This window comes from Microbacterium sp. BH-3-3-3 (genome assembly GCF_007679045.1).
In the GTDB taxonomy this organism is placed as follows: Bacteria; Actinomycetota; Actinomycetes; order Actinomycetales; family Microbacteriaceae; genus Microbacterium; species Microbacterium algihabitans.
Map to the genome: position 1 here is coordinate 953,035 of NZ_VEFS01000001.1, position 115,343 is coordinate 1,068,377.

At 70.4% G+C, this 115,343-nt stretch carries 100 protein-coding genes, 4 tRNA genes and 1 pseudogene (1 of these 105 running past the window's edge); 42 read left to right on the forward strand and 63 right to left on the reverse strand.

What is annotated here, in order from left to right; all coding sequences use genetic code 11:
* The 7 genes from FS769_RS04455 to FS769_RS04485 all read left to right on the forward strand — a co-directional run.
* A protein-coding gene (locus FS769_RS04455) for an ABC transporter substrate-binding protein (protein ID WP_144829887.1) crosses the window boundary here: on the forward strand, positions 1-709 show its 3' portion. 431 nt of this gene lie to the left of the window's left edge; only the last 709 of its 1,140 coding nucleotides appear in the window; its start codon lies off the left edge, out of view; it ends in the stop codon at positions 707-709.
* Entirely contained in the window at positions 706-1,623 is a 918-nt protein-coding gene (locus tag FS769_RS04460) for an ABC transporter permease (RefSeq protein ID WP_396652405.1), read from the forward strand. The genes FS769_RS04455 and FS769_RS04460 overlap by 4 nt, the downstream gene beginning before the upstream one ends.
* On the forward strand, positions 1,620-2,429 hold the full coding sequence (locus tag FS769_RS04465; RefSeq protein WP_144829890.1) for an ABC transporter permease: 810 nt from the start codon (positions 1,620-1,622) through the stop codon (positions 2,427-2,429). Before FS769_RS04460 ends, FS769_RS04465 begins: the two co-directional genes overlap by 4 nt.
* Entirely contained in the window at positions 2,426-3,529 is a 1,104-nt protein-coding gene (locus FS769_RS04470) for an ABC transporter ATP-binding protein (RefSeq protein ID WP_144829893.1), read from the forward strand. The genes FS769_RS04465 and FS769_RS04470 overlap by 4 nt, the downstream gene beginning before the upstream one ends.
* 147 nt (positions 3,530-3,676) lie before the next feature.
* A complete protein-coding gene (locus tag FS769_RS04475; protein ID WP_186325418.1) occupies positions 3,677-4,408 on the forward strand; it encodes a glutamine amidotransferase-related protein in 732 nt (243 codons plus the stop codon).
* A 289-nt stretch (positions 4,409-4,697) separates the two neighbouring features.
* The gene (locus FS769_RS04480) at positions 4,698-5,513 is read left to right on the forward strand and encodes a tryptophan-rich sensory protein (protein WP_144829896.1); all 816 of its coding nucleotides are present in this window, start codon (positions 4,698-4,700) and stop codon (positions 5,511-5,513) included.
* A 69-nt stretch (positions 5,514-5,582) separates the two neighbouring features.
* Positions 5,583-6,629: a sodium:calcium antiporter gene (locus tag FS769_RS04485; RefSeq protein ID WP_144829898.1), complete on the forward strand. Its 1,047-nt coding sequence runs from the start codon at positions 5,583-5,585 to the stop codon at positions 6,627-6,629.
* Positions 6,630-6,634: 5 nt separating this feature from the next.
* Here FS769_RS04485 and FS769_RS04490 read toward each other — a convergent pair whose 3' ends face one another.
* Entirely contained in the window at positions 6,635-8,782 is a 2,148-nt protein-coding gene (locus tag FS769_RS04490) for an alpha-galactosidase (RefSeq protein ID WP_144829901.1), read from the reverse strand.
* Positions 8,783-8,843: 61 nt separating this feature from the next.
* Here FS769_RS04490 and FS769_RS04495 point away from each other — a divergent pair, with 61 nt between their 5' ends.
* Positions 8,844-9,962: an ROK family transcriptional regulator gene (locus FS769_RS04495; RefSeq protein ID WP_144829904.1), complete on the forward strand. Its 1,119-nt coding sequence runs from the start codon at positions 8,844-8,846 to the stop codon at positions 9,960-9,962.
* Positions 9,963-10,016: 54 nt separating this feature from the next.
* On the opposite strand, the gene treZ is transcribed toward FS769_RS04495, so the two are convergent.
* From treZ to FS769_RS16770, 7 genes are all read right to left on the reverse strand, one after another.
* Entirely contained in the window at positions 10,017-11,768 is a 1,752-nt protein-coding gene (gene treZ, locus FS769_RS04500; protein ID WP_144829907.1) for a malto-oligosyltrehalose trehalohydrolase, read from the reverse strand.
* 67 nt (positions 11,769-11,835) lie between these two features.
* Positions 11,836-14,241 (reverse strand): malto-oligosyltrehalose synthase, encoded by a 2,406-nt coding sequence (treY, locus tag FS769_RS04505; protein WP_144831889.1) that lies wholly within the window; start codon positions 14,239-14,241, stop codon positions 11,836-11,838.
* A gap of 5 nt (positions 14,242-14,246) precedes the next feature.
* A complete protein-coding gene (gene glgX / locus FS769_RS04510) occupies positions 14,247-16,469 on the reverse strand; it encodes a glycogen debranching protein GlgX (protein WP_230704129.1) in 2,223 nt (740 codons plus the stop codon).
* Positions 16,470-16,550: 81 nt separating this feature from the next.
* A complete protein-coding gene (locus tag FS769_RS04515) occupies positions 16,551-17,036 on the reverse strand; it encodes a glutaminase (RefSeq protein WP_144829910.1) in 486 nt (161 codons plus the stop codon).
* Entirely contained in the window at positions 17,033-17,884 is an 852-nt protein-coding gene (locus FS769_RS04520; RefSeq protein ID WP_144829912.1) for a transposase, read from the reverse strand. The genes FS769_RS04515 and FS769_RS04520 overlap by 4 nt, the downstream gene beginning before the upstream one ends.
* A gap of 45 nt (positions 17,885-17,929) precedes the next feature.
* Complete coding sequence (locus tag FS769_RS04525; protein ID WP_144829916.1) at positions 17,930-18,607, reverse strand: GTP pyrophosphokinase family protein; 678 nt, start codon at positions 18,605-18,607, stop codon at positions 17,930-17,932.
* Positions 18,608-18,649: 42 nt separating this feature from the next.
* Positions 18,650-18,793 carry a hypothetical protein gene (locus FS769_RS16770; protein WP_186325419.1) on the reverse strand — a complete coding sequence of 48 codons (144 nt, stop codon included), beginning with the start codon at positions 18,791-18,793 and terminating at the stop codon, positions 18,650-18,652.
* Between the two features lie 118 nt (positions 18,794-18,911).
* Between FS769_RS16770 and FS769_RS04530 the strand changes: the two genes are divergently transcribed.
* Positions 18,912-19,238 carry a hypothetical protein gene (locus FS769_RS04530; RefSeq protein WP_144829919.1) on the forward strand — a complete coding sequence of 109 codons (327 nt, stop codon included), beginning with the start codon at positions 18,912-18,914 and terminating at the stop codon, positions 19,236-19,238.
* 6 nt (positions 19,239-19,244) lie between these two features.
* On the opposite strand, the gene FS769_RS04535 is transcribed toward FS769_RS04530, so the two are convergent.
* Positions 19,245-19,562: a hypothetical protein gene (locus tag FS769_RS04535; RefSeq protein WP_056226105.1), complete on the reverse strand. Its 318-nt coding sequence runs from the start codon at positions 19,560-19,562 to the stop codon at positions 19,245-19,247.
* Positions 19,563-19,687: 125 nt separating this feature from the next.
* On the opposite strand from FS769_RS04535, the gene FS769_RS04540 reads away from it, so the two are divergent.
* Complete coding sequence (locus tag FS769_RS04540; RefSeq protein ID WP_144829922.1) at positions 19,688-19,999, forward strand: hypothetical protein; 312 nt, start codon at positions 19,688-19,690, stop codon at positions 19,997-19,999.
* A gap of 1 nt (position 20,000) precedes the next feature.
* Here FS769_RS04540 and FS769_RS04545 read toward each other — a convergent pair whose 3' ends face one another.
* Positions 20,001-20,255 (reverse strand): hypothetical protein, encoded by a 255-nt coding sequence (locus FS769_RS04545; protein WP_144829925.1) that lies wholly within the window; start codon positions 20,253-20,255, stop codon positions 20,001-20,003.
* 90 nt (positions 20,256-20,345) lie between these two features.
* Positions 20,346-20,873, reverse strand: coding sequence for a MarR family winged helix-turn-helix transcriptional regulator (locus FS769_RS04550; protein ID WP_144829928.1), 528 nt, complete (start codon positions 20,871-20,873; stop codon positions 20,346-20,348).
* 138 nt (positions 20,874-21,011) lie between these two features.
* Here FS769_RS04550 and FS769_RS04555 point away from each other — a divergent pair, with 138 nt between their 5' ends.
* Positions 21,012-21,500: a MarR family winged helix-turn-helix transcriptional regulator gene (locus tag FS769_RS04555; protein ID WP_144829931.1), complete on the forward strand. Its 489-nt coding sequence runs from the start codon at positions 21,012-21,014 to the stop codon at positions 21,498-21,500.
* Between the two features lie 39 nt (positions 21,501-21,539).
* Here FS769_RS04555 and FS769_RS04560 read toward each other — a convergent pair whose 3' ends face one another.
* Positions 21,540-21,779: a DUF3072 domain-containing protein gene (locus tag FS769_RS04560; protein WP_144829936.1), complete on the reverse strand. Its 240-nt coding sequence runs from the start codon at positions 21,777-21,779 to the stop codon at positions 21,540-21,542.
* A 78-nt stretch (positions 21,780-21,857) separates the two neighbouring features.
* On the opposite strand from FS769_RS04560, the gene FS769_RS04565 reads away from it, so the two are divergent.
* On the forward strand, positions 21,858-22,820 hold the full coding sequence (locus tag FS769_RS04565) for an alpha/beta fold hydrolase (protein WP_144829940.1): 963 nt from the start codon (positions 21,858-21,860) through the stop codon (positions 22,818-22,820).
* Positions 22,821-22,918: 98 nt separating this feature from the next.
* A complete protein-coding gene (locus tag FS769_RS04570) occupies positions 22,919-24,022 on the forward strand; it encodes an aromatic acid exporter family protein (protein WP_186325420.1) in 1,104 nt (367 codons plus the stop codon).
* A gap of 19 nt (positions 24,023-24,041) precedes the next feature.
* Here the strand turns inward: FS769_RS04570 and FS769_RS04575 are convergent, their stop codons facing one another.
* The 5 genes from FS769_RS04575 to FS769_RS04595 all read right to left on the reverse strand — a co-directional run bounded on the left by FS769_RS04575 (position 24,042) and on the right by FS769_RS04595 (position 29,401).
* The gene (locus FS769_RS04575) at positions 24,042-25,295 is read right to left on the reverse strand and encodes an ADP-dependent glucokinase/phosphofructokinase (RefSeq protein ID WP_230704126.1); all 1,254 of its coding nucleotides are present in this window, start codon (positions 25,293-25,295) and stop codon (positions 24,042-24,044) included.
* Positions 25,296-25,302: 7 nt separating this feature from the next.
* Complete coding sequence (locus FS769_RS04580) at positions 25,303-26,166, reverse strand: ketose-bisphosphate aldolase (RefSeq protein WP_144829946.1); 864 nt, start codon at positions 26,164-26,166, stop codon at positions 25,303-25,305.
* A gap of 35 nt (positions 26,167-26,201) precedes the next feature.
* On the reverse strand, positions 26,202-27,104 hold the full coding sequence (locus tag FS769_RS04585) for a carbohydrate ABC transporter permease (protein WP_260979693.1): 903 nt from the start codon (positions 27,102-27,104) through the stop codon (positions 26,202-26,204).
* A gap of 1 nt (position 27,105) precedes the next feature.
* A complete protein-coding gene (locus FS769_RS04590) occupies positions 27,106-28,035 on the reverse strand; it encodes a carbohydrate ABC transporter permease (RefSeq protein WP_144829949.1) in 930 nt (309 codons plus the stop codon).
* Between the two features lie 73 nt (positions 28,036-28,108).
* Positions 28,109-29,401 (reverse strand): sugar ABC transporter substrate-binding protein, encoded by a 1,293-nt coding sequence (locus FS769_RS04595; RefSeq protein WP_144829952.1) that lies wholly within the window; start codon positions 29,399-29,401, stop codon positions 28,109-28,111.
* A 234-nt stretch (positions 29,402-29,635) separates the two neighbouring features.
* On the opposite strand from FS769_RS04595, the gene FS769_RS04600 reads away from it, so the two are divergent.
* Entirely contained in the window at positions 29,636-30,442 is an 807-nt protein-coding gene (locus tag FS769_RS04600; protein ID WP_144829955.1) for a DeoR/GlpR family DNA-binding transcription regulator, read from the forward strand.
* Positions 30,443-30,445: 3 nt separating this feature from the next.
* Here FS769_RS04600 and FS769_RS04605 read toward each other — a convergent pair whose 3' ends face one another.
* Positions 30,446-31,573 carry a sorbosone dehydrogenase family protein gene (locus tag FS769_RS04605; RefSeq protein WP_144829958.1) on the reverse strand — a complete coding sequence of 376 codons (1,128 nt, stop codon included), beginning with the start codon at positions 31,571-31,573 and terminating at the stop codon, positions 30,446-30,448.
* A gap of 309 nt (positions 31,574-31,882) precedes the next feature.
* On the opposite strand from FS769_RS04605, the gene FS769_RS04610 reads away from it, so the two are divergent.
* Both FS769_RS04610 and FS769_RS04615 read left to right on the forward strand, forming a co-directional pair.
* Positions 31,883-32,542, forward strand: coding sequence for a hypothetical protein (locus tag FS769_RS04610; RefSeq protein WP_230704122.1), 660 nt, complete (start codon positions 31,883-31,885; stop codon positions 32,540-32,542).
* 67 nt (positions 32,543-32,609) lie between these two features.
* Positions 32,610-34,253: a LamG-like jellyroll fold domain-containing protein gene (locus FS769_RS04615; RefSeq protein ID WP_144829964.1), complete on the forward strand. Its 1,644-nt coding sequence runs from the start codon at positions 32,610-32,612 to the stop codon at positions 34,251-34,253.
* Positions 34,254-34,352: 99 nt separating this feature from the next.
* On the opposite strand, the gene FS769_RS04620 is transcribed toward FS769_RS04615, so the two are convergent.
* Together FS769_RS04620 and FS769_RS04625 are read right to left on the reverse strand one after the other, a co-directional pair.
* A complete protein-coding gene (locus FS769_RS04620; protein ID WP_144829966.1) occupies positions 34,353-35,708 on the reverse strand; it encodes an APC family permease in 1,356 nt (451 codons plus the stop codon).
* Positions 35,709-35,725: 17 nt separating this feature from the next.
* Positions 35,726-37,330, reverse strand: coding sequence for an amidohydrolase (locus FS769_RS04625; protein ID WP_144829969.1), 1,605 nt, complete (start codon positions 37,328-37,330; stop codon positions 35,726-35,728).
* Positions 37,331-37,502: 172 nt separating this feature from the next.
* Here FS769_RS04625 and FS769_RS04630 point away from each other — a divergent pair, with 172 nt between their 5' ends.
* Positions 37,503-38,132: a TetR/AcrR family transcriptional regulator gene (locus FS769_RS04630; RefSeq protein WP_144829972.1), complete on the forward strand. Its 630-nt coding sequence runs from the start codon at positions 37,503-37,505 to the stop codon at positions 38,130-38,132.
* A 7-nt stretch (positions 38,133-38,139) separates the two neighbouring features.
* Here the strand turns inward: FS769_RS04630 and FS769_RS04635 are convergent, their stop codons facing one another.
* A complete protein-coding gene (locus FS769_RS04635) occupies positions 38,140-38,955 on the reverse strand; it encodes a DUF1206 domain-containing protein (RefSeq protein WP_144829975.1) in 816 nt (271 codons plus the stop codon).
* Positions 38,956-38,971: 16 nt separating this feature from the next.
* Positions 38,972-39,652, reverse strand: a complete 681-nt coding sequence (locus FS769_RS04640) for a phosphatase PAP2 family protein (RefSeq protein WP_144829978.1) — start codon at positions 39,650-39,652, stop codon at positions 38,972-38,974.
* Positions 39,653-39,767: 115 nt separating this feature from the next.
* Between FS769_RS04640 and FS769_RS04645 the strand changes: the two are divergent.
* The 3 genes and pseudogenes from FS769_RS04645 to FS769_RS04655 form a co-directional block, all read left to right on the forward strand.
* Positions 39,768-41,441, forward strand: a pseudogene (locus FS769_RS04645) (amidase); the annotation flags it as partial.
* 359 nt (positions 41,442-41,800) lie between these two features.
* Positions 41,801-44,620, forward strand: coding sequence for an aminotransferase class III-fold pyridoxal phosphate-dependent enzyme (locus FS769_RS04650; protein ID WP_260979694.1), 2,820 nt, complete (start codon positions 41,801-41,803; stop codon positions 44,618-44,620).
* A 27-nt stretch (positions 44,621-44,647) separates the two neighbouring features.
* Positions 44,648-45,673 (forward strand): agmatine/peptidylarginine deiminase, encoded by a 1,026-nt coding sequence (locus tag FS769_RS04655; protein WP_260979695.1) that lies wholly within the window; start codon positions 44,648-44,650, stop codon positions 45,671-45,673.
* A gap of 40 nt (positions 45,674-45,713) precedes the next feature.
* Here the strand turns inward: FS769_RS04655 and FS769_RS04660 are convergent, their stop codons facing one another.
* Together FS769_RS04660 and FS769_RS04665 are read right to left on the reverse strand one after the other, a co-directional pair.
* On the reverse strand, positions 45,714-46,202 hold the full coding sequence (locus FS769_RS04660) for an SRPBCC family protein (protein WP_144829987.1): 489 nt from the start codon (positions 46,200-46,202) through the stop codon (positions 45,714-45,716).
* Positions 46,203-46,267: 65 nt separating this feature from the next.
* Positions 46,268-46,483: a hypothetical protein gene (locus FS769_RS04665; protein WP_144829990.1), complete on the reverse strand. Its 216-nt coding sequence runs from the start codon at positions 46,481-46,483 to the stop codon at positions 46,268-46,270.
* 336 nt (positions 46,484-46,819) lie between these two features.
* On the opposite strand from FS769_RS04665, the gene FS769_RS04670 reads away from it, so the two are divergent.
* From FS769_RS04670 to FS769_RS04680, 3 genes are read left to right on the forward strand one after another with little or no spacing between them, the layout of a single operon-like run.
* Positions 46,820-47,725: an ABC transporter substrate-binding protein gene (locus FS769_RS04670; protein ID WP_186325421.1), complete on the forward strand. Its 906-nt coding sequence runs from the start codon at positions 46,820-46,822 to the stop codon at positions 47,723-47,725.
* A 55-nt stretch (positions 47,726-47,780) separates the two neighbouring features.
* A complete protein-coding gene (locus FS769_RS04675) occupies positions 47,781-48,707 on the forward strand; it encodes an amino acid ABC transporter permease (protein WP_396652411.1) in 927 nt (308 codons plus the stop codon).
* 38 nt (positions 48,708-48,745) lie between these two features.
* On the forward strand, positions 48,746-49,498 hold the full coding sequence (locus tag FS769_RS04680) for an amino acid ABC transporter ATP-binding protein (RefSeq protein WP_144831906.1): 753 nt from the start codon (positions 48,746-48,748) through the stop codon (positions 49,496-49,498).
* Between the two features lie 51 nt (positions 49,499-49,549).
* On the opposite strand, the gene FS769_RS04685 is transcribed toward FS769_RS04680, so the two are convergent.
* A tRNA-Ser gene (locus tag FS769_RS04685) sits at positions 49,550-49,639 on the reverse strand.
* A gap of 125 nt (positions 49,640-49,764) precedes the next feature.
* Between FS769_RS04685 and FS769_RS04690 the strand changes: the two genes are divergently transcribed.
* The gene (locus FS769_RS04690; protein ID WP_144829996.1) at positions 49,765-50,718 is read left to right on the forward strand and encodes an L-lactate dehydrogenase; all 954 of its coding nucleotides are present in this window, start codon (positions 49,765-49,767) and stop codon (positions 50,716-50,718) included.
* Positions 50,719-50,833: 115 nt separating this feature from the next.
* On the forward strand, positions 50,834-52,201 hold the full coding sequence (radA, locus tag FS769_RS04695; protein WP_144829999.1) for a DNA repair protein RadA: 1,368 nt from the start codon (positions 50,834-50,836) through the stop codon (positions 52,199-52,201).
* 341 nt (positions 52,202-52,542) lie between these two features.
* Here the strand turns inward: radA and FS769_RS04700 are convergent, their stop codons facing one another.
* From FS769_RS04700 to FS769_RS04725, 6 genes are all read right to left on the reverse strand, one after another.
* Positions 52,543-52,953 carry a dehydrogenase gene (locus FS769_RS04700; RefSeq protein ID WP_144830002.1) on the reverse strand — a complete coding sequence of 137 codons (411 nt, stop codon included), beginning with the start codon at positions 52,951-52,953 and terminating at the stop codon, positions 52,543-52,545.
* A 290-nt stretch (positions 52,954-53,243) separates the two neighbouring features.
* Entirely contained in the window at positions 53,244-53,960 is a 717-nt protein-coding gene (locus FS769_RS04705; protein ID WP_144830005.1) for a FadR/GntR family transcriptional regulator, read from the reverse strand.
* Between the two features lie 23 nt (positions 53,961-53,983).
* Positions 53,984-54,763 (reverse strand): 3-oxoacyl-ACP reductase, encoded by a 780-nt coding sequence (locus tag FS769_RS04710; protein WP_144830008.1) that lies wholly within the window; start codon positions 54,761-54,763, stop codon positions 53,984-53,986.
* A 45-nt stretch (positions 54,764-54,808) separates the two neighbouring features.
* Positions 54,809-56,164 (reverse strand): aldehyde dehydrogenase, encoded by a 1,356-nt coding sequence (locus FS769_RS04715; protein WP_144830011.1) that lies wholly within the window; start codon positions 56,162-56,164, stop codon positions 54,809-54,811.
* Positions 56,161-56,937: a gamma-glutamyl-gamma-aminobutyrate hydrolase family protein gene (locus FS769_RS04720; RefSeq protein WP_144830014.1), complete on the reverse strand. Its 777-nt coding sequence runs from the start codon at positions 56,935-56,937 to the stop codon at positions 56,161-56,163. The genes FS769_RS04715 and FS769_RS04720 overlap by 4 nt, the downstream gene beginning before the upstream one ends.
* Entirely contained in the window at positions 56,918-58,273 is a 1,356-nt protein-coding gene (locus FS769_RS04725; RefSeq protein ID WP_144830017.1) for a glutamine synthetase family protein, read from the reverse strand. Before FS769_RS04725 ends, FS769_RS04720 begins: the two co-directional genes overlap by 20 nt.
* A 146-nt stretch (positions 58,274-58,419) precedes the next feature.
* Here FS769_RS04725 and FS769_RS04730 point away from each other — a divergent pair, with 146 nt between their 5' ends.
* Positions 58,420-59,958, forward strand: a complete 1,539-nt coding sequence (locus FS769_RS04730; protein WP_144830020.1) for an amino acid permease — start codon at positions 58,420-58,422, stop codon at positions 59,956-59,958.
* A gap of 54 nt (positions 59,959-60,012) precedes the next feature.
* On the opposite strand, the gene FS769_RS04735 is transcribed toward FS769_RS04730, so the two are convergent.
* The 3 genes from FS769_RS04735 to FS769_RS04745 all read right to left on the reverse strand — a co-directional run bounded on the left by FS769_RS04735 (position 60,013) and on the right by FS769_RS04745 (position 63,822).
* Positions 60,013-60,669: a hypothetical protein gene (locus FS769_RS04735; RefSeq protein ID WP_186325422.1), complete on the reverse strand. Its 657-nt coding sequence runs from the start codon at positions 60,667-60,669 to the stop codon at positions 60,013-60,015.
* 46 nt (positions 60,670-60,715) lie between these two features.
* Positions 60,716-61,225 (reverse strand): amino-acid N-acetyltransferase, encoded by a 510-nt coding sequence (locus FS769_RS04740; RefSeq protein ID WP_144830023.1) that lies wholly within the window; start codon positions 61,223-61,225, stop codon positions 60,716-60,718.
* Positions 61,226-61,296: 71 nt separating this feature from the next.
* On the reverse strand, positions 61,297-63,822 hold the full coding sequence (locus FS769_RS04745; protein ID WP_144830026.1) for an ATP-dependent Clp protease ATP-binding subunit: 2,526 nt from the start codon (positions 63,820-63,822) through the stop codon (positions 61,297-61,299).
* A 190-nt stretch (positions 63,823-64,012) separates the two neighbouring features.
* Between FS769_RS04745 and FS769_RS04750 the strand changes: the two genes are divergently transcribed.
* Together FS769_RS04750 and FS769_RS04755 are read left to right on the forward strand one after the other, a co-directional pair.
* Positions 64,013-64,636, forward strand: coding sequence for a hypothetical protein (locus FS769_RS04750; protein WP_144830030.1), 624 nt, complete (start codon positions 64,013-64,015; stop codon positions 64,634-64,636).
* On the forward strand, positions 64,633-64,869 hold the full coding sequence (locus FS769_RS04755) for a helix-turn-helix transcriptional regulator (RefSeq protein WP_144830033.1): 237 nt from the start codon (positions 64,633-64,635) through the stop codon (positions 64,867-64,869). The genes FS769_RS04750 and FS769_RS04755 overlap by 4 nt, the downstream gene beginning before the upstream one ends.
* A gap of 36 nt (positions 64,870-64,905) precedes the next feature.
* On the opposite strand, the gene FS769_RS04760 is transcribed toward FS769_RS04755, so the two are convergent.
* The 3 genes from FS769_RS04760 to FS769_RS04770 all read right to left on the reverse strand — a co-directional run bounded on the left by FS769_RS04760 (position 64,906) and on the right by FS769_RS04770 (position 67,478).
* Positions 64,906-65,637, reverse strand: coding sequence for a hypothetical protein (locus tag FS769_RS04760; protein WP_144830036.1), 732 nt, complete (start codon positions 65,635-65,637; stop codon positions 64,906-64,908).
* Between the two features lie 112 nt (positions 65,638-65,749).
* Positions 65,750-67,216: a cardiolipin synthase gene (cls, locus tag FS769_RS04765; protein WP_144830039.1), complete on the reverse strand. Its 1,467-nt coding sequence runs from the start codon at positions 67,214-67,216 to the stop codon at positions 65,750-65,752.
* A gap of 64 nt (positions 67,217-67,280) precedes the next feature.
* Positions 67,281-67,478: a hypothetical protein gene (locus tag FS769_RS04770; protein WP_144830042.1), complete on the reverse strand. Its 198-nt coding sequence runs from the start codon at positions 67,476-67,478 to the stop codon at positions 67,281-67,283.
* A gap of 134 nt (positions 67,479-67,612) precedes the next feature.
* Between FS769_RS04770 and FS769_RS04775 the strand changes: the two genes are divergently transcribed.
* Positions 67,613-68,770, forward strand: a complete 1,158-nt coding sequence (locus FS769_RS04775; protein ID WP_144830046.1) for a DUF4192 family protein — start codon at positions 67,613-67,615, stop codon at positions 68,768-68,770.
* Here the strand turns inward: FS769_RS04775 and lysS are convergent.
* From lysS to tilS, 14 genes are all read right to left on the reverse strand, one after another.
* Positions 68,721-70,241: a lysine--tRNA ligase gene (gene lysS / locus FS769_RS04780; protein ID WP_144830049.1), complete on the reverse strand. Its 1,521-nt coding sequence runs from the start codon at positions 70,239-70,241 to the stop codon at positions 68,721-68,723. The two genes, FS769_RS04775 and lysS, sit on opposite strands and share 50 nt — an antisense overlap.
* A 90-nt stretch (positions 70,242-70,331) precedes the next feature.
* The gene (gene panC, locus FS769_RS04785; RefSeq protein ID WP_144830052.1) at positions 70,332-71,186 is read right to left on the reverse strand and encodes a pantoate--beta-alanine ligase; all 855 of its coding nucleotides are present in this window, start codon (positions 71,184-71,186) and stop codon (positions 70,332-70,334) included.
* Positions 71,183-71,905 (reverse strand): DUF2520 domain-containing protein, encoded by a 723-nt coding sequence (locus FS769_RS04790; RefSeq protein WP_144830055.1) that lies wholly within the window; start codon positions 71,903-71,905, stop codon positions 71,183-71,185. The genes panC and FS769_RS04790 overlap by 4 nt, the downstream gene beginning before the upstream one ends.
* Positions 71,902-73,578, reverse strand: coding sequence for a PH domain-containing protein (locus tag FS769_RS04795; protein ID WP_222123894.1), 1,677 nt, complete (start codon positions 73,576-73,578; stop codon positions 71,902-71,904). Before FS769_RS04795 ends, FS769_RS04790 begins: the two co-directional genes overlap by 4 nt.
* A 53-nt stretch (positions 73,579-73,631) precedes the next feature.
* A complete protein-coding gene (locus FS769_RS04800) occupies positions 73,632-74,246 on the reverse strand; it encodes a PH domain-containing protein (RefSeq protein WP_144830058.1) in 615 nt (204 codons plus the stop codon).
* Positions 74,200-74,685, reverse strand: coding sequence for a DUF3180 family protein (locus FS769_RS04805; RefSeq protein WP_144830060.1), 486 nt, complete (start codon positions 74,683-74,685; stop codon positions 74,200-74,202). The genes FS769_RS04800 and FS769_RS04805 overlap by 47 nt, the downstream gene beginning before the upstream one ends.
* Positions 74,682-75,209 (reverse strand): 2-amino-4-hydroxy-6-hydroxymethyldihydropteridine diphosphokinase, encoded by a 528-nt coding sequence (folK, locus tag FS769_RS04810; RefSeq protein ID WP_144830063.1) that lies wholly within the window; start codon positions 75,207-75,209, stop codon positions 74,682-74,684. Before folK ends, FS769_RS04805 begins: the two co-directional genes overlap by 4 nt.
* Positions 75,206-75,574, reverse strand: coding sequence for a dihydroneopterin aldolase (gene folB / locus FS769_RS04815; protein WP_144830066.1), 369 nt, complete (start codon positions 75,572-75,574; stop codon positions 75,206-75,208). The genes folK and folB overlap by 4 nt, the downstream gene beginning before the upstream one ends.
* A complete protein-coding gene (folP, locus tag FS769_RS04820; protein ID WP_144830069.1) occupies positions 75,574-76,365 on the reverse strand; it encodes a dihydropteroate synthase in 792 nt (263 codons plus the stop codon). The genes folB and folP overlap by 1 nt, the downstream gene beginning before the upstream one ends.
* Positions 76,362-76,949, reverse strand: coding sequence for a GTP cyclohydrolase I (gene folE, locus FS769_RS04825; protein ID WP_144830072.1), 588 nt, complete (start codon positions 76,947-76,949; stop codon positions 76,362-76,364). The genes folP and folE overlap by 4 nt, the downstream gene beginning before the upstream one ends.
* A gap of 6 nt (positions 76,950-76,955) precedes the next feature.
* Positions 76,956-78,959 (reverse strand): ATP-dependent zinc metalloprotease FtsH, encoded by a 2,004-nt coding sequence (gene ftsH, locus FS769_RS04830; protein WP_144830075.1) that lies wholly within the window; start codon positions 78,957-78,959, stop codon positions 76,956-76,958.
* A 149-nt stretch (positions 78,960-79,108) separates the two neighbouring features.
* Positions 79,109-79,660 carry a hypoxanthine phosphoribosyltransferase gene (gene hpt, locus FS769_RS04835; protein WP_144830078.1) on the reverse strand — a complete coding sequence of 184 codons (552 nt, stop codon included), beginning with the start codon at positions 79,658-79,660 and terminating at the stop codon, positions 79,109-79,111.
* 49 nt (positions 79,661-79,709) lie between these two features.
* Positions 79,710-80,417 (reverse strand): hypothetical protein, encoded by a 708-nt coding sequence (locus tag FS769_RS04840; RefSeq protein WP_144830081.1) that lies wholly within the window; start codon positions 80,415-80,417, stop codon positions 79,710-79,712.
* A 19-nt stretch (positions 80,418-80,436) separates the two neighbouring features.
* On the reverse strand, positions 80,437-81,429 hold the full coding sequence (gene tilS, locus FS769_RS04845) for a tRNA lysidine(34) synthetase TilS (protein ID WP_144830084.1): 993 nt from the start codon (positions 81,427-81,429) through the stop codon (positions 80,437-80,439).
* Positions 81,430-81,632: 203 nt separating this feature from the next.
* On the opposite strand from tilS, the gene FS769_RS04850 reads away from it, so the two are divergent.
* Positions 81,633-82,166: an inorganic diphosphatase gene (locus FS769_RS04850; RefSeq protein ID WP_144830087.1), complete on the forward strand. Its 534-nt coding sequence runs from the start codon at positions 81,633-81,635 to the stop codon at positions 82,164-82,166.
* 58 nt (positions 82,167-82,224) lie between these two features.
* Here FS769_RS04850 and FS769_RS04855 read toward each other — a convergent pair whose 3' ends face one another.
* Positions 82,225-83,682: a M23 family metallopeptidase gene (locus FS769_RS04855; RefSeq protein WP_144830090.1), complete on the reverse strand. Its 1,458-nt coding sequence runs from the start codon at positions 83,680-83,682 to the stop codon at positions 82,225-82,227.
* A gap of 213 nt (positions 83,683-83,895) precedes the next feature.
* Here FS769_RS04855 and FS769_RS04860 point away from each other — a divergent pair.
* The 4 genes from FS769_RS04860 (at position 83,896) to FS769_RS04875 (ending at position 86,646) form a co-directional block, all read left to right on the forward strand.
* Positions 83,896-83,968: transfer RNA gene (locus FS769_RS04860), tRNA-Glu, on the forward strand.
* 30 nt (positions 83,969-83,998) lie between these two features.
* A tRNA-Asp gene (locus FS769_RS04865) sits at positions 83,999-84,072 on the forward strand.
* A gap of 64 nt (positions 84,073-84,136) precedes the next feature.
* Positions 84,137-84,209, forward strand: a tRNA-Phe gene (locus FS769_RS04870).
* Between the two features lie 361 nt (positions 84,210-84,570).
* A complete protein-coding gene (locus FS769_RS04875) occupies positions 84,571-86,646 on the forward strand; it encodes an MDR family MFS transporter (protein WP_222123895.1) in 2,076 nt (691 codons plus the stop codon).
* 54 nt (positions 86,647-86,700) lie between these two features.
* On the opposite strand, the gene FS769_RS04880 is transcribed toward FS769_RS04875, so the two are convergent.
* The 3 genes from FS769_RS04880 to FS769_RS04890 form a co-directional block, all read right to left on the reverse strand.
* A complete protein-coding gene (locus FS769_RS04880; RefSeq protein WP_144830093.1) occupies positions 86,701-88,287 on the reverse strand; it encodes an AMP-binding protein in 1,587 nt (528 codons plus the stop codon).
* Positions 88,288-88,365: 78 nt separating this feature from the next.
* Positions 88,366-89,559 carry a chromate efflux transporter gene (gene chrA / locus FS769_RS04885; RefSeq protein ID WP_144830096.1) on the reverse strand — a complete coding sequence of 398 codons (1,194 nt, stop codon included), beginning with the start codon at positions 89,557-89,559 and terminating at the stop codon, positions 88,366-88,368.
* Between the two features lie 41 nt (positions 89,560-89,600).
* Positions 89,601-90,557, reverse strand: coding sequence for a Gfo/Idh/MocA family protein (locus tag FS769_RS04890; protein ID WP_144830099.1), 957 nt, complete (start codon positions 90,555-90,557; stop codon positions 89,601-89,603).
* Positions 90,558-90,663: 106 nt separating this feature from the next.
* Between FS769_RS04890 and FS769_RS04895 the strand changes: the two genes are divergently transcribed.
* The 8 genes from FS769_RS04895 to FS769_RS04930 all read left to right on the forward strand — a co-directional run bounded on the left by FS769_RS04895 (position 90,664) and on the right by FS769_RS04930 (position 98,915).
* Positions 90,664-91,818, forward strand: coding sequence for a polysaccharide deacetylase family protein (locus tag FS769_RS04895; RefSeq protein ID WP_144830103.1), 1,155 nt, complete (start codon positions 90,664-90,666; stop codon positions 91,816-91,818).
* A 158-nt stretch (positions 91,819-91,976) separates the two neighbouring features.
* Complete coding sequence (locus FS769_RS04900) at positions 91,977-93,104, forward strand: glycosyltransferase family 2 protein (RefSeq protein ID WP_144830106.1); 1,128 nt, start codon at positions 91,977-91,979, stop codon at positions 93,102-93,104.
* Between the two features lie 34 nt (positions 93,105-93,138).
* Positions 93,139-93,396, forward strand: coding sequence for a glutaredoxin domain-containing protein (locus tag FS769_RS04905; protein ID WP_103206884.1), 258 nt, complete (start codon positions 93,139-93,141; stop codon positions 93,394-93,396).
* A gap of 10 nt (positions 93,397-93,406) precedes the next feature.
* A complete protein-coding gene (locus tag FS769_RS04910; protein ID WP_144830109.1) occupies positions 93,407-94,345 on the forward strand; it encodes a hypothetical protein in 939 nt (312 codons plus the stop codon).
* A gap of 37 nt (positions 94,346-94,382) precedes the next feature.
* Complete coding sequence (locus FS769_RS04915; protein WP_144831918.1) at positions 94,383-95,621, forward strand: kynureninase; 1,239 nt, start codon at positions 94,383-94,385, stop codon at positions 95,619-95,621.
* A 58-nt stretch (positions 95,622-95,679) separates the two neighbouring features.
* Positions 95,680-97,428, forward strand: coding sequence for a sodium:proton antiporter (locus FS769_RS04920; RefSeq protein WP_222123896.1), 1,749 nt, complete (start codon positions 95,680-95,682; stop codon positions 97,426-97,428).
* 95 nt (positions 97,429-97,523) lie between these two features.
* Entirely contained in the window at positions 97,524-98,276 is a 753-nt protein-coding gene (locus tag FS769_RS04925; protein ID WP_144830112.1) for an SDR family NAD(P)-dependent oxidoreductase, read from the forward strand.
* A 162-nt stretch (positions 98,277-98,438) separates the two neighbouring features.
* The gene (locus FS769_RS04930; RefSeq protein WP_144830115.1) at positions 98,439-98,915 is read left to right on the forward strand and encodes a dehydrogenase; all 477 of its coding nucleotides are present in this window, start codon (positions 98,439-98,441) and stop codon (positions 98,913-98,915) included.
* Positions 98,916-99,159: 244 nt separating this feature from the next.
* Here the strand turns inward: FS769_RS04930 and FS769_RS04935 are convergent, their stop codons facing one another.
* From FS769_RS04935 to FS769_RS04970, 8 genes are all read right to left on the reverse strand, one after another.
* Positions 99,160-101,499, reverse strand: coding sequence for an excinuclease ABC subunit UvrA (locus tag FS769_RS04935; protein ID WP_144830116.1), 2,340 nt, complete (start codon positions 101,497-101,499; stop codon positions 99,160-99,162).
* A gap of 218 nt (positions 101,500-101,717) precedes the next feature.
* Positions 101,718-103,265: a DEAD/DEAH box helicase gene (locus FS769_RS04940; RefSeq protein WP_144830120.1), complete on the reverse strand. Its 1,548-nt coding sequence runs from the start codon at positions 103,263-103,265 to the stop codon at positions 101,718-101,720.
* A 184-nt stretch (positions 103,266-103,449) separates the two neighbouring features.
* Entirely contained in the window at positions 103,450-104,022 is a 573-nt protein-coding gene (locus FS769_RS04945; protein WP_144830123.1) for a DNA-3-methyladenine glycosylase I, read from the reverse strand.
* Positions 104,023-104,145: 123 nt separating this feature from the next.
* Positions 104,146-106,248, reverse strand: coding sequence for an acyl-CoA dehydrogenase (locus tag FS769_RS04950; RefSeq protein ID WP_144830126.1), 2,103 nt, complete (start codon positions 106,246-106,248; stop codon positions 104,146-104,148).
* 299 nt (positions 106,249-106,547) lie between these two features.
* Entirely contained in the window at positions 106,548-108,590 is a 2,043-nt protein-coding gene (gene recQ / locus FS769_RS04955; protein WP_186325423.1) for a DNA helicase RecQ, read from the reverse strand.
* A 169-nt stretch (positions 108,591-108,759) separates the two neighbouring features.
* Entirely contained in the window at positions 108,760-112,764 is a 4,005-nt protein-coding gene (gene eccCa, locus FS769_RS04960) for a type VII secretion protein EccCa (protein ID WP_144830129.1), read from the reverse strand.
* Positions 112,761-113,768, reverse strand: coding sequence for an RDD family protein (locus FS769_RS04965; RefSeq protein WP_144830132.1), 1,008 nt, complete (start codon positions 113,766-113,768; stop codon positions 112,761-112,763). The genes eccCa and FS769_RS04965 overlap by 4 nt, the downstream gene beginning before the upstream one ends.
* Positions 113,765-115,129 (reverse strand): hypothetical protein, encoded by a 1,365-nt coding sequence (locus FS769_RS04970; protein WP_144830134.1) that lies wholly within the window; start codon positions 115,127-115,129, stop codon positions 113,765-113,767. Before FS769_RS04970 ends, FS769_RS04965 begins: the two co-directional genes overlap by 4 nt.
* Positions 115,130-115,343: the final 214 nt, after the last annotated feature.

Consider the following 115,343-nt stretch of genomic DNA (forward strand, 5'->3'; position numbering starts at 1 on the left):
GCAGACCTTCGACGAGATCCCCGATGCGCTGAAGGAGTCGTCGGGTCTGTTCGTCGGCGACTACGGCGGGTACATGTCGATCGGCTACGACTCCGCGCGCTTCCCCGCGCCCACCCAGCTCAGCGACCTGCTGAAGCCGGCCTACAAGGGCGCCGTGGCGATCAACGGCGACCCGACGCAGGCGGGTTCGGCCTTCGCCGCGGTGGGCCTTGCGACCGTGCAGAACGACGGCACGCTCGACGACTTCACCCCCGGGATCGAGTTCTTCGGCGAGCTCAACAAGGCCGGCAACTTTCTCAAGGTCGACCCCACCGACGCCACGATCGCCAGCGGTGAGACGCCCGTGGTCTTCGACTGGGACTACCTGAACGCCGCGCAGGCGTCGGCCGTGCCGACGTGGAAGACCGTGGTCCTGCCGGGCACCGGATACGCCGGCTACTACAACCAGGCGATCAACAAGGACGCCCCGCACCCGGCCGCCGCGCGCCTGTGGCAGGAGTTCCTCTACAGCGACGAGGTTCAGAACCTGTGGCTCAAGGGCGGCGCCCGCCCCGCGCGCATGGAGGCCATGACCTCGGCGGGCACGATCGACAAGACGCTCGCCGCGGCACTGCCCACGGCGCCGAGCGACACCGTCGTGCCGACCGAGGCTCAGTCGACCACCGCCGGCGAGACCCTCGGACAGAAGTGGGCGACGGCGGTCCAGTGACCGTTCTCGACCAGGTCGTCGTCCCCGCGGTGTCGGAGCAGCCCGCTCCGGCGTCGCGGGGCGCGGCGCGTCGGAGCTGGGCGTGGCTCGGGCTCGTCCCCTTCGCCGCGTACGTGCTGCTCTTCCTCGCCCTGCCCACCGTGCTCGCGGTGGGCTCGGGCTTCGTCGGTCGAGGCGGCGCCTTCACCCTCGACAACGTCGCCGCGCTCGGCGATCCGCTCGTGCTGTCGACGTTCGCCAACTCCGCGTGGGTGTCGCTCGTGACCGCGGTGATCGGCTCCGTCGTCGGGGCCCTGGTGTGCTGGGCCCTGCTCGGGCTCGCCGAGACCGGTGCCGTGCGGACCGCCGTCGACGCGGCATCCGGAGTGCTCGCGCAGTTCGGCGGCGTGATGCTCGCCTTCGTGCTCATCGCGGCGATCGGTGCGCAGGGGGTGGTGACGGTGATGCTGCGTCAGCTCACCGGCATCTCGCTGTACGAGAACGGCGTGTGGCTCTACGACCTGCCCGGGGTCGTCGTGGCCTACCTCGTGTTCCAGATCCCGCTCATGGTGCTGACGTTCATGCCCGCCCTCGCCGCCCTCAAGCCGCAGTGGGTCGAGGCGCACCTGACGCTGGGCGGCACGCGCGGCGGGTTCTGGCGTCACGTCGGCATCCCCGTGCTCGCCCCATCGTTCCTCGCGAGCCTGCTGCTGCTGTTCGCGAACGCGTTCTCGTCGTACGCGACCGCCGCGGCCCTCGCGAGCCAGGGGTCGCAGATCGTGCCCCTGCAGATCCGCACCGCCCTGACCAGCGAGACCGTGCTCGGGCGCGAGAACCTCGCGGGGGCGCTCGCGCTCGGCATGATCGTCGTGGTGGCCGGGGTCATGGTGGTCTACGCGCTCATCCAGCGCCGTGCGGCGAGGTGGCAGGCGTGAACCCACTCGCTCCCCCGCGCACCGCGCGCTGGATCATCGCGGTCGTCGTCGGCCTCGCCTTCGCCGTGCCTTTCGCCGCGACCGCGCTGTTCACCCTCACGCCGCTGCCCGGCGGTTCAGGACTGTCGTTCGATCGCTGGGCGGGCATCTTCGATCCGGCCAACGCCGCGAAGTACCGCCCGATCTGGACGGGGCTGGGCAACTCCCTGATCCTCGTCGCCGTGACGGTCGCCCTCGTGCTCGGGCTCTTCACCCCGACCCTCGTGCTCGTCGCACTGGCCTTCCCGCGGCTCCGGCGGGTGTTCGAGTTCGTCGCCCTCCTGCCGATCTCGATCCCCGCCATCGTGCTGGTGGTGGGGCTCACGCCGATCTATCTGCAGATCGGACGCACGCTCGGCACCGGAGCGTGGACGCTCGCCTTCGCCTACGGCATCCTGGTGCTGCCCTTCGCCTACCGCTCGATCCAGGCGTCGATCGACGCGATCGACATCACGACCCTGTCCGAAGCGGCCCGCACGCTGGGCGCCGGCTGGGGCTCGGTGCTGCTGCGCGTCATCGTGCCCAACCTGCGGCAGGGTCTGCTCGCGGCCGCTCTCATCTCGGTCGCGGTCGTGCTGGGCGAGTTCACGATCGCCTCGCTGCTGAACCGCCAGACGCTGCAGACCGCGCTCGTCGTGGTCAACAAGCAGGACGGCTACGTCGCGGCGATCTTCACCCTGCTCGCACTGGCGTTCGCGTTCGTGCTGCTGCTCATCATCGGCCGCGTCGGACGCATCGGCGCCGGTGCCGGAAGGAAGACCTCATGACCACCGCCGACACCCCCGCCCGCGCCCTCCCCGACACCGCAGCGACCGCGCTTGCGCCGAGCGCGAGCTCGGGCGTCGAGCTGCGCGGGGTCGTGAAGGACTACGGCTCCACGCGCGTGCTGCACGGCGTCGACCTCGACGTCGCGCCCGGCGAGTTCGTGTCGCTGCTCGGGCCCTCGGGCTGCGGCAAGACGACGGCCCTGCGGGTGCTCGCGGGACTCGAGCAGGCCAGCGCGGGCGAGGTGCGCATCGGCGGTCGCGATGTCTCGGGTGTGCCGACGAACAAGCGCGACATCGGCATGGTGTTCCAGTCGTACTCGCTGTTCCCCCACCTGCGCGCGCTCGAGAACACGGCGTTCGGCCTCCGTCGTCGTGGCGTGGGCACGGCAGAAGCCCGCCGCCGCGCGGGCGACGCGCTCGACCTCGTGGGCCTCGGCCACCTCGCCGATCGGTACGCGCATCAGATGTCGGGCGGTCAGCAGCAGCGCGTGGCGCTCGCGCGGGCCCTGGTGACCGAGCCGCGCGTGCTGCTGCTCGACGAACCGCTGTCGGCCCTCGACGCCAAGGTGCGCGTGCAGCTGCGCGACGAGATCCGCCGCATCCAGCAGCGCCTGGGCACCACGACCGTCTTCGTCACGCACGACCAGGAGGAGGCGCTGGCCGTGTCCGACCGCGTCGCCGTGATGGGCGCCGGCCGCATCCTGCAGGTCGGCAGCCCCGAAGAGCTCTACACGCGCCCCGCGAACGCCGAGGTCGCCGCCTTCGTCGGGTCGTCGAGCCTCGTGCCCGGTGTCGTCACGGGCGCCACGGTCGAGGTGTGGGGTCGACGCCTCCCGCTGCTCGCCGCGGCCGACGAGGGACCCTGCGAGGTGTTCGTGCGTCCCGAGAACGTTCGGCTCGTCGGCGCGGGCGAGGAGGGGACGGATGCCGTGGTGGAGCAGACCACGTTCCTCGGCAGCATCCGCCGCTCGCTGGTGGCGACCGCCGAGGGCTCCCACGTGCACGTGCAGCACGGCGCCGACCTCGGGCTGGCGGTCGGGGCTCGCGTGCGCGTGCGCCTCGACGACATCGCCGTGCTCACGCGGCCCGTCGCCGGCTGACGCCCCGAGTCCTCGGCATCCGCCCCGCCGGCTTGGGCACCCCGCGCATGAACGCCGAGCCGTTAGGCGCCGCACCGTTAGGCGCCGCACGTGTCGCTGCGTTTCCAGCCCTGCTCGGCGGGGGCGCGAGCCGCATAGAATCCCTGGGTGACTCCGCTGCCCCTGCTCTACGTCTGCGCCCGCCCGCAGCGCGATGCGGCCGTGGCGGAGTGGGCCTCGTTCCGCGACGGGCTGGGGGTGCGAGGCGACGACCTCGTGCACCACGACCTCGTCCGCCAGCCCCTCCCTGCTGACCTCGAGCGCTACGCCGCGGTGGTCGTGGGCGGCAGCCCGTTCAACGTCACCGCCACCGACAAGACCGACGAGCAACTGCGCCTCGAGCGCGACCTCGAGCGTCTGGCCGCGGCCGGCATCGAGGGCCGCACGAACGTCATGTTCACCTGCTTCGGCATCGGCGTGGTCACGCGCCTGCTGGGCGGAGTCGTGACGCTGGAGCACCCCGAAGACACCGGGCCCGCCGAGATCGCGCTGACCGAAGCCGGGCGGGATGACGAGCTCTTCGGCATCCTGGACCCCCGCTTCCAGGCGTACACCGCGCACAAGGAGGGCACCGCGGCGGTCCCGCCCGGCGCCACCCTGCTGGCGTGGAACGACGCGTGCCCCGTGCAGGCCTACCGCGCCGGGACGGCTCTGTGGGCGACGCAGTTCCACCCCGAGCCGACCGCCGACGCGTTCGTCGCCCGCATGCGCGTGTACCGCGAGGCCGGCTACTTCGACGCCAATGCCTTCGACGAGGTGTCGGCGCAGGTGCGCACGGCCACGGTCGAGCAGCCGACGCTTCTGCTGCGGTCGTTCGCCGCCCGCGCCGTCGCCGCCTGAGCCCGCCGTGGCAGGAGGCCGAACGCGGCGCCGCCCGCAGCCGCCGTCCTGCGGATCCCGAGCACGACACGCCGCCCCGACGCCCAGCCACCCGGCGTGTCACACTCCCCGTCCGCACGACGGCGCCTGAACCCGCGGCAGCTGCCGTCCTGCGGATCCCGACGACGACACGCCGCCCCGACGAGTCGCCACACGGCGTGTCCCCTCCCCCGTCCGCACGACGGCACCCCGGACTGGGCAATGTCAACCCCGACCACCCCATTTACCTAGCTTTTCTAGTGTTCTAGATATGAACGGAACAGCTCAGTGGCGGGGCTCGGACCTCGCGCGCCAGATCGTCGTCCTCTCCGCCGTGTCGTTCATGCTGATCGCGGCCGTCATCGGCGCGGGTGCCTTCGGAAACTCCTCCGTGCAGGACCAGCAGGGGGGCGCGCTCAACACCGACGGCTCGTACCTCGCGCCCGCCGGTCCCGCGTTCTCGATCTGGTCGGTCATCTACCTCGGCCTGATCGCGTACTCGATCTGGCAGGCGCTCCCCCGCCAGCGCACGAACCCGCGCCAGCGCGCCCTCGGCTGGCTGATCGCGCTGACGATGACCCTCAACGGACTGTGGTTGGTCGCCGCACGCTTCGGGACGCTCTTCCTCACCGTCGTCGTGATCGTGCTGCTTCTCGCGGCGCTCGGCTGGACGTTCCGCGTCGCGGTCGCCACCCGCGAGCCGCGGGGCGGCGTCCTGGACTCGGTGCTCATCGACGGTGTCACCGGCCTCCACCTCGGTTGGGTCACCCTGGCGACCGTCGCAAACACCGCGGCATGGCTGACGACGATCGTCCCGCCGAGCTGGGAGCAGGGGGCGGATGCCATCGGCATCGCGGTCCTGATCGTGGTGGCCCTCATCGGACTCGCGATCGCCTGGCGCAGCTCGTGGCGCGTGACGCCCGCGATCGCCCTCGCCTGGGGCCTCAGCTGGCTCGCCGTGGAGCGCTTCACCGGCGAGCCGCAGAGCGGCCCGATCGGCGCGACCGCTCTCGTCGTGGCCGCGGTCGTGCTGCTTCCGCCGGTGATCGTCCGGGTACTGCGTCTGATCCGCCCGAGCGTCGACTGACGACTAGACCCGTTGCATCCGTCCCGCAAGAGGGGCGGATGCACACGGCGCGGGGAGTGTAATTGGGCGGTGGACTCGCTGCCGTTCTTCCTGCTCGTCGTGATCTTCGTCGCCGCAGCGGCGGTGGTGTGGGTCGCCGGGATCCAGCTGTCGAAAGCAACCGACGTCCTCGACGCCCGACTGCACCTGGGCAGTGCGCTCGGAGGCCTCATCGTGCTCGCGGTGGCGACCAACCTCCCCGAGATCGCCATCACGGTGTCGGCGGCCGTCTCGGGCAACCTCGAGGTCGCGGTGGGCAACATCCTGGGTGGGATCGCCCTGCAGACGGTCGTGCTCGTCATCCTCGACGCCTTCGGCAAGCGGGGCCGCGGGGTGAAGCCGTTGACCTACCGCGCGGCATCCCTCACCCTCGTCCTGGAGGGCCTCGTCGTCGTCGCCGTCCTGGCCGTCGTCATCGCGGGAAGCCAGCTGCCGAGCGGACTCGAGGTGCTGCGGCTCACCCCCGACGTCGTGCTGATCGCGGCCCTGTGGATCGTGGGATTGATCCTCGTGCAGCGCGCCGGATCGCACCTGCCGTGGCACGAGGACGGTCGGGCACCGGATGCCACACCGAAGCCACACAAGAAGGATCCGGCGAAGGCGATGAGCATGAAGAAGGCCGTGGTCGTGTTCTCGATCTCAGCACTCGCCACCCTTGTCGCGGGCGTGGTGCTCGAGCGCGCGGGAGATGCGGCGTCGTCGCAGATCGGACTGTCGGGGGTGCTCTTCGGCGCGACGGTGCTCGCCCTCGCGACCTCTCTGCCCGAGATCTCGACCGGGCTGCAGGCCATCCGCCAGGGTGACGACAACCTCGCGATCAGCGACATCTTCGGCGGCAACGCCTTCCTGCCGGTGCTCTTCCTCGTGGCGACGGTGATCTCGGGGACGGCGGTGCTCCCCAGCGCCAACGCCGCCGACATCTACCTGACGGCTCTCGCCGCCCTGCTGACGCTCGTGTACGTCGTGGGCCTGATCTTCCGCCCGCAGCGGCGGCTGATCGGCATGGGCGTCGACTCGTTCGTCGTCCTCGTGCTCTACGCCGTGGGCATCGGCGGTCTGTTCGCCATCTCGGCCTGAGGGGCTCAGCGAGCGGTCAGCTCCACCACCACCGCCTGCTGGGGGTTCTGCACGGGCGGACGGATGCCGGCCACGGCCAGCTGCCGCCCGGTGAGCTCGGTGTCGAGGTGGGCCCACGGCAAGGGCGACTGCGCGGGCTCCTGCACGAGGCCGCCCGGGGTCACCAGGCGCACGCGGTAGGTGCGGTCGGGATCGAGGCCCGGCAGACGCGCGCGTCCCGCGGGTGAGGCGATCAGGGTCTGCGTCTGCGCGATGGTGAAGAACGCCTGGTCGCGATCGGCCGAGACGACTCCGCGCACGTCGAGGCCGGGGTCGGCGACATCGACGTTCACGAGACGCCCCGTCGCCACCAGCGGGCGCACCCGCCGCGCGAGGGCGACCCACTCCCCCACGACGGCGCGGTCGCGCTCATCGAGCGTGGTCAGGTCCCACTCGATGCCGAAGTGACCGAACAACGCGACGGCTCCGCTGAAGGCGATAGAGACCGTGCGGCCGGTCGAGTGCACGCGCGGGGTGGTCAGGTGCATGCCCATCATCTCGGGCGGCACGACCAGGGCGGTGTAGCGCTGCGTCTCGAGCCGCTCGACCGGATCGAGGCAGTCGCTCGTCCAGATACGGTCGGTGCGGTCCAGGATGCCGAGGTCGACGCGCGCCCCGCCCGAGGCGCAGCTCTCGATCTCGAGGCCCGGGAAGCTCTCCTTCAGCTCGTCGAGCAGCCGGTACACGGCGAGCGTGTGGGCGTGCACGGCCGAGCCGCCGCCGGGCCCGGTCGCGGCATCCACGAGATCGCGGTTGTGGTCCCACTTCACGTAGGCGATCGGGTAGGCCCGCAGCACCTCGGTCATCCGCTCGAGGATGTACGCGTACGCGCCGGGGTGCGCGAGGTTCAGCACCTGCTGCTGGCGCGCCGAGGGCGGCAGCTCCTCACGGCCACGCAGGATCCACTCGGGGTGCGCGCGGGCGACGTCGCTGTCGGGGTTGAGCATCTCGGGCTCGAACCACAGGCCGAACTCCATGCCGAGGCCCGTGACGTGGTCGGCGAGCGGGCTCAGTCCGTCGGGCCAGACGCCCTCGTCGACGAACCAGTCGCCGAGACCGGCGGTGTCGTCGCGGCGGCCGCGGAACCAGCCGTCGTCGAGCACGAACCGCTCCACGCCGATCTCGGCGGCGACGTCGGCCAGCTGCAGCAGCTTCGGCAGGCGGTGGTCGAAGTAGACGGCCTCCCACGTGTTGAGCGTGATCGGGCGCGGGCGCTCCGGGTGCTGCGGCCGGGCGCGCCAGGTGGCGTGGAATCGCGCGGCGAGCTCGTCGAGACCGTCGCCCCACGACCCGTAGACGAGCGGCGACGAGACCTCGGCGCCCGGTGCGAGCACGATCTCGCCCCACGCGGCCATCTCGCCGCCCGCGAGCAGCGCCTCGCCCAGCGGCAGCCGCTCGGCGAACACGCGCTGGTTGCCGCTCCACGCGACGTGGATGCCGTGCACCAGACCCGTCTCGAACCCGAAGCCCGGTCGTCCGGCGGCGAGTAGCAGGGTCGCGTCGGCACCGGGGCGACCGCGGCGACTCTCGCGCAGGTGCGTACCGAAGGTGAAGGCGTGACGCTGCGACGAGCGCTCGCGCAGGTGGCGGCCGGTGGTGTCGAGGATCTCGGTGGCCTCCCACGGCAGCGGGAAGCTCGGCTGCAGCGTCGAAACGACGAGGTCGTCGGTCCCGTCGTTGACCACGGTGAGCTTCTGCGAGAACAGGCCCGCGGCATCCACCCGAAGATCCACGCGCAGACGCAGAGCGCACTGGGCGTCGACGAGGTGCAGCGTCACGGCGTCGGGGGTGGAGTCGACGGATGCCAGGGAGAAGACCGTTCCCTGCACGACGCCGCCGCGCCCTCCCTCGTATCCGGGAGCGCCGGGCCAGCCGGCCGCGGCCGTCGGCACGATCGTGAGGCGGGGCGTCTGGTCGATGCCGCCCGAGACGCGTTGCGGACGCGCGGCCACGACCATCGACGAGAGCGCATCCTCGTCGAGGGCGCCGAGGTCGGGCCCCCAGTGAATGATGGCGGGCGCGGGCAGCGCGGTGAGGTCGATGACGACGCTGGTGCCGCCTGCGCGGAGGTGCGCCGCCGGAGCGGTCTCGGGTGCGACGACGGTGTGCGACATGGCATTATTTCTACCACGAAACAAATGCCCGCCTGCTGTGGGCGAACGGGACGGAGGCGCGATGCTCACCGAGAGCGAAGCCGCCGTCGCCCGCGCCGTGCTGACCCACGGCCCCCTGTCGCGCACCGCCCTCGCCGCGCGCCTGCACCTTTCGCCGCCGAGCCTCACCCGCCTGACCCGCCCCCTGGTGGACGCCGGCATCCTGATCGAGCTCGACGACGACGTCGACGGTTCGGTCGGGCGCCCCTCGCGGCCCCTCGACATCTCGCCCACGGGCGGGACGTTCGTCGGCGTCAAGCTCACCGGCGATCACCTCTACCTCGTCGCGACCGACATCCGGGCCGAGGTGCGTGAGCGCTCCGACCGTCGCCTGTCGGGTTCGACACCTGAGGCCGTGATCGACGAGATCGCCGCCGCGGTCGCGGCCCTCGGGCTGAGCGGTGTCCGCGGGATCGGCGCGAGCCTGGGCGGCGCCGTGCGCGACGGGGTCGCGGTCGACGCCCCCTTCCTCGGCTGGCGCGACGTCGCCCTCGCCGACGCGCTCGCGGCGCGCCTCGACGTGCCGGTCGCCCTCGAGAACGACGTCGTCGCCCTCGCCGAGGCCGAGCGCTGGTTCGGGGTGGGCCGCGACCTCCCGGGCTTCGCGATCGTGACCGTCGGCGCGGGAGTGGGCTTCGGCCTCGTGATCGACGGACGTACCGTGCGCACCCCCGATGCCGGGGTCGGCACCGTCGGGCACCTCCCGCTCGTCGCCGACGGACCCGCCTGCCCCGAGGGGCACCGCGGCTGCGCCGCCGCCCTGCTGACGACGACCGCGATCTCGGCTCGGGTCTCCGACACCCTCGGCCGGCAGGTCGGGTACGACGAGGCCCTCTCGCTCGCCCGCGCCGGCGACCCCGCCGCCCGCACCGTCATGGAGGCCGCAGGCGACGCCCTCGGAACCCTGTGCGCCCTCGCCGTCAACCTGTCGCTGCAGTCCGACATCGTGCTCGCCGGAGAAGGCGTGGAGGCGTTCGATCTGGTGCGCGACCAGGTCGAGGCGTCTCTCGCGCGCGGCCGCGAGCGCTCGGCATCCGCCGTCTCGATCCACCCCGACCGCTCGGGCTTCTCCGCCTGGGCGCGGGGAGCCGCGGCGGTGGCGATCCAGGCAGCGATGGGCCGCATCTCGCTCAGCGACTGACCCGCACACGCCGACGGCCCCGCCCCTCGAGGGAACGGGGCCGTCGAACGGGTGTCAGAGAGCCGGTGCGACGATCGCGCTCGCTCCGGCGGGCACCGTCAGCGTGGTGCCGTCGAGCACGACGCCCTCGGCGGTGGCCAGCAGCACACGGGCACCGGATGCCGCGGAGGCCGACGCCTCGGCATCCGACAGGTTCACGACGACGAGAAGGTCGCCGCGACGCAGCTCGTACACGCGCCCGCCCTCGGCCTCGCGGGCCGCGGCCGACAGACCCTCGCGCGAGGGGTCGGTGAGCTCGGGGCGCTCGCGGCGGATCTTCGCGAGCTCGCGGTACAGACCGAGCAGCTGCGCGTGGTCGCCCTCGCCCACCTCGTCCCAGTCGAGCTTCGAGTTCTCGAAGGTCGAGGGGTCCTGCGGGTCGGGCACGGTCGACTCGTCCCAGCCCATCTTCTCGAACTCGGCGATGCGCCCCTCGGCGGTGGCCTTGCCGAGCTCGGGCTCGGGGTGCGAGGTGAAGAACTGCCACGGGGTGGTGGCGCCCCACTCCTCGCCCATGAACAGCATCGGCGTGCCGGGGGCCGTCAGCGTGAGCACGGCGGCCGCGGCGAGGCGGTCGTAGTCGAGCGTCTGCGAGAGGCGATCGCCGGCGGCACGGTTGCCGATCTGGTCGTGGTCCTGCGCGAAGGTCACCAGGCGCCAGTTCGGCACGTCGGCGGGGACGGGCTTGCCGTGCTTCTCCTCGCGGAAGGTCGAGTAGGTGCCGTCGTGGAAGAAGCCGCCCTCGCTCACCTTGCGGAACGCGTCGAGGTCGGCGAAGTCCTCGTAGTACCCGATCGTCTCTCCGGTCAGGGCGACGTGGGCGGTGTGGTGCCAGTCGTCAGACCACTGCGCGGTGAGTCCGTAGCCGCCGGCCTCGCGCGGGAGGATCAGCTTCGGGTCGTTCATGTCACTCTCGGCGATGGTCGTGAGCGGGATGCCGCGGTGCGCCGACAGGGCGTCGGTGCGCTCGGCGATCTGCTGCAGCACGTGCGGGTCGCGGTGGTCGAGCAGCGCGTGCACGGCATCGAGGCGCAAACCGTCGACGTGGTAGTCGCTCATCCACATCAGCGCGTTCTCGACGATGTAGGCGCGCACGGCGTCTTCGTCGAGGTTGACCGAGTCGCCCCAGGTGTTGCGGCTGCCCTCGCGGAGGTACTCGCCGAAGAGGGGCAGGTAGTTGCCCGAGGGTCCGAGGTGGTTGTAGACGACGTCCTGGATCACGGCGAGACCCGCGGCATGGGCGGCGTCGACGAAACGCTGGTAGGCCTCCGGTCCGCCGTAGGCCTCGTGCACGGTGTACCAGAGCACCCCGTCGTAACCCCAGTTCCACGTACCGTTGAAGCCGTTCACCGGGAGCAGCTCGACGTGGGTCACGCCCAGGTCGACGAGGTGGTCGAGGCGACCGATCGCGGCATCCAAGGTCCCCTCGGGGGTGAAGGTGCCGAGGTGCAGCTCGTAGATCAGCCCGCCCGCGAGCTGCTTGCCCGTCCACGCAGCGTCGTTCCACGCGTAGACCGAGGGGTCGAACCACGCCGACGCCTCGTGCACGCCGCCGGGCTGGCGCCGCGACCGCGGGTCGGGACGCAGGTCGTCGCCGTCGCCGAGCACGAAGCCGTACCGCTCGCCGTCAGCGAGGTCGACCGGAGCGGTCCACCACCCGCCGGCATCCGCCGACATCTCCACGTCTTCGACGACGGTGTCGCCACTGTCGTCGAGACGGCGCAGCCGCACTCGCTCGGCCTTGGGGGCCCAGACGTCGATGCTCATGTGGGTTCTTTCCTTCGCGCGTGAGATGGTCGTCGCGCGACGGGGCGCACACCCCGCCGCGCGCAGGTCAGGAGATCAGCAGAGCGACGGGATACTTCGCCAGCAGCTCGCCGAGGCGGGTCGGACCGCCCTGGTACTGCTTGCCGGTGAGCACGTCGATGACCAGCGTGTCGGGCAGCAGCAGCACGGTGTCGCGCCAGCCGCCCGCGGTGCGCAGGCCGTGGGGCAGGCGCGTCGCGACCGCGAACACCCCGCCGCGATCGAACGCGACGACGTGATCGGATGCCACGCCGGCGGCCTCCAGCGGACGGTAGACGTCCAGCGGCACGTCGTTCCGCACCCGCAACGCGCGCGAGGTCACGAGCAGCTTCGCGGCCCCGGTCCCGTCGATGGGCGGGCGCACGGCATCCGTCCCGTCGATCGAGGCGAGCAGCCGCCGACGCTCCGCGAAGTCCACGGCCCGACGGTTGTCGGGGTCGACCAGCGACTGCTCCCACAGCTCCGAGCCCTGGTACACGTCGGGGACGCCCGGGCCCATGATCTGCAGCAGCTTGGCCGAGAGTCCGTTCGACCAGCCGTCGGCCGAGATCTCGTCGACGAACGCGCGCACGCGCTCGGCCGCGGGACCGGTGGCCGCATCGACCAGCGCGTGCATGCGCTCTTCGAAGGCCTCGTCCTGCTCCCACCAGCCGGTGACCTCCGACGCCTCGCGCGCGGCCTTCTCGGCGTAGGCGTGCAGGCGTTCGCGGTAGTCCTTCAGACCTCCGGGAGTGGATGCCGAGGCCGGCCACGCCCCGACGATGGCCTGCCACAGCAGCGCGTCGAAGGGACCGTGCCCGGTCGAGGCGATGCCGCGGAACTCCTCGAGTCGCGCGGCCCACCGCTCGGGCATCTCGGCGAGCACGGCGATGCGCGCACGCGTGTCTTCGCCGCGCTTGGTGTCGTGCGTCGAGAGCGTCGTCATCGCGGTCGGCCACGACGCGTGGCGCAGCGCCTGCGCGGTGTGGAAGCCGTGCACGTCGAGCGCGAACTGGCCCGGGTCGCCGCCCACCTCGGTGAGCGAGCCCAGCCGCGTGTAGCGGTAGAACGCCGTGTCTTCGACGCCCTTCGCCATCACGGGTCCGGTCGTCTGCTGGAAGCGCCACGCGATCTCGAGGTCGGTGTCGGCGAGGGCCGGCACGAGCTTCTCGATCACGTCGTCGAGCTCGGGGCGGCGGATCTCGGCCTCGCCCGCGGCGGCGTCGAGGTGCGCGCGCCCCGCCGGGAGGTACGAGCGGTAGACGGGGAAGCACGCGAGGATCTCGGCGAGGGCGTCCTGCAGCACCTCGGCCTCGAACTCCTCGCGCAGCTCGGCGGGAAGGCCACGGACGATGCGGCGGATCTCCGACACCTGGATGGAGTCGGCGATCTTGCGCTTGGTGTCGTGGATGAGGTCGTGCCAGCCGGTCAGGGCGGGCAGGTCGCTCTCGGTGCGCAGGCGCGCATCCAGGGCGTCGAGGGGCACCTCACCCGCGGGATCCGTGAGCACGCGGTCGATCTCGGCGAGCGCGTCGTATCCGGTCGTGCCGGCGGTCTTCCACCACGAGGGCAGGGCTTCACCGTGCTCGAGGATCTTCTCGCCGAGTACATAACCGACCTCGTCGTCGCTCGCCTCTCGCAGGGCGGCCGAGAGGCGGTCGAGGTACCCACCCGGGTCGACGAGACCGTCGGGGTGGTCCACCCGCAGGCCGTCGGCGAGACCCTCGCGCACCCAGCGCAGGATCTCGGCGTGGGTCGCCTCGAACACCTCCGGCAGCTCGACGCGCACACCCGCGAGGGTCGTCACGGCGAAGAAGCGGCGGTAGTTGAGGTCGGCCGCTTCGTCCTGCCAGAAGCGCAGCTCGAAGTTCTGCGCGTCGAGCAGAGCCTCGATCGCGTCGCGCGAGCCCGAGGCCGCGGCATCCGTCCCCGTTCCCGGAGCCACCGGGAAGGCGTGGTCGTAGTAGCGGATCAGCCCGTCGGGGGCGTCGTCGGCCGGCGTCGGGTCGTACGAGATCTCATCGATGACCTCGGCGAGATCGGCGCCCAGGATCGGCACGCGCACCTTGCCCGCGCCGAACTCCCAGTCGATGTCGAAGGCGGGGGCATGGGCCGAGGCCCGTCCCTGGCGCAGCACGTCCCACCACCACGAATTGCTCCGCGGCTCCGAGACGCCCATGTGGTTGGGCACGATGTCGATCAGGATGCCGAGGTCCTTCGCGCGCGCCGCCTGCACGAAGCGCGAGAGTCCCTCGGCGCCGCCGCGGGCGGGGTCGACGCGCGTGACGTCGACGACGTCGTAGCCGTGGTCCGACCCGGGCGTGGCCTCGAGAATCGGCGAGAGGTACGCCCACGAGACCCCGAGGTCACGGAGGTAATCCGTGACCTCGGCGGCGTCGTCGAGGGTGAACGATTCGCGGATCTGCAGGCGATACGTCGAAAGCGGATGCCGCATCTCGGTCACAGCTCCGGCTTGGGCGCCTGCCCGGGCAGGTCGTCAGTGCCGAGCGTCTGGATCTGCGCCGTGAGCGAGGCCGCGACCGAGTGGTCGACCTCGGGCTCGGGCAGGTGGTGCTCGCGGAGCACCATCAGCGACTTCGGCTCCAGCGGCAGCGTCTCGCCGGGGTTGAGCGGCTCGGTGTTGGCGCGCTCGCCCGCGGTGTCGACGTACGCGTCCCACTTGGGGGCGTACTCGAAGTCGGGCAGCTGGAAGTCGACCTTGTCGTCGCCCGCGTTGAACAGCACGAGGAAGTGGTCGTCGCTGATCGACTCGCCGCGACGGTCGCGCTCGCGAATGCCCTGGCCGTTGAGGAAGACCCCCACCGCCAGGCCGAAGCCGTTGTCCCAGTCCTCGGGCTGCATGAGCGAGCCGTCGGGTCGCAGCCACACCACGTCGGGCACCGGAGCGCCCTCCTCCATCTTCACGGGGCGACCGTCGAAGAACCGGCTGCGGCGGAAGGTCGGGTGCTGCTTGCGCAGTCGCGCGAGCGCGGCGGTGAACTCGATCAGCGGGGTGTCGATGTTCGACCAGTCCACCCAGGTGATCTCGTTGTCCTGCGCGTAGCCGTTGTTGTTGCCGCCCTGCGTGCGACCGAGTTCGTCGCCGTGCAGCAGCATCGGAACACCCTGGCTGAGCAGCAGCGTCGCGATGAAGTTGCGCTGCTGCTGCGCACGGCGCTTGAGCACCTCGGGGTCGTCGGTGGGACCTTCGATGCCCATGTTGCTCGAGCGGTTGTGCGATTCGCCGTCGTTGTTGTCTTCGCCGTTGGCCTCGTTGTGCTTCTCGTTGTACGACACGAGGTCGCGCAGGGTGAAGCCGTCGTGCGCGGTGACGAAGTTGATGGATGCCACGGGGAAGCGGCCCGAGTGCTCGTACAGGTCGGCCGACCCGGTGAGGCGCGAGGCGAACTCGCCGAGGGCCTGCGGCTCACCGCGCCAGAAGTCGCGGACGGTGTCGCGGTACTTGCCGTTCCACTCGGTCCACTGGGGCGGGAAGTTGCCGACCTGGTAGCCGCCGGGGCCCACGTCCCACGGCTCGGCGATGAGCTTGACCTGCGAGACGATCGGGTCCTGCTGCACGAGTTCGAAGAAGGCCGCGAGGCGATCGACCTCGTAGAACTCGCGGGCGAGGGTCGAGGCGAGGTCGAAGCGGAAGCCGTCGACGTGCATCTCGAGCACCCAGTAGCGCAGCGAGTCCATGATCAGCTGCAGCGTGTGGGGGTTGCCCACGTTCAGGCTGTTGCCGGTGCCGGTGTAGTCCGTGTAGTAGCGCTTGTCGTCGTCTTCGAGGCGGTAGTACGCCTCGTTGTCGATGCCGCGCATCGACAACGTCGGGCCCATGTGGTTGCCCTCGGCGGTGTGGTTGTAGACCACGTCGAGGATGACCTCGATGCCGGCGGCGTGCAGGGCCTTGACCATGGCCTTGAACTCCTGCACCTGCTGACCGTGGTCACCGGTGGAGGAGTAGGTGTTCTGCGGGGCGAGGAACGCGATGGTGTTGTAGCCCCAGTAGTTCGACAGCCCCTTCTCCTCGAGAGTGGAGTCGTTGACGAACTGGTGCACCGGCATGAGCTCGATCGCCGTGATGCCGAGCTTCTTGAGGTGCTCGATGACGACCGGGTGGGCGATGCCGGCGTAGGTACCGCGCAGCTCCTCGGGCACGTCGGGGTGCAGCTGGGTGAGGCCGCGTACGTGCGCCTCGTAGATGAACGACTCGGCGTAGGGGATCTTCGGCTGACGGTCGCCCGACCAGTCGAAGAACGGGTTGATGACGACGCCCTTCATCATGTGGGCGGCGGAGTCCTCGTCGTTGAACGAGTCGGGATCGCCGAACTCGTAGCTGAAGACGGGCTGACCCCAGTCGATCTGGCCCTCGACGGCCTTCGCGTAGGGGTCGAGCAGCAGCTTCGCGGGGTTGAAGCGCTTGCCGTTCGCGGGGTCGTACTCCCCGTGCACGCGGTAGCCGTAGCGCTGCCCGGGCAGGATGTTGGGGAGGTAAGCGTGCCAGACGAACGCGTCGACGTCGATCAGCTCGACGCACGTCTCCGTTCCGTCTTCATCGAAGAGGCAGAGCTCTACCTTTTCCGCTCCTTCACTGAACAGGGCGAAGTTCGTCCCATTACCGTCGTAAGTGGCCCCGAGGGGATAACTGGATCCTGGCCATACCTGCTGCACGTCGCTCACGATAGACCAGCGTCGTTTCCGCGAACCTGCGTGGTCACGGCAGTTGACACCCACCCCACCCCCGGCTATGCGCGCGGGTCTCTATGCCCTCTCGGGCGGATGCCGCAGTAGCTCGATGCGCTCGTCGAGGTAGCGCTCCAGGGGCATGTACCCGCCCGCGGCGCTCCAGCGCACGAGCACCTCCCCGCCCCGGAGCGCGAGCGGTGCGCTGCGCTCCCCGAGCGCCGACAGGTCCACCGGCGCCCATTGGATGTGGATCGTCTCGCCCTCGGGCACGCCTCCTCGAGCGGCCGCGGCCGAGAGCTCCGCGCGACGCCGCTGCGATTCCGCGGCGAATCCGCGGCGCACCTCGGCGCGCGAGCGCACGATGTCGCCGGTGCTCAGCACCGCGTCGTCGGTGAGCAGCAGTGCTCCGAGATGCCACGCCGTCCCCCGCGGGGCGATGCGCGCGGCCCGCGGGATGCCGAGCAGGCGGCGCCCTTCCTGCAGTTCCCCTAGGCGCTCGCGCGGGGCGTCGGCCAGCCGCGTCCGCGCGGCGGCGAGGATCCCCTCCACGGCGGTGTTCACCCGCGCTCTCCTTCCTTGCGCGCAGCGCGCGCCTTCTCGAGCGTGCGGAGGCTCGACGCCACCGCCGCAGCGGCATCCGCCCTCTCCTTCTCGCGCTCGTCGAGCTCGGCGTCGGCGGCGTCGGCCTCCGCCTCGGCGCGCTCGAGATCGGCGCGGAGCCCGTCGACGCGCTCGCGCAACCGCTCCGCTCGTTCCTGCGCCGAGACCCGTCGGCGCTCCGCCGCGGTCTGCTCGCGCTCGGCGGCGGCGTGCGCGCGCTCCGCTTCGCGTTCCGCACGCTCGGCGGCCTTGCGCTCCCGGCGTGCGGCGAGGTCGTCGCGCGGCTGCGGCGCCGGAACCGCCTCGGGAACCGACCCCGCGACGGCCGTCGCCAGCTCTCCCCCGCCGAGATCGGCGAGGTCGATCGGGGCGACGAGGCGCCCGGTGAGCACGGCCGCCGCCACCGACTCGTCGACCACCGCGGCGTTGATCGTCTTCTGCACGGCATCCGCCACCGTCGCGCTGAGGGGTGTTCCGGCCTCGGCCGCGAGCTCTCCGGCCCGCCGCGCGAGCGCGGCCACCAGCTGCCGGCGTTGACGCCCCAGCCGAGACAGTTCAGCGGCGTCGAGGTCATCCTGCGCCTCGTGCAGGGCCCGCGACAGCTCGACGGCCTCGCCGAGCTGCCCGTCGCGCACGAGCAGGTTCACGGCCCACGCGGCCACCGTGGGCTTGCGCAGCTTCGCGATGCGTCGGCCCACCGCCCCCGACTCCGCAGCGGCACGTTCGTTGCGCGCCGCGGTGAAGCGCGCCGGCGGCAGCGCGAGCAGCTCTGCGGCGACCTCGTCGAGGCGGGCGGCGTCGTCGCTCATCCCTCCATTGTGACCACCGCGGCCCGCCCGGGCCACTCGATGCCCTCAGAGGGAGACGACTCCCGGCCGCGGCCCCCGGATCTCGCGGTGCAGGCGCTCCATGCGGTGATCGAGTTCTGCCGCGATGTCGGCGGCGTCCTTCAGCTCGTCGAGGAGGTCGGAGGGGACGAGCCGGTCGTACTTGTAGTAGATCTTGTGCTCGAGGCTCGCCCAGAAGTCCATCGCGATCGTGCGGAACTGCACCTCGACGGGCACGTCCACCCTGCCGGTCGACAGGAACACGGGCACCTCGACGATCACGTGCAGACTCTTGTAGCCGTTCGCCTTCGGCTGGGCGATGTAGTCCTTCACGTCGCGGACGGTGATGTCGTCCTGCTGGGTGAGCAGGTCGGAGAGCCGGTAGGCGTCGTCGATGAAGCTGCACGTGACCCGGATGCCGGCGATGTCGGTGATCGTCGACCTGATCGACGCGAAGTCGGTGTCGATGCCCTTGCGGCGCACCTTGTCGACGAGACTGTCGGGCGACTTCACCCGGCTCGAGACGTGCTCGATCGGGTTGTAGGCGTGCATCTCCTGGAACTCTTCGCGCAGGATCGAGATCTTCGTCTCGACCTCGGCGAGCCCGAAGCGGTACTCCATGAGGAACCGCTGGAACTCGTCGCGCATCGCGCGCAGCGCGGCCCCCGAAACGGTGATCTGCTGATCGTCCAGCGGGTCAGACATGATCCGACCGTAACCAGCAGCGCTACGAGGTCGCTGGGAGCCTCACGCTCGCGGCGGCGCGGGAGCACGCGGAACGAGCTCGCCGTCGACGACGTCGATCGCGGTCAGACCGTCGAAGACGTCGGGAAGATCGTCGTCGTGGCCATCCGCAGGTTCAGGGTGCCAGGGATTCGGGGGAGATGTCACGGCGCCCTCCTTCCGTGCATTCCCCTCACGATGACACGCCCGGGGTGCACGACCCCCGCCCTTGACACTCGCCGACGCCCCGCGTACCCCCCGGGTGTCCTGGCGTATCGTGGGCCGCATGGGGACCATTCACTACGGCGGCAGCGGCACGATCGTGCACATCGAAGACCGCGCCCTCGCGCACCTCAAGGTCGTGATCTCCACCAAGCTGCGTCGCGGTGAGAGCTTCACGCTGTCGTGGCGTCACCGCGACGACGAGGAACGCGGCCGCAGCACGCTGTGGCTGCACCCGGCGATCCCGCTGCGCTTCGTCTTCGACGACGCCGAGCCGACGATGCTCAGCCGCGAGTGGATCGAGCGCCTGGCCGATTCGGCCAACTCCTCGGGCGGCATCATGCTCGTGCCCGAAGACATCACCCCGGCCGAAGAAGCCGAGAAGCACTGAGGCGGATCAGCCCTCTTCGACGAGGGCGTCTTCGCTCGGTTCGGGAGTGATCGCCAGCCCATTGGGGCCGGATGCCGCGAGCATGAGGTCTTCGACCCACACGCGGTTGATGCGCGGCTGGCGGCTGCCGTAGAAGTGGAACTGGATGGGCACCGAGGGGTGCATCCAGAAGCTGCGACGCCCGCTGCCGTCTCCGACCTCGACGTCGAACATGAACGACTCCGACCGGCGCAGCTTGTTCATCACGACGATGCGCAGGTGCGCGAGCGTGCGGTCATCGATGTCGACCGCATTGGCGACGGTGTCGTAGATGAATCTGCCCATGCGCACGAGCCTATCCGAGGAACGCAGATGGGACCGCTTCCGCGGAACGACCCGTCATTGCCACGTCACCGGACGCGAATCAACCCCCGCGATCGGCCCTCGAGGTCGCGACTACCGTTGCGGGTGTGGGAACGCTCTACTACGGCGACGTCGCGACGCCGATCGAGATCGAAGACCGCGCCCTCGCGCACGTCAAGGTCGTCATCGCCACCAAGCTCCGCCGCGGCGAGAGCTTCACCCTGTCGTGGACGCACGGGCCCGACCAGGAGGTCGGCCGCAGCACCGTGTGGCTGCATCCGTCGATCCCGCTGCGGTTCGTGTTCGACGAGCCCGAGCCTGCTCTCCTGAGCCGTTCGTGGATCGAAGCCCTCGCCACCTCGGCCAACTCCTCGGGCGGTCTTCTGATCGTGCCCGAGCCCGAGCACCCCGGGTCGTGACTCAGACGAGCGGCGGACCGAGGATCTCCCGGGCCCCGTCTTCGACGGCGGTCGGCACCACGAGCGGACGCCCGGCCGAGAAGGCCTCCCACTCGCGCAGCACGATCGCCTCGATACGGCCGGGATCTTCGTCGGGGTAGTCCGCGCGCAGGCGACCGAGGACCTCGCGGAACGGAGCGACCAGCACGCCGTCGACCTCGCGGACGACGTCGCTCGAGCGCGCAGAGATCACCGCATCGCGTGAATCGTCGTCCATGTCCCCCATGGTTTCACGCGCTGTCACGCCCGCCTAATGCTGCGGGGGAAAGAAGGCCGCCTAGCTACTCGCCTCGTTCGCGATCGGGGTTCAGGGGGCGACGTCGACCTCGACCGGGTGCGGGTCGACCTGGTCCACGGCATCCTGCAGGCGCCCGAGGCACGCGATGACCGCGGCACTGTCTTCGGGCGACATGTCGACGACGGCCGACATCATGCGGGCGTGCATGTCGCCCAGCGTGGCCCGCACCTCGTCGTCGCTCTCGGCCGTGGCCACGATGAAGATGCTGCGGCGGTCGGTGGGATGCGGCACGCGCGTGACGTGTCCGGTCTTCTCGAGTCGGTCGACGATCGCGGTGGTGGACGCCGTGGAGACGCCCAGGTAACGGGTGAGCTCGCTCGGCGAGACCTGTCGGTTCTGGCCGGCGGCCCTCAGCAGGTAGCGCAGCACGAGCAGCTCGTTCTCGCCCATCGACATCGATTCGCGCGTGCGACGACGCATCGCCACCTCGGCGGCGCGGTACACGCGGAAGGCCTGGAGCACGTCGACCGCGCGACGGCGGCGATCCTCTTCACTCGCGCCGTACCAATAGCGCGACGCTTCCGACCCGTTTTCCACCTGGGCATCCTATGTCAGAGCCGCTCGTCCAGCCCCCTGCCCCTGCGGTTGATCGACAGGTAGCATGGCGGAATACAACAGTCGCCTACTTGATCGGGTTCGAAACCACTAGATCACCGAGACACCTGAGGAGGAGAGATGCGACACACGGCCTCCGCCGACGACGTGGTCAGAGCGCTCAACGACCTCACCGACTCGGGCATCGCTTCGGAGCGAGCGGCGCTGAACTCCCTGGGCATCGGCCCCAACGACGCGAAGGTGCTGCGCTTCCTGCTGCAGCGTTCCCCCGACGACGAACCCGTCACCCCTCGTCTGCTCGCCTCGATGCTCGGCATCTCGTCGGCGGCGACCACGGCGCTCATCGACCGCCTCGCCGACGCCGGCTGGGTCGCGCGCGAGCCGTACCCCGGCGACCGCCGGTCGATCGTCGTCCGCGAGACCATCGACCCCTCATCCCCCGCCCGCCGTGTGCTGTCGGTGCGTCGTTCCTCCGCCGTGGCCGCGGCGGCGCGCCTCGGCCCCGCCGAACGCCGCGTGGTCGCCGACTTCCTCGACGACATCGCGCGCGGAGAGCAGCAGGACATCGACGACATCTCCGCAGACGAAGAAGCGTCCCGCACGACCTGATCCGGTCGCGGGGACGCCTCGTCGTTCAGGGGGTGAGGGTCACTCGGTGGAGCGGCCGGTTTCGCCCTGCAGACGCTCGATCTGCTCGGATGCCTCGGCCTTGGTGAGGTCGGCGGAGATCTCCTCTCCGGCCTGACGGGCGAGGGTGTCGAGGTAGCTGGCCTGCGGCGCGGTCATCGGCTCGTCACCGGTGACCCAGTCCGACGGGTCCTTCTCTGCGGGGTTGTCGCCCTCTCGCTGTGCGCCGAGGGTCTCGTGTTCACGGGAAGTATCGCTCATGCAGGAAGGCTAGGCCGCACCTGCGACGTCGGGTCCGGGATTGACAGCGGATGCCGTGGCGTACGGCATCCTGGATCGATGGCCGACTCCTCCTCCATCGACGTGCAGGTCGAGACGCACCGGCGGGGCGCGGTCCGCACGCGCGTCACGCGCATGTCGACCGGAGCGCGGGCGGACCGCGCCTTCGTCCTCATCGCCGGCATCGGCGTCGCCGCGACCTATTTCGAGTTCCTCGCTCCGCTGCTCGCCGAACGCGGAGAGGTGTTCGCGCTCGATCTGCCCGGTTTCGGTGGGGTCCCGGCATCCGGAGAACAGCCCACCGCCGCGTTCTTCGCCGACCAGGTCGAGAGCGTGCTCGACCACTACGACCTCGTCGACCCCGTTCTGCTCGGCCATTCGATGGGGACGCAGGTGGTCACCGAGGTGCTCGCCCGGCGCCCCGACCTCTCGCACGCCGTCCTCGTGAGTCCGGTCGTCGACGAGGCGGAGGCCAACGCCCTCGTCCAGGCCGTGCGCTTCGTGCAGTCGACCGTGCGAGAGTCGCTGCACATCGCCCTCCTGGCCGTCTCGGCCTACCTGCTGTGCGGAGTGCTGTACTTCTTCGAGGCGCTCCCCCACATGCTCCGCTACCGCATCTCGGACCGCGTCAGCGCGGGGCACGCGCGCCTGCTCCTGCTGCGCGGCGAGTTCGATCGCCCGTCGCCGCGGCGGTTGCACTCCCGTCTCGTCGCGCGCGCCCGCAGCGCCCGCCGATGGGAGATCGAGGGCGCCGCGCACTGCGTCGTCAACAGCCACGCGGTCGGCGTCGCGCGGCTGGTCTTCCGGCACATCGACGACGATCTGGGACCGAAGGGGCGGATGCCGGCGGCCGAAGCCGCAGTGCCGCCCGCGACGCACGCCGACATCAGCATGGTGCTCGGAGCGGTGGCCAGTCGCCTCGCCGAATGGATCAGCGCCGCCCGCAAGGACGAGAACGGCGTGGAGCGCGCCAAGGCCCGTCACGCCCGGGTGCTCTGGAGGGCCTACCGCCCGAAGGGGTGAGGGCTACCCGCCCCGTCGCGCGGCGGCAACCCCCGCGACGAGATCGGCGCGAGCACGCAGCATGGGGTGGTGTCGCCTCGCCCCCGCACGCTGTGCCTGTGAACGTTCCCCCCGCCCTCGACCCCCGACGGTGGTGGGCCGACGCGGTGACCGCCGACCGCCTGCTGCTCGCCGCCAAGACGGCCGTCGCCGCCGCTCTCGCCTGGTATCTCGCGCCGTACGTGCCGTGGGCGCAGAGCGAGTACTCGTACTACGCGCCGCTCGGGGTGCTCGTCAGCATGTATCCGACGGTCGCGCGATCGGCCTCCAGCGGCGTGCAGGCCGTGGTCGGGCTGGGGATCGGCATCGGCCTGGGGCTCGCCAGCCTCGCCGTCGTGGGACTCGGCGTCCCGCGCATCGCCGCCGTGGCCGCCGTCATCCTGATCGGCGTGCTCCTCGCCGGGGTCCGCGCCCTCGGCGTGGGCCGCGACTGGGTGGCCATCGCCGGGCTCTTCGTGCTGCTGCTGGGCGGCGCCGACCCCGACGGCTACTCCGTGTCGTACCTCGTCACCATGGCGTTCGGCGTCGTTGTCGGCGTGATCGTGAACCTCGTCGTCGTCCCGCCCCTGCGCGTGAAGCGCGCCGACGACCGCCTCGCCGAACTGCGCGACGCGCTCGCCGCGTCGCTGCGGAGCATCGCCGATTCGCTCGCCGGCCACTCGTTCGACCCCGACGCCGCCGACGAGGCCGAGGCTCGCCTGCGCGGCACCCTCGCCGACGTGCGCGAAGAGGTCGAACTGGCCGACGAGAGCCGCCGCTACAACCCGCGCGGTCGCCGGCTGCAGGCGCCGCGGGACCTCGGTCGGCGGCGCCTCGACGCCCTGACGGGCACGGCCGACGCCACGCGGGAACTCTCCGCCGCCCTCGCCGGCCTCACCAGCGGTCCCTCCGTCGACGCCAAGCTCCCCGCCGACGCGCGCCGGGTCCTCTCCGAAGCGATCACGACGGTGGCGCACCTGGTCGAGACACCGCCCGATCCGGTCGGTACGGCCGACCAGCTGCACGCTGCCGAGGAGGCGTTGACGACCTTCACCGACCGTCTTCGCGCACTCGAGGCGCACGACGAACCCCTCGACGCCTGGGCCGCGGCCGTGAGCCTTCGCCGCGTGATCGCGGCGTGCGGGCCGTTCTCCGATCCGGATGCCGACACCGGGGCGCACTGACCCCGCCCGCCGCCGTGGGTCAGAGCCGGCCGCACGCCGCGTCGAGGGCCCGATCGAGGGCGACGGCGGTGGCGCGTCGGGCCGCAGCGGGCACCGCGGCGAGGAAGCCCCCGACGAAGGTGTCGCCCAGGCCGATCGTGGTGGGTTGGGCTGTGTCGACGACGAAGGCCGCCACTCCCGTCGCGCCGAGCTCGCGCTCCGTGGCGGCGACGACCGTCTCGCCGCCGGGGTGTCGGCCCAGGCGCGCGGTGTCGTCGAGGTCGGCCGCCGTGCAGGCGTCACCGAGCCGGAAGCGCGTGGCCGCCGTGCGCACCGCGCTCTCGAGGCCCGCGCGGTGCGCGGCCGCTGCGGGGCCGACCGCGATCGCCCAGTACCGGGTGTGCACGACCAGGGCCCGTGCGGGGATCAGCGCGTGCGCGTCGGCGAGGGCGGCGCAGACATCGGCCGGCGAGAGCAGGTCGACCGGGCGGGCGAGGTACTCCTGCAGCTCGTCCTCGTTCATCCCGTAGACGTCGATGCGCTCCAGGAGGCGCTCGCGCACGAGGGCCGACAGCTCGCGGCGGTAGAACCCCGCGTCCTCGTAGTAGACGAGGGCCTCGGGCGGGAGGCGCCGCATCGCCGCGACGAGATCGTCGAGCCGCGACGCGAGCAGAGCGGCATCCTGCATCGTGTTGAAGCCCGACACCAGGAATGCCGCCGCGTCGGCGAGGGCGTCACCGAGGCCGGCCGCGATCGCCATCTCGCGGTTCGGGGCGTCGTTCGCGAAGATGATGCGGTTCGACGTCCGCGCCGTCACCGCCCCGTCGACCAGACGCACCGTCGTCGCTTCGGGGTACTGCACGATGAGGTGCGGGTCGAGGGTGTCGTGCGTGGCCGACGAGACGATGCTCATCGACGCGGGCAGCAGACGCCGCACGTTGTCGTCGATGCTCACGAGATGCTGCACCGTGGGCACGCCGATGCGGTCGAGGGCGATCCCCGCGCGCACCCCCGTCCCGCCGAGGGTGATGGTCTTGTCGAAGTGCGCGGCGAAGGTCTCCACGATCTCCGACGACAGCACGAAGCGCTCGCCTCCCCCGCCGGTGGCGAGGAAGGCGAGCACGGTGACGACGAGCGCCCGCTCGTCGATGATCGGCGTCGTGGTGGTCAACTCGTCGACACGGATGCCGTAGCTCTCGGCGAGGGCTGAGAGCACATCGGCATCCCACCGGATCTCGTAGTCGACGGTGCCGCCGAGTCCGAGCACGAGGTCTTCCGCCATGACGTCGATCACCGTCCGATCAGTAGAGGTCGGCCTTGCCGGCGGCGCCGAACAGGTCGATCTTCTCAACGGCGGTCACCTTCATGGCGGCGATGCACTCGGGCTGGATGGCGTTCGGCTCGCGCAGGCGGCGGTCGGTGCCGAGCACCTCGCGCATGCGGTCGTGGTACGCCACCTTGATGTCGCTGGAGATGTTGATCTTGTTGATGCCGAGCGACACCGCGCGGGCGAGCTCCGCGTCGGGGTTGCTCGATCCGCCGTGCAGCACGAGCGGGATGCCGACGGCGGCCTTGATCTGCTCGAGCAGGTCGTGGCGCAGCTCGGGGTTCTTCTCGGCCGGGTAAAGACCGTGCGAGGTGCCGATGGCGATCGCGAGGCTGTCGACGCCGGTCTGCTCGACGAAGCGCACCGCGTCGTCGACGTTGGTGTAGATGATCTCGGCCGCTCCCGACTCGCCGTAGCTGTCGTTCGCGCCGATGGTGCCGAGCTCTCCCTCGACCTGCACGCCGACGGCGTGGGCGGCCTCGACGACCTTGCGGGTGAGCGCCACGTTCTGCTCGAACGGCTCGAGCGAGGCGTCGATCATGACCGAGGTGAAGCCGGCCTTGATCGCGGTGATGATCTGGTCGTACGTTCCGCCGTGGTCCCAGTGGATGGCCACCGGCACGCTCGAGCGGTGCGCGCGGGCGTGCATCGCCGGGATCAGGTCGGTGGTGATGTGCGAGACCTCGTCGGGGTGGATCGCGATGATGACCGGAGCGTTCTTCTCCTCGCTGATGTCCATGATCCCGGTGAACATCGCCCAGTCGCTGATGTTGAAGGCCGGGATGGCGAAGCTGTGGGCATTGGCGACGTCGAGGATGGACTTGCCGGTGTAAAGCACGGATGACTCCTTGTTCGGGGTTGGTTGGGCGGCGGTCAGCTCTTCACCGAGCCGGCCGTCAGGCCGCTGATGAAGAAGCGTTGGAAGAAGAGGAAGAGCAGCAGCACCGGGATCGAGCCGAGGATGCTCATCGCCATGATCTGGTTCCACTCGTACGAGTGCTGGCCCATGAGCAACTGGATGCCGATGGGCACGGTGCGCATGTCGATGGTGCGCGTGAGGGTCAGGGCGAACAGGAACTCGTTCCACGCGATCATGAACGTGTAGATGCCCACCGAGACGATGCCCGGGATCGAGATCGGCACGAGCACGCGCCACAGCGCGGTGAAGGAGCCGGCGCCGTCGACGCGGACCGCCTCGTCGAGCTCCTTGGGGAGGGTGTTGAAGTACCCGGTCATCATGATGATCGCGTAGGGCAACGTGAAGACCATGTAGGTGAAGATCAGGCCCGGATAGGTGTTGTAAAGGCCGAGCCCGACCATCAGCCCGAAGTACGGGATGAGCAGCGTGATCGGCGGCACGGCTTGGACGCTGACGATGATGACGTTGACGATGCGCTTGCCGCGGAACTCGAAGCGGCTGAACGCGTACGCCGCCTGGATCGCGACGAGGAGCGTCAGGATCGTCACCGCTCCCGCCACGACGTAGCTGTTGATGAAGAAGCGCACCGTCTCGGGGTTGGTGAAGATCGACACGTACGCGTCGAACGAGAAGGTGTCGGTGATCAGGCGCGGCGGGAGCTCGAAGATCTGCGTGTTCGACTTGAACGAGCTCGACAGCATCCACAGCACCGGACCCGCGGCGAACACCGCTCCGATGACGAGGCCGATGAGCACGCCGGTCTGGGCGAGCCGGCGACGCGTCTTCGTGGTAGCGACGCGCTGACGCGGGGCGGTGGTGCCGACGCGCTGACGCGGCGTGGTGGTCGTCGAGGCCATGTCAGTCCCTCGCCTTCTGCTGGCGGACGTAGAGCACCGCGATGATCATCGACATCGCCAGGACCAGCACCGCCGAGGTGGAGGCCATCGAGAAGTCGTATTTCGCGAATGCGAGCTTGTAGGTGAAGGTGCTGAGCATCTCGGTGACGTCGATCGGACCGCCGCCCGTGGTCAGCCAGATGAGGGCGAACTGCTGCGAGGTCCAGATCAGGTCGAGCAGCACGAGGCTGACGATGATGGGTCGCAGCTGCGGGATCGTGACGTTCCAGAACCGCTGCGCGGGGCTCGCCCCGTCGACGGTCGCCGCCTCGTACAGGTCGCTCGGAATGCCCTGGAGGCCGGCGAGCAAGCTGACCATGAAGAACGGGTAGCCGGCCCAGATGTTGATGAACGTGACGGTGCCCAGGGCGAGCTGCGGCGACGAGAGCCACTCGATGTTCGTGTTCAGGAGGAAGTTGACGATGCCGTTGGGGGCGAGCAGCATGCGCCACAGCACCGCGATCACCGCGACGGTGAACAGCCAGGGCAGCACGTACAGCCCGCGGAAGATCGCGCGGGGCACCGCTCCGATCAGGCGACTGTTGAGCAGCATCGCGAACGACAGACCGAGCACGAGGTGCGCGGCGACGCTGGTGAGGGTGAAGAAAAGGGTGTTGCCGGTGGCCTTCCAGAAGCCCGGGTCCGTCAGGATCGCGACGTAGTTGTCGACGCCGACGAGGTCGGGACTCTTGTTCAGGATGACGTTGTCCTGGAAGGAGTACCCCACGACCATCACGATCGGAACGATCATCAGGACGAAGAGCAGGATCAGGGTCGGCGACAGGAAGACGTACGCCTCGCCGGCCTTGCGGAGCTGGCGGGTGCGGCGCGAGGTGGGCCGTCCGGTGACGATCACCTCGGTGTCGGGGGGAGTGAGGGTGCGCATTGACATGGTGTGCGGCTTTCGATGAGCGGGATGCCGCACCGCCAGGCGGTACGGTGCGGCATCCCGGATCAGGATCGGATCAGAACTCCGACGTCCATTCGTCCTGCGACTTCTTCAGCGCGTCGCTCATGGACTGCTGACCGTCGAGGGCTGCCTGGAACTGCTCGCCGAACTGGCGCATCAGGTCCTCGGCGACGGGCAGACCGGTGAACTCGTTCGCCGGGTAGCCCTTCTTGTAGATGTCGAAGGCGGTCTTGAACAGCTCGTCGTCCTCGACGAACGTGGGCACGCTCTCGGTGTTGCCCGGGAACGCCTTGGCCATCGTCGACAGCTCGCTGTTGACGTCCTTGCCCATCAGGAACTGCACGAGCTTGAATGCGGCGTCCTTGTGCTCGGAGTTCTCGGCGACGCCGATGCCCCACGAGGCGTAGGGGATGCCGCGCTCGCCGGAGAAGCCGTCTTCGGCGGGGATCGCCGAGATCGAGAACTTCAGGTCGGGGTTGGACTCGCGGATGAGGTTGATGTGCGCGAGCGAGTCGATCATCATGCCCACGCGGCCGTTCGTGAACTCCTCGACCTTGTCCTGCTCCTTCATGGTGAACGAGCCCGGCGCGATGACGCCGTCCTTCCACAGCTGCTGGATGTAGTCGGTCGCCGACGAGACGTCGGAGTTCGTCAGGTCGGGCTTGCCGTCCTTGAGCATCGATCCGCCCGAGGCCCACACCCACGACATGACGTCGTTCTGCACGCCGTTGGGGGCTTCGAGCGAGAGCGGAAGCACCCACCCGGAGACGTCGCCGCCGAGGGCGGTGATCTTCTTCGCGGCGTCGGCGAACTCGGTGCGCGTGGACGGCGGGGCCGAGACGCCCGCCTGCGAGAGCAGACCGTCGTTCGTGAACATCGGGTAGACGAAGTTGACGACCGGGATCATGTACGTGCTGCCGTCGACCTTGATCTGGCTGGCGAGCTGGCTCTCGTCGTAGCCGGAGTCGCTCATGAGCTTCGACAGGTCGGCGATCACGCCCTGCTTGGCGAAGTCGCTGACCCACGCGCCGTCGAGACCGACGACGTCGGGCATGGTGCCGGATGCCGCTCCGGCGAAGAGCTGCTCCTTGGTGGAGGCGTACGGGCCGCTGACCAGGTCGACCTTGATGCCCGGGTTCTCCTTCTCGAACTGGTCCATGAGACCGCGGAATTGCCCGTCGCCCAGTTCGGGCTCCCACCACTGGGCGAATTCGATCGTGACGTCCCCGCCGTCCGCGGGTGCGGCGTTGTTCGACGAGCACCCCGCCATCGCCAGGAGGGTCGTGGCCGCTGCTGCGACACCGACGAGCTTGAAGGCGTTCCGACGCCGGCGCCCGCTGTTGTCCATCGTTTCTCCTCGTTGAGATCTGCTGCATTTCGCGCTGTTCTGCGCGTTCTTGCATCTTTGAGCATGAGTATGCGCGTCCTTGCGGGAGAAGGTCAAGCGTTCGATGCAGATTCGTGACAATTCACGCACGAAAGCGCGCCAGAGAACGCAGATCACCGGCCAAAGCTGCTGTTCTTTGCCGTTTTCTCACAAATCCTGCGGATGCCGCAGCAGAACCGTGCTAAAGATGACGCCATGGACGGAAGCACAGCCACGACGAAGCGGCGGTTGCCGGCGGGCCGCAAGGCGGAACTCGCCGCCTACGTCGCCGACACCGGACAGGTCACGGTGGTCGACCTCGCCTCGCACTTCGGCGTCTCGATCGACACCGTCCGCCGCGATCTCGATCAGCTCGATCGCGAGGGCATCGTCGTGCGCACGCACGGCGGGGCCGTCAGCGCGATGTCGGTCCCCGGCCGTGATCGCGGGCTGGACGTGCGCCTGCAGATGCAGATCTCCGAGAAAGAGCGCATCGCCGCCCTCGCCGTCGAGCTCATCGAAGACGGCTCCACGCTCATGCTGAACGCCGGCACGACGACGCTCGCCGTCGCGCGCGCCCTGCGCAACCACCGCGACCTCACCATCGCGACGAACAACCTGCGCATCCCCGCCGAGATCTCGCCGTCGGTGTTCCGCGACCTCTTCATCTTCGGCGGAGCGGTCCGCACGATCACCCAGGCCACCACGGGCCCGGTGACCCTCGCGATGAACTCGCACTCCCCCGAGGTCGACATCCGCAGCGACTACGCCCTCATCGCGGTGGGGGCGGTCGACGGGTCGGGCTTCTCCACGAGCAACCTCGGCGACGCCACGATGATGACCGAGATGATCCAGAAGGCCGACCGCACGGCGATCCTCGCCGACTCCTCCAAGCTCGACCGGCGCCTGTTTGCGCAGATCGCCCCTCTCGAGAAGGCGGACTACCTCATCACCGACGCACCGCCGTCCGCGGAGCTCGCTGCAGCCCTCGCGGAGGCGGGCGTCACGGTCCTGACCCCCTGACGCTCAGTCGGCGACGAGGGGCACGCGCAGGATCGCGTCGGAATCGCCGCCTCCACGGTCGGTGTTGCTCGTCACGACCCACAGTGCACCGTCGGGGGCGACGACGACGTCGCGCAGCCGCCCGTACGTGCCGACGAAGTACTCCGACGCCGCGCCCAGGTCGGCCGTCGGGACGACGCGCACGCGCTGGCCGCGCAAGTTGGCGATCACCACCGCCCCGTCGATCACCGCGAGACCACTCGGACTGGCATCCGTCGGCGCCCACTGCTGCACGGGGTCCACGAAGCCCGCCTGCCCTCCCGTGCCCTCGACCTCGGGCCAGCCGTAGTTCGCACCCGGCTCGATGACGTTCAACTCGTCCCAGGTGTTCTGGCCGAACTCCGACGCGTACATGACGCCCGCGGCATCCCACCCGATGCCCTGCGGGTTGCGGTGACCGAGACTCCACACCGGCGAACCCGGGAACGGGTTGTCGGCAGGTATGGCCCCGTCGGGCTCGACGCGCAGGATCTTGCCGCCGAGCGAACCGGAATCCTGGGCGGCACCGGGTTCGGAGGCATCTCCGGCCGTGACGTACAGCAGGCCGTCGGGGCCGAAGGCGATGCGCCCGCCGTTGTGGATGTTCGCCGAGGGGATGCCGTCGACCACCGTCTCGGCGGCGCCCAGGCGCAGCGAGCCGGGCTCGCCCTCGAGGGGGAGACGCATCACGCGGTTGTCGTCGGCCGTCGTCGCGTAGGCGTACAGGAACCCGTCGGAGACGGCGATGCCGAGCAGGCCTCCTTCGCCGCCGGGCGCGACCCCGGGTACCTCGCCGACCACTCGCGTGGATCCGTCGACGATCTCGAGCACCTCGCCGGTGTCGCGTTGGCTCACCAGCGCGGTGTCCGCGTCGAAGGCGACCGACCACGGGGTCGTGAGCCCCTCGACCACCGTGGTCGGCTCCAGAGAGAGGGCGAGCGGTGCATCGGAAGACGACGACGGCGACGGCGACGGGGCAATGGACGAGGGCGGCGCGGGGCTCGGGGTGCCGGCATCCGTCTGCCGTTCGGCAGCGCATCCGGCGAGGGCGGCGAGCGCGAGCGCCCCGACGGCGGCCGCGGTCGCGCGCAGCGGAACAGTAGCGGTGGTCATGGCTCTCCTCGTCGGGGTCCGTGGATCTCCGGGATACCCGCCCGACCTGAGTTCTCGGTGAGGGTTGCGCCGCCTCGCGTCGCGCGGGGGCGAGCGTCGTTCGCGGGTGACCTCCATCTGGCGGGCGGGTGAGAGGTCGGAGGACCCTGCAGTGGGGGTGACGCCGCCGCGCTCCGCCGCGCGGCCCTCGTGATGGGGCCGGACGACACTCCACCCGCCCGGGCCGACGTCGGCACGCCCCTCAGCCGGGATAACGGGGGTCCTTGTATGAGGATGCCCAACCCCGTCCTCGCCCACCAAGGAGCACCCGTGTCCTCATCGTCCTCACCCACGCCCGCGCGCCGGCGCCGCCGCCTCGCGCTGCCCGTCGTCCTCGCCGGCAGCATTGCCTCGCTGATCCTCGCCCTCGGGCTCTCACCCACCGTCGCCGCTTTCACCGCGTCGATCCAGAACACGATCAACACCGCCGGCGCGGGCTCGCTGATCATGCAGGAGAACGACTCCACCGGGCAGATCGTCTGCAAGAGCACCGACGGTGCGAGCGGGGTGTCCACGAACAGCGCCACGTGTTCGACCATCAACAAGTACGGCGGCGACTTGGCGATGGCACCGGGCCAGACGGTCACGACGAACATCCCGATCCTGAACGCCGGAACGCTCGACGCGAAGGGCTTCACGCTGACCCCCGGCGCGTGCACCCAGTCGGCCTCGAGCACGGTCTACGGCTCCGCCACCGACCTGTGCTCGCAGATGAAGATCAAGATCACCTCCGGCGCCTTCGTCCTCTACGACGGCACCGTCGCCGGCCTGTCGTCGACGATCGACATCCTCGACAAGGTGGGGGCCTCTTCGCTCCCGGCCGGTTCGTCGGCGACCTTCACGTTCGCGGTGACCCTGCCGAGCACCCTCGACGCCAGCTACTCGAACCTGAAGGTGTCGCAGCCGCTCACCTGGACGTTCTCGTCCTGAGCCCCGCCCCGTGACCGACACCCTCGAAGCTCCGCCCGCCCGGGGTCGTCGCGGATCCGCTTTACCGGTGGCGGTCGTGATCGCGTTGCTCGCGGTCGCGATCGCCACCGTTCTCGGGGCCACGGGCACCCGTCTGTTCGTCGTCGAGACCCCGAGCATGGCCGAGGCGGCGCCCGTCGGCACGCTCGTCGTGACGGAGCCCCGCAGCCACTACGACGTGGGCGATGTCGTGACGTACACGCACGACGACCGCACGATCACGCACCGCATCGTCGAGACCGACGGCGACGTCTTCCGCACGCGTGGCGATCTCAACGGCTCCGCCGACCCGTGGGACGTGCGTCCCGATCAGATCATCGGCGCGGCCACGCTCATCGCACCCGGACTCGGGTTCGTGCTGAAGGCCGCCCCTTGGCTCCTGCTCGGCGCGGCCCTCGTCGAGACGCTCGCGCGGGCGCGCTCCGGCCGTCGCGCCTGGGCGTGGAGCGTTCGGTTGACCGGATGGGCCGTCGTGATCACCGCGCTGACCTTCTGGCTCCGCCCCTGGTTCAACATGGTGCTGCTCGATTTCCGCGCCGCCGACAGCGGCGACGGAGCCCTCATGCACGTCGTGAACACCGGCATCCTGCCCCTGCTCGTCGACACGACCCGTCTGATCAGTGGCGAGCAGGCGACGGTGCTGTCCACTCATCGCATCGCTTCGGGTGCGTACTCGCTCACTCCCGTGCCCGACCCCGACTTGCCGGCGCGCATCCTGCTCGTGCTCCTGTGCCTTCTGCCCTTCTTCGCGTCCCTCCTGATCTGCGAGAGCGACGTCGTGCCGGCCGGGGGCGTGCGCGTCCGCGCCGATCGTCGCGCGCGCACGGTGCTCGTCCCCGTGGCCATCGCGACCCTCGTCGCCGTGATCGCGCTCACCTGCGTCGGCGGAAGCCAGGCCGCCCTCTCCGCATCGATCCGCAACACCTCCGACACGGCGGGGGCGATCAATCAGGACTGCCGCTTCGCCGTGACCCGCCTCGCCGCCGAGAACCCCTCCGACCTCTACGCCGCGTACGCGATGTCGGCGACCTCGACGGCATCCGAGACCGACATCTCGGGCCACGGTCGCACCGGCACCTGGCGCAAGCCCCCCACCACCTCGGGCTCGGTAGGATGCCGACGCGACAGCCCCGCCAGATCCGTGACCTTCGACGGCTCGCAGTGCCTGTACGTGCCCGGCCAGCTCGACCCGCAGACCTACAGCCTCGAGGCGTGGTTCTCGACCACCTCGGCCCCGAGCGGCAAGATCGTGGGGTTCGGCACCGACCCGGCACCCGAGAACGAGAACCACTGGGACCGCCACATCTACCTCGACGCGACCGGGCGCATCGTCTACGGCAACTTCCCCGACGCCTTCGCCCTGATCGCCACGCCCGCGGGCAGAAGCTACGCCGACGGAGCGTGGCACGCGGTGGTCGCGACGCTCTCGAGCTCCGGCATGCAGCTGTACGTCGACGGTGCACTCGTCGGCACCGACGGCGCCACCCGAGGCCAGTGGTACGACGGCTACTGGAAGTTCGGGTGCGGCAAGACCGACTTCTGGACGTCGCAGACCGGTCCCGCCGCGAGCGACCCCGCCTTCTTCACGGGCTCGATCCAGTACGGCGCGATCTACGACCGGGTCCTGACGGCCGCGGAGGTCGAGGACCACTGGCTCGCCGGCACCGGGTGACGTGGATGCCGACCGGAGACGACCGGCCGGGGTGTCGCCCGGACGGACCCGCGGGGCAAGATGGTCGCCGCGACGCCCGGAACGCCGCGGCGACGCGCGTCAGGCGACGACCCGCTCGCGGGCCGGGGCCTCGTCGTCGAACTCCACCTCGGGCGTGCGACGGCGGAAGCCGCGGGTGAGCACCGCCAGCCAGATCACACCCACACCGATCCACACGAGCCCCACGGTCAGGGCGAGGGGCGACAGGCTGAACCACAGCCATGCGGTCAGGGCGAAGGCCAGGCCCGGCAGCACCCCGTACCGGAAAATCGCCGCGCCCCCGCGCCGACGCTCGTCGATGAGGAAGTGCTTCACGACCGAGAGGTTGACCAGCGAGAACGCGGCGAGCGCGCCGAAGCTGATGAGGGATGCCACGGTGTTCAGGTCGGCGAAGAGCGCGGCGAGAGAGACGACACCGACGAAGAGGGCCGCACCGATCGGCGTGCGGTACCTCGTGCTGAGCCGGGCGAAGAAGCGCGGGAGCACACCGTCGCGGCCCATCGCGAAGAGGATGCGCGAGACGCTCGCCTGGGAGGCGAGGGCCGCCGCGATGCAGCCGGCGATGTAGGCGACGAGGAAGAACACCTCGAGCCAACGGCCCGCCGACATCTCCATGATCTGGTTGGCCGCGGCATCCGGATGCTCGATGTCGGCCACGTTCGGGATCACCAGCGTCGACACGTAGGCGATGACGGTGAAGATGAGTCCGCCGATGACCGTCGTGAGGACGATCGCCCGGGGAACCGTGCGCTCGGGGTCGCGCGCCTCTTCGGACATCGTCGAGATCGCATCGAATCCGAGGAACGACAGCGCCAGCATCGCCGCGCCGGCCAGGAGCCCCGGGAAGGTGAGGCCCGCGTCGTACAGCGGCTGCAGCAGCGAGACGCCCGGGTTCTGCAGCACGTGCAGCACCGCGCACACCACGAACACCGCGGCGAAGACGAGCTGCAGGCCCACGAGCACGAGGTTCGCGTTGCGCACGACCGTGACGCCGACGATGTTCAGGCCCGTGATCAGCAGGACCCCGGCCAGGGCGAACACCCACGGGGGGATCCCCGGCAGCTGCGCGTTGAGGTAGATGCCGATCAGCACGTAGTTGATCAGCGGCAGCAGCAGGTAGTCGATCATGAGCGACCAGCCGGTGAGGAAGCCGACCGTGCCGCCGAAGGCGCGGCGGGCGTAGGTGTAGGCGCTTCCGGCGCGCGGGAACGCCTTCACGAGAGCGGCATAGCTGAACGCCGTGAAGAGCATCGCCACGAGGGTGACGAGGTAGGCGGTCGGCACGTGGCCGCCCGTGGTGACGGCGACGAGGCCGTAGGTCGTGAACACGGTGAGGGGCACCATGTACGCCAAGCCGAAGATGACGAGGGAGGGAACTCCCATGACTCGCCGCAGCGAGGTGTCGGTGGAGGTCACGCGCTTTCCTGTTCGGGTCAGACGGCGGCGGGTTCGGGGACCGGCGCCGTATAGGTGCGGATACCGCGTCGCCAGGTGCCCCGGATTCGGGCATCGGCGATGCGGTCGGCGGGGCCGCGGCGCACGTCGCGGTCGAGCCAGACGAGGTCGGCGCGCATGCCGGGACGCAGGGTCCCGCGGGTGGCATGGTCGCCGGCCTGGTGGGCCACGCCGCTCGTGGCGGCGTCGATGGCTTCGGAGAGGGTGAGTCGTTCGTCGGGCTGCCAGCCTCCGGCCGGTCGGCCGGCGGCGTCCTGCCGCGTGACGGCGGTGCGGAGCCCCACCAGGACGTCGGGCGAGGTGACGGGCCAGTCGCTGCCGAAGCTGAGGCGTGCTCCGGCATCGCGTGCCGCACGCATGCGGTACTGCCGCTCGCGGTGGGGGCCGAGGCGCGGGAGGGTGAGCTCGGTCATGACGTCGTCGGCCATCGCCCACTGCGGCTGGAAGCAGAACGTCACGTCGAGGTCGGCGAGACGGGGCAGGTCGGCGGGGTCGACCACCTGCGCGTGCGCGATGGTCATCCGTCGGCCGCGCCGCAGGCTCTCGCGGATGCCCTCCGCCGCATCGAGGGCGGCGCGCACCGCGGCGTCGCCGATGGCGTGGAGATGCACGTCGAAGCCCGCGGCGTCGCACGCGGCGACGGCGTCGACGAGCTGATCGGGCCGCCAGTTGGGCAGGCCGCGCGTGCGGGCGTCGTGGTAGCACTCGAGCAGGTGGGCCGTGTGGTTCTCGAGGATGCCGTCGACGAAGAACTTCACGGTGCGGCAGGTCAGCCCGGGCGCGGCCGACACCTGCGCGGCCGTCTTTCGCAGCTCGTCGAGCTGAGCGGGCCAGCGGGTGGGGTCGGCGCGCAGCGCGAGGTCGACGTCGACCGCCAGGCGTCCGGCGCGCGCGGCGGCGATCCACGCCGGCACGTCGGGCGTCTCGGTCCACGCCTCCTGCACCCACGCGATGCCATGTGCGGCGAGGGCGGCGGTGGCGGCGGCGAGCGCCTCTACGTCGGCGGCGAGAGAGGGGCGCGGAGCGTGGTCGAGCACGAGGTCGATCGCCGGACGCTCGATGAGGGTCCCCGAGGGCGAGCCGTCGGCTCGACGCACGATGCGGCCGAGCGCGGGGTCGGGGGTGTCGGCGTCGACCCCGGCGGCACGCAGCGCCGCGGAGTTGACCCACACGGTGTGGTAATCCCAGGCGTGCAGCACGACGGGGCGGTCGGGCACGGCGTCGTCGAGCCAGCGCGCGTCGAACAGGCCGCCCTCGACGATCGTCGCGTCGTAGCTGCCGCCGACGAGCCATGCGGCATCGGATGCCGCGGCCCACTCCCGCACGCGCTCGACGATCTCGGCCACACGGGCGGCGTCGCGCAGGGCGGGTCCAGTGCGCTCGCGACCGGCCAGCAGCGGGTGCGCATGGCCGTCGCCGAAGGCGGGCAGCAGCAGCCCCCCGTCGAGGTCGACGTGCTCGGCGTCGGACGACACGGGATGCGCGTCGTCGACCACGACACCGTCGACGACGACGAGACGGTCGATGTCGGGCTGCTGCCCGTCGACCCGAATCGTCCCGCCGGTGAAGACGACGATCGCCATGGAAAACCTCCTCGTGACCCACGCTGTGAGAAACATACAGCGTAGGTTTCTTGAACGCTACGACGAGTCCTCCCCCGCTCCCGGCCGTTTCGCCGACTCGTCACGAACGCCTTACACGTTCGAAACACATCGCATCGCGTAGCGTGGTCGAACCCCACCGAAAGGCCCCGCCGTGCCCCGGCCGACCCAGCCCAAGCTCTCGCGCGACGCGATCGCCCGTGCCGCGCTCGCCCTCATCGACCGCGACGGCAGCCAGGGGGCGAGCATCCGCCGGGTCGCCGACCGCCTCAAGGTGCACCCGACCTCGCTCTACAACCACGTGCCGAATCTCGCCGCGTTGGTCGAAGACGTCCGCGCCCTCGTGTCGGCGCGCATCGATTCGTCATACCTCCGCGAACGCGAATGGGAGGAGGGCCTACTGCTGTGGGCGCGCTCCTACCGCGACGCCTTCCGCCGGCATCCGAAGACCATCCCCCTGCTGATGTCGCAGAGCTCGTCGGCTCCCCTGCTGATGTCGCAGTACGAGGACTTCGCGATCGCCGCGGAACGCGTCGGCTGGTCGAGCGACGACATCCTCCCGCTGCTGACTGCTTTCGAGTCGTTCATCATCGGCAGCGTGCTCGACATGACCGGCCCCTCGGTCATGTTCGACCCGTCGGGGCAGGAGCAGGACGTCCCCCGCTTCGCGGCTGCCTACGACACGCTCTCGAGCCACGACCCGGCCGACCCGGTGGCCACGCGCGCGTTCGAGCTCGGCCTGTCGCTGCTCATCGCGGGAGCGCGTCCCCGCCCTCCCGCGTGAGCCCGGCTCACATGCGCGCGTAACGCGCGCGGGCGAAGCAGAACAGCCCGTACACGACGAGTCCGGCGCCTACGAGCCAGAGCACGATCTGACCGAACGGCAGCCCGGCCAGCGAGCGCAACGCCGCGTCGAGACCGCCGGCGGCGTTCGGGTCGTGCGCGAAGGCCGCGACAAGGAACAGGATTCCGGCGACACCGATCGCAATGCCCTTGGCGATGTAGCCCACCATGCCGAACGTCCGGATGCCGCGACCCGCGGTTCCGCCGGGGCTCGAGATGTTCTTCATGAAGGCCTTGGTGATTCCGCGGATGATGAAGGCGACGCCGATGGCGGCCACGGCGAGGCCGATGACCACCAGGACCACGACGCCGGCGGGTGTCGCCATCAGCTGCGCGCTCATCGTGCGCGACTGCTCCCCCGAGTCGGAGCTGCCTCCCGAGACCACCGTGAAGGCGGTGAGGGCGATCGCCGCATAGGCGACGGCGGTGCCGACGTCCTTCGCGCGATGGGCCCATCGCTTCTTGGTGTCGGGGTCGCGCTCGGCGACGGCTTCGGCGATCTGCCAGACCGCGAGGGCGGCGAGACCGATCACGATGACCCACAGCAGCAGCATTCCGGCCGGTGCCTTCGCGACCTGGCCCAGCGCCCCGCTCTGGTCGGCGGTGTCGCCGCCGCTGCCGGTGGCGATCGAGATCGCGATGACCCCGATCAACAGGTGCAGCAGCCCCAGCACCACGTAGCCGATGCGCGCCGCCACTCGGAAAGCGGTGGAGTCCTGCGCTTTGTCGGCGGCGGCGGAAGCGGAGGCGGAGGCGGAAGTCATCCGGGCACGATAGCGCTCAGGAAGCCGCGGCGACCACCCGTTGCGCGCGACGCACTCTCCATACTTCGACGAGCGCCCACACCAACGTCGACACGGCGACGCCCTCGAGTAGGCCCGCCGTCACGTCGGAGAGCCAGTGCGCGTGCAGGTAGGTGCGACTCCACATCATCAGCAGGACCCACACCGCCCCGGCGACCCAGATCCACCCGCGGCGCAGGATGAGCGCGAGGGTGATCGCGATGGTCGTCGCCACGGCGGTGTGCCCCGAGGGGAACGAGGTCGCCTGGGTCTCGGCGAGGGAGTCGGCCGGTCGGGCGCGGGCGATCACGGACGCGAGCGGCGCACCGATCAGCACGACGAGGGCGATCGCCCCCGCGACGTTGAGGGCGTCCCAGGGGCGCTTGATCAACAGGAAGACGATGGTGGTCGAGATGCCGATGACGATCATGCCGATCGTGCCGCCGACGGTGGCCGGGATCCACGCGATGATCACCAGGACGGGGTTGGCCAGGGCGGCCATCGCGTCGTCCCACCACTGATCGAACGCCAGCGGGGCCCCGCCGTCGAGGTCGACGGCCAGGCGCAGGGCCACGAACAGCACCGTCGCGATCACTCCCACGATCAGGGCGATGGGGCGACGCGCGTCGGACGTCGGTCGATCGGGCAGGATCGCGGGCTCGTCGGTGGTGGCATCCATCCGCGCATCGTCTCAGGAAGGGGGTGATTCGGGCTAGCCATTGCCGAGAGCAGGCGAAACACTTCTCGTGCAGATTCTTCTCGAAACCGTAAAACAAACAGTGTAGGTTTTCGCCATGACCTCCGAGGCCCTCACCGTCGTCGACGCCGACATCGACAGCCTGCGCCACGCCCTCGACGCCGGTCGCATCACGAGCGTCGAGCTCGTCGCGCGCTACCTCAACCGCATCGCGGCGTACGACCGCTCCGGCATCCGCCTCAACAGCGTGCCGGTGCTCGACCCCCGCGCGTTCGCCGCGGCACGCGCGTCCGACCTGCGCCGCGCACAGGGGCAGACGCTCGGCCCCCTCGACGGCATCCCGTTCACGGCGAAGGACAGCTACCGCGTCGAGGGCCTGCCCGTGGCATCCGGGTCCCCCGCCTTCCGCGACCTGATCGCGGGCGACGACGCCTTCGCCGTCGAGCGGCTGCGCGAAGCCGGCGCCGTGTTCCTGGGGCTCACCAACATGCCTCCCATGGCCGCCGGCGGCATGCAGCGCGGAGTGTACGGCCGCGCCGAATCGCCCTACAACGGGGACTATCTGGCATCCGCCTTCGGCTCCGGCTCGTCCAACGGATCGGGCACCGCCACCGCAGCCAGCTTCTGCGCGTTCGGGCTCGGCGAAGAGACGTGGTCGTCGGGCCGCGCCCCCGCCTCGCACAACGCCCTCGTGGCCTACACGCCCTCGCGCGGCGTGATCTCTGTGCGAGGCAACTGGCCCCTCGTCCCGACGATGGACGTCGTCGTCCCCCACACGCGCACGGTCGGCGACCTGCAGCACGTACTCGACGCGGTCGTCGCCGACGACGCCGAGACCGAGGGCGACCTCTGGCGCACGCAGCCGTTCATCGACCTCCCGCGTCCGTCCGAGGCGCGTCCCGCGTCGTTCGCCGCGCTCGAGCCGCTGCCGCTCGCGGGGCTGCGCCTCGCCGTGCCGCGCATCTACGTCAACGGCGATCCCGACAACGCCTCGCCCATCGTCACGCGCGACAGCGTGATGGCCCTCTGGAACGACCTGCGTGCCGATCTCGAAGCCGCGGGTGCCGAGGTCGTCGAGACCGCCTTCCCCGTCGTCGAGCGTTACGAGAAGCTGCACGCGGGCGACGAGGACTTCCTCGACCGCGGGTTCGTCACGCGCACCTTCCTCGATGACGAGGTGGGCGATCTCGCGGTGTGGGCGATGGACACGTTCCTGCGCACGAACGCCGACCCGCGGCTCCCTCGCCTCGCCGACGTCGAAGCGGCCCTGATCTTCCCGCACCCGCCGGGGGCGCTTCCCGACCGCTACGGCATCTGGCACTACGACATCTCGTACGACATCGGCGAGTACGTCGCCCGCGCGCAGGAGTGGGAGCCCGACTGGAAAGACGTGGCGAGCCTCGAAACGGGCCTGCGCGGTCTCGAGCACACGCGCCGCGTCGACTTCGAGGAGTGGATGGATGCCGAAGGCCTCGACGCCGTGATCTTCCCCACACAGTCCGACGTCGGTCCCGCCGACGCCGACGTGAACCCGGCCTCGGCCGACATCGCGTGGCGCAACGGCGTGTGGGTCTCCAACGGCAACCTGGTTCCGCGTCACCTCGGCATCCCCACCGTCACGGTGCCGATGGGGACGATGGCCGACACCGGGATGCCGGTGGGCCTGACCCTCGCCGGTCCCGCCTACAGCGACACGCGCCTCGTGCAGCTGGCCCAGGCGATCACCGCCCTCGGCGAGCGCCGCACGACGCCTCCGCGCACCCCCGCCCTGCCGGATGAGGCGGCCTTCGCCGAGCCCCGCCCCGCGGCCGAGGGCGAGCTGTCGGTCACCGTCGACGAGGTCTCGCGCGACGACGAGCGCGTGACCGTCTCGGCCATCGTCAGCGGAGGCGTTGCGGTCGATCACGCCCTCTTCCTCGACGGCGTGCGCGTTCCCGCGCGACTCGAGAACGGCCGGGTCACCGCCAAGGTCTCCCCCGAGCCGTCCGGCGAGCCCGTGAGCGAATGGGTCGCCCCCTACGGCCCGCTGGTCGTCATCGTCGTGCGCGATGCCGGGGGTGCCGTCGCGGGCGCCGTCGCCACGGCATCCGACTCTCCCCTGTGACACCCGAATCACCCGAGGAACACACCGTGACCGAGACCGCTCCGACCCCCGTCTTCGACTATTTCAGCCAGGTCGACCTGCCCACTCCGACGCTCTCCGACGACGAGGTGCAGCGCCTGTTCGCCGACACGTTCGGCGTCGAGATCGACGTGCAGGCTCTCGGCAGTCAGCAGGATCAGAACTTCCGCGTCTTCGCCCGGGGTTCGGCCGAGCCGCTCGGCGTGCTCAAGCTCAGCAACCCGGTCTTCAGCGAGGCCGAGATCGAGATGCAGGATGCCGCGGCGGCACGCGTCGCCGAGCGCAGCCCGCAGGTGCGCATCCCGCGCATCGTCGTGGGGCCGCGGGGCGCGATGTCGACGTGGTGGGAGTCCAGCCAGGGCCGCATCCACGCCCGGGTGATCGAGAACATCGCCGGCCGCACGCTGATGGGCTCGGGATACCTCTCCCCCGCGACGGTGGAGAACATGGGCGCGCTGTCGGCGGCGGTGAGCCTGTCGCTCGCCGACTTCACCCACCCCGCGAGCGCCCGCGTGCTGCAGTGGGACCTCCGCCACGCCGAGCGCGTCATCGACACCCTGCTCCCCCTCGAACCGGATGCCGGGGTGCGGGCGATCGTGCAGCGCGCGGCCGACGCCGCCCGAGCGGCTCTCGCCCCGGTCCGCGATCGGCTCCCCGTCCAGGCCGGGCACTTCGACGTCACCGACGACAACGTGCTGTGCGCCCCCGGCGCCGCGGTCCCCGACGCGGTCATCGACTTCGGCGACGTGTGCGCGTCGTGGCGCGTCGGCGAGATCGCGGTGACCGTCTCGTCGGTGCTGCACCACGACGATGCGACCCCCGAGACCGCCTTCCCCGCCATCCGCGCGTTCGACCAGGTACGCGACCTGACCGACGACGAGCTCACCGCGCTCTGGCCCCTGGTCATCCTCCGCGGCGCGGTGCTCGTGCTCAGCGGCCGCGCGCAGGTGCGCCTCGACGACGAGAACGAGTACGCCAGCGTCGCGCTCGACCGCGAGTTCCGCATCCTCGAGCAGGCGGCATCCGTCCCGATCCCCGTGATCACGGCCGCGACCCGGGCGGCCCTGGGGCGCTCCCGCTCCGAAGAGCCCGCGTGGACCGGCGCTCCGGTGCTCTCGCTCGGCCGTCACGTCGAGCTCGACGCCGCGACGGAGTCGCCGCTGAACGACGAGGGCGCCTGGCTCGATGCCTCGACCCTCGACGACGCGGCAATGGCCGCCCTCGACGCGGGCGCCGACGTCGTGACGGTGCCCGCATGGCGCGCGCGCCTGACCGGAACGACCGACCCGCTGCCCCCGACCCCCGAGACCGTGCCGACCGATGTGCTCGTCTGGCTTGCGAACCCGGCCGACGCCGACGACGCCCTGGTGTGGACGGTGGGCGCCGAGAGCGTGACGACCCTGCCCGCCCGCACGCGCCTCTCGGCTCGGCGACCGCTCGACGCACACGTTCCCCCGCGGCGCACCACCCGCGCGCTGGCCGACGCGTGGCGCGAGGTGGCCGGCGACCCCGGCGCCGTGATCGGCGTTCCGGCCGCGGCCCCGACCCCCGACGACCTCCTCGCTCGGCGCCACGAGGTGCTCGCGGAGGTGCAGGAGCACTACTACGCCGCTCCCCCGCGCATCGAGCGCGGCTGGCGCGAGCACCTCGTCGACGTCGACGGCCGGGTCTACCTCGACATGGTGAACAACGTCGCCTCGGTCGGTCACGCGCACCCTCACGTGGTCGCGGCGGGCTCGCGCCAGATGTGCCTGCTGAACACGAACTCGCGCTTCCACTACCGCGCGATCACCGACTTCGCGGATCGCATCGCGGCGACCCTCCCCGATGGCTTCGACACGGTGTTCTTCGTCAACTCCGGCTCCGAGGCCACCGACCTCGCGATCCGCCTGGCGATGGCCGCGACCGGCCGACCCGACATCGTCGCGATGCGCGAGGCGTACCACGGGTGGACCTACGCCAGCGATGCGGTGTCGACCTCGATCGCCGACAACCCGAACGCGTTGTCCACCCGCCCCGCGTGGGTGCACACCGTCGACGCCGCCAACTCCTACCGGGGCAAGTACCGGGGGGCGGATGCCGAGAAGTACGCGCCCGAAGCCGTCGCGGTCATCGACGAGCTCGCGGCATCCGGTCGCCCTCCGGCGGGGATGATCGCCGAGACCTATTTCGGCAACGCGGGCGGAGTCGCTCTTCCCGACGGCTATCTGACCGAGGTGTACGCCGCGATCCGCCGCCACGGCGGGCTCGCGATCGCCGACGAGGTGCAGGTCGGCTACGGCCGCCTCGGTGAATGGTTCTGGGGCTTCGAGCAGCAGGGGGCGGTGCCCGACATCGTCGCGGTGGCGAAGTCCATCGGCGGCGGCCACCCCCTCGGCGCCGTCATCACGCGGCGCGAGGTCGCCGACCGCTACCGCACGCAGGGGTACTTCTTCTCGTCCACCGGAGGCTCGCCCGTGTCGTCGGCGATCGGCATGGCCGTGCTCGACGTGATCGAGCAGGAGGGGCTGCAAGAGAACGCTCGGGTCGTCGGCGGTCACCTCAAGCGACGCCTCGAGAAGCTCGGCGAGAAGCACGACCTCATCGGCACCGTGCACGGCTCGGGCCTGTACCTGGGCGTCGAGTTCGTGCGCGACCGCGAGACCCTCGAACCCGCCACCGCCGAGACCGCCGCGATCTGCGACCGCCTGCTCGAGCGGGGCGTCATCATGCAGCCCACCGGCGACTTCCAGAACGTTCTGAAGATCAAACCGCCGCTGGTGGTCACGCAGGCGTCGGTCGACGTCTTCGTCGACGCGCTCGATCACGTCCTGACCACCGGATTCTGACCCGCCCCGACCCTCGAGGAGCACGCCATGTGGCGCATGCCCGCTGAAACCGCCCCCCACGAACGCACGTGGATGGCCTTCCCGCGCGAGGGCTTCACCCTCGGAGACGCAGCCGAGGCCCGCGAGGAGGGCTACCGCGCGTGGGCCGACGTCGCCCACGCGGTCGCGCAATTCGAGCCGGTGACGATGGTCGTCGACCCCACCGAGACCGCGCGCGCCCGGCGCATGCTGTCGGCGGAGGTCGAGATCGTCGAGGCGCCGCTCGACGAGTTCTGGATGCGTGACGTGGGCCCGACCTTCGTCACCGACCCCGATCGTCCCGGGGCGCTCGGCGCGGTCGACTGGATCTTCAACGGCTGGGGCGCCCCCGACTGGGCCGAGTGGCAGAAGTCGGCCGGCATCGCACGCGTGGTCGCCGAGCACATCGGCGCCGAACGCATCGGCTCGCTTCTCGTCGCCGAGGGCGGCGGCCTGCACGTCGACGGCACCGGCACCGTGCTCCTCACCGAGACCGTGCAGCTCGACCCGCGCCGAAACCCCTTCGCCGACCGCGCCCGCGTCGAGGCCGAGATGGCCCGCACGATCGGGGCGACGGATGCCGTGTGGCTCTCGCGCGGACTCACCCGCGACTACGACGAGTTCGGCACGAACGGCCACGTCGACATCGTCGCGACCTTCGCGTCACCGGATCACGTGCTCGTGCACGAGCAGACGGATGCCGCCCACCCCGACTTCGAGGTGTCGCAGCTCGTGCGCCGTGAGCTGTCCGACGCGTTCGCCGCGCGGGGCCGCGCGGTGACGATCACCGGTGTGCCCGCCCCCGCCACCCTCCGCGACGACGAGGGCTGGGTCGACTGGAGCTACATCAACCACCTCGTCACCAACGACGGCGTCGTGCTCTGCGGCTTCGGCGAGGAGTCCGCCGACGCCCGCGCCCGCGCGATCATCGGCGACGCCTACCCCGGTCGGCGCGTCGTGACGGTCGACGCCCGCCCGCTGTTCGACCGCGGCGGCGGCATCCACTGCATCACCCAGCAGCAGCCGCGGGTGTGAAGCGCGAAGCGGGTGAAGACGACGCGAGCGCGGCGGCGCTTCAGGCGGGTGACGGGCGCGCAGCCGCCAGCACGAGCGGGTCGCTGCATCCTCGCGCGAAGCCTCGGATGCGCCGATCCATGTCGCGCTGGAGCAGTAACGTGCCGATCCGTTCAGCGAGCGGCGCCAGCCACCGGGGGCGGCACGCGAAGTTGTACCGCCAGACCGCGAGCGTGCTGCCGGGGTCGTCGGCGACGGGCGTGAACTTCCACCCGCCCGCGAGACGCTCGAAGAACCACGACCCCTTCGTCATCTTCATGCCGACGTTCGACGGCGGGTTGTAGGAGACGTATTCGCTCTCCATCCGGAAGCCGAAACGCTGCACGGTGTATGTCAGCACGCCCTTCCCCGGGGCGGTCGCGCCGTCGACGAAGTACTGGCGTCGGATGAACGGATCCCATCGCTTGCGGATCTCGCCGGTGGTCTGCGAGACGGCGAACGCCGTGCGCGCATCGACCGGGACGACACAGCGGGACTCGATGACGGGCATGGACTCATCGTGGCAGGCCGCAGGCGGGTGAGGATGGGGCTGGGCGCGGCTGCCTGGGGGGCGACTCAGCTTCTGCCGGCTCTGACGACGATGGCGGTGCCGTAGGCGGCGATGGCGAGCCCAGCGATGATCATCACGGGTCCGTAGACGCCGGCGGGAATCTGCAACCGTCCAACGAGGTCGTCGTCGTCCACGAACGCGGTGACAGCGCCGCCGCCGATAGCCACGACGACGCCCATCACGAGAAAGAACCATCCGACTCGTGGGGGATTTCTCTCCATCCGGGAATGGTGTCGGGTCAAGCACCCGCGGCGCAACCCGTTCGTCGCGGGTCGGGGAGCGCGCCTGTGGTGGTGTATCTCGAATCCCCGTAAGCGCTCATTCGGCGGGCGGTTCGCCCAAAAAGCTCCCGCGGGCATGGGCGGAAATCGCCGATTCGAAGCCGGATCCGCACAGAAGGGAGATACGAAATGCGTGGGTAACAACGCCCTCGATAACGTCGGCGCGCGGTCTCGCTGGCGCACCGGATGAGGGCCACTCGTCACCTCGTCGCCGGCGCCGACGGCACTCCCGTAGGTCGCACACGGCCACCGTCCACGCGAAGAGGAACAGACACGATGCGCACTTCACGAATCGTCCCTGCAGCAGCACTTTCAGCGATCGCCGCCCTGGCGCTGGCGGGGTGCGTCGACAACTCGGCCGCCCAGAATGGCGGGTCGCCGTCGAGCTCCCCGTCCATCCAGGTGACGAAAGACGACGCCCTCGCCGCGGCCCTCCCCGAGGCCGTCCGCTCCTCCGGGAAGCTCGTCATCGGGATGGACGACACCTATCCGCCGAACGAGTTCAAGGACGCCGCGGGCAACCCCGTCGGCTGGGAGGTCGACCTGGCCAACGCGATCGGGTCCAAGCTCGGAGTGAAGGCCGACTTCGCGATCGCGAAGTTCGACAACATCATCCCCTCCGTGACGGGAGGAAAGGATGACTTCGGCATGTCGTCCTTCACCGACACGACCGAGCGCGAGCAGCAGGTCGACTTCGTCAACTACTACTCCGCGGGCATCCTGTGGGCGTCCGCAGCGGGTAAGACGGTCGATCCGAACAACGCCTGCGGCCTGAAGGTCGCTGTTCAGACGGCCACCTACGAAGACACCGACGAGGTCCCGGCCAAGTCCGCCGCGTGCACGCAGGCGGGTAAGCCGGCCATCGAGGTCCTCCGCTACGACACGCAGGACGACGCCACCAACGCGGTCATCCTCGGCAAAGCCGACGCTCTCAGCGCGGACTCCCCCGTGACCCTCTACGCGATCTCGAAGACCGACGGCAAACTGCAGGCGGCCGGCGAGACCTTCGACGTCGCTCCCTACGGCCTCGCCGTGGCCAAGGGCTCGACGCTCACGCCGACCCTGCAGAAGACGGTGCAGGCGCTCATCGACGACGGCACCTACCGAGCGATCCTGGACCAGTGGGGCGTCTCGGACGGCGCCGTCACCACCGCCGAGGTCAACGCGGCATCGAAGGGCTGACCCCGTGTCACGAGCTCGCTCGAGCCGGTCGGGGGCGGGGACCATCCCGCCCCCGATCGGCGCTCCCGTCACCGAGTCGCTTCCGATCGTCAGGCTCAGGCACCCGTGGCGAGCGGTCTTCGCCGTCGTGCTCGTGCTCGCACTCGCGGGGTTCGTCGTCGATGCCGCCCAGCGCAGCGCTTACGGCTGGGAGTACGTCGGCACCTACGTCTTCGACAAACGCATCAGCGCCGCAGCCTTGGTCACCCTGCAACTCACCGTCTACTCGATGGCCATCGGCGTGGTCCTGGGACTGGCGCTGGCGGTGATGCGACTGTCTCCGAACCCCGTCGTGAAGTCGGTGGCGTGGCTGTACCTGTGGGTCTTCCGCGGGACCCCGGTGTACGTGCAGTTGGTGTTCTGGGGCTTGTTCTCACTGATCTATCCCCAGATCGTCCTCGGCGTTCCGTGGACGGACCTGCACATCGCTCTCGACCTCGCGTTCATGCAGAATGCGTTCCTCATCGCCGTCCTCGGATTGGCCCTGAATGAAGCCGCGTACATGGCGGAGATCGTGCGCGCCGGATTGCTCTCGGTGGACGACGGCCAAGAGGAGGCCGCGACAGCCCTCGGGATGTCATGGTGGCACTCGATGACCCGCATCGTGATCCCGCAGGCGATGCGCGTGATCATTCCGCCCACCGGCAACGAGGTCGTCTCCATGCTGAAGACCACGTCGCTCGTGGCCGCGATCCCCCTGACCACCGATCTCTACGGGGTCGCCCGCGACATCTCCGCCGTGACCTACACCCCGGTGCCGCTGCTCATCGTGGCGTCGCTGTGGTACCTCCTGTTCACGTCCGTCCTGATGATCGGGCAGCACTTCCTCGAGAAGCGCTTCTCCCGCGGAACCGGTCCGCGGCGACCGCAGAACCACCGACGCGCGCGGACCCTCGCCCTCTCCGCGGCCGCGAACGCACGTCACGACGGAGGCGACGAGTGAGCGATATCGGCGCCGTATCCGCGGCCGAGACCGCACCCCTGGTCGTCGCCGAGCACGTTTCGAAGAGCTTCGGAGCACACAGGGTCCTGGAGGACATCTCGCTCTCCGTCGACCCGGGCGAGGTGCTGTGCATCATCGGCCCCTCCGGGTCGGGCAAGTCGACGTTGCTGCGCTGCATCAACCACCTGGAGCGTGTGGACGCGGGGAGGATCACGTTCGACGGTTCCGTCGTCGGCTATCGCCAGCAGAACGACCGGCTGTACGAGATGAAGCCGCGGGAGGTCGCCAGGCAGCGCCGCGAGATCGGAATGGTCTTCCAGCGCTTCAATCTCTTCCCGCACATGACCGCCCTCGAGAACATCATCGAAGCACCCGTCCGCGTCAAGCGCGTCCCGAAAGCCCGAGCGGTGGAGGCGGCGAAGGAGATGCTGGTCAGAGTCGGTCTGCACGACAAGGGCGACCATCATCCCTCGCAGCTGTCGGGCGGCCAGCAACAGCGGGTCGCCATCGCCCGAGCGTTGGCCATGGAGCCCAAGCTCATGCTCTTCGACGAGCCCACGTCAGCGCTCGATCCGGAGCTGGTGGGCGAGGTGCTCGACGTGATGAAGGGTCTCGCGCGCTCCGGCATGACGATGATCGTGGTCACGCACGAGATGGGCTTCGCGCGCGAGGTCGCGGACACGCTGGTCTTCATGGACGGCGGGGTCGTGGTGGAGTCCGGAGACCCCCGTGAGGTTCTCTCGAACCCGCAGCACGAGAGAACGCGCGCTTTCCTGTCGAAGGTGCTGTGACCGAGGAAACGACGAAGGCCCCGCATCCGTGAGGATTCGGGGCCTTCGTGGTGGCGGTGACGGTGGGATTTGAACCCACGGTAGGGGTGAACCTACACAACATTTCGAGTGTTGCACCTTCGGCCGCTCGGACACGTCACCGCCGACTAGCTTACGACACTCTCCGGGATGCCGCGAATCGGCGCGGGAGCGGGGCTCGACCCCCGTTCGTCCACCGTCGAACGATGCCACTGGAAGCGGTTCCCGACCGCTGCCAGGATCGAGCCATGAGTGTGATCGAGAACTCGAAGCTGACGGTCGTGGGAGCAGGCAGCGTGGGGGCCAGCGTCGCCTACGCCGCCCTCATCCGCGGGTCAGCGCGGCACGTCGCCCTGTACGACATCGCCGCCGAGAAGGTCGAGGCCGAGGTGCTCGACCTGGCCCACGGCACGCAGTTCACCGGGTCGAGCGACATCACCGGCGGGGCCGACGTCTCGGTCGCCGAGGGGTCGCACGTCGTCGTCATCACCGCCGGCGCGAAGCAGAACCCCGGTCAGACGCGCACCGAACTGGCCGCCACGAACGCCCGCATCATCGGCGACATGATGCCGAAGCTCCTCGAGGTCGCCCCGAACGCCGTGTACGTCATCGTCACGAACCCGTGCGACGTGCTGACCGTGCTCGCCCAGCAGTCGACCGGGCTCCCGGCATCCCGCATCTTCGCCTCCGGAACCGTGCTCGACACCTCGCGCCTGCGGTGGAAGATCGCCCAGCGCGCCGGGGTCGCGACCTCCAGCGTCCACGCCTGGATCGTCGGCGAGCACGGCGACACGGAGTTCCCTCTGTGGTCGACGGCGACGATCGGTTCGGTTCCCATCACCCAGTTCGAGCTGCCCGACGGCACCCGCTTCGACAAGGCCGAGCTCGACGCGATCGCCGTCGACGTGCGCGACGCCGCGTACAAGGTCATCAAGGGCAAGGGCGCGACCAACTACGCCATCGGCCTCTCCAGCGCCCGCATCGTCGAGGCCGTCCTGCGTGACGAGCACGCGATCCTGCCTGTCAGCACGGTGCTCGACGACTTCCACGGCATCAGCGGCACGGCGTTGTCGGTCCCCTCGATCGTCTCCGCGCGCGGCGCCGTGCCCCTGGCGGCGACGCCGTTCTCGGCCGACGAACTGACGCTCCTGCGCCGCTCCGCCGACGCGCTGACGACCGTCGCCGAGTCGCTGCGCGTCTGATTCCGCGCACCCCCTCCCGTCGACCCCGCACGCCCATGCGTGCGAAGAGGGGCAGATCCCGGATGCCATGACCCCGGCGACGAGCGATGTCGGAGGCCCCGCGTAGCCTGAGCACATGGCATCCCGACGTCCCGCTGCAGCCCCCGCGCCCTACCGGTGCACCGAGTGCGGATGGACGACGGTGAAGTGGGTCGGACGCTGCGGCGAGTGCCAGTCGTGGGGAACCGTCGTCGAGGCGGCGGAGCAGACGGGGATCGTGCGTTCCATCACGCCGGTCACCCCGGGAGCCGGTCGCGTCGCGCGCCGCATCACCGAGATCGACACGCAAGACGCCCCGCGCCGCACGAGCGGGGTCGGCGAGTTCGACCGCGTGCTGGGCGGCGGCATCGTCCCCGGCGCCGCCATCCTGCTCAGCGGCGAGCCGGGCGTGGGCAAGTCGACGCTGCTGCTCGAGGTGGCCGCCCAGAGCGCCCGCGCGGGTCGCCGCGTGCTCTACGCGAGCGGTGAAGAATCCGCGGCACAGGTGCGCCTGCGTGCCGAACGCACCGGCGCCCTGCACGACGAGCTCTTCCTCGCGGCCGAGACCGATCTCGCCACGATCCTGGGCCACATCGACCAGGTCGAGCCGGGCCTGCTCATCGTCGACTCGGTGCAGACGGTCTCGTCGGCGCACAGCGACGGTGCCGCCGGGCAGCCCGCGCAGGTGCGCGAGGTGGCATCCGCCCTCATCCGTGTCGCGAAAGAGCGCGGCCTGCCGATCATCCTGGTCGGCCACGTCACCAAAGACGGCTCGATCGCCGGCCCCCGCATCCTCGAGCACCTCGTCGACGTCGTCTGCCACTTCGAGGGCGACCGCCAGACCTCACTGCGCTTCGTCCGCGCCCTGAAGAACCGCTTCGGGCCGACCGACGAGGTCGGCTGCTTCGACATGACCGGCACCGGCATCGCCGAGGTCGCCGACCCCAGCGCCCTGTTCCTCGGTCACGGCGAGCCCGAACCCGGCACGTGCGTCACCATCGCGATGGAGGGTCGGCGGGCCCTGCCCGTCGAGATCCAGGCCCTGGCGGTGCGCCAGACCGCGCCGAACCCTCGCCGCATCGTCAACGGCGTCGACTCTTCGCGCGTGGCGATGGTGCTCGCGGTGCTCGAGAGCCGCATGGGGCTGACGCTCTCCGACCGCGACGTCTACGTCTCGACCGTCGGCGGAGTGCGCCTGGTCGAACCCGCCGCCGACCTCGCCATCGCGATCGCCGTCGCCAACGCCGTGAAGAACCGCAAGGTGTCGAAGCGTCTCGCCGCGATCGGCGAACTCACCCTCACGGGCGAGATCCGCAACGTCACCCAGGCCGCCCAGCGGGCGTCCGAAGCGAAGCGCCTCGGGTACCACACGGTGCTCGACTCCTCGTCGCGCAAGCTGGCGCAGGCCCTCAACGAGCTGCAGGTGCGCGGAATGCCCCGCGACGACAGCGAACCGGGGTTCTGACGCGGGTCCGGCTTCGAAGGCCGACCGGGCGAGGACACCGCGGTCGCGCGTCGACTCGAACGGAAGGCGCCGACGCGCTGGCCGACCAGAGAGTCGGGCCCGGTTCAGCGACCGGGAGGAGCCGACCGGCGACGGCGGTGCGGGGAGGTCATCCCCAGCACGGCGGGGATGACAAGTCCGGCGGCGCACACGGCACCGGCGATCAGGTACTCCATAGCCCGAGTCTTGCACGCGCGGGTCACCCGCGCGAGTTGCGTCCTTCACCCGCGAACCTTCACCTCGCCGTCCTGCGTCATGCACCCCGTCGAGATTCGCAGACGGTCGACAGACCGTCCCGCGGCTCAGGCGTCGAGCGCGGCGATCAAGTCGGCGGGCGATGCCTGGATCGGGTGCGGCCCGGCGATGTCGATGAACACCGTCGTGATGGCATCCTGATGCGTTCCGAGGAAGGTGCGCAGCCACTGCGGTGACTGCAGAGCCACGTGCGGCGGCAGCGTCTCGGGCTTGTGCGCGGCGTCGCTGAACAGCAGCAGCGCCAGCTGGCCGGTGTTCGGGTCGCGGTAGGTCCACACCTCGCCGACGCTGAGCGGGTTGTCGGCGTCGCCCGGGGTCATCAGCGGCACGACAGTCGGTCCGTGGCGGAGCGCGAAAGCGATCGCGGCCATGTCCTGCGTCTGCAGGGCGTCGCTGAGCGCGGTGTTCTTGAAGTCCACGTCGAGCTTCTTCCCCTTGCGCTTCTTGCCTGCGGCCATCCTCCGAGCCTAATCGGGCTCGGCGCCGCGACCACATCGAGGGTTCGGGGCGCATTCCGTCGTTCGGGGCGGACAATTCTCGCCCCAACGTGCAGAACCCGCCCCAAACCGCACCTCACGGACGCCCGCAGCCGCGGCCCCGCGCCGCTGGACCCCACGGTCGGCGCCGCGACCACATCGCCGGTTCGGGGCGCATCCCGTCGTTCGGGGCGGATAATTCTCGCCCCAACGTGCAGAACCCGCACCAAACCGCACCTGGCCCACCGCAGAGGTCCGCCCCGCGCGACCGTCTACGCCAAGAACCCCCGCAGCAGCGCCTCCGACCCGGCGAGGTGGTCGCGCATGGCCGCGTGGGCGGCATCCGGTCGTCCCGCGAGGATCGCCGACACGATCGCCGCATGCTGCGAGGTCGAATGGTCGATGTTGCGCGGCAGCAGCGGAAAGGTGTCGAGCCAGGCGTTCACGCGCGCGCGATTGTCGGCGACGAGGGGAACGAGCGACGGGATGCCGGCGAGCTCGGCGATCGTCAGGTGCAGCAGCGTGTCGAGTCGGCGGTAGTCCGCTCCCCCGGCGACGGCGGCGGCTTCATGCCGCGCCCACAGCACGTCGCGTTCGTCGGCGGAGAGGGAGCGACCCGCCGCCGCCCACGCGGCGCCCGGCTCGAGCACTCCGCGCAGGGCGATCACGTCCGACAGCTCGGCGGGTGACACGACCGCCGGCTCCGACGGCCTCGGCACGGGGTCGACGACGAAGGTCCCGCCGTAGCGCCCGCGTCGCGTCTCGAGCCAACCGGCATCCGACAGTTCCCGCAGAGCCTCGCGCACGGTGTCGCGACTGACGCCGTAGAGGGCGGCGAGCTCGCGCTCGGCGGGCAGCGACTCCCCCGGCGCGACGAGTCCGAGTCGCACGGTCTGCACGATGCGCGCCGTGGTGTCTTCGAGCGCGTTGCCGGTGCGAACGGGCCGGTAGACGGCCCGTCGCAGGTCGTCCAGGGGCGCCTCGCTCACCCTCTCAGCCTGTCACGTCGGGTTCAGAGCGGGGTCACGTAGGCGTTGGTGATACCGCCGTCGACCACGAACGCCGTGGCGGTGATGAAGGACGCGTCGTCGGATGCCAAGAAGGCCACGGCCGCGGCCATCTCTTCCGGCTCCGCGAACCGGCCCATCGGTACGTGCACCAGGCGGCGCTGCGCGCGCTCGGGGTCTTTCGCGAAGAGCTCCTGCAGGAGCGGGGTGTTGACGGGTCCGGGGCACAGCGCGTTGACCCGGATGCCCTGTCGCGCGAACTGCACACCGAGCTCGCGCGTCATCGCGAGCACGCCGCCCTTCGACGCGGTGTACGAGATCTGCGAGGTGGCCGAGCCCAGCAGCGCGACGAACGAGGCGGTGTTGATGATCGACCCGCGACCGGCCGGCACCATGTGGCGCAGCGCCGCGCGCGAGCAGAGGTACACGCTCTTGAGGTTGACGTCCTGCACCTTGTCCCACGCGGGCAGCTCGGTCGTCTCGATCGAGTCGTCGTCGGCGGGCGAGATGCCGGCGTTGTTGAAGGCGATGTCGACGCTGCCGAGGTCGGCGGCCACGCCGTCGAAGAGAGCGTTCACGGAGTCCTCGTCGGCGACGTTCACCTGACGGAAGACGCCGTCGACCGAGGCGGCCGCCGCGGTGCCGGTGGTCCCGTCGAGGTCGGCGATCACGACGCGGGCGCCTTCGGCGGCGAAGCGACGGGCGGTGGCGAGGCCGATGCCGCTCGCGCCCCCCGTGACGATGGCGACGCGATCGCGCAGACGCTGGGTGAGGTCGATGGTCATGAGCTGTGGTTCCTTACGCGTGGGACGGGGTTGGGAGAGGGGCGGTCACTCGGTGGCGTAGAAGACGTTCTTCGTCTCGGTGAAGTGCTCGGCGGCATCCGGACCCAGTTCGCGACCGAGGCCCGAGGCCTTCATTCCGCCGAACGGGGTGGAGTAGCGCACCGACGAGTGGGAGTTCACCGACAGCACCCCGCTGCGCACCCCACGGGACACCCGGATGCCGCGCCCCAGGTTCTCCGTCCAGATCGAGCCCGCGAGGCCGTAGGCGGTGTCGTTGGCGAGGCGAATGGCATCCGCCTCGTCGTCGAACGGCAGCACGGCCAGCACGGGGCCGAACACCTCGTCGCGGGCGATGCGGTCGCCCGGCTGGGCGAGCACCACGGCGGGGGCGAACCAGAATCCGTCGCCCTCGGGGGCCGACCCGCGGAACGCGACCTCGGCGCCGTCGAGGAAGCCCTGGACGCTCGAGCGGTGGGATGCCGAGATCAGGGGCCCCATCTGTGTCGCCTCGTCGTGGGGATCGCCGACCTTCCAGGCCGCGACCGCCGGCTCGAGCATCTCGAGGAATCGGTCGAAGACGCTGCGCTCGACCAAGAGGCGACTGCGCGCGCAGCAGTCCTGGCCGGCGTTGTCGAACACCGAGCCGGGCACGCCAGCCGCGGCCTTCTCGAGGTCGGCGTCGGCGAAGACGATGTTCGCGCTCTTGCCGCCGAGCTCGAGGGTCACGGGCTTGAGCAGCTGGGCGCACCCGGCCGCCACCTCGGTGCCGACCTCGGTCGATCCGGTGAAGACGACCTTGTGCACGTCGGGGTGGGTCACGAAGCGCTGGCCGACGACCGAGCCCGATCCGACGACGACGCGGAACAGCCCCTCCGGGAGCCCTGCCTCGATCGCCAGCTCGCCGAGACGAACGGCGGTGAGCGGGGTGAGCTCGGCCGGCTTCAGCACGACGGCGTTGCCCGCGGCGAGCGCGGGAGCGAAGCCCCACGCGGCGATCGTCATGGGGAAGTTCCACGGCACGATGATGCCGACGACGCCGTAGGGCTCGTGATAGGTCACATCGAGTCCGCCGGCGACCGGGATCTGCGACCCGATCAGGCGCTCGGGAGAACCGGCGTAGTAGTTGAGCACCTGGGCGACGTGCTGGGCCTCCCATCGGGCCGAGCCGATCGGGTGTCCGGAGTTGCGCACCTCGAGAGCGGCGAGCTCGTCGACGTGCTGTTCGACGACGCGCGCGAACGAGCGGAGCGCATCGGCGCGGGCGACGGGGGCGAGGGCCGCCCACGAGCGCTGCGCGCGGACGGCGTCGGCGACGGCGGCGTCCACCTCGGCGACGTCGGCGCGCTCGAGCGTGGTGATCGGCTTTGCGGTCGACGGATCGGTGACGGTGAAGGAACTCATGCGGTGGCTTTCTGGTGTTCAGGGGAACGGGCGGCCCGGTGCCGGGCTGCGGCGGCGACGAGTCCGAGGAAGAGTCGCCGGTCCTCGGCGTTCTCTTCCGGATGCCACTGCACGGCGACCAGATAGTCGTCGCCGTCGACTTCGACGGCCTGCACGAGCCCGTCGTCGGTGCGCGCGGTGACGTGCAGGCCGTCGGCGACGCGGTCGACGCCCTGGTGGTGGTAGCTGTGGACGGTGAGGGGTCCGGCGCCGACGAGGCCGGCGAGCCGGGTGTCGGCCTCGACCTCCACGACGTTCTCGGCGAAGACGCCGCCGCCGATGCGGTACCGCTCGGTGCCGAGCGCCTCGGGCAGGTGCTGGTGCAGCGTGCCGCCCATGGCCACGTTGATGAGCTGGAGTCCGCGGCAGATGCCGAAGACCGGGATGCCGCGCTCCCGCGCCCCCGCGAGCAGCGCGATCTCCCACGCGTCGCGGTCGGCGCGGGCGGGGTCGGTCGTGGGGTGGCGCTCGGCGCCGTAGAGCTCGGGCTGCACGTCGAGGCCGCCGGTGAGGATCAGCCCGTCGAGCCCGTCGAGCACCGCCGCGGCGGCCTGCTCGGACCGCGGCTGCGGCGGCAGCAGCACCGCGGTGGCGCCCGAGGCGGTCACGGCGTCGAAGTACTGCTGGGGCAGGAACGAGGCGCGCACGTCCCAGACTCCCTGTTTCGCGCGCTCGAGGTAGGTGGTGAGCCCCACGACGGGGGTCCTGCTCGGATCAGAGGCGCTCGAAACCACGCACCCGCTCCCAATCGGTCACGGCGGCGTCGTAGGCCTCGACCTCGATACGCGCCTGGTTCAGGTAGTGCTCGACGACCTCGTCGCCGAAGGCGGCGCGGGCGATCGTCGATTCGGAGAAGAGCTTCGCGGCGTCGCGCAGGGTCGTGGGCAGCGTGTCCACGCCCGCCGCGTACGCGTTGCCGGTGAGCGGTTCGGGCAGCTCGAGCTCGTTCTCGATGCCGTACAGGCCCCCCGCGATGATCGCCGAGATCGCAAGGTACGGATTCACGTCTCCCCCGGGCACGCGGTTCTCCACGCGCAGCGATGAGCCGCGACCGACGACGCGCAGTGCGCACGTGCGGTTGTCGACACCCCAGGCGACGCCGGTCGGCGCGAAGGACCCCTTGGCGTAGCGCTTGTAGGAGTTGATGGTGGGGGCGTACAGCAGCGTGAACTCGCGGAGGGTCGCGAGGATGCCGGCGATCCAGTGCTGCATCAGGGGGCTGAACCCGTGCTCCTCGTCGCCCGCCATGACGGCCGCGCCGTCGTCGCCACGCACCGAGAGGTGGATGTGGCAGCTGTTGCCCTCGCGCTCGTTGAACTTGGCCATGAATGTGAGCGACTTGCCGTGGCGGTCGGCGATCTCCTTCGCGCCGTTCTTGTAGATCGTGTGGTTGTCGGCGGTCTCGAGTGCCTCGGCGTAGCGGAACGCGATCTCCTGCTGGCCGAAGTTGCACTCCCCCTTCACGCCCTCGCAGTACATGCCGGCGCCGTCCATGCCGACGCGGATGTCGCGCAGCAGCGGCTCGAGCCGGGTGGTGGCGAGCAGGTTGTAGTCGACGTTGTAGTCGGTCGAGGGCGTCAGGTGCGTGTACCCCTTGGCCCAGGCGTCGCGGAACGAGTCGTCGAAGACGATGAACTCGAGCTCCGTGCCGGCGTAGGCGGTCAGGCCGCGTTCGGCCAGCCGCTCGCGCTGGGCGTTCAGGATGCCGCGGGGCGACTGCACCACGCGCGCGCGGTCCTCCCAGGCGAGGTCGGCCATCACCAGCGCGGTTCCGGGCTGCCAGGGCACGCGTCGCAGGGTGTCGAGGTCGGGCACGAGGAGCATGTCGCCGTAGCCCTTGTCCCAGCTCGACATCGCATAGCCGTCGACGGTGTTGAGGTCGACGTCGACCGAGAGCAGGTAGTTGCACGCTTCGGCACCGTGGCCCTGCACCTCGTCGCGCCAGAACCGCGCGGCGACGCGCTTGCCGACGAGGCGGCCCTGCGCGTCGGGGAAGGCGACGACGACCGTGTCGATCTCTCCCGCATCGATCGCGGCATCCAGCTCCGCGGTGGTGAGATTGCCCGCCATGGTGTCCCTCTCGCCTCATCGACGCCCTCCCGAGCGGAGGACGTAACGAGGAACTTACACGCCAAAGGTAGACAGGTCGACCAATAGAAGGCCATGATCTTCCGCAAAGGCGAGCCCGAAGCCTGCCCGATACGTCTGGAGGCCCTATGTCCACCTCGAGCCACTCACGAAAAAAGGTCGCCGGAGCCACCTATACAGCGACCGACGCCACCTACTTCGAGAAACGCACCCTGAAACGCTCCGCCGGCGTGTGGGGGCTGTGGGGCCTCGCGGTCGCCGCCGTCATCTCGGGCGACTTTTCCGGCTGGAACTTCGGCATCGGCTTCGCCGGCTTCGGAGGCATGCTGATCGCCTTCGTCATCCTCGTGATCATGTACTACGGCCTCACCTTCTCGATCGGCGAGATGGCGGCGGCCATGCCGCACACCGGCGGCGCCTACTCGTTCGCCCGGTCGGCGATGGGCCCCTGGGGCGGCCTCGCGACCGGCCTCGCCGAGACCATCGAGTACGTCGCCACCACCGCGGTGGTGGTCTACTTCTCGGGCCAGTACGCCGACTCGGCCCTCGAGCTCCTCACCGGCGTGAGCCTTCCCGCGTTCGTGTGGTGGATCATCCTCTACGCCCTGTTCATCGCGCTCAACGCGGCGGGCGCCAACATCTCGTTCGGGTTCGCGATCGTCGTATCGATCATCTCGATCGGCATCATCGTGGTCTTCGGGATCATGGCGCTGGCATCGGGGGCCTTCGACTGGGCTTCCCTGTGGAATCAAACCCCCGAGCCCGGCAACACGGAGTTCCTCCCCTTCGGCGTCGGATCGATCCTGCTCGCCCTCCCCTTCGCGATGTGGTTCTTCCTCGGGATCGAGGAGCTCCCCCTCGCCGCGGAGGAGTCGCACGACCCGGCCCGCGACATCCCGCGCGCCGGCCTCTGGGCGCGCGGCACGCTCATCGTCACGGGCCTCATCGTGCTCTTCCTCAACACCGGCGTACTCGGGGCCGACGCGACCGGCGAATCGGTCGAACCGCTGCTCGACGGCTTCCGCGCGATGGTCGGCGATCAGGCCGCAGCGCTCCTGTCCATGCTCGCCCTCGTGGGCCTGCTCGCGTCGCTGATGGGCATCATGTTCGCCTACGGCCGCAACATGTACTCGCTCTCGCGCGCCGGGTACTACCCGCGGTGGCTCTCGCTCACCGGAAAGCGCAAGACCCCGTGGGTGGCCCTCGTCTTCGGCGCGGTCCTCGGTTTCATCGCCCTCGTGGTGGTCCAGGCCGCGGGAGGCGACACCAGCCCGGCCGGCGCGATCGTGCTGAACATCGCCGTGTGGGGCGCGGTGCTGGCGTACTTCCTGCAGATGGTCTCGTTCATCGTGCTCCGCCGGAAGTTCCCGAACGCCGTGCGGCCCTACAAGAGCCCGTGGGGCCTGTTCGGCGCGTACTCGGCCGCGATCATCGCCGCCGTGGTGTTCTTCGGCCTGCTGCTGAACTCCGCGTACCTGCTCGCGATCGTCGCGATCATCGCGGTCTACGCGGTGATCTTCGTGGCCTTCGCCGTGTACGGTCGGCACCGCCTCGTACTTTCGCCCGAAGAGGAGTACGCCCTGTCCGGCGGGCTGCACGGCGACCCGCAGCAGGAGGGCTACGACGCCATGGAGGGCGAGGTGTTCGGCACCGACCGACGTTCCTGAGGACAAAGACGAGGGGGCGGATGCCGCGGCATCCGCCCCCTCGTCATGCTCGGGTCAGCGCAGCACGAACGACGCCGTCCCCGTCGAGGGGATCCCGCCGATCGACACGCTCAAGTGGTAGGTCGCTCCGGCGCCGGGCGCGTACGGGCGCTCGCTCTCGCACGTGCCGACCGAGGAACGCGTGCGGTCCCAGGTCAGCGGCGCGGAGCTCGTGACGGTCTGCCCGGCCGACAGGGTGACCTCCATGTCGCTGGGCTCCGACTGGCAGTCGGTCGAACGCCACCACACGTCGGAGCCGCTGGTGACGGTGAACGACTGCGCGCTCGTACCGACGTTCATGATGCAGGGGTTCGCCGAGGTGTTGGTCAGGCGGATCGAGAGCTGAGGGTTCTCGCCCTGCGCGTACTCCGCCTTGTCCGACAGCGCCTCGACCGTGATGTCGGAGGGCGTGCACTCCACCGGTCCGGAGGGCGCCGCCGGCGTGGGCGACGGGGAGTCGGCCACCGCGGGCGCGGCGGAACTCGGCGCGACGGCGGGCGTGCTCGCGGCAGGGGTGGGCGGAGCATCGGCAGTGGGGGCGGTGCGCCACGGCGGAGCCGCGACGAGCCACACGACGAGGCCGATCACGATCAGGGCGAGAAGCCCGGCCGCGAGACGACGTCGACGGTAGACCGCCGGGGACTGCCTCCGCCTACGGGGGGCATCGGTCATGGTTCAAGGGTAGGCGCAGCAGCGAGGCGCCCCCGCCACGGCACGCTCACAGTTGCTTGAGCATGCGGGTGTTGCCCAGGGTGTTCGGCTTCACGTGCGCCAAGTCGAGGAACTCGGCCACCCCCTCGTCGGGGCTGCGCACCAGCTGCGAATACACGTCGGGGTCGACGACCTGCTCGCCGATCGGAGCGAAGCCGCGCCGTGTGAAGAAGTCGACCTCGAAGGTGAGGCAGAACAGCCGCGAGACGCCCAGCTCGCGAGCCCGCGCCTCGAGCACCTCGACGATCGCGCGCCCCACTCCGTGATGCAGCCAGTCATCGTGCACGATGAGCGTGCGGATCTCGGCGAGGTCGTCCCACATCACGTGCAGGGCACCGCAGCCGATGACCACTCCGTCGGCCTCGGCCACGACGAACTGCTGCACCGACCCGTAGAGCACGACGAGGTCTTTGCCCAGCAGGATGCGCTTCTGCACGAACGGCTCGAGCAGTTCGTGGATGCGGCGGACGTCGGCGGTTCCGGCGGGGCGGACGACGAACGGCGCGGAAGAGGTCATCCGACAAGCGTACGCCGCAACGACGAAGGGCCCGGATGCCGTGGCATCCGAGCCCTTCCTTCGCTATGCGATCAGCTGCCCGCGAGCGTGTCGGGGGTCGCGGCGATCTCGCCGGCCGTGCCGACCCCGATCGCGACCTTCTCACCGCGGGGGCTGGTCTCGAACGAGAACTGACCGTTCTCGACGCCGACCTTGACGTGATCGCCCGACTCGAGCTCGCCGTGCAGGATCTTCTCGCTGAGACGGTCCTCGACCTCGCGCTGCATGGCGCGGCGCAGGGGGCGCGCACCGAGCGTCGGGTCGAACCCGATGTCGATGAGCTTGTCCTTCGCCTCGTCCGACAGCTCGACGGTCATGTCGCGGTCGAGCAGACGGTCGGCCAGACGCTTCACGAACAGGCCGACGATCTGACGGAGCTCGTCCTTGTTCAGCTGCGGGAAGACGATGACGTCGTCGACGCGGTTGAGGAACTCGGGCTTGAAGTGACGCTTCAGCTCCTCGTCGACCTTGCCCTTCATCCGCTCGTACGAGGTCTGGGCGCTGCCCTCGACCTGGAAGCCGACGGGGCCACCGGCGATCGCCGACGAACCGAGGTTCGTCGTCATGATGATCACGGTGTTCTTGAAGTCGATGACGCGACCCTGACCATCGGTCAGGCGACCCTCTTCGAGGATCTGCAGCAGCGAGTTGAAGATGTCGGGGTGGGCCTTCTCGATCTCGTCGAAGAGAACGACCGAGAACGGCTTGCGGCGCACCTTCTCGGTGAGCTGGCCGCCCTCTTCGAATCCGACGAATCCGGGAGGGGCACCGAACAGACGCGAGACCGTGTGCTTCTCACCGAACTCCGACATGTCGAGGGAGATCAGCGCACCCTCGTCGTCGAAGAGGAACTCGGCGAGCGCCTTGGCGAGCTCGGTCTTTCCGACGCCCGTGGGGCCGGCGAAGATGAACGAGCCCGAGGGGCGCTTGGGGTCCTTGAGGCCCGCGCGCTGACGACGGATCGTGCGCGAGAGGGCCGCGATCGCCTCTTCCTGGCCGATGACCCGCTGGTGCAGGGCCTTCTCCATGAACATGAGGCGGCTGGACTCCTCCTCGGTGAGCTTGAACACCGGGATGCCGGTCGCCTGGGCGAGCACCTCGGCGATCAGACCCTCGTCGACCACCGCGTGGGAGGCGACGTCGCCCGAGCGCCACTGCTTCTCGAGGCGCAGACGCTCGGCGAGGAGCGACTTCTCCTCATCGCGCAGGGCGGCGGCCTTCTCGAAGTCCTGCTCCTCGGAGGCGAGTTCCTTCTGCTCGCGGACCTTGGCGATCTTCTCGTCGAACTCGCGCAGCTCCGGCGGGCTCGACAGGATCGACAGACGCAGGCGGGCGCCGGCCTCGTCGATCAGGTCGATCGCCTTGTCGGGCAGGAAGCGGTCGCTGATGTAGCGGTCGGCGAGGTTGGCCGCCGCGACGATCGCGCCGTCGGTGATCTGCACCTTGTGGTGCGCCTCGTACCGGTCGCGCAGACCCTTCAGGATGTTGATCGCGTGGGGCAGGCTCGGCTCGGCCACCTGGATCGGCTGGAAGCGGCGCTCGAGCGCGGCGTCCTTCTCGAAGTGCTTGCGGTACTCATCGAGCGTGGTGGCACCGATGGTCTGGAGCTCACCGCGGGCGAGGAGGGGCTTGAGGATCGACGCGGCGTCGATCGCGCCCTCGGCGGCACCCGCACCGACGAGGGTGTGGATCTCGTCGATGAAGACGATGATGTCGCCGCGCGTGCGGATCTCCTTCGTGACCTTCTTCAGTCGCTCCTCGAAGTCACCGCGGTAGCGGGATCCGGCGATGAGCGAGCCGAGGTCGAGCGAGTAGACCTGCTTGTCCTTGAGCGTCTCGGGCACGTCGCCCTTGACGATGGCCTGGGCGAGGCCTTCGACGACCGCCGTCTTTCCGACACCGGGCTCGCCGATGAGGACGGGGTTGTTCTTCGAGCGGCGCGACAGGATCTGCATCACGCGCTCGATCTCCTTCTCGCGCCCGATGACGGGGTCGAGCTTGTTGTCGCGCGCGGCCTGCGTGAGGTTGCGGCCGAACTGGTCGAGCACCGCCGAACCGCCCTGGGCGGCTCCCTGGCTCTGCTCGCCGGCACCCGAGGCGACGCCCGCGGGCTCCTTGCCCTGGTACCCCGAGAGCAACTGGATGACCTGCTGGCGCACCTTGTTCAGGTCGGCGCCGAGCTTGACGAGCACCTGTGCGGCGACGCCCTCGCCCTCGCGGATGAGACCGAGCAGGATGTGCTCGGTTCCGATGTAGTTGTGGCCCAGCTGCAGCGCTTCGCGCAGCGACAGCTCGAGCACCTTCTTCGCACGGGGCGTGAAGGGGATGTGGCCGGTCGGCTGCTGCTGCCCCTGGCCGATGATGTCCTGCACCTGCTCGCGGACGGCGTCGAGCGAGATGCCCAGCGACTCCAGCGCCTTGGCAGCAACACCCTCACCCTCGTGGATGAGGCCCAGGAGGATGTGCTCGGTTCCGATGTAGTTGTGGTTGAGCATCTTCGCCTCTTCTTGGGCGAGCACAACCACACGACGAGCACGGTCGGTGAATCTCTCGAACATCCTCAGTCCCTCCAAAAATGGGCTGACAGGCACGCCTCCGCGCGCCGTACAACGAGAGTAACCAGCGGCCGGAGGCCTGAGACCCATGTTCGCCGTGGGCATACCGTCTGCGCGGTCGACCTTGCGGAACCCATCGATAGTCGTTAGCTTATCGAAAACCGATAACAACGATCATCGATAAGGAGCGATCATGGCATCCCCCCGACCTCCCCGCGTCCTCTCCCGCAGCGACGCAGCGTCCCTCTGGTTCTTCGTCGTGGCCGGCGCCGCGATCGCCGTCTGGGCCGTCGTCCGCAGCATCGCGAACATCATCGCCGCCGCCTCGAATCAGAACGTCCGCGTCGCGGTGCCGTTCCTCGATTCGCCCGCGCAGGCCCCTCTCGGCCCCGACGGTGCGCCCGTCGCGATCGAGCTCACCGGAGGCGTGGTGACCGCGCCCTCCCTTCCTCCCGCCTCCCTGTGGTCGCTGTTCATCGCCGAGGGCCTCTTCGCCACGGTCGTGATCACCGTGGTGATCCTGCTCCTCGTCCTCACCGCCGACATCCTGCGCGGGCGCATCTTCAGTCGTCGCAACACCGCCCTGGTGTCGGCCGCGGGCATCGTCGCCCTGGTCGGCATCGCCGGGGTGCCGTTCTTCCAGAACATGGTGGCCAACGGAGCGATCGCCTGGCTCTCCGAGCGCACCTACGACCGCGGAGACGTGCAGCTGGTCGACCTGCCCTCCCTCATCGGCGTCGCCTTCGTCGCAGCCCTCGCGAGCACCGCCTTCGCGGTCGGCGACCGCCTGCAGCGCGACACCGAGGGCCTCGTATGACCCCGGCGGCGACCGACGACGGCCCCACCGGCATCCACTGCCGTCTCGACGAGCTGCTCGAGGCCCGAGGCATGACGCTGACCCGCCTCAGCGAGCTCGTCGGGGTCTCGGTGGTGAACCTGTCGGTGCTGAAGAACGACCGCGCCCGGGCGATCCGCTATTCGACGCTGTCGGCGATCTGCCGGGTGCTCGAGTGCGAGGTCGGCGACCTCCTGGTGATCGACCCGTCCTGAGTGATCATCGGTCAGCGCGAGCCGGCGGCGTCGGGGTCAGCGCGAGCCGAGGATGGCGATCGGCTCCGGGGCCTCGACACCGCCACCGGACAGCGCGACCGAGGTGACGTCGGGCCCGGCGACGCCGGTCACGTCGGCGACCGTCACACGAGGGGCGAGGTCCATCGTGCAGATCCGATCGGCGGGCGGCGTCGCGAACTGCACCGACAGCTCGGACCCTGCCGCGGTGACCGATTCGACCACCGGCGGGCAGCCGGAGCTCCCGTAAGTGAGGACGGCGAGAAGGTCGCGGCCAACCCATCCCGCGCTCGAGGTGAACTGCTCCGGGCTCGCGGAGGCCGCGGCGAGGCCGGGGAGCATCGCCGCCCCTTCGGCCGCACCGGTGACGCGCACCGCGAGTCCGGCCGTCGGATCCACTCCGGTCGGCACGCTGACGAGGGTCGCGCGCGGCGCCATGTCGCGCGTGCACGTCGTGCGCGGCGAGTCGGCCAGCAGAACCGTCAGGGTGGTCCCCTCGACGCTCGGCTCCCCCTCCACGACCGGCGGACACGACGAGCTGCCGAGCGTGACGAGGGCGATCGCGGCGCCCCCCTCGAGCCAGCCGACCTGGATCGAATCGGCGGATGCCGTGCCCCCGGCATCCGGAGTCGATGACGACGCGGGGGTCGAACCCTGCGTCGACGCGGCCGTGGCGCAGCCCGTGAGGGCACCGGCCGCGAGCAGACCGGCGCCGATCGCGGCGATGAGTGTCAGACGATGACGGGACATGAGAACCTCCGGGGCGAGTTGCGCCCATGATGGCGGAGTTTCCTGGACGGCGTCGGCGTGACGTCGGCGCGTCCGGCGGGCGGGTGCATTGATCCGGCGCGCCGGCGGGCGATCACTGCAGGGCCGAGGTGAGACGCGCGAGGTTGTCGAGGATCGTGGAGCGCAGCGGCTGACGACGCCACTCCTCGATGGTGAGCTGGCGGCTGAGACCCCGGTAGTGGTCTTCGACCGCGCGCATGTCGCGGACGAACTCCTCGCCGCGCACGAGCAGCGAGACCTCGAGGTTGAGACCGAACGATCGCATGTCCATGTTGCTCGAGCCGATGACGGCGACCTCGTCGTCGATCGTGACGCTCTTGCTGTGCAGGATGAACGGCTTCGGGTACATCCAGATGACGACACCGACGCGCAGGAGCGCCTCGTAGTAGCTGCGCTGCGCGTGGTACACCATCGCCTGATCGCCCTCCTCGGAGACGAACAGCTCCACGTGCACGCCGCGTTGGCACGCGGTCGTGATCGCGAGCAGCAGCGCCTCGTCGGGGACGAAGTAGGGGCTGACGATGATGATCTTCTGCTGGGCGGCGAAGAGCAGGCCGAGGAAGAGCTTGAGGTTGTTCTGGAAGTCGAAGCCCGGACCCGACGGCACGATCTGGCAATCGAGATCGCCCGGGCCCGACGTCACGCTGAACAGGTCGATCTCGTGGCGGAGGGTCTCGTCGGTCTCGCTGTACCAGTCGGACAGGAAGACCGCGTTGATGCTCGCGACCACGGGGCCCTGCACCCGCACCATGAGGTCGACCCAGTGCAGGCCACGGCGGATGTTCTTGCGCAGGTTGTACGAGGAATCGGTGACGTTCTGCGACCCCATGTAGGCGACGTCGCCGTCGATGACGAGCAGCTTGCGGTGGTTGCGCAGGTCGGGGCGCTGGTACCGGCCGCGCAGCGGCTGCACCGGCAGCATGAGGTGCCAGTGCGCGCCCATGGCGTCGAGACGGCGCAGCGTGCGCTTGTAGTGCGGCTTGCCGCGGTTGGCCCAGTGATCCAGCAGGACGCGCACGACCACGCCGCGCTCCGCGACCTCTTCGAGCGCCCGGAAGAAGTTGTCGGTGGAGTCGTCGGACTGCAGGATGTAGAACTCCACGTGCACGTACCGCTTCGCCTCGCGGATCGCGTCGGCCATGGCATCCAGGCTCTGCTGGTAATCCGAGATGAGGGTCGCGGCGTTGTCGCCGGCGATCGGCATGGCTCCGAGGTTGCGGTTGAGGCTCACGAGCGAGCGGAACCACTGCGGGGCGTTGGGGCGCAGCGTCCCGAACTCGAGCGAGGCGCTGGTGTCGTGGATGTACTCGTTGATGGCCGCCTGCTTGCGTCGCCGTTTGCGCGGCAGACGCGGGTTTCCGATCAGCAGGAACAGGAACACCCCGACGAACGGGATGAAGTAGATCGCCAGCAACCACGCCATGGCGGCCGTCGGGCGGCGGTTGCGCGGCACGATGATGATGGCGGCGATGCGCACCACGAGGTCGACGACGAACAGCGTGATGACGAGCCAGCTCGCGTCGAACGTGGCGTTGATCACGGATCCTCCTGGGCGGGTTGTGCACCCAGCGTAGCGACGGCCCCCGACACGGGCCGCGCCGGTGTCAGTTCGCGGGTCCGTCGCCGGTGCGCGCGACCGGCGGGAGACCGCGCTTGGCGCGCTCCTGCGCCTCGATGCGGGCGTAGGCCTTGCGCTCGGTGCGATCCATGCGGATGACGTTGCGGAGGATGAAGAAGAAGACCACCGACACCACGAGGGTCGGCAGGATCGCCCACAGCATCGCGGTCCAGGTCTCGTCCATGACTCCAGGATACCCGCGGCGCCCCGACATCCGGCCGGCTCCCCCTTCTCCCCAGGAGCGGGTTCGGCGGATTCGTCCACGATCGAGGTATCGGCCGCCGCGCGCGCCCCGCGCATCCCGGCACTCTCGTGCGCATGACCACCATCATCCCCGCGTCCACACCCGCCTCGTTCCTCTCCCTCGTCCCCCACCTGCTCGGGTGCGTTCCGCGCCGGAGCCTCGTCCTCGTGCCGTTCGCACGCGGGCGCTCGCTCGGCGCGATGCGCGTCGATCTGCCCCCGAGCAGCGACCCCACCGCCTGCGTCAGCGTGGCCTCCACCGTGATCGGCATGGCCTGCAAGGTGGCGACGGCCGACGCCGTGGCCGTCGTCGTCTACGCCGACGAGCCCCTCGCCGAGGCGGCCGCGTCGGCGCACGGCCCGCTCGTCGACGCGACCATCGCTCGAGCCGAGATCTGCGGCCTTCGCATCACCGAGGCGCTGATCGTCGGTGCCGACGGGTGGGATGATCACCGCGCGCCGTCATCGAGCGGGCCGTATCCGCTCCCGGAGATCGACGAGTCGCAGGGCGGGCTACCCGACACCCGCATCGACGACGACCAGTACGCCGCAGCCGAACTGCCCGGGGTCGACGACGACCTCAAGGAGGTCGTGGCCGAGGCGATCGACGCGATGGAGCACGTGCTCGGAACGGTCGCCGAGCGCCGCCGCCTGCCCCTCGATCGGGTCGCCGTCGCCACGGCCACCGCGTCGCTGCTGGCCGAACCGCCCCTTCTCTTCGAGGACGCGATCTCGCGCGCCCCGTCGGAGCTGACGCCGCGCGAGCTCGCCGCCGTCTCGTTCTGCCTCGAGCGCCCGTCGTTGCGCGACGTCGCCCTCATGCAGTGGGCGGGCGACATCCGCGACGGGTACGCCGTGCTCGGCGCCCAGACGGCGTACCACGCGGGCGCGGCGTTCCCCGAAGACCTCGCGCGCCCCATGTGGGGCGAGGGGGCTCACCCCGATCCGGACCGCCTGCACCGCGCGCTGGCATTGTGCCGCCTCGTCGCCGCGACCGTACCGTCACGACGACGCCCGGGGTCGCTCTCGGCGTGCGCGTGGCTCGCCTGGGCGGTGGGGCGCTCGACGCACGCCGCCACCTACGCCGAGCACGCGCTCGACATCGACAGCGCTCATGGCCTCAGCGGCATCATGCTGAGCATGATCGACGGCGGCCGCCTGCCCGAGTGGGTGTTCGAGCGACCTACTTCACGAGCGGGAACATCACCGTCTCGCGGATTCCGAGACCGGTGATCGCCATCAGCAGACGATCGATGCCCATGCCCATTCCACCGGTCGGCGGCATGCCGTGCTCGAGCGCACGCAGGAACTCCTCGTCGATGGGCATCGCCTCGTCGTCACCGCGCGCGGCGAGCTTCGCCTGCTCCACGAAGCGTTCGCGCTGGATGACGGGGTCGATGAGCTCCGAGTACCCGGTCGCGAGCTCGAAGCCGCGGACGTACAGGTCCCACTTCTCCACGACACCCGCGATCGAGCGGTGCTCGCGCACGAGCGGGCTCGTGTCGAGCGGGAAGTCCATGACGAAGGTCGGGCGGGTCAGGCCACCCTTGACGAAGTGCTCCCACAGCTCTTCGACCCACTTGCCGTGCGTCTCGTGCGGCGGCGCGTCGACTCCGGCCTCGGCACCGAGGGCGCGCAGTTCGTCGAGTGAGGTCGAGGGGGTGATCTCGTGACCGGATGCCGCAGACAGCGAGTCGTACATCGAGATGCGATCCCACTGCCCGCCCAGGTCGTACTCCGTCCCGTCGGCCCAGGTCACGGTGGTGGAGCCGGCGACCGCGATCGCGGCGTCCTGGATGAGCGTCTGGGTCAGATCGGCGATGCCGTTGTAGTCGCTGTAGGCCTGGTAGGCCTCGAGCATCGCGAACTCGGGGCTGTGCGTGGAGTCGGCACCCTCGTTGCGGAAGTTGCGGTTGATCTCGTACACGCGGTCGATGCCGCCGACGACGGCGCGCTTGAGGAACAGCTCGGGCGCGATGCGCAGGAACAGCTCGGTGTCGAACGCGTTCGAGTGAGTGGTGAACGGGCGCGCGCTCGCGCCACCGTGCTGCACCTGCAGCATGGGGGTCTCGACCTCGACGAAGTCGCGCTCGGTGAAGGTGCGGCGCAGGCTCGCGTTGACCTTGGCGCGGGCCAGAACGGTCTCGCGCGCACGGTCGCGCACGATCAGGTCGAGGAAGCGGCTGCGCACGCGGCTCTCTTCGCTCAGCTCGGTGTGCAGGTTCGGAAGGGGCAGCACGGCCTTGGCCGCGATGCTCCACTCGGCGACCATGATCGACAGCTCGCCGCGACGGCTCGAGATCACCTCGCCCGAGATGAAGACGTGGTCGCCGAGGTCGACGAGCTCCTTCCACGCCTGCAACGACTCCTCACCCACGCTGGCGAGCGACACCATCGCCTGGATGCGGCTGCCGTCGCCGGCCTGCAGCGAGGCGAAGCAGAGCTTTCCGGTGTTGCGGCTGAACACGACGCGACCCGCGACGCCGGCGGTCTCGCCGGTCTCGGCCCCCGCCTCGAGATCGCCGAAGCGCGCGCGCAGTTCGGGGATGGTCGTGGTGATCGGAACACCGACCGGGTACGGCCCACCCGCGGCATCCGTGCGCTCGGCGAGCAGACGCTCGCGCTTGGCCAGGCGTACCGCCTTCTGTTCGAAGACCTCGTCTTCGGTCGGTTCGGCGGCGTCGTTCGCGGGCGCGTCGGTCATCAGAAAGGCTCCTCGGGGTCTGCTCCAGTCTATTCGCCGCGCTCGAGGGCCCTGTGGCCCACCGACGTCCCGGCGCTGACCGGCCCGAGGTCAGCGCAGCGAGATCTCCGCGTTGTCGATGAAGCGGTGCCCGCCCACGGTCGCGGCGATGAGGGCGAACGCCCGGCCGTGGTGACCGTCGTCGACGGGCAGGAACGTCTCGGGATCCACGACGCTGAGGTACTCGAGCGTGATGCGCGCCTCGCCCATCAGCGACGACTGCGCCGCCGCGATGCACGCGTCGACCCCGAGGTCGGCGTTGGATGCCGCGGCCTCCAAGGCCCGGGGCAGGGCCGCCGCCGCGCGGCGGTCGGCCGGCTCCAGCAGCGCCACACGGCTCGAGACGGGCAGCCCGTCGTCGGTCCGCACGGTCGGCACGGTCGCGACCGACACGGCGAAGTCGAGATCGCGCACCATCTTGCGCACGAGGAAGATCCGCTGCAGATCGCGCTCCCCGTAGACGGCGACGTCGGGCCGCACGAGGTGGAACAGCTTCGCCTCCACCGTGAGCACACCGTCGAAGTAGAACGGACGCACCCGGCCCTCGTAGCGCAGGCCCACGTCGCCCGCCGAGACGCGGGTCGTGGCGATGCCGGCGGGCAGGAACTCGCTCGCGCTCGGGGCGAAGACCACGTCCACACCGAGATCGCGCAGCACGATCTCGTCGGCCTCCGGCGAGCGCGGGTAGCGTGCGGTGTCGTCGGCGGTGCGGAAGCGCAGCGGGTTGACGAACGTCGAGACGACGACGACCTCGGCCTGCGCGCGCGCCTCGCGGATGAGGTCGATGTGGCCGTCGTGCAGGGCGCCCAGAGTCGAGACGAGCGCGACGCGGGGGCCGCTGGAGGATCGGTCTGCGCCTCGGATCTCGCCGAGTCGGGTGCGCAGATCCTCGAGGGTGCGGATCATTCGTCGATCGTAGCGTCGCCGACGAGTCCGCCCCGCCCGGCGCCCTCCACGAGCGCCTGGTCGACGCTGGAGCGCACGAGGGCCGACAGGTATCCGCCGGGGTTCTCGACACCGACGCGCCCGAGGAGCTCCGATGACTGGCGCACGATCGAGCGCGAGAACTCCGTGGCCGTCGCGATCGCCTCCGCGTACGTCGCGCGGTCGTCCTCCGCCACGACGACGGGCTCGCACCCGAGCTCGACGGCCAGGGCCTGGGCGATCGGGAGCACCGGAGCGGGAGCCGTCACCGCGGCGTACGACTGGGCGAGCTGGCGCAGGTCGACCGACGAGACCCCGGTGAAGACGATCGCCGGGTGGATGGCGAGGGGGATCGCGCCGAGGCGCGCAGCCGGATCCAGCACGCGCGAACCGTACGCGGGGTCGGTGTGCAGCACGAGCTGACCGGGCTGCCAGGCACCCATCTCAGCGAGTCCGGCGACGAGGCCCGCGAGCTCGTCGTGCGGAACGGCGATCACCACGAGCTCGCTGCGGCGCACGACCTCGTCGGCTGCCAGCACCGGCAGACCCGGCAGGATCGCTTCGACGCGGTCGTCGTCGGAACCCGAGGTGATCCCCGTGAGCGCGTGCCCGGCACCGGCGAGGGCTGCCGCGATCACCGGGCCGACGCGTCCCGCGCCGATCACCCCGACGCCCAAGCGCCCGTCGCGACCGCCGCTCATCCGGCCCACCGGTGACTGCGATCGGTGGCCGCGGCGGCGACGCCGCCTCGCGCCGCGCGCGCGAACATCTCCAGCGCGTCGGCGCGGTCGATCGCGCCGATCGAGGTCTGCACGTTGCCGGCGATGACGTGTCCGGTCACGGTCGCGGTTCCCGCGGCGCGCGCGATCGGGCCCTGCTGCAGCCCCACGGACTGCAACCGGGCCAGGGGCAGCACGCTCAGCGAGCGCCAGATCCACCCGCGGCGCATCAGCAGGGCATCGGCTGTCACGAGCAGGCCGTTGCGGCGCCACGAGAAGGGCCGCAGCCACCGCGCGCGGCGCGGGGTCGTGACGTAGGGGTCGTTCTCCACCGGACCCAGGATGCCGTCGCGGAAGACGAGTGTCCATTCGTCGTCGGACAGCCCCGGCGCGAAGATCCCCAGCACCCGTTCGACGTCGGCGCGGGTGCCGATCGGCAGCACCGCGGCCAGCTGATCGTTGCTGGTGTCGGTGGACGCGCGGCCCGAGAGGCGGTTGACCGAGACCGACCACCATCCGAAGGGGCGCCACATCAGCGGCTGACGCACCTCGATGGCGTGCACGCGGCCCGGCGGGACGATCTCGGACACCGTGGTGAAGAGCCCGAAGGTGACGCGCACGCCGTCGGGGGTGGGGGCGATCGAGTACCTGAGCCCCCGGGCGATCGAGCGCACGTAGTACGCACCGAAGGCGAGGAACATCGGCACGACCGTGAACAACAGCCACAGCGTCGACACCGACGCGGCCACGATGATCCCGACCACCAGGGCGATGAGCACGAGCGTCGACCCGCTCAGCACGCGAGAGGCCACCAGGCGCCCCAGGGGGATGCGCACGATGCTCTGCGGCTCGGCGTCGGAGAAGTCCTCACCATCGACGATGCCCTGCAACCCGGAGCCGACCGTCGCGGCCGCCTGGCGCACGAGAGACGACCGCTCTCCCCCGGCCTCGCGCGCCTCGGCGAGCCGGCGACCGGACGCGAGGCGGAGGATGTCGCCGCGGATCGCCTCGGCGTCTTTGCCCGAGAGGTACTCGAGCTTCACGTTCGCGTCCAGGCCCGCGCCGACGACCTCGAGCTTGGCGAGCCCCAGCAGACGGGCGAGCATCGGGCGCGTGAGGTTCACGCCCTGCACCCGATCGAGCGGGGCGCGCCGATGCGTGCGGAAGAGGACGCCCGAACGCACCTCGACGTCGTCGTCACCGATGCGCAGGGTGTGAAACCGCCACGACAGGCGGAAGAGCACCAGCAGCACGAGCACCACGGCGAGAGCGACCCCACCCGCGATGAGGATCAGGTTGTGGGAGAACAGGAAGTCGACCGGGTCGGGCGGCATTCCGCCGGGAGGCAGCTCGGTGACCACGGGGAAGAACCACTCGATCAACCGCTCACGGAGGTTGGCGACGAGCACACCGATGATGACGAGCAGTGAAAGACCGCCACGCAACAGCGGGGTCAGCGGATGCAGCCGGTGCCACTCGCCGTCACTGTACGGCGATCGCACGCTGACGCGCGGCACGGCGGGGACCGCGCCCGGCGGACGGGCGTCGGCGCCGGGGGCAGCGGGTGCGGACGGACGGGCGTCGGCGCCTACTGCGGGCGGAGGGGTGCCGGCGGCCGCTGCGGGCGGAAGAGCGGCGGCCTCCGGCGTGCCCATCGGGTTCGGCGACGACGGGCCGCTTGGGGCGCCGGCCGGAGGCGCCGGGTCGCTCACAGGCCGGTCCGACGGGTCTCGGCCACGGCGACGAGGGTGTCGCGCAGGTGCTCGGCCGCCTCCTGCGTCAAGCCGGGGATCGTGACGCCCGTCGAGGCGGCGGCGGTCACGAGCTTGAGCTGCGCGATGCCGAAGCCGCGATCGAGCGGCCCGTGGGTGATGTCGACGAGCTGCATGCGGCCGTAAGGCACGGCCACGACGCGCTGCCACAGGATGCCGCGACGGAAGACCAGGTCGTCGTCGCGCAACTGGTACCCGACCGATCGCGCCTGCCGCGGCGTGATGATCAGCCCGATGGCGGTGACGAGCAGGATCACTCCCGCGGGGATCCACTGCCACATCACTCCGGTGAGCAGCTGCGCGACGAGCGCCGCGGCGGCCACCAGCACGAACACCGCGCCCTGCGAGATGAGTTGGACCCGCACGTAGGCCCGCGCGAGCTGGTACCAGGTGCCGTCGCCCAGCGGCAGCCGTCGCTCCGAACGAGGCTCGAGAATGCGGTCGTAGGTGCGCTCGCTCAGCACGGCACCCTGCGTCACCGCCTCCGGCGGGGGCGCGGGGGCGTCAGATCCCGACGGGGCCGGCGGGGAGGTCTCCGGGGGTGTCGTCATCGTCGTCCTTCCGGATGGTGCACAGCTGCTCGGCCACGAGTCCCGCGACGACCAGGACGACAGCGCACACGAGCGTCGCGATGATCGTCCCCATCGAGCCTACCGATGGCGTCACCGGACGGCTCAGCAGAAAGGCGAGCAGGCCGACCGCGAATCCCGCCGCGGCCGCCCCCAGCAGAGACGACGCTTTGGCGAGCATCGCGATGCGCAGCGCCCGGAACGGGTCGATGCGCCGCTCGCTGCGCCCGCGGCTCGCGCGGAACACCGGCACCGCGAGCACCACGATGACCGCGCCCAGCAGCGCGAGGATCGTGGGCAGGCTCACGGCCGGCGAGAACGTCGCGCGCCCCATGGCCGTCAGCGCGGTGTCGAGGACGAAGCCGCAGACGAGCCCGATGATGACGGCGATGGTCAGGATGCCGGCTCCCGTACGCTTCATCGGTCGCTCCCCCGGAGTCCGGCGAGCAGGTCGGCGACGCGGCCGCGGCCCGGGATCTCGGCATCCGGATCGATCTGCACCCACGGCGCGAGGACGAACTCGCGCTCGTGCGCGCGGGGATGCGGCACGACCAGGTCGTCGCGGTCGATCATCTCGTCTCCGTACGCGATCAGGTCGAGATCGAGGGTGCGATCGCCCCAGCGCTCGCGACGCACGCGACCGTGGCGCGCCTCGATGCGGTGCAGCGACGCCAGCAGCTCGGCGGGCGAGAGACGCGTCTGCAGCACCGCGACCGCGTTGAGGTAGCGGGGCGCGTCCTCGTCCTCGCCGTCGAGGGTCACCGCGACCGTCTCGATCGGGTGCGACACCCGCACGTCCGAGGTGAGGGTCAAGCGCCGCAGCTCGTCGACCGCCGCGGCCAGTGTCTCGGCGCGTTCACCGAGGTTGGCGCCGAGGGCGACCACCGCGGGCACGGGCGTCGAGCGCGGAGCCGCGTCGAGGCCGTGGGCCAGACGCACGTTCACGACCGCCCCCTCGTGATCGTCACCGAGACGTCGCCGAACGGCACCGTGATGGGTGCCTTCGGCTTGTGCACTGTGATCGTGACCGTCTCGACGCGTCGATCGGTCAGCACCTCGTCGGCGAGGCGCTGCGCGAGCGTCTCGATGAGGTCGACGGGCTCCCCCTCGACGACGGCGACGAGGCGTTCGGCGAGCTCGCCGTAGTGGACGGTGTCGACCACGTCGTCGGTCTCGGCCGCACGTCGCAGCGGCAGGTGCAGAACGGCGTCGACGACGAACTCCTGTCCGTCGCGCTTCTCGTCGGGATACACACCGTGGAAGCCCACGGCGCGCACCCCCGTCAGCGTGATGCGGTCAACGGCATCCATCAAGCCTCCCAAGCGCGGGCGACGGCGAGCGCGTCGCGGGTGGTCGGTACGTCGTGCACGCGCACGGCCCAGGCGCCGTCGCGCGCCGCCAGGACGCTCGTCGTGGCGGTGGCCAGATCGCGGCGCGCGAGATCGGCGTCGTCGCCGAGCGCGTCGCCGAGGAATCGCTTCCGACTCGTGCCGACGAGCACGCGGTACCCCGACGAGACGAGGTGCGGCAGCGCGCGCAGCGTCTGCCAGTTCTGCGCTCCGCGCTTGCCGAAGCCGATGCCCGGGTCGACGACGATGCGTGCCGGATCGATGCCGGCTGCGCGCGCCGCCTCGACCCGCTCGGCCAGCTCGGCGGCCACCTCTCGACCGACGTCGGCGTAGTCCGCCCGCGCGTACATCTCGGTCGATGGGCCGCGCCAGTGCCCCAGGGCGATCTCGGCGTCGGTTCCGGCGACGGCGGAGAGCATCTCGGGGTCGGCGAGTCCGCCCGAGACGTCGTTGATCAGCCGCGCACCCGCCCGCGCCGCGGCGACGGCCGTCGAGGCGTTCATCGTGTCGATGCTGACCCACGCGCCCTCGGCGGCCAGGGCCTCCACGACCGGGAGCACGCGCTGCTGCTCGACCCGCGGGGCCACGCGCGATGCCCCGGGGCGCGTCGACTCGCCGCCGATGTCGAGGAGATCGGCGCCCTGGTCGCGCAGGCTCCGCGCGTGGGCGATCGCGACGTCGGGGTCGATGTAGCGGCCGCCGTCGCTGAAGGAGTCGGGGGTGACGTTGACGATCCCCATGATGAGGGTCACGCGCGCGCCCCGATCAGAGCGACCAGCTCGGATCGGGCGGCGGGGTCGGTGTACACGCCGCGCGCGGCGATCGTGACGGTCGAGGCGTCGAGTTGGCGCCCTCCCCGCATGGTCACGCACTCGTGCGTCGCGTCGAGCACCACGAGCACGCCACGCGCGTCGAGGGCCGAGTCGATGGCATCCGCCACCTGCTCCCCCAGGCGCTCCTGCACCTGCGGACGGGCGGCCAGGACGTCGATGACCCGGGGCAGAGCCCCCAGACCCACGACCTCTTCGCCCGGCAGGTAGGCGACGTGCGCGCGACCGCGGAAAGGGAGCAGATGGTGCTCGCACATCGACCGGAAGGCGATGTCGCGCAGCATCACGGCTCCCGAGGGCAGCGTGTCGGGTGCGGGTCCGCGCGACACCGAGATGGTGTGCTGCAAGGGCTCCCCGGCATCCTGGTTCACGCCGGAGAAGAACTCCGCCCAGGAGTCGGCGACACGCGTCGGGGTCTGGCGAAGGCCGGGGCGATCGGGGTCTTCCCCGATCGCCTCCAGCAACTCACGCACCAGAGCGGCGACGCGCTCTCGATCGACGGCCACGGCGCCTCAGGCGGTTGCCGGGCGCGTCTGTCCGCTGGGACGGTGCTGCGCCTGGGCCGTCGCCTGCGACTCCGCTTCGGCGGATGCCGCGATGCCGGCAGGAGCCTGGCGACGGGGGACCTCGACCGGAGGCTGGTTCGAGACCGGACGATCGCCCGACGACAGCCACTGCGGGCGCGGCGTCAGACGCTTGACGTCCTTGAAGATCTCGGCGAGCTCGAGGTGGTCGAGGGTCTCTTTCTCGAGCAGTTCGAGAGCCAGACGGTCGAGCACCTCGCGGTTGGCGTTGATGACCTCGTAGGCCTCGTTGTGCGCCTGCTCGATGAGAGCGCGCACCTGCGCGTCGACGCGCTCGGCGATGCGCTCCGAGAAGTCGCGACCGTGTCCCATGTCGCGGCCCATGAACACCTCGCCCGACGACGAGCCGAGCTTGACGGGGCCGACCTCGTTGGTCATGCCGTACTCGGTGACCATCTTGCGGGCGATGTTGGTGGCCTTCTCGATGTCGTTCGACGCGCCTGTGGTGGGGTCGTGGAACACGATCTCCTCGGCGACTCGGCCGCCCATCGCGTAGGTCAGCTGGTCCTGCAGCTCGTTGCGGGTGATCGAGTACTTGTCGTCGAGCGGCAGCACCATCGTGTAGCCCAGCGCCTTGCCGCGCGGGAGGATCGTGACCTTGGTGACGGGGTCGGTGTGGTTCATGGCCGCCGCAGCCAGGGCGTGGCCGCCCTCGTGGTAGGCGGTGATGAGCTTCTCTTTGTCCTTCATCACGCGCGTGCGGCGCTGGGGACCGGCGATCACGCGGTCGATGGCCTCGTCGAGGGCGCGGTTGTCGATGAGCTGCGCGTTCGAGCGGGCGGTCAGCAGCGCCGCCTCGTTCAGCACGTTCGCCAGGTCGGCACCGGTGAACCCGGGCGTCTTGCGCGCGACGACCTCGAGGTCGACCGAGTCCGACAGCGGCTTGCCGCGACCGTGCACCTCGAGGATGCGCTGACGCCCCTTGAGGTCGGGCGCGTCCACGCCGATCTGGCGGTCGAAGCGGCCCGGGCGCAGGAGCGCGGGGTCGAGGATGTCGGGGCGGTTGGTGGCCGCGATCACGATGACGTTGACCTTGGGGTCGAAGCCGTCCATCTCGACGAGCATCTGGTTCAGCGTCTGCTCGCGCTCGTCGTGACCGCCGCCCATGCCCGCGCCGCGGTGGCGGCCGACGGCGTCGATCTCGTCGATGAAGATGATGGCCGGGGAGCTCTCCTTGGCCTGGTTGAACAGGTCGCGCACACGGCTGGCGCCAACGCCGACGAACATCTCGACGAAGTCCGAACCCGAGATCGAGTAGAACGGCACGCCCGCCTCGCCGGCGACGGCGCGCGCGAGCAGGGTCTTACCGGTTCCGGGAGGGCCGTACAGCAGCACGCCCTTGGGAATGCGCGCACCGACCTCTTCGAACTTCTTCGGGTCCTTGAGGAACTCTTTGATCTCGTCGAGCTCTTCGATCGCCTCGTCGGAGCCAGCGACGTCTTGGAAGGTGACGGTCGGCGTCTCCTTCGTCACGAGCTTCGCGCGCGACTTGCCGAACTGCATGACCTTGCTGCCGCCGCCCTGGGCGCTCGAGAGCAGCCACCAGAAGAGCAGACCGAGCAGCACGAGCGGGAGCATCAGCCCGAGGAAGCCGTCGAACCAGCTGGGCTTGGGCACGACGTCGTTGAAGCCGTCGGAGGGGTTCGCCGTGTCGATCGCGCTGGCGACCTCGCTGGCGCGCGCCTGGCTGAAGTAGAACTGCACGTCGTTCGCGCCCTCGAAGGGCGTCGACAGCGTCAGATCGACACGCTGGTCGGGATCGTTCGTCACCGCCTGGGTCACGGTGCCGCCCTTGAGGAGCTCCAGGCCCTCCTTGGTCGACACCTGACGGGCGCCGCTGAGGTTGGAGATGAGCGAGAAACCGATGACCAGAAGCAGACCGACCAGCAGAACGTAGACGATCGGATTACGCGTGATCTTCTTGAAATTCATGGTGGGCGAGCCCAGCCCTTTCGTGTGCTCCGCAGAAAAGCGGTCGCATCAGGCTAACGCGCGAGGACTATGCCGGGCCTGTGCGTTCGTCGTGGGCGTACGCCGAATGCTCGACGTCGGTGTTCGACCGACCTCGGCAGCGCCCGATCTCAGGAGTAGACGTGCGGCGCGAGCACCGCGACGTCGCGCAGGTTGCGGTAGCGCTCGGCGTAGTCGAGGCCGTAGCCGATGACGAAGTCGTTGGGGATGTCGAAGCCCACGTAGCGGCAGTCGACCTCGACCTTCATCGCCTCGGGCTTGCGCAGGAGGGCGAGCACCTCGACCGACTCGGCTCCGCGCGAGGCGAAGTTCTCGAGCAGCCAGCTGAGGGTCAGACCGGAGTCGATGATGTCTTCGACGATCAGCACGTGCTTGCCGGTGATGTCGATGTCGAGGTCTTTGCGAATCTGCACGACACCGCTCGAGCGGGTTGAGGCGCCGTACGACGAGACGGCCATCCAGTCCATCGACACGTGCATCGGCAGGTGACGGGCGAAGTCGGCCATGACCATGACCGCACCCTTCAGCACGCCTACGAGGACGACGTCGCGTTCCTCGTAGTCGGCGGCCACCTGCGTCGCCAGTTCGGCGAGCTTTCCGTGGATCTGCTCCTCGGTGAGGAGGACTTCGCTGATGTCGTCGGAGATGTCGGCCGCGCGCATTGGGAAAGTCTACGTCGGCGAATTCGCCATCGCCGCCCGGGCGACCCCCTCACACCTTCGGGGAGGGGACGTAGAAGGCGGTGACGCTCGCCGACAGGCGGTGCTCGGTCAGGTCCGGCCCGATCCGCGCACGGAAGCCGTCGTCGACGGGACCGACCTCGACGAGGAAGTCGTCCCGGACCTCCGCGGTCACACCCGTGCCGCCGCAGGTGACGGAGGGGCGCGGCTCGATCGTGGTGATCACGACGAGGCACACGTTCGTCGTCCCGGCCTGATGGCCGATGTACAGAAGGGTGTTCTCCACGTTCGCGATGAAACGGACCGAATCGGGCTCGAGTCCCGCGCTCAGGTCCTGCCCGCTGATCGTCGAGAAGATCACGTCTTCCGACGCCTGGGCCCACTCCAGTTCCGGGATGCCGCCGTCTCCCGGCCGCGGAGTGAAGAGACCGCCCGCGGCGGCGCCGGCAACGAAGATCGCGACCGCGCCGACGAAGAGGGCGACGAGCGATCGTCGGCGCCGCGGCTTCACGGCCGGGCTCTCCGGTGCCTCCTCCTCCCGCGCGGCGGATGGTTCCGCGAGCGGAGGGGACGGTACCTCGTCGGAAACGGGCTCCGTTGCGCTCGCGACCTCCTGGTCCTCCAACTCCTGGAGGCGGCGAATCGTCGCGGGAGGAATCGCCTCGAGCGACGGCGCACCGTAGACGCGTTCCCGAAGCTGCGCCAGCTCCTCGGCCTCGCGGTACGACGGCACGCTCACACTCCGACCGTCGGCGGGGTCACGCCCGCGCGACCAGTTCGATGCGGGCGCCGACCCGGCGGGCCAGGCAGCGCGGTAGGTCGATCGGCCCCTGCCCGCGCCAGTCGGTCGCGAGCCGGGCGACCTCGAGGGTCTGGGTGCGCGAGAGCGAGACCCCGAATTCGCTGTCGGCCACGTAGCGGATGATCCGGTGGCGCAGCGCTGCGGGGTTCGCAGCGAGGGCCGCCACCGAGATCGAGATCCCGGCCTCGGCGTGCTCGACGATGTCTTCGATCGTCTCGTCGATCATCTCCTGGAACGCTTCGGCGTCTTCGCGCAGTTGCTCGGCGGTGCGCGCGAGCGCCTCGGCCACTCCGGGGCCGAGCTCGGCCTCGAGCACCGGGAGCACGTGCTCCCGCACCCGCACCCGCGAGAACGTCGGATCAGCGTTGTGCGGGTCGGTCCACGGCTCGAGGCCCTCCGCGGCGCACGCGGCGACGGTCGTACGGCGGCGCACCCCCAGCAGCGGGCGCACCCAGGTGGGTCCGGTCTCGTCGCGGCGCCGGGGAGCCATCCCCGCCAGGCTCGCCGTGCCGGATCCGCGGGCGAGTCCGAGCAGCACCGTCTCGGCCTGATCGTCGAGCGTGTGGCCGAGCAGCACGGCATCCGCCCCGATCTCCTCCGCGGCCCGCGCGAGCCCGGCGTAGCGCGCGGCACGCGCGTCGGCCTCGGGGCCCTCCGCCGGCACGACCTCGACCCGCACGACCCGGGCGTCGAGCCCGAAGGATCGGGCAGCGTCGGCGGCGCGCCGGGCCACGGCATCCGACCCCTCCTGCAAACCATGGTCGATCACCACCGCCTCGGCCCGGACCCCCCGGCGCGGAGCTTCGAAGGCGGTCGCGAGCGCCAGGGCGAGCGAATCGGGTCCGCCCGACAGAGCGACGACGACGGCTCCCTCGATCTCGTCGAGGGCCGTGCGCACGGCACGGCGCACCTCGGCGACGGACGGGTCGAGGCCGGGGCGGTGATCCATGTCTCCACGCTATCGCCGGGCCGTGGCGGCGCCGCCTGCTCCGCCCGTGACATGACGCAGGAGTTCCCGGCGGTGGCGCGCCGACGCCGCGTCTCGTCAGCCCTCGTCGACCGCGAACTCCTGCGGTCTGGTTGCGCGTGGGTGTCGCGCGCCCGCCCGACTAGGCTGGGCCGCGGAAATCCACAGATCTAAGGAGCACGAGTATGGGCGCTTTCGACGCCGTCATCGAGATCCCCCGCGGAAGCCGCGTGAAGTACGAAGTCGACCACGGCACCGGCCGCGTCTACCTCGACCGCATCCTGTACACGGTGTTCGGCTACCCGGCCAACTACGGCTTCTTCGAGAACACCCTCGGCGAAGACGGCGACCCGCTCGACGTGCTGGTGCTGCTCGACCGCGACCTGCACCCCGGCATCCTCGCCAAGGTGCGCCCCGTGGGCGTGCTGAAGATGAGCGACGAGGCCGGCGGCGACGACAAGGTCGTGGCCGTGCTCGCCAAGGACCCGCGGTGGGACCACATCCAGGACGTCGACGACATCGACGAGTGGACCAAGAAGGAGATCTCGCACTTCTTCGAGCACTACAAGGACCTCGAGCCCAACAAGTGGGTCAAGGTCGACGAGTGGGCGGATGCCGCGGAGGCCGAGCGTCTCGTGGCCGAGGCCTTCACGCGCTTCGACGAGCACGACGCTCAGACCAAGACGCAGGGTTCGGGCGAGGCTCCGAACACCCTCTGATCTTCTGCAGACGAGAAAACCCCCGGTCCTGCGACCGGGGGTTTTCTCGTGGGCTCGGTCAGACCGAGACGCCCCGATCGCGAAGCCAGGGCGCGGGATCGGTGGTTCCACCCCACGGCGGATAGACCTCGAAGTGAAGGTGGCAGCCGAAGGAGTTGCCGGTCTGTCCGGTCGCGGCGATCTGCTCGCCCGCTCCCACGCGCTGACCGTACGAGACGTAGATGCCGCCGTCGACGATGTGTCCGTATCCCGTGCCCGAGCCGTCGTCGTGCTGGATGCGGATGTAGTTGCCGAACCCGCCGTAGCGGCCGGCGTAGGTGACGCGACCGGCTGCGGCCGCGTAGATGGGCGACCAGCAGCTGGCGCCGAAGTCGAGACCGAGGTGCCAGGTGCTCGCGCAGTAGCTGGCGCTGCACTGGCCGGTGCGCGGGCCGTAGCCCGACGACGTGTATGCGGAAGACGGGCGAGCCCAGCCCGACCCGACGACGCTTCCGCCGCCGCCACCGCCACCGCTGCTGCTTCCGCCGCCACCGCCGCCGCTGCTGCTTCCGCCCCCGCCGCCACCGCCGCTGTTGTTCGCGGCGTTCTGGCGGTCGCGCTCTTCCTGCTCGCGGCGTTCGCGGTCGCGGCGCTCGGCCTCTTCGCGGGCCTGACGCTCGCGCTCCTCGCGGGCCTTGCGTTCTGCTTCGACGCCGGCCTGGTAGTCGGCGATCGTCTTGGCCGTGGTGTCCTGCAGGGCCGCGAGCTGCGCTTCGAGCGTGACCTGGTTGGCCTGCTGCGCGGCCAGGGCCTCCTGCGCGGCCTGAGCGGCCTGCTGCGCGGCGACCATCTTGTCTTCGGCGATCTTCTGCAGGCGGTCGCGCTCGGCACGGGCGTCGTTGGCCTGATTGCTCAGCTGCTGCGCGTTGTCGCGGGCCGTCACGGCGGCGGCGTACACCGAGCGGTTGCGCTCGAGGAGCTTGTCCATCGTGCCGAGCTTGGCGAGCAGGTCGTCGGCCGTGGCCGCCGAGCCCGAGAAGAACAGGTCGAGCGAGGTGTCGTCTCCGCCCGAGCGGTACAGCTGCGCGGCGACCTTGCCGGCCTTGGTCGCGGCATCCGTCGCCTTCGCGGCTTCGGCGTCGGCCTGGGTCTGGATCAGCTGCGCGCGGTAGTCGGCGTCGAGGTAGGCCTGCTGCGCGGTGAAGTACTCGTCGGAGCGTGCCTGCACCTCGGCCTGGGTGCGCGCGACCTCGGACTGCAGCCCCGCGATGAGGCCCTGGATGCGGGCGATTTCACCCGCCTTGGCGGATTCATTGGCTTTGGCAGCCTGGACGTCGTCCCACGAGGGGTAGTCGGCGGCGACCGCGGGAGAGCTGAAGCCGGATGCCGCGGCGCCGAACGCACCGACGGCGACGGCCCCCATCACGCCGAACTTCAGCGCGCCACGGCGGTCGAACGTCGGCCACAACCGTCGCTTCTCGGCCGGACTGGGCGCGCAGCCGCAGTCGTCTGTTTCGTCGAGGTGCTCGAGCGTCACGGGAATACCTCATCTCACCGGTCGCAACTCGGCCAACAGTAGCAACACGAGTCACACGTACAACAGGGCGAGTTCCCGCTGCCACGGCCCATCCTGGGCCCTCGACACGCGCGGGAGCCGCACGCCACGCCCCGAATTGGCAATCTCCGAAGATGTGAAGTAGGCTCGGTCGTCGGCAAGCGAGGATGAAATCGCAAGGTTTCAGGCTCATCCGGCCCCATCGTTTAGCGGCCTAGGACGCCGCCCTTTCACGGCGGTAGCACGGGTTCGAATCCCGTTGGGGTCACTTTCCGGTGAAGTACAATTTAAAACGCATGGCCCTGTAGCGCAGTTGGTTAGCGTGCCGCCCTGTCACGGCGGAGGTCGCGGGTTCAAGTCCCGTCAGGGTCGCTCCACAGCGACGGGCCTTCTTTCGAGGAGGCCTTTCGTTTAGGAAGCGGCAGACATGTCGCTCGGCTCTGTAGCTCAGTTGGTAGAGCGCACGACTGAAAATCGTGAGGTCACGGGATCGACGCCCGTCGGAGCCACAGGGTGATCATTACAGTCACCTTAGAAACCCTCGTCTAGCTTCTACATGGCGGGGGTTTCGTCTTTTCCCCGGCGAGGATCCCTCACCGCACCCCGCTGCCCTCAGAACAAGACGCGCGTCGAGAACAGGCCGTTCTCCGCGACATCGCCCTGTCCCCGTGGCATCCCCCTGTTCTCGTGACCGGCGGAGGCGCCGCGCCGCGCCGAACACCGCGACGAACGCCCGCATAGCTTCCCCACAGCCGCGGGTGGTTACGGACGCCTCCGGACAGCGCTACTATTTGTTGACTTTTAGCAAACACCTGGCGCCCGACTGAGCCACCCGAGCCGTCCGCCAGGCCTTCTCTCGAAGAGGCCCCGATGTCAGACATCACTCAAACCAGACGCGCCCGTGCGGCCTCGCCCACCACCGGGGCGACCGACACGGTCATGACACACCGCATGATCATGTTCGTGATCTTCGGCCTCATGGCCGGCATGTTCCTCTCCGCCCTCGACCAGACGGTCGTCGGCACCTCGATCCGCACGATCGGCGACGACCTGCAGGGCCTGAGCCTTCAGGCCTGGGTCACGACGGCCTACCTGATCGTGTCGACCATCTCGACGCCGATCTACGGCAAGCTCTCCGACATCTTCGGTCGGCGCCCGCTCTTCCTCATCGCCATCCTCATCTTCATCATCGGTTCGGTGCTCGCGAGCTTCTCGACCTCGATGGTCGAGCTCGCCGCGTTCCGCGCCATCCAGGGCCTCGGCGCCGGTGGACTGATGTCGATGCCGCTCGCGATCATGGGCGACATCCTCGCCCCGCGCGAACGCGCGAAGTACCAGGGCTACTTCCTGGCCGTCTTCGGCATCTCGAGCGTCATCGGCCCGCTCGTCGGCGGTCTGTTCGCCGGCGCCAGCCAGATCCTGTTCATCACCGGATGGCGCTGGGTCTTCCTCATCAACGTGCCGATCGGCATCGTCGCGCTCGCGATCGTCTGGCGCTTCCTGCACATCCCGAAGCAGCCGCGGCACTCCGTGCGCATCGACTGGTGGGGCGCCACGACCGTGATCGTCGCGCTCGTCCCGCTGCTGCTCGTGGCCGAGCAGGGCCGTGAGTGGGGCTGGGGCTCGCCGATCGCGATCGCCTGCTACGTCATCGGCGCCCTCGGCATCCTGGCCTTCGTCATCGCCGAGACCGCGATGAAGGACGACGCGCTCATCCCGCTGAAGCTGTTCCGGTCGCCGACCTTCTCGATGGCGACCATCATCGGCGTGCTCGTGGGCTTCGGCATGTTCGGCGCGATGCTGACCCTGCCGCTGTACCTGCAGCTCGTGCTCGGCTCCTCGCCGACGCAGAGCGGTTTCGAGATGCTGCCGATGATTCTCGGCCTCATGATCGCCTCGATCGCGAGCGGTCAGATCATCGCCCGCACCGGGCGGTACCGCATGTTCCCGATCCTGGGCACGGCGTTGATGTCGATCGGCTTCTTCCTTCTGACGTTCCTGAAGTACGACAGCCCCTACTGGCACGTCGCCGTCGCGATGCTCGTGATCGGCCTGGGTCTGGGTCAGCTCATGCAGACGCTGACCATCGCCAGCCAGAACTCGGTGGGCCTGCGCGACATGGGCGTGGCCACGAGCGGCTCGACCTTCTTCCGCCAGATCGGTGGAACGCTGGGCACCGCGGTGCTGCTGTCGCTGCTGTTCACGCTGATGCCCTCGAACATCATCGGATCGTTCTCCGACCGCGGCACCCTGACCGACGCGCTCGACGCGGCGTTCGACCCCACCGTGTCGTCGGCGCCCGCGAACGAGAAGATCATGTCGTCGATCTACGCCCCCATCGTCGCGCAGACCACCCAGGCCGTGACGCAGCAGGCACAGCAGGGTGTGCAGCAGGCGACGGATGCCGCGACTCAGGCCGTCGCCGCGCAGGTCGCCGCCGGCCAGATCCCCGCGGCCGCTCAGGCGCAGGCGACGCAGGCCGCCGTGGCCCAGGCCGTGCAGGCCGCCGCCACGCAGATCCAGCAGCAGGTGCCCGTCGCACGGGTCGCCGCCGACGGCACGGTCAGCCTCGACTTCTCGAACGCGACGGATCGCGCCGCCTTCGTCGACACCGTGGCGACCACCCTCGAAGACCGCTTCACCTCGGGCGACGAGAACACCTCGATCGGCGGGTCGACCCTCGACGACACCTCGTTCCTGGTGGGCGCGGATGCACGGCTGACGAAGCCGTTCCTCGTCGGGTTCAACAACTCCGCCACCACGGTCTACTGGACCGCGATGGGCGTGGTGCTGCTCGCCTTCGTGCTGTCGCTGTTCTTCCGCACGCCGCCGCTGCGGGCGAAGTCGGCGCTGCAGGAGGCCGCCGACGAGCGCCGAGGCAAGAAGGAAGAGGACGAGCGTGCCGAAGAGGCCGCCGCCCAGTCCGGTGCGTTGATCGCACCGTAGTCCGCACCCACGAAGGGCGGGGCCGTCGCACGACGCCCCGCCCTTCGTCGTGTGTCAGGCCGCGGCCTCGCGCGCGCGGAGGTCCTTCCGCAGGATCTTGCCCGAGGTCGACTTGGGGATCGCGTCGATGAACTCGACCCGGCGCACCTTCTTGTGCGGAGCGACGTTCTCGGCGACGAAGGCCATCACGTCCTCCGCCGTCAGGCCGGCATCCGGAGCCGCCACCACGAAGGCCTTGGGGATCTCTTCGCCCTCGTCGTCGCGCACGCCGATGACCGCGGCATCCTGGACCTTCGGATGCGCGAGCAGCAGGGCTTCGAGCTCCGCCGGGGCGATCTGATACCCGTGGTACTTGATGAGCTCCTTGAGCCGGTCGACGATCGTGAAGTACCCGTCGACGTGGTGCACGCCGATGTCGCCGGTGTGCAGGAAGCCGTCGGCGTCGAGCGTCTCGGCCGTCGCGTCGGGGCGGTTCAGGTAACCGAGCATGACGTTCGGCCCGCGCACCCAGATCTCGCCCGGCGCGGTGAGACCGTCGTCGCCGTGCTCCTCGAGCTCGGCTCCGGTCTCGGGGTCGACGAGCTTCGCGTCGCAGTTGGGGATGAGCACGCCGACCGAGCTGACCGGCATGTCGGAGTTCCCCGGGATCGCGTGCGAGACGGGGCTGAGCTCGCTCATGCCGTAGCCCTGGTAGAACCGCGCGCCGATGCGTCGCCCGGCGGTCTCGGCCGTCTCCCCGTCGAGGGGCGCGGCCCCCGAGAACACGCTGTGCACGCTCGAGAGGTCGAACTGTTCGACGGCCGGGTGCTTGGCGAGCGCCACCGCGATCGGCGGGGCGATGAAGAGGAAGGTGCAGCGGCGCTCCTGGATCGTCGTGAGGAAGTCGGTCAGGTCGAAGCGCGGCATCGTGACCAGGGCGGCGCGCTGGCGCAGCGCGAGGTTGAGCAGCACGGTCATGCCGTAGATGTGGAAGAACGGCAGAACCGCGAGCACCCGGTCGTCGCGGGCGATCTCGATCACGACCCGGCACTGCGCCACGTTGGCGACGAGGTTGCGGTGCGAGAGCATCACTCCCTTGGGGACGCCCGTCGTCCCCGACGAATAGGGCAGCACCGCGGTGTGGGTGGCGGGGTCGAACCGCACCTCCGGGGGCGTGCGCCCCTCGGCGAGCAGCGAGCGCAGGTCGAGGTGTCCGTCGGCTCCGTCGAGCACGATGAGCTGATCGTCCGGGATGCCGACGGCGCGGGCCGCCTCGCGCGCCTGGGGCAGCAGCGGCGAGACGGTGACGAGCCACGTGGCCCGCGCGTCGCGGAGCTGGGTCTCGATCTCGCGCTCGGTGTAGAGGGAGTTGATCGTGGTGATGACCGACCCGGCGCGCAGGATGCCGTGGAACACGGTGGCGAAGGCGGGGACGTTCGGGCACAGCATCGCCACGACCGTCTCGGTGTCGGCCCCCCGGTGCGCGAGGGCGCCGGCGAAGGCGTCGATCTGCTGCCGCAGCGTGCCGTAGGTGGTCTCGGCCCCCGACGTCGGGTCGATCAGCGCGACGCGAGCCAGATCGCCGTCGTCGAGGGAGGCGAAGAGGTAGTCGTAGATGCTCTGGTCGGGGATCTCGACGCTCGGATGGGGGCTGTGGAACACGGTTCTCTCCCTCGAGGATGCTCGCCGCGGCGCTGCGGTGTGCTCATCCTGGCATCGATCCCGACGTGTCGGGCCGACTCAGAGGAAGGCCAGAATTACTCCCCCGGCCGCGCCCACGATGACCACGGCCCATGCCGGGGCACGGAACGCGGTCAGCAGCACGAAGCCCACCGCCGCGAGCAGGAACGGGCCCGGACCGGTCACCGCGGTCGTGAAGACCGGGGCGTAGAGGGCGGCGGCCAGGATGCCGACGACGGCCGCGTTCGCGCCGCGCATCGCCGCGCGTACCCGCGGCCTCTCGCGCACGGCGTCCCAGAAGGGCAGGACTCCGACCAGCACGAGGAATCCAGGTGCGAAGATCGCGGCGAGCGCGAGGGCGGCACCCGCGACGCCTCCGGGGCCGACGTTCGAGATCGACCCGAGGTAGGCCGCGAAGGTGAACAGCGGACCCGGCACGGCCTGCGCGGCGCCGTAGCCGGTGAGGAAATCGCCCGATGACACCCATCCGGTCTCGACGACGCCCGCCTGCAGCAGCGGCAGCACGACGTGACCTCCGCCGAACACGAGCGCCCCGGCGCGATAGAAGGCGTCGACCAACTGCGCGGTGCCCGCCCCCGTCGTCGTCGCCGCGAGGGGGAGAGCGATCAGGAGCGCGGCGTAGGCGGCGAGACACGCGATCGCCACGGCCCTCGGCACCCCGAACGACGGCAGCCGCGGCCCCTCGGCCTCGGGCACCCCGCGCACCAGCAGCAGCCCGCCCACGATGCCGACGGCGAGGGCCCCGAGCTGCCCCGGCGCCGCGGGCAGCAGCAGCGCGAGGGCGAGCCCGACCACCGCGATACCCGCCCGCCGGGCGTCGGGGGTGAGGGTGCGCGCCATCCCCCACACGGCGTGCGCCACGACGGCCACCGCGATGATCTCGAGGCCCGACAGCACTCCGTCGCCGATCGGTCCCCCCACCAGCGCCGCCCCGCCGGCGAACAGCACCAGCAGCATCGCGGAGGGAAGGGTGAAGGCGAGGAACGCGGCGAGCGCGCCGAGGATGCCCGCGCGCTGCAGCCCCATGGCGAAGCCGACCTGGCTCGAAGCCGGCCCGGGCAAGAACTGGCACAGCGCGACGAGGTCGGCGTAGGCGCGATCGTCCATCCATCGGCGCCGCACGACGAGGTCGTCGCGGAAGTAGCCGAGGTGCGCGACGGGCCCCCCGAACGACGACACTCCGAGGCGCAGGAACGCCCGGAACACCTCTCCCACCCGGCCGTCTCGCGTCATCCGCCGATTCTCTTCCTCTGGGGGAAACGGGAGGTGAATCCTCAGACCAACGGAACAGCGAGGATCTGGTCGATGGCCCGCAGCGTGAGCCCGGTGAGCTCCTGATCGCGGGCGATGTCCACGCCGCCGATTGCGTCGCGGAAGCGCTCGATCTCTCCGACCATCGGGTTGTCGGGGGCCTCGACGCGGACGACCTCTGCCGCGCCCCCGCGCGGAGTGAGGGTCAGCAGTCGAGGGGCCTCGATCGCATCGATCGCGAGCGAGCCGTCTTCGCCCTGGATCTCGCTGAACAGGGAGGTGTCGGTGATCTTCGACCACGCGACGTCGGCGAGAAAGCCGTCGTAGGCGGCGAGCGCCGAACCGAGGCCGTCGGTCGCGGAGGCGATGCCGACGCGTGCGCCCTGCAGCGCGCGCGGCGCACCGAACAGCCGCACCAGCACGTGCAACGGATAGACCCCGAGGTCGCGCAGCGCACTGCCGCCCAGCGCGGGGTCGAAGATGTTCGTCTGCTCCCCCGCGAGCACGTGGTCGTACCGCGCCGAACGCTTCTCGTACCGGAACGAGACGCGTCGCAGTCGTCCGAGCCGGGGCACGAGCCGCTCCACTTCCGCCAGCCCGGGGTCGTAGGCGCTGCGCATGGCCTCGAGCAGCACGACGCCCCGCTCGCGTGCGTGCGCGACCGCCGCATCCCACTCGTCCGCGGTCAGGACCGCGGGCTTCTCGACGAGGGCCGGGATGCCGGCATCCGTCGCTGCGCGCACCTGCTCCGCGTGCACCGCGTTCGGGCTCGCGAGATACACGGCGTCGACGTCGGGGGCCGCGAGGAGGGCGTCGAGTCCCTCGGCGGTGCCGGGCGCCCCCACGTGATCGGCGAACTCCCGCGCCCGCGCCGCGTCACGAGAGGCGACGCGCGACACCTCGACCCCGTCGACGACACCCACCGCGCGGGCGAACTGCTCGGAGATGGAACTCGTGCCGACGATGCCGATGCGGATCATTCCTTCATCCTCCCGCGGCGGGTGCGCGCGGATCGAATCGCGTATCCGAGCGTTCGCGCCATCTCACTATGCTCTCGCCGATTCGCCCACCCGATCCCGAGGCCCCATGCACAGCACCCGAGTCGCGCAGCGCCGCCGCACATCGCGCGCCGTCCGTCGACGCCGCTCCGTCGTCGCCGCCGTCCTGTCCGTCGTCCTGATCGCCACCGGTGTGACGGCCCTCGCGGTCACCCGCGGCGCCGCTCGCCCGGAGGCAGGCTCCTCGCCCACCGCGGAGAATTCCACCCCGGCTGGGACGCCCACGCAGACTCCGCTCACGCCGGCGGAGCAGCTCTTGGCGACCGCCACCGATCCGAACGCCTGCGCCGTGTCGTTCGAGGGCGATTCGCTCGCGCTCGCCCCGCAGCTGCAGATCATCGGCGCACGGTACGAGGCACTTCCCCTTCCCGCACAGCCCGGGCGCGTGTTCGCCGGCTGGTACGCCGACGCGGGCGCGGCGAGCACCCTCTCGCTCACGGAGCGCATCAACGGAGCCGACCTCGTCTCGTGCACCGATCGCCGGCGCACCCTGCACGCCGGGTGGACCACCCCCGAGGCCAACGCGGCCGAGCAGACGCAGCTGCCGATCCTGATGTACCACCAGTTCACGCAGAAGCCCGGGGGCGAAGACGGCTGGCTCCGCCTGAATTACGCCGACATCGGCGACTTCGACGCGCAGATGGCCTACGTGCAGGACGGTGGGTTCTATCTACCGACGTGGGACGAGGTGAGCGCCTTCATCGACGGACGCCTCTTCCTGCCCAAGCGATCCGTCGTGGTCACCGACGACGACGCCGACAGCTCGTGGCTCGATCTCGCCGCCCCCATCGTCGCCGCGCGCGGGGTGCTCACGACCTCGTTCGTCATCACCTCCGCCCGCACCGCGCCCGCGCCCAACCCGTTCGTCCTGCAGCGCTCGCACACGCACGACATGCATCGAGCCGGGGCGAACGGCCGGGGGCGGATGGTGAACGACGACGCCGCCACGATCGCGGCAGATCTCGACCAATCGGCGCAGATCCTGGGGGCGAAGGAGGTCGTCGCCTACCCCTACGGCCACTACGACGACACGACGAAAGAAGGAGTGCGACAGGCCGGGTTCGACCTGGGCCGCACGATCGAGCACGGCTACGTGCGCATCGGCACCGACAAGCTGGCCCTCCCCGTCATCCGCGTCAACTACGGCATGACGGTCGACGACCTGCGTGCGAGCATCGGGTGACGACGCCGCGTTTTCGCCGTCTCACGGGCGGTTTCTCATGGATCACTGGGGTGAACATCCGCTACCTCCCAGGGAACTCCGCCACAATCCCAGATTGAGCACGCGTCGGCCGGTCTACGCTGTGTATTTCTGGCTTACCGACGAAAACGCGAGCACCCATGGATCTATCCGTCATCGTTCCGACCTTCAATGAAGGCCCGAACGTCGCAGAGCTGGTCCGGCGCACCACGCAGGCACTGCTCGGCCGCACGGTCGAGGTCATCTTCGTCGACGACTCCACCGACGACACCCCCGACATCATCCGGGCCGTGGCCGCGGCATCCGAGATCCCCGTTCGCCTCATCCACCGCGACGACCCCGTGGGCGGTCTCGGCGGGGCCGTCGTCGAAGGCATCCGCGCCGCGGAGGCCGACCGGTGCGTCGTCATGGACGGCGACCTGCAGCACCCGCCCGAGGTCATCGCCGAGCTGCTCGCCCGCGCCGAAGAGGGCGACGCCGACGTCGTCGTGGCCTCGCGATACATCGCCGGTGGCACCTCCGACGGTCTGGCCAACGCTGTGCGCACCACGGTGTCGCGCGCATCGACCTTGCTGACCAAGGCGATGTTCCCCAAGAAGCTGCACAACTGCTCCGACCCGATGACGGGCTTCTTCCTCGTCGACCGTCGCTCGCTCGACATGGACACCCTGCAGCCCCGCGGATTCAAGATCCTGCTCGAGATCCTCGCCCGCAAGCAGATGCGCGTGGCCGAGGTGCCGTTCTCGTTCGCTCCGCGCTTCGCCGGTGAGTCCAAGGCGTCGTTCAGCCAGGGCATGCGCTTCCTCACGCAGCTGACCATGCTGCGCTTCGGCCGCATGTCGGCCTTCGCGCTCGTCGGCGGTCTCGGCGCCCTCGCGAACCTGGCGATCATGTGGGCGCTGCAGGCCGTGGGTGTGCAGTACCTCATCGCCGCCGTCATCGCGAGCATCGTGACGATCGTGGCCAACTTCCTCGCCCTCGAGTACCTCGTCTTCGCCGACATGCGCGCGGAGTCGGGTCTCATGCGGCATCGCTTCGTCAAGTCGTTCACGTTCAACGGCGTCGAGGCCATCGTGCGCATCCCGGTGATCTGGGTGCTCGTGAGCCAGGCGCACTTCCAGAGCGTCGTGGCGGCCGCGCTGACCCTCGTCGCCGCGTTCGTCGTGCGCTTCGTGTTCCACGCCCTCGTGGTCTACGCGCCGAAGAAGAGCCGCGTCAGCAAGGTCGTCCACGCCATCGAGCCCCTCGAAGACGAAGTCACGGCCTGACGCCCGGCTGCCGGGGGCGGCGTACGCTGGAGACATGTCCTCCGACGCACCCATCCGTATGTTCGGCGCCGACTGGTGCCGCGATTGCATCCGTACGAAGAAGCAGCTCGACGAGCTCGGCATCGACTACGAGTACATCGACCTCGTGGCCGACCCCTCGGCCGCCGACGTCGCCAAGGAGATCTCGGGTCGCACCAGCATTCCCGTGGTCGTCTACCCCGACTCCAGCCACCACGTCGAGCCCTCGAACGCCGACGTCGAGTCGAAGCTGCGCGAGCTCTCGCTGATCTGATCGGGTCGGCGTGACCCTCTCCGCCGCGTGGCCGGTGCGCCGCGCGCTCACTGCAGAGCTCGGCACGGCGTTGCCCGCGTTCGTCGATCATCACGTGCACCTGCACCTGATCGACGGCGCGGGCCTGCCTTCCCGCGGGATCGCCGCGGTCGTCGACCTCGGCGGCGATCCGATGGCCCTCGCCCGACGAGCCTCCGGTCTGCCGCGAGTGTCGTTCGCCGGAGCCTTCCTGACCGCACCCGGCGGATACCCCTCGGGCAGGTCGTGGGCCCCGGCGCCCGTCGTGCGCACGATTACCGACGCGTCTCGGCATCCGGGAGTCGAGGGCGGAGCCCGCACCGCCGTGGATGAGCAGGCGGATGCCGGGGCCTCGGTCATCAAGATCGCGTTGCACGCCGACGCGGGGCCGGTCGTGTCGGACGAGGAGCTCGCGTCCATCGTGGCGTCGGCGCGGGAGCGTGGTCTGCCGACCGTCGCGCACGCCCAGGGTCACGGGCAGGTCGACCGGGCGATCGCGGCCGGAGTCGACGCCCTGGCCCACACACCGTTCGACGAACCCGTGACCCGCCGGCAGATCTCGCGCGCGGTGTCGGGGGGACAGGCGTGGATCTCGACGCTCGACATCCACAAGGGCGCCGACCGCGCGCGGGCGATCACGAACCTCCGAGCCTTCGCCGCGCGCGGAGGGCGCGTGCTCTACGGCACCGACCTCGGCAACGGCTCACTGCCCGTCGGCCTGAACCGCCGGGAGCTGCTCGGCCTGCACGAGGCCGGGGTGCGGGGGGACGCGCTCATCGCCGCGCTGACCGAGCCGTGGCCGGCGGTCCGATCCGACGACGCGGTGTCGACGTTCATCGCGGGTCCCGCCCCCACCGACCCCGACGACGTGCCGACGTGGCTCAGCCGCGGAACCGTCGTCCCCACCGAGGAGCTCACCCGTGTCGACTGACCCCACCCCCGACTTCGGTTCCGTCGACGGCCTCGAGGTGCCCCACCGCTCGCTCCGCAGCGACGCGACACGTGCCGACGCGGCCGATCCCCTCGCCGCCCACCGCGACGCCTTCGTGGGAGCCGAGACCTCGCTGGTCTACTTCGACGGCAACTCGCTGGGCCGACCGCCGCGGGCCGCGGCCGCGCGCCTCTCCCGCTTCGTGTCCGAGGAGTGGGGCGGTCGTCTCATCCGCGGGTGGGACGAGTCGTGGATGGACCTCCCCTTCGCCATCGGCGACCGCATCGGGCGGGTCGCCCTGGGCGCGGCATCCGGTCAGACCGTGATCGGCGACTCGACCACGGTGCTGTTGTACAAGCTGCTGCGTGCGGCGCTCGACTTTCAGATGGCCGCCGATCCCGAGCGGGTCGAGATCGTCGTGGGTCGAGACGACTTCCCCACCGATCGCTACCTCGTCGAGGGCATCGCCGCCGAGCGCGGTGCGCGTCTCGTGTGGGTCGACGTCGACACCGCGCGGGGAGTGGATGCCGATCTGCTCGAAGCAGCCGTGAGCCGACGGACCGCGGTGGTGCTGCTCAGTCACGTGTCGTACCGCTCGGGCTTCCTCGCCGACGGGACCGAGCTCACCGCGATCGCGCATCGCGCCGGGGCCCTCGTGCTGTGGGACCTGTGCCACTCCGCCGGCTCGGTTCCGGTCGAGCTCGACGCGTGGGGCGCCGATCTCGCCGTGGGCTGCACCTACAAGTACCTCAACGGCGGGCCCGGCTCCCCCGCGTTCGCATACGTCGCCGAACGTCATCAGGGGACCCTCGTCCAGCCGGTGCAGGGGTGGATGGGCGCGGCCGACGTGTTCTCGATGGGCCCGGTGTACCGGCCCGCCGACGGCATGCGCCGCTTCTTGTCGGGCACTCCCCCGGTGCTCGCGATGATCGCGATGCAGGACACCCTCGACCTGCTCGAGGAGGCCGGGATCACCGCCGTGCGCGAGAAGTCGATCGCGCTGACGGAGTTCGCCCTCCGCGCGAGCGATGCGCTGCTGACCCCGCTCGGTGTGCGGCTCGCCTCGCCTCGCGATCCCGCGGAGCGCGGCGGCCACGTCACGCTGTCACACCCCGCCATGCGCGCGGTGACGGCACGCCTGTGGCGACAGGACGTCATCCCCGACTACCGCGACCCGCATGGCCTGCGGATCGGCTTGTCACCGCTGTCGACGAGCTTCGCCGAGACCCTCACCGGCCTCGAGGCGGTCGCCGCCGCCGTCCGCGCCGAGAGCTGAGGGCCGATACCGGGCTCGCGCATCGAGGGCGCCGGGAGCGGAGGGCTAGCCTCGGAGGGTGATCGATCCCCTCATCCTCGTCGTCGCCGGCGTGGTCGTGGTCGCCCTCGCCACCGTCATCGCGCCGCGCTTCAACGTCGCGGGGCCCCTCGTGCTGCTCGCGATCGGCGCGGCTGTGAGCCTGCTGCCGTTCGTTCCGCCCTTCGCGCTGAACCCCGAGGTCATCCTCATCGGCGTCCTCCCGCCCCTGCTGTACTCCGCGGCCGTGCAGCTGCCCGCGATCGAGTTCCGCCGCGACTTCGCCCCCATCGCGGGGCTCTCGGTGCTGCTGGTGGTCTTCAGCTCGCTCGTGCTCGGGGTGTTCTTCTGGGCGGTCATCCCCGGGCTGGGCCTCGCGCTGGGCATCGCGCTGGGCGCGATCCTCAGTCCGACGGATGCCGTGGCCACCTCGATCGCGAAACGCCTCGGCATCTCTCCGCGGGTCGTGACCATGCTCGAGGGCGAGAGCCTGCTCAACGACGCCACCGCGCTGGTGATGCTGCGCACGGCGGTCGCCGCCGTGGCATCCGGATTCGCCTTCGGCGACGCCCTCGCCAACTTCGCCTGGGCCGTCGTGATCGCCCTCGTCCTCGGCGCGGTCATCGGCTGGGTGAATCTGCGCGTGCGCGAGCGCGTCACCAACTCGGCAGCGAACACCGCGCTGAGCTTCACGATCCCCTTCATCGCCTACCTCCCCACCGAGCACCTCGGCGGGTCGGGACTCGTCGCCGCCGTGGTCGCGGGGATCGTCACCGGGCAGGGAGCGGCGCGTCGCTTCACCCCCGAGCAGCGCATGAGCGACCGGCTGAACTGGCGCACGATCGAGCTGATCCTCGAGGGCGGGGTCTTCCTCGTGTTCGGCCTCGAGCTGAAAGACATCGTCACCGCCAACCTGCGCGAGCACGAGGGGCTCTGGCACGGCACGTGGCTCGCTCTGTCGGCCCTCGGCATCACGCTCGCGGTGCGGGCGCTGTACGTGTCGAACCTCGTCTGGGTGCAGGGTCGCCGCAGCCGGCGGGCCGACCGCCATCAGGAGCGGATCGACGGAGCGCAGGAACGACTCGACCGCTTCGAAGAGGCCTACCGCAACGCGCCGGAGCAGTTCGGCGCGTCGGCGGCGAACCCCGAGCGCGCGGAGCGGCGCATCGGCTGGATGCGCGGCCGCATCTCGCGCACCATGGCCGACCTCGACTACTACCGCGACACCCCGCTGGGGGCGCGCCACGGAACCGTCATCGTCTGGGCGGGTATGCGGGGTGTGGTCACTCTCGCGGCCGCGCAGACGCTGCCGGAAAATACCTCGCAGCGCCCGCTGCTGATCTTCGTCGCGTTCCTCGTGGCGCTGTTCAGCCTGGTGCTGCAGGGACTCACCCTCGGGCCCGTCGTGCGCGCGGTCGGACTCACCGGCAAGGGCGGAGAGGGTCCGTCCCGCGAGGAGCAGCAGGCTCTCGACCTCGAGCTGCGCGAAGCCGCCGTCTCGGCCGTCGCCTCGGGCGCGCTGACGCGCCGCAACGGCGACGCCTTCTCCCCCGAGCTGGTCGAGCGCGCCGGGGCCCTCGTCGTGCGCCCGCCCGACGAGGAGGCGACCGAGAGGGTGCGCGATCTGCTCGAGCTGCGCCTGGCCTCGATCGAGGCGATGCGTCATCGCCTCGGGGCGCTCAGTCGCGATGGCCGGTACAGCACGGCTGCGCTGCGCCACGCTCTCGCCGAGCTCGACGCCGACCAGCTCAGCCTCGAGCTGCGCATCGACGACGGCGACGACGACTGACGCGGAATACCCCGCCCCTCCACGCCGTTTCCATTCATGCGCATGCGGTCACCGCGAAAGTCGTGGCGACTCGACGGCGGGAGAGAAGAGCATCCATGAGCAGGTTCGCCCAGAAGGTCGCCCTCGTCACCGGAGGCGGAAGCGGAATCGGTGCCGAGATCGCACGGAAGATGGCCGGCGAAGGCGCCTCGGTCGTCGTCACCGACATCAACGAGGACGCCGCGAAGAAGGTCGTCGCGCAGATCACCGAGGCCGGCGGAACCGCCGCCGCGTTCGCGCAGAACACCGCGAAGTGGCAGGACTCCGAAGCAGCCGTGGACTTCGCGAAGCAGACCTACGGCGGCCTCCACCTCGCCGTCAACAACGCCGGCATCGGCGGCCCCGCGGCCACCATCGGCGATTACGACGTCGACGCGTGGGACCGCGTACGCTCGATCAACCTCGACGGCGTCTTCTACGGACTGAAGTTCCAGCTGCCCGCGATCGTCGCCTCGGGCGGCGGCGCGATCGTCAACATGGCGTCGGTGCTCGGCTCGGTCGGCATCGCGCAGAGCTCCGCCTACGTCGCCACCAAGCACGCGCTCGTCGGACTCACGAAGGTCGCCGCTCTCGAGTACACCGCGCAGGGTGTTCGCACCAACGCGGTCGGTCCCGGCTTCATCGACACCCCCCTCGTGCGCGCCAGCCTCTCGCCCGAAGCGCTCGCGCACCTCGAGATCGAGCACGCCGCCGGCCGCCTCGGAACGGATGCCGAAGTCGCCGCGCTCACGCTCTTCCTGCTGAGCGACGACGCGTCGTTCATCTCGGGCAGCTACCACCTCGTCGACGGCGGGTACTCGGCCCACTGAGTCCGCCCCGTCGTTCCCGGGCCCGTCGCGCAGCGCGCGGCGGGCCCGTAGCGGCGGTGGGTGGTCGGGACGCGGGTGTGCTGGCCACGGCCGGGACGGCCACCGATGGGCGGGAAGGGGGATTCGCAGGGGCCGTACGGCACAATGGAGGTGGAGGTTTCCATGAGCGATCCGATCCCGACGATGCCGTCATCTGCGGGTGCCGCCGGGACCAGCCCCGTGCCCCTCGCGCACGCGGCTGCCGAGTGCCCGAAGTGCTTCACCGAGCTGCAGAGCGACCGCGACTGGTGGCGCGCCCGCCCGTCGGGATCCCGCCTGGTCGGCCTTGTGGTCTCACGCCCCGACATGGAGTCGGTCAAGCAGCAGCGCGATGACCTGACTCGCTTCGGCGTTCCGATCGAGGGCTTCCGTCACCCCGCCCCCGAAACGCTCGAAGGGTGGGCGGGTCGACTCGACCGGTTCTTCGGAACCCTTACGCGCGGCGACGTCCTCGTTGTCGCGAGCGTGCACGCACTCGGCCTCACGCGCGAGGACGAGACGCGCGCGGTCGCCGATCTGCGTCGCCGCGGCGTCATGGTCAAGGTGCTGTCGCACGGCGACCGCCACCTGCACGACGCGACGCTCCACACGCACGGCTGAGGCGCAGCCGCCCCGCCGCTGTCGCGCGGGGAGGTCCCTGAGCCTGTCGAAGGGACCGGACACTTCACCGGGCCCCGCCGACTTCGCGCGGGAGGTCCCTGAGCTTGTCGAAGGGACCGGGCTCACCGGGCCCCGTCGTCGCACGGAAGGTCCCTGAGCCTGTCGAAGGGACCGGGCATTTCGCCAGACGCTGCCGTCGTCGCACGGAAGGCCCCCGAGCCCGTCGAAGGGACCGGGGCTCCCCTCAGGCGCCGACGTAGCGCGCGAGATGCTCCCCCGTCAGGGTCGAGCGCTGCTCGACGAGCTGCGCGGGCGTCCCCTCGAACACGATCGAACCGCCGTCGCGCCCGGCCCCCGGGCCGAGGTCGATGATCCAGTCGGCGTGGGCCATGACGGCCTGATGGTGCTCGATGACGACGACGGTGTTGCCGTCGTCGACCAGGCGGTCCAACAGCCGCAGCAGCGTGTCGACGTCGGCGAGGTGCAGGCCGGTGGTCGGCTCGTCGAGCACGTAGACGGCCCCCGGCTTCGCCATCGAGATCGCGAGCTTCAACCGCTGGCGCTCGCCTCCCGACAGGGTGCTCAGCGACTGACCGAGGGTCAGGTAGCCGAGCCCGACGTCGCGGAGGCGACCGAGCACCGCGGCCGCGGGACCCTTCGTGAGGAATTCGGCCGCCTCGTCGACCGACATCGCGAGCACCTCGGCGATGTTCTTGCCGTCGAGGGTGTACTCGAGCACGTCGTCGGAAAAGCCTGTTCCCTCGCAGAGTTCGCACACGGTCTCGACCGTCGATTGGAAGCCCAGCTGCGTGACGATCACGCCGAGGCCTCGGCAGGCCGGGCACGCGCCCTCGCTGTTCGCGCTGAACAGGGCGGGTTTGACCCCGTTGGCCTTCGCGAACGCCGCACGCACGGCGTCGAGGATGCCGGTGTACGTGGCGGGGCTGCTGCGCCGCGACCCCTTGATCGCGGTCTGGTCGACGACCACGACGTCGTCGAACGCGGGCAGGTTGCCGTGGATGAGAGACGACTTGCCGGAGCCGGCGACCCCCGTGACCACGGTCAAGACCCCGCGAGGCACGTCGACGTCGACGCCCCGGAGGTTGTGCTGGGTCGCGCCGCGGATCGGCATGGACCCGGTGGCCGGCCGGACCTTCTCACGCAGCTGGGCCCGATGGTCGAGGAAGCGCCCGGTGAGGGTGTCGGAGGCACGGAGTCCTGCGACGTCGCCCTCGAACTGGATCGTGCCGCCCGCACGCCCCGCTCGCGGGCCCAGGTCGACGACGTGATCGGCGATCTCGATGACCTCGGGCTTGTGCTCGACGACGAGCACGGTGTTGCCCTTGTCGCGCAGCTGCAGGAGCGTCTCGTTCATGCGCTGGATGTCGTGCGGGTGCAGGCCCGCGGTGGGCTCGTCGAAGACGTAGGTGATGTCGCTGAGGCTCGAGCCGAGATGCCGGATCATCTTCGTGCGCTGCGCCTCACCGCCCGACAGCGTTCCGCTCGCGCGGTCGAGCGAGAGATAGCCGAGGCCGATGTGGACGAAGGAGTCGAGCGTCTCGCGAAGCCCCTGCACGAGAGGCGCGACCGACGGATCGTCGACTGTGCGCACCCAGGCGGCGAGATCGGTGATCTGCATGGCCGCGGCATCCGCGATGTTCACTCCGTCGATGCGCGACGAGCGAGCACCCTCGTTGAGCCGGGTGCCCTCGCACGCCGGGCAGGCGACGAAGGTGACCGCGCGGTCGACGAAGGCGCGGATGTGCGGCTGGAGCGCGTCGCGGTCTTTCTGCAGCATCGACTTCGTGATCTTGGGCACGAGGCCCTCGTAGGTCATGTTGGTGTTCGCGATGCGGATCTTGGTCTGCTCGCGGTACAGGAAGTCGTTGCGCTCCTGCTCGGTGAACTGCTCGATCGGCTTGTCGGCGTCGAAGAAGCCCGATTCGCTGAAGACGCGCACCATCCAGCCGTCGGCGGTGTAGCCCGGCACGAGGATGGCGCCGGCGTTGAGCGACAGCGTCTTGTCGACGAGCTGATCGAGATCGATGTCGCTGACCTGACCGAGTCCCTCGCACTCGGGGCACATGCCGCCGGTGATCTCGAACGAGCGGCGCTCCTTCTGCCCCTTCTTGGCACCGGTCGCGTGGGTCACGGCACCCGCGCCCGAGATCGACGGCACGTTGAACGAGAACGCCTGCGACGAGCCGACGTGCGGCTGCCCGATCCGGCTGAACAGCACGCGCAGCATCGCGTGCACGTCGGTGGCCGTGCCGACCGTGGAGCGCGCGTTGGCGCCCATGCGCTCTTGATCGACGCGGATGGTGGCGCTGAGATTCTCGAGCGCGTCGACGTCGGGCCGCGACAGCTCGCCCATGAACTGCTGCACGAACGTGGGGTAGGTCTCGTTGATGAGCCGCTGCGACTCGGCCGCGATCGTTCCGAACACGAGCGACGACTTGCCCGACCCGCTGACCCCGGTGAACACGGTGAGCCGACGCTTGGGCACGTCGAGGTCGACGTTCTTCAGGTTGTTCTCGCGGGCGCCGCGCACGCGGATGACGTCGTGGGCGTCGGATTCGGTCATGGGCGTCTCCTCGGATCGACCCCAGTGTGGCGGAGACCTCCGACATTCGCGAGGCGCGACGGATCGGGAGGCGCTGCCGTGCGGATCCGACGGGTGACACGCCGCTCCTCGGCGTTCGGCCTCCGGCGCGGCGTGGTCCACATCCGCACGACGGCAGCTGCCGCCGGAGACGACGATGCCCCCGCAGACGGATCTGCGGGGGCATCGGGAAAGTCGACTCAGCCTTGGGCGCGACGGTTCGTGCGGGGGCTGCGTGCTCCGACGACCATGCCGGTCGTGGGGGTTCCGGATGCCGAGCGCCCGGCGCCCTGCGGACGACCTGCACCCGTGCGCTGACCACCGGCGGCCGACTGGCCGCGGCCTGCACCGGAGGAACGCTGACCCTGGCCGCGACCGCCCTGCGGGGCGCGTCCGGCGGCGGGAGCATCGGTGCCCTGGGCGCTGCCACCCCGACCGCGGCGCTGGCGACCGCCACCGGCGGCGGGAGCCACGGCATCCGTGCCCTGCGTGCGCTGTGCGCGCTTGCGCTGGGCGTTGGCGCCCTGCGAGCGGCCGCCGCCCTGCGGCTGGGCCACGATGGGCTCGGGCTTGACGTAGGCGGCGACCTCGCCGACGAGCGCGACGACCTCGGGAGAGGTCGGGGTCACGGCCGTGGGCGTGGCCGAGATCTTGGCCTTGCGCAGGATGTCGAGGGTGTCGCGACGCTGCTCGGGGAGCATGATCGTGACGACGTCACCGGCGGTGCCGGCACGGGCGGTGCGGCCTGAGCGGTGCAGGTACGCCTTGTGCTCGACGGGCGGGTCGACGTGGACGACGAGCTCGACACCGTCGACGTGCACGCCGCGGGCGGCGACGTCGGTGGCGACGAGCACCTTGGCGCGTCCGTCGCCGAAGGCGGCGAGGTTGCGGTCGCGCTGCGGCTGCGACAGGTTTCCGTGCAGGTCGACCGAGGGGATACCCGCAGCCGTCAGAGCCTTCGCGAGCTTCTTGGCCTGGTGCTTGGTGCGCATGAAGAGGATGCGGCGCGCGGTGCCCGAGGCGAGCGTCTGCACGAGGTCTTTCTTGGCGTCGGCGTCGGCGGGAGCGAAGACGTGGTGGGTCATCGCCGCGACGTGCGAGTGCGCCTCGTCGACCGAGTGCAGCACCTCGTTGCGCAGGAAGCGCTTGACGAGCTTGTCCACACCATTGTCGAGCGTGGCCGAGAACAGCAGGCGCTGACCACCGGCGGGCGTGCGCGACAGCAGACGCGTGACGCCCGGGAGGAAGCCGAGGTCGGCCATGTGGTCGGCCTCGTCGAGCACGGTGATCTCGATGTCGTCGAGGCTCGCGTAGCCCTGACCGATGAGGTCTTCGAGGCGACCGGGGCACGCGACGAGGATGTCGACTCCTCCGGCGAACGCGTCGACCTGGCGCTTCTGGTTCACACCGCCGTAGACGGTGGTCGTGACCAGGCCGTAGGCCGCGGCGAGGGGCTTGATGACCTCGTCGATCTGGTTGGCGAGCTCACGGGTGGGGGCGAGCACGAGCGCACGGGGCTTGCGGCCACGACGGCGGTCGTTCTTGCCGGCGAGGCGGGCGACGAGGGGAAGCGCGAAGGCGAGGGTCTTGCCCGAGCCCGTCTTGCCGCGGCCGAGCACGTCGCGGCCGGCCAGGGTGTCGGGCAGGGTGTCGGCCTGAATGGGGAACGCGTCGTTCTTGCCCTGCGAGGCGAGAACGTCGACGAGAGGGGCGGGCACGCCGAAGTCGGCGAAAGTCTGGGACGTCATGAATACTCCTGCCGCGGCGCACGCGCGCACGGCGATTCGGGATGCCGCGAAGCTGCGGCCAAGTGGGCGAAGGCGCCGAGTGGCGCATCCGTTCGCCGTGAAGGTCAAAGGCCCGAAAGAAGGGGCCGGTGCGTTCGACGACGCAGGGAGCGAAGGCTCCCGATGAGACCAGTCTAGCGGGGCGTCACGCCTCCGCGCGCCAGCACCCCGCGACGTGGTCGTCGACCATGCCCGCGGACTGCATGAGCGCGTACATCGTGGTGGGCCCGACGAAGCGGAAACCCCGGCGCCGCAGCTCTGTGCTCAAGGCGGTCGACTCGGCGGTGACGGTGGGCACCTCGGCGAACGTGCGGGGAGGGGTGTGCGCCACCGGCGCGAACGACCACATCAGGGCGTCGAGCTCCCCGTCGGCCATGCGTTCGAGGAGGCCGGCGTTGCCGATCACGGCCTCGATCTTGGCGCGATTACGGATGATCCCGGCATCCTGCATCAATCTCTCGACGTCGTCGGGGCCGAAGGCGGCGACCACCGCCGGATCGAAGTCATGGAACACCTCGCGGAAGCGCGGACGCTTGCGCAGGATCGTGATCCAGGCGAGCCCGGCCTGGAAGCCCTCGAGGCTCATCTTCTCGAAGAGGCGACGGTCGCCGTGCAGCGCCGTGCCCCACTCCTCGTCGTGGTAGCGCTGATACTCGGCGTCGGCGCCCGCCCAGGCGCAGCGCCGGATGCCGTCGGCTCCGGTCACGAGATCGGTCATGGGACCCAGGCTAGAGGGGACCTCCGACACCGCGGCATCCGGAACCTCGTCCTGCCTCGCGGACGGGGCTGACACGAGAGCAGGCCGACCCGTCGCGGATCGGCCTGCTCTCGTGCGGATGCGTTATTTGCCGGGCTTCTTCTCCGGAACGGGAGCCGTGCCCGACGCCTTCAGCTCGGCGTAGTACGCGGCCGCCTCGTTCTGGCGGTCGTCCTCGACACCCGAGGCGATCGACGCCCGGATGTGCTCGGGGCCGTAGCCGAACGCATCGACCAGGTCTTGCGCGTGCGGGCGCAGACGACGGCACAGGCGGTCGATGTAGCTCGACACCGCGGCCCCGCGCTGCGCGGAGAGGCGGCCGTTGATGAGGTACCACGCGAGGTGCTTCTCGATGAGCTGCAGGCCGAAGAGGTCGCGCAGCCAGGTGAGCACCGTGAGCGTGTCGCGGTCGGTGATGCGGTTGATGGCGTCGGTGAACGCCTCCCACAGCAGCAGTTCGCCGTGCGCGCGCGCCGCTTCGATCAGCTGCGCCTGGTTCTCGTTGAACAGCGCCGCCGCGTCTTCGCGCGAGAGCTTGGATGCCGGGCGCAGGCGCCCCGCGATGTCGGCGATCATCTGCTGCACACGGTCGGCGAGCAGCTCGTGCTGCTGCTCGGCGCGCAGGCCCCGCTCGACCGCACGGGCGGTGGAGCCGAAGTCGGACACGGCCTGGCCGAGCTGACGCATGCCCGCGCCGTGGAACAGCTTGCCGGCGGTCTGACCGACCGCGAAGGCGGCCAGCTGCTTGGCGTCCTTGCCCTTGAACTGGCGGGCGTAGTCGGCGAGGAGTCGCTTGCCGACGAGCTGCAGCAGGATGTTGTTGTCGCCCTCGAACGTCACGTAGATGTCGAGGTCGGCGCGCAGGCCCACGAGGCGGTTCTCGAAGAGGAAGCCCTGCCCGCCGCACGCCTCGCGCGACTCCTGCAGGGTGTCGAGCGCGTGCCAGGTCGACAGCGGCTTGAGCGCCGCGGCGAGGGTCTCGAGGTCTTCGCGGTCGGCGTCGGTGTCGAGGCGACCGCTGAAGACGCCGTCGAACTTCTGCAGGAACTCGTCGTGGGCGAAGATCTGCGCGTACGTGGTGGCCAGACGCGGGAGCAGGCGACGCTGGTGCTTGCCGTAGTCGAGCAGGGTCACCTCGGGGGTGCCGCTGCCGGAGTCGAACTGACGACGCTGGTTGCCGTAGGTGATGGCGATCGTGAGGCCGATGGCCGAGGCCCAGGCCGCGGCACCGTCGAGCGACACGCGACCCTGCACGAGCGTGCCGAGCATCGTGAAGAAGCGACGACCGGGGCTGGCGATGTCGCTCGAGTAGGTGCCGTCGGCGGCGACGTCGCCGTAGCGGTTCAGCAGGTTGGTGCGCGGGATGCGCACCTGGTCGAAGTGGAGACGGCCGTTGTCGATGCCGTTCAGACCGCCCTTGAGGCCGTCGTCTTCACCGCCGATGCCGGGGAAGAAGTTCCCCTCGTCGTCGCGCAGCGGCACGTAGAAGCAGTGCACGCCGTGGTTGACGCCGTCGGTGATGAGCTGGGCGAAGACCGTCGCTGCCTTGCCGTGCAGGGCCGCGTTGCCGAGGTAGTCCTTCCACGCACCGCGGAACGGCGTGTGGATGACGAACTCCTCGGTCGCGGGGTCGTAGGTCGCGGTCGTGCCGATGGCCGACACGTCGGAGCCGTGCCCGGTCTCGGTCATCGCGAAGGCGCCGGGGATGTCGAGGCTCATGATGCCCGGAAGCCACTTGTCGTGGTGCTCGCGCGTGCCCAGCTGCAGCACCGCCGAGCCGAACAGGCCCCACTGCACGCCCGACTTGATCTGCAGGCTCGGGTCGGCGGCCACGAGCTCTTCGAAGCCGGCGATGTTGGCGCCGTTGTTCTCTTCGCCCCCGAAACGCTTCGGGAAGGCGCGGTGCACGGCCTTGTTCTGCACCAGCAGGTGCAGCTGGCTGAGGGTGCGCTCGCGGTGCGCGTCCATGCCGAGGCTGTCGTCGCGCCAGAGGGCGGGATCCTTGATCAGCTCGCGCGCCTGGCGGCGGGTGTCGCCCCAGGTGCCGAGCAGCAGGTCGGTGACCCGCTCGGTATCGATACGCGCCTCGGAGGCCTCGGCGGCGGAGTGCGGCGCGGTGGGCGCACCCCCGACGGGCGTACGCGTGCTCGTAGCGGGCGTGGTGGGACGGACGGCGGCGTCGGTCATTCTCGGCACCTTTCGACGTTGCAAAGGACGACTCTCACGGTAGGTGTCCCACAACGACAACCCAAACCTCCTGTGCGATACGCACAACACCCGCGGGCCCCGCTGCGAGAGGTCGTTGTGGGTGGTCAACATTCCCGTGAGAGGACTGAGCGGTCGCGCGCGACCGAGCGAGGTCCCTGAGCCTGTCGAAGGGACCGGGACCCGTGCGGAGCTCAGTTCGCGGTGGCTTCGACGAGCTCAGCCACCTACACCGAGCGAGGTCCCTGAGCCCGTCGAAGGGACCGGGGCCCGCGCAGAGCTCAGTTCGCGGCGACCACCGTCAGGATGCCGTCGCCGTACGCCTCGCGCTTCTTCGCCCCGATGCCGGTGATGCCGTCGAGATCGGCGATCGCGGCCGGCCGCGCAGCGGCGATCGCCCGCAGGGTCGCGTCACCGAAGACGATGTAGGCCGGCACGCCCTGCTCGCGCGCCTTCTCGGCGCGCCAGGCGCGGAGCGCCTCGAACAGGTCGCGGTCGCCCGGGGCCACGTCATCGGCACTCGACTTCCGTTGCCGGCTACCGCCGCCGCCCCCACCGCCGGTGCGGCCGAGCGCATCGCGTCGCAGCGGCACCGGCGTCTCGCCGCGCAGCACGCCGGCCGAGGCCTCGCTCAGCGCGAGAGTGCCGTAGTCGCCCTGCGCGACGACGATGCCGCGGGCGAGCAGCTGACGGATGACGCTGCGCCAGTCCTGGTCGCTCAGATCGGCCCCGAGGCCGTACGTGCTGAGGCGGTCGTGCCCCTGCTGCGAGATGCGCTCGGTCTTGGCTCCGCGCAGGATGTCGATCAGGTGTCCCGCGCCGAAGGCCTGGCCGCGCTCTCGCTGCAGCCGCACGATCGTCGACAGAAGCTTCTGTGCGGCGACGAGGCCGTCCCAGGTGTCGGGCGGGGTGAGGCACGTGTCGCAGTTGCCGCACGGCTCGGAGCGCTGCCCGAAGTAGTCGAGAAGGTTCTGCCGACGGCAACCGACCGTCTCGCAGAGGGCGAGCATCGCGTCGAGATGCTGACCGAGTCGCATCTTGTAGGAGCGGTCGCCGGGTGACTGGTCGATCATGCGGCGCTGCTGCACGACGTCGCCGAGGCCGTAGGCCATCCAGACCACCGAGGGGTCACCGTCGCGACCGGCGCGACCGGTCTCTTGGTAGTAGCCCTCGACCGACTTGGGCAGGTCGATGTGGGCGACGAAGCGCACGTCGGGCTTGTCGATGCCCATACCAAAAGCGATCGTGGCGACCATGACGACCCCGTCTTCACGGAGGAAGCGCGATTGGTGTGTCGCCCGCACCGACGAGTCGAGACCCGCGTGGTACGGCAGGGCGTTGAGCCCCTGCGACGACAGGTAGGCGGCGGTCTGCTCGACGGTCTTGCGACTGAGGGCGTAGACGATGCCGGCCGAGCCCTCGGGCTGCGATCGGATGAACTGCACGAGCTGGCGTCGCGGGTCGACCTTGGCGTCGATGCGGTACTGGATGTTGGGTCGGTCGAAGCTCGCCACGAACCCCCGGGCGTCGCGCAGGCGCAGACGCTCGACGATCTCTCGCGCCGTCTCGGGCGTCGCCGTGGCCGTGAGAGCCATGCGCGGCACCCCGGGGAAGCGCTCGGCAAGATCGCCCAGCGCGAGGTAGTCGGGGCGGAAGTCGTGGCCCCACTGCGACACGCAGTGCGCCTCGTCGATCGCGATGACGCTCAGTCGGCCGTGCGAGAGCAGGCCGAGGGTCTGCGCCCCGTTGAGGCGCTCGGGGGCGACGTAGAGCAGATCGAGCTCGCCCCCGAGATACGCCTGCTCAACGGCCTGACGCTCGGCCGGAGCCTGGGTGGAGTTGAGGTAGCCCGCGCGCACGCCGTTGGCGATCAGCGCCTCGACCTGGTCGTGCATGAGCGCGATGAGCGGGCTGACGACCAGGCCCGTGCCCGGGCGCACGAGCGCGGGCACCTGGTAGGTGACGCTCTTGCCGCCACCGGTCGGCATGAGAACGACGGCGTCGCCCCCGTCGACCACGTGCTGCACGATGTCTGCCTGGTCGCCGCGGAAGGCGTCGTACCCGTAGACCTCGTGCAGCACCTCGCGCGGGTCGCGCCCGGTGAAGTCGCGCACCGCGGGCAGTTCGCGCGCGGTGCCCGTCGCGGCCGCCGCGCGGGCGAATGCCGACGTGGGATCGACGGGCGGGGGCGGGGCGTCGAAGTCGTCGGGCGGCCCGAACAGATCGGGGTCCCAGTCGGCGCCGGCGTACGGGTCGTCGGGGACGTCGAACGGCTCGGGCGGCGCGTCGGCGTAGGGCTCGGAGGCGGCGCCGGGATAAGTCACCCGACAACGGTAACCCGGGCCACCGACACCGACACCGCCCCGGCATCCGTCGGGGGACGACCGGGGACGACAGGGCGACTGTGGAGAAGGCGTGGCCCCCGGACGGGCGGGACGGAGACCGCCGCGGCATCCGTCGTGGATGCCGCGGCGGCTCAGGAGAGGAGGTCGCTCAGTGCGCGGGCGGTGAGAACGCCAGCTGCGCGGCCACGAGTCCGTGCTCGCGGCTGACGATCTGCGCACGGCCGGGAGCCGCGCGCTCGGGCTTGACGCGCCCGATGAGCGCTCCCTCTTCGGGGTTGCCGCCCAGCAGGATGCCGGTGACGCCCAGGTCGGTGAAGCGCTGGATGATCGGGTCGTACGCCGCACGGCTGGCGCCGCCCGAACGTCGCGTCAGGATGACGTGCAGGCCGAGGTCGCCGGCCTGCGCCAACAGGGGCTGGAGCACCGCGAGCGGGTTGCCCTGGCTGGTGGCGACGAGGTCGTAGTCGTCGACCAGAATGAAGCCCTCGGCGCCCTTCCACCAGCTGCGCTCGCGCAACTGCGCGGGCGTCACGTCGGGTCCGGGAATGCGCGTGGAGAAGTACTGCGCGAGGTCGTTCATGCCTCCGGTGGCCAGGTCGTGCGAGGTCAGGTAGGCCCCGAGGTAGTCGTCGGGGATCTCGCCCAGCAGCGCGCGGCGGTAGTCGACGACGAAGATCTTCGCCTCGGCCGGCGTGTACAGGCGCTGGATCTCGGCGGCCGTCGCCCGCAGGAACGACGACTTGCCCATTCCCGAGTCGCCGTAGACGAACAGGTGCGGTTCGACGCGGGGGTCGATGCCGAACGGCGAGAGCTGCGCCTCTTCGATGCCCAGCAGCAGTCGACCGTCGCCGGGTTCGGTGAGCGCGCGCACCTCGTCGAGCGAGATGTCCTCCGGCAGCAGCCGGAGCTTCGGACCGGGTTCGCCGTGCCAGGCGGCGGAGACCTTGGCGATCATGTCGGACACGCCGTCGGCGATCGTCGCGGCATCGTCCGAGCCGTCGATGCGCGGGACCGACGTGAGCATCTGCAACTTGGTCGGGCTGAGTCCGCGTCCCGGCTGACCGACCGGGACGTTCGCGGCCTGCTTGCGGTCGACGTCGGAGTCGGTCGGATCGCCGAGGCGGAGTTCGACGCGCGTCTGGATGAGGTCCTTGAGGTTCGCGCGGATCTCGAGCCACCGGTTGGCCGTGACGACCACGTGCACGCCGAAGCTCAGTCCTCGCGCGGCGATGGTCTGCACGCGCGCCTCGAGCGGCTCGAACTCCGCGCGCAGCGTCGACCAGCCGTCGACGACGAGGAAGACGTCGCCGAAGCCGTCGTCGAGCCGGCCTTCGCGCCGACGCGAACGGTAGGTGTCCATCGAGTCGACGGCGTTGCGGCGGAAGTACTGCTCGCGCGCGTCGAGCACGGCCTCGACCTCGGCGACGGCGCGTCGCACGGCCTCGGGTTCGGTGCGCGTCGCGACGCCCGCGACGTGCGGGTGCTGCTGCATCGCGGTGAAGCCTCCACCGCCGAAGTCGAGCACGAAGAACTGGAACTCCTGCGGGGTGCCCGTCAGGGCGAGGGCCGAGACGAGCGTACGGGCGAGCGTCGACTTGCCGCTGAGGGGCGAGCCCACGATGGCGACGTGACCGGCCGCCCCGCCGAGCGAAACGGTGAGGTTGTCGCGGCGCTGTTCGAGCGGGATGTCGACGACGCCGATCGGCACCGTGAGCGCCCCGGCGTCGCGCCAGCGCTTCGAGACGAGCCCGAGGGCCGGGTCTTCGGCGAGATCGGGCATGAGGGCGTCGAGCGGCGACGGCTCGGCCAGCGGCGGAAGCCACACCTGGTGGGCCTCGGGTCCGCGGTCCTTCATGCGGTCGACGGCGATCTGGAACGTCGAGCGCTTCTCGGCCACCGGTGCCGCGATGGCCGCGGGCGCGGCATCCGGAGTCTCATCGGCCTGGTCGTCGTCGGGCTGCGCGAGCGCGGTGAAGACCTCCACCCGCGCCGGACCCGAAGACGCCCCGCCGAACTCGTCGACCGCGACGCCGGCAACGCCCTTGGGACGCCCCGACACGTACGCCGCACGGAACTGCACGAGGTTCTCGGTGTCGCTCTTGAGGAAGCCGACGCCCGGCTCCTGCGGAAGCGTATAGGCATCGGGGGTGCCGATGATCGTGCGGGACTCGGATGCCGAGAAGGTGCGCAGACCGATGCGGTACGACAGGTACGTGTCGAGGCCGCGGAGCTTGCCCTCTTCGAGTCGCTGCGACGCGAGGAGCAGGTGCACGTGCAGCGAGCGGCCGACGCGACCGATGTTGAGGAAGCTGTCGACGAACTCGGGCTTCGCGGTCAGCAGCTCGGAGAACTCGTCGACGACGATGAGCAGGGCCGGAAGCGGGGCGAGATCGGTACGGCCACCGCGGCGGGCGGCCTCGTACTCGCCGACGTTGGCGAAGTTGCCCGAGGCGCGCAGCAGCTCCTGGCGGCGCACGACCTCACCCTGAAGAGCGTCCTGGAAGCGGTCGACGAGCGCGAGCTCGCTGCCGAGGTTGGTGATGACCGCCGACACGTGGGGCATCTCGGCCATGCCGGCGAACGTCGCGCCACCCTTGAAGTCGACGAGCACGAAGTTGAGCTGCTCGGGCGAGTGCGTCATCGCCAGCGCGAGCACGAGGGTGCGCAGCACCTCGGACTTGCCCGAACCGGTCGCACCGACCATCACGCCGTGCGGGCCCATGCCCTGCGACGCCGACTCCTTCAGGTCGAGCACGAGCGGGGTGCCCGAGGGTTCCTGACCGATCGGCACGCGCAGCCGATCGCGCTCGAGGCGGGGCGCCCACGCGCGGTCGAAGTCGACCGAACGCACGTCGGGAAGCCCGAGCAGTTCGGTCAGCTCGAGCTGCCCCTGCGTCGTCGGCGCATCGACGACGATCATCGGAGCGGGGCGCAGCGGCATGAGCCGCCGGGCGGTGGCCTCTGCTTCGGCCACGGTCATGGCATCCGGAACGAAGGTCTGCGCGCGGCCCGCACCGTCGATGAACTCCGCGGTCGCGGTCGGCGCCTTCTCGTCACCACGGCGCACCCGCACCGGAGCGGGGGCATCGGCCAGGGCGACGCGCGCGCTGAGGGGGTCGTCGAGCTCATCCCACCGGACGGGCAGGTCGACGATCGTGACGCCCTGCGCCCCTTCGAGCCCCGCGAGCTGCTCGTGGCCCGTGATCTCGACGCCGTCGACGATGAGCAGGACGTGCGGGGTCACTCCGGCGCCGGGGGCGAACCGCGGGCGCGAGGCGAGCTGCGCGGGGAGCATGTCGACGAGTTCGTCGACGGATGCCGCGATCATGCGCGCCGGCCCGAGGCGGTCCTGCACCCGCGACGACATCGCGTGCGGCAGCCACTTCACCCAATCCCACGCGGCGGTCTGCCCGGGACCGGCCAGCACCGCGACGACGACGTCTTCGGGATCGTGCAGGGTCGCCGCCGACGCCACGAGCGAGCGGGCGAGGCTGCGCACGGCCTCTTCGTCGGAGCCGACCAGCTCGACCCGCGCGTAATCGGCGAGCGGGAAGCCCAGCGGCAGATCGCGCTGGATCTCGTGCGTGAGCATGAAGCGGTGCGCGGCGGAGGCCGCCACCGGGTCGAGCTGGGCGAGCGGCGGAAGCTCCGGCGCCTCCAGCGTCAGACTCAGGGGCTGATCCGTGACGCCGATGCGCGCGAGCAGGAACGTCTCGTCGCCCGGCTGGCGCTCCCACACCCGCGAGCGCTCCTCCGCGATGAAGGGCAGGGCCGCCGGGGCGGGCATGATCCACCCGCCGTGACGACGCTGCTTGCGCGCGGCGACGCGCACCGTCTCGCGAAGGTCTGCGAGGTACGCGAGGTACTCGCGTCGGTTGCCGAGCACCTCGGCGTTGCGCTGCGCGCGCTGGCGCCAGCCGTTGACCGCGACGAAGCCGAGCGACGACAGCAGGAACATGCCGCCGATGAGGAAGCCGGTGGGGCCGCTGTTCGAGATCGTCACCATGACGATCGCGCCGACACTGCCGAGCATCGGCAGGAGGGAGGTCAGGATGCCGCTGCCGCCCTCGTTCGGCACGAGCTCGGGTGGCGGCTGCAGGACGATGCGTCCGTTGGGCTGCGACGGCGGGGCGATGCGCGGACCCGTGCTCACACCGGACCTCCGATCAGGCGACTCAGGGTGAAGACTCGTTCGCTCAGACGAACGCGCGCGCCGTCTTCGAGCAGCGTGCGGGCTCCGGGACGCAGGGCGTGCACCGTGCCGTCGTCGGAGATGATCTCGGAGCCGTTGGTCGACCCGGCATCGATGACCCAGGCGTTCTCGCCGTCGTGCTCGAGCCGCAGGTGGGTCTTCGAGATCAGCCGGTCGGGATCGTCGACGACGATGAGCAGGTCGCCGGGCTCGTTCGAAACGGGCGCACGACCGAAGTTGACGGCGGCGGGAAGGTCGAGCTGCTCGCGCTGGCCGGTGTCGAACACGATGAGAAGCTGCGCGTGCTCGGTGCGCGGGGCGGATGCCGCGGGCTCGGGGGTCACCGCGACGGGACCGGGGGCGATGACCGGGGCCCGCTCGCCGGCGGCGGCCGAAGCGTCGATCGCGACGAGGGGCGTCTCCCACGCGGGGGCCTCGGGGAGGTCGACGACGGCCGCGTCGACCCGCAGCGGTTCGCGCGAGGTGGAGGGGCGAGCGTGCACCGTGGGCTCGGACAGCCCACGGGCCTCGTCGGCATCCGTCGTCTTGTCTTTGGGCACCGCCAGCAACACGGTTCCGGCCGCGCGATCGGCCCACGACCGTCGCCGACCGCTCTTGTCGAACGCGGCGGATGCCACGACGACCCAGGCACCCGCCACCAGCACGAGACCGCCGAGGACGACGAGCGAGCCGCGGACGAACGCCCGCCCCGCGCCCGGGACGACAGGCTCGTCGACGCGCGCGGCGCGCAGGCCGAAGAGTAGGGCGCCCGGCGTCAGGCCGCGTCGCGCCTGCAGGATCCACAGGCCCAGGAGCGCTTCGGCGGCCACGGCGATGCCGAGGACCGGGGAGCCGAGGAGGAATGCCACGCCCGAGGAGATGACCACGAGGGCCGCATCGACACTGAAGGCACCCAGTCGCACCCCCACCGTCGCGGGCGCGCCGAACGGCGGCGTCTGCGTCATGTCGCCATCATCGCACGCGCGATCTCCACCGCTCCGGCGGCCAACATGCCCGCCGGAAGAGAGAACGCCGTCGCCAGCGCCTCGAAGACGTCGCCCGTGCGCGACCACCCCAGCGAGCGCAGTCCGCGCCCCACCGGCACCACCAGCAGCGCAGCGCCGAGGCCCCCCACCAGCAGGAGTCCCGCCACGACCACGAGGAGCCCCGACGGGATGGTCGGCACGAGGGCCGCGAGCACCGCCGCGACGACGACGGCTGCCCCCACGCGGGCCACCCAGCGCAGGAACGGCACCGTGCTCTTGCGCGAACCGAGCAGAAGAGCGAGGACGACAGTGGATGCCAGCGCGATGCGCCCGGCCATCACGACGGGGTTGTCGACGTCGAAGGTCGGCAGAGCCGTGAACGCGCTGGCAGCGCCCGCCGTCACGAGCATGACGACGCCGATCGTCAACCGCGCGGTCGAGCGTTCGACCAGGGCGTCGGCGTCGTCGGCCTCGATCGTGCGCACCTCTTCGGGCAGGTTCTGACGCACCGTCCAGCGGGTGCTCTGGAAGCGGCCGTAGTCGATGAAGGTGCCGGGTTCGACGTCGACCAGGCTGGCCTGAAGCACCCGCTGCGCGACGGGGACGAGGCCGAGGGTGATCGCCGCCGGCGCCGAAGGGTCGAGATGTAGCAGGAGAGAGAGCCCCCACACGGCGGCGAGGATGGCCGCGACGATCGTGGCGGTGCGCCCCTGCGCGCGCAGGGTGTCAGTCGCGCCGAGCACTCCCACGACGCCTGTGACGACGGCGCCCGCGAGGAGCCCCGTGAACACGGCGACCAGCTCGGTCGAAGCGGGCTGGTCGGGCACGACCGCGACGCCGCCGCCGAAGGCGAGGGCGAGGAGACCCACGACCGGAGCGAGCGTCGCGGTGCGAGCGGACGCGCGGAGGGCGAAGACGGTCGCCGCGGCGAGCGCCGCCAGCAGAGCCGCGGCGGCGACGACCGCGCGCACGTCGGGCGGGAGGGCGTCGGCACCGATGAGGCGGACAAGAGCCAGGATGCCACCGGCGGCCGCCATGACCCACCAGGCCGCCGTAGTGCGCGACGACGCGACCGGTCGCAAGGATCGCCCCGTCGCCTGCGCGACGGTGGCGCGCGGATCGACCAGGACGAGCACGACTCCGTCGTCGAGGGTGGCCATCGAAGTCGAGCGGTCGATCTCGCGCCCCGAGACGCCGACGACGCGCACCGACCCATCGGAAGCGGACCCGGCGGCCCGCAGCACGTCGTCGATGCGAGCGTGGAGCGGGACGACGAGGTCGAAACGCGCAGCGCCGTCGATGAGCGCGACACGTCGCCCCTGCATCACTTCCGCGCTCAACGGTCCCCCTCGTTCTCGCGCCACCGGCCCCAGGGCCGCCGCAACCGCACCAGCGTATCCACCCCGCGGGCATGCTCCGGTCTTTCCTCCCACCACCGGGAATAAAGATGAGAGTTTTGTCATCTTCGAAAAAGCGCAAGTGGCTTGTATCCCGGCACCGCTTTACATATGGTCGTGACCCGGTGGGGGGCTCCGGTTCTTCATCGATCCCGCG

Coding starts and splice junctions, on each gene's coding strand:
- FS769_RS04735 (WP_186325422.1), bottom strand. CDS start 60,669: ATGACCGATGCCCCCCGTAGGCGGAGGCAGTCCCCGGCGGTCTACCGT.
- panC (WP_144830052.1), bottom strand. CDS start 71,186: ATGATCCGCACCCTCGAGGATCTGCGCACCCGACTCGGCGAGATCCGA.
- tilS (WP_144830084.1), bottom strand. CDS start 81,429: ATGGATCACCGCCCCGGCCTCGACCCGTCCGTCGCCGAGGTGCGCCGT.
- FS769_RS04940 (WP_144830120.1), bottom strand. CDS start 103,265: ATGACGTCCCAGACTTTCGCCGACTTCGGCGTGCCCGCCCCTCTCGTC.
- FS769_RS04925 (WP_144830112.1), top strand. CDS start 97,524: ATGAGCAGGTTCGCCCAGAAGGTCGCCCTCGTCACCGGAGGCGGAAGC.
- FS769_RS04965 (WP_144830132.1), bottom strand. CDS start 113,768: ATGACGCAGACGCCGCCGTTCGGCGCGCCCGCGACGGTGGGGGTGCGA.
- FS769_RS04725 (WP_144830017.1), bottom strand. CDS start 58,273: ATGGCGGGCAATCTCACCACCGCGGAGCTGGATGCCGCGATCGATGCG.
- FS769_RS04565 (WP_144829940.1), top strand. CDS start 21,858: ATGGCCGACTCCTCCTCCATCGACGTGCAGGTCGAGACGCACCGGCGG.
- FS769_RS04740 (WP_144830023.1), bottom strand. CDS start 61,225: ATGACCTCTTCCGCGCCGTTCGTCGTCCGCCCCGCCGGAACCGCCGAC.
- FS769_RS04875 (WP_222123895.1), top strand. CDS start 84,571: ATGTCAGACATCACTCAAACCAGACGCGCCCGTGCGGCCTCGCCCACC.
- FS769_RS04520 (WP_144829912.1), bottom strand. CDS start 17,884: ATGAGCGACGACGCCGCCCGCCTCGACGAGGTCGCCGCAGAGCTGCTC.
- FS769_RS04655 (WP_260979695.1), top strand. CDS start 44,648: ATGTGGCGCATGCCCGCTGAAACCGCCCCCCACGAACGCACGTGGATG.
- FS769_RS04660 (WP_144829987.1), bottom strand. CDS start 46,202: ATGCCCGTCATCGAGTCCCGCTGTGTCGTCCCGGTCGATGCGCGCACG.
- FS769_RS04635 (WP_144829975.1), bottom strand. CDS start 38,955: ATGACTTCCGCCTCCGCCTCCGCTTCCGCCGCCGCCGACAAAGCGCAG.
- FS769_RS04625 (WP_144829969.1), bottom strand. CDS start 37,330: ATGGCGATCGTCGTCTTCACCGGCGGGACGATTCGGGTCGACGGGCAG.
- FS769_RS04640 (WP_144829978.1), bottom strand. CDS start 39,652: ATGGATGCCACCACCGACGAGCCCGCGATCCTGCCCGATCGACCGACG.
- FS769_RS04950 (WP_144830126.1), bottom strand. CDS start 106,248: ATGACCGACGCCGCCGTCCGTCCCACCACGCCCGCTACGAGCACGCGT.
- FS769_RS04770 (WP_144830042.1), bottom strand. CDS start 67,478: ATGGACGAGACCTGGACCGCGATGCTGTGGGCGATCCTGCCGACCCTC.
- FS769_RS04665 (WP_144829990.1), bottom strand. CDS start 46,483: ATGGAGAGAAATCCCCCACGAGTCGGATGGTTCTTTCTCGTGATGGGC.
- FS769_RS04535 (WP_056226105.1), bottom strand. CDS start 19,562: ATGGGCAGATTCATCTACGACACCGTCGCCAATGCGGTCGACATCGAT.
- FS769_RS04495 (WP_144829904.1), top strand. CDS start 8,844: ATGCTCACCGAGAGCGAAGCCGCCGTCGCCCGCGCCGTGCTGACCCAC.
- FS769_RS04890 (WP_144830099.1), bottom strand. CDS start 90,557: ATGATCCGCATCGGCATCGTCGGCACGAGTTCCATCTCCGAGCAGTTC.
- FS769_RS04670 (WP_186325421.1), top strand. CDS start 46,820: ATGCGCACTTCACGAATCGTCCCTGCAGCAGCACTTTCAGCGATCGCC.
- treY (WP_144831889.1), bottom strand. CDS start 14,241: ATGCGGCATCCGCTTTCGACGTATCGCCTGCAGATCCGCGAATCGTTC.
- FS769_RS04935 (WP_144830116.1), bottom strand. CDS start 101,499: ATGACCGAATCCGACGCCCACGACGTCATCCGCGTGCGCGGCGCCCGC.
- FS769_RS04775 (WP_144830046.1), top strand. CDS start 67,613: ATGACCACCATCATCCCCGCGTCCACACCCGCCTCGTTCCTCTCCCTC.
- FS769_RS04790 (WP_144830055.1), bottom strand. CDS start 71,905: ATGAGCGGCGGTCGCGACGGGCGCTTGGGCGTCGGGGTGATCGGCGCG.
- FS769_RS04745 (WP_144830026.1), bottom strand. CDS start 63,822: ATGTTCGAGAGATTCACCGACCGTGCTCGTCGTGTGGTTGTGCTCGCC.
- FS769_RS04555 (WP_144829931.1), top strand. CDS start 21,012: ATGCGACACACGGCCTCCGCCGACGACGTGGTCAGAGCGCTCAACGAC.
- FS769_RS04945 (WP_144830123.1), bottom strand. CDS start 104,022: ATGACCGATCTCGTGACCGGAGCCGACGGCATCCGGCGCTGCGCCTGG.
- FS769_RS04715 (WP_144830011.1), bottom strand. CDS start 56,164: ATGAGTTCCTTCACCGTCACCGATCCGTCGACCGCAAAGCCGATCACC.
- FS769_RS04755 (WP_144830033.1), top strand. CDS start 64,633: ATGACCCCGGCGGCGACCGACGACGGCCCCACCGGCATCCACTGCCGT.
- FS769_RS04560 (WP_144829936.1), bottom strand. CDS start 21,779: ATGAGCGATACTTCCCGTGAACACGAGACCCTCGGCGCACAGCGAGAG.
- FS769_RS04470 (WP_144829893.1), top strand. CDS start 2,426: ATGACCACCGCCGACACCCCCGCCCGCGCCCTCCCCGACACCGCAGCG.
- FS769_RS04525 (WP_144829916.1), bottom strand. CDS start 18,607: ATGTCTGACCCGCTGGACGATCAGCAGATCACCGTTTCGGGGGCCGCG.
- lysS (WP_144830049.1), bottom strand. CDS start 70,241: ATGACCGACGCGCCCGCGAACGACGCCGCCGAACCGACCGAAGACGAG.
- ftsH (WP_144830075.1), bottom strand. CDS start 78,959: ATGAATTTCAAGAAGATCACGCGTAATCCGATCGTCTACGTTCTGCTG.
- hpt (WP_144830078.1), bottom strand. CDS start 79,660: ATGCGCGCGGCCGACATCTCCGACGACATCAGCGAAGTCCTCCTCACC.
- FS769_RS04795 (WP_222123894.1), bottom strand. CDS start 73,578: ATGGGCACGCCGGAGGCCGCCGCTCTTCCGCCCGCAGCGGCCGCCGGC.
- FS769_RS04930 (WP_144830115.1), top strand. CDS start 98,439: ATGAGCGATCCGATCCCGACGATGCCGTCATCTGCGGGTGCCGCCGGG.
- FS769_RS04480 (WP_144829896.1), top strand. CDS start 4,698: ATGAACGGAACAGCTCAGTGGCGGGGCTCGGACCTCGCGCGCCAGATC.
- radA (WP_144829999.1), top strand. CDS start 50,834: ATGGCATCCCGACGTCCCGCTGCAGCCCCCGCGCCCTACCGGTGCACC.
- treZ (WP_144829907.1), bottom strand. CDS start 11,768: ATGAGCATCGACGTCTGGGCCCCCAAGGCCGAGCGAGTGCGGCTGCGC.
- FS769_RS04545 (WP_144829925.1), bottom strand. CDS start 20,255: ATGGACGACGATTCACGCGATGCGGTGATCTCTGCGCGCTCGAGCGAC.
- FS769_RS04760 (WP_144830036.1), bottom strand. CDS start 65,637: ATGTCCCGTCATCGTCTGACACTCATCGCCGCGATCGGCGCCGGTCTG.
- FS769_RS04605 (WP_144829958.1), bottom strand. CDS start 31,573: ATGACCACCGCTACTGTTCCGCTGCGCGCGACCGCGGCCGCCGTCGGG.
- FS769_RS04905 (WP_103206884.1), top strand. CDS start 93,139: ATGTCCTCCGACGCACCCATCCGTATGTTCGGCGCCGACTGGTGCCGC.
- FS769_RS04800 (WP_144830058.1), bottom strand. CDS start 74,246: ATGACGACACCCCCGGAGACCTCCCCGCCGGCCCCGTCGGGATCTGAC.
- FS769_RS04710 (WP_144830008.1), bottom strand. CDS start 54,763: ATGACCATCGACCTCACCCAGCGTCTGCGCGATCGCGTCGCCATCGTC.
- FS769_RS04595 (WP_144829952.1), bottom strand. CDS start 29,401: ATGGACAACAGCGGGCGCCGGCGTCGGAACGCCTTCAAGCTCGTCGGT.
- FS769_RS04895 (WP_144830103.1), top strand. CDS start 90,664: ATGCACAGCACCCGAGTCGCGCAGCGCCGCCGCACATCGCGCGCCGTC.
- FS769_RS04530 (WP_144829919.1), top strand. CDS start 18,912: ATGGGGACCATTCACTACGGCGGCAGCGGCACGATCGTGCACATCGAA.
- FS769_RS04750 (WP_144830030.1), top strand. CDS start 64,013: ATGGCATCCCCCCGACCTCCCCGCGTCCTCTCCCGCAGCGACGCAGCG.
- FS769_RS04805 (WP_144830060.1), bottom strand. CDS start 74,685: ATGAAGCGTACGGGAGCCGGCATCCTGACCATCGCCGTCATCATCGGG.
- FS769_RS04490 (WP_144829901.1), bottom strand. CDS start 8,782: ATGTCGCACACCGTCGTCGCACCCGAGACCGCTCCGGCGGCGCACCTC.
- FS769_RS04730 (WP_144830020.1), top strand. CDS start 58,420: ATGTCCACCTCGAGCCACTCACGAAAAAAGGTCGCCGGAGCCACCTAT.
- FS769_RS04700 (WP_144830002.1), bottom strand. CDS start 52,953: ATGGCCGCAGGCAAGAAGCGCAAGGGGAAGAAGCTCGACGTGGACTTC.
- FS769_RS04690 (WP_144829996.1), top strand. CDS start 49,765: ATGAGTGTGATCGAGAACTCGAAGCTGACGGTCGTGGGAGCAGGCAGC.
- FS769_RS04850 (WP_144830087.1), top strand. CDS start 81,633: ATGGGCGCTTTCGACGCCGTCATCGAGATCCCCCGCGGAAGCCGCGTG.
- chrA (WP_144830096.1), bottom strand. CDS start 89,559: ATGACGCGAGACGGCCGGGTGGGAGAGGTGTTCCGGGCGTTCCTGCGC.
- FS769_RS04600 (WP_144829955.1), top strand. CDS start 29,636: ATGGACGGAAGCACAGCCACGACGAAGCGGCGGTTGCCGGCGGGCCGC.
- FS769_RS04585 (WP_260979693.1), bottom strand. CDS start 27,104: ATGGCCTCGACGACCACCACGCCGCGTCAGCGCGTCGGCACCACCGCC.
- folB (WP_144830066.1), bottom strand. CDS start 75,574: ATGGATGCCGTTGACCGCATCACGCTGACGGGGGTGCGCGCCGTGGGC.
- FS769_RS04590 (WP_144829949.1), bottom strand. CDS start 28,035: ATGTCAATGCGCACCCTCACTCCCCCCGACACCGAGGTGATCGTCACC.
- FS769_RS04900 (WP_144830106.1), top strand. CDS start 91,977: ATGGATCTATCCGTCATCGTTCCGACCTTCAATGAAGGCCCGAACGTC.